Origin of the sequence: Pseudomonas sp. TWP3-2 (assembly GCF_049897765.1) — a bacterium.
Taxonomy (GTDB): domain Bacteria; phylum Pseudomonadota; class Gammaproteobacteria; order Pseudomonadales; family Pseudomonadaceae; genus Aquipseudomonas.
The window spans coordinates 57,672-171,487 of record NZ_JAFCWW010000006.1; the positions used below are offsets into that span (position 1 = coordinate 57,672).

General features: G+C 58.4%; 108 protein-coding genes, 1 tRNA gene, 5 pseudogenes and 1 riboswitch (1 of these 115 only partly in view). Of the genes and pseudogenes, 60 read left to right on the forward strand and 54 right to left on the reverse strand.

Translation table 11 applies throughout. The features are described from left to right. From ACP7EE_RS11180 to ACP7EE_RS11230, 11 genes and pseudogenes are all read right to left on the reverse strand, one after another. A protein-coding gene (locus ACP7EE_RS11180; protein ID WP_426234540.1) for a bifunctional diguanylate cyclase/phosphodiesterase crosses the window boundary here: on the reverse strand, nt 1-1,410 show its 5' portion. 1,173 nt of this gene lie to the left of the window's left edge; the window shows 1,410 of its 2,583 coding nt (coding positions 1-1,410); the start codon lies at nt 1,408-1,410; its stop codon lies off the left edge, out of view. A gap of 979 nt (nt 1,411-2,389) precedes the next feature. Then, nucleotides 2,390-2,529: pseudogene (locus tag ACP7EE_RS11185) on the reverse strand (heme-binding protein); the annotation flags it as partial. Then, the gene (glcF, locus tag ACP7EE_RS11190; RefSeq protein WP_426234541.1) at nt 2,480-3,727 is read right to left on the reverse strand and encodes a glycolate oxidase subunit GlcF; all 1,248 of its coding nucleotides are present in this window, start codon (nt 3,725-3,727) and stop codon (nt 2,480-2,482) included. The pseudogene ACP7EE_RS11185 and the gene glcF, both read right to left, overlap by 50 nt. Nucleotides 3,728-3,730: 3 nt before the next feature. Further along, entirely contained in the window at nt 3,731-4,795 is a 1,065-nt protein-coding gene (glcE, locus tag ACP7EE_RS11195; RefSeq protein WP_426234542.1) for a glycolate oxidase subunit GlcE, read from the reverse strand. Next, a complete protein-coding gene (gene glcD, locus ACP7EE_RS11200; protein WP_426234543.1) occupies nt 4,795-6,294 on the reverse strand; it encodes a glycolate oxidase subunit GlcD in 1,500 nt (499 codons plus the stop codon). The genes glcE and glcD overlap by 1 nt, the downstream gene beginning before the upstream one ends. A gap of 244 nt (nt 6,295-6,538) precedes the next feature. Further along, a complete protein-coding gene (locus ACP7EE_RS11205; RefSeq protein ID WP_426234544.1) occupies nt 6,539-7,012 on the reverse strand; it encodes a hypothetical protein in 474 nt (157 codons plus the stop codon). 39 nt (nt 7,013-7,051) lie between these two features. Continuing rightward, nucleotides 7,052-7,270: a hypothetical protein gene (locus ACP7EE_RS11210; protein WP_426234545.1), complete on the reverse strand. Its 219-nt coding sequence runs from the start codon at nt 7,268-7,270 to the stop codon at nt 7,052-7,054. A gap of 174 nt (nt 7,271-7,444) precedes the next feature. Beyond that, the gene (gene proP, locus ACP7EE_RS11215) at nt 7,445-8,947 is read right to left on the reverse strand and encodes a glycine betaine/L-proline transporter ProP (protein ID WP_420651417.1); all 1,503 of its coding nucleotides are present in this window, start codon (nt 8,945-8,947) and stop codon (nt 7,445-7,447) included. A 182-nt stretch (nt 8,948-9,129) separates the two neighbouring features. Then, on the reverse strand, nt 9,130-10,512 hold the full coding sequence (locus ACP7EE_RS11220) for an LLM class flavin-dependent oxidoreductase (protein WP_426234546.1): 1,383 nt from the start codon (nt 10,510-10,512) through the stop codon (nt 9,130-9,132). Nucleotides 10,513-10,540: 28 nt separating this feature from the next. Beyond that, entirely contained in the window at nt 10,541-11,386 is an 846-nt protein-coding gene (locus ACP7EE_RS11225; protein ID WP_426234547.1) for an amino acid ABC transporter permease, read from the reverse strand. Continuing rightward, the gene (locus ACP7EE_RS11230; RefSeq protein WP_426234548.1) at nt 11,383-12,204 is read right to left on the reverse strand and encodes an ABC transporter substrate-binding protein; all 822 of its coding nucleotides are present in this window, start codon (nt 12,202-12,204) and stop codon (nt 11,383-11,385) included. Before ACP7EE_RS11230 ends, ACP7EE_RS11225 begins: the two co-directional genes overlap by 4 nt. Nucleotides 12,205-12,438: 234 nt before the next feature. Between ACP7EE_RS11230 and ACP7EE_RS11235 the strand changes: the two genes are divergently transcribed. Next, nucleotides 12,439-12,741: a hypothetical protein gene (locus ACP7EE_RS11235; protein WP_426234549.1), complete on the forward strand. Its 303-nt coding sequence runs from the start codon at nt 12,439-12,441 to the stop codon at nt 12,739-12,741. Between the two features lie 251 nt (nt 12,742-12,992). After that, a complete protein-coding gene (locus tag ACP7EE_RS11240; protein ID WP_426234550.1) occupies nt 12,993-13,211 on the forward strand; it encodes a hypothetical protein in 219 nt (72 codons plus the stop codon). A gap of 206 nt (nt 13,212-13,417) precedes the next feature. Here the strand turns inward: ACP7EE_RS11240 and ACP7EE_RS11245 are convergent, their stop codons facing one another. From ACP7EE_RS11245 to ACP7EE_RS11255, 3 genes and pseudogenes are all read right to left on the reverse strand, one after another. Next, nucleotides 13,418-13,888 (reverse strand): hypothetical protein, encoded by a 471-nt coding sequence (locus ACP7EE_RS11245; protein ID WP_426234551.1) that lies wholly within the window; start codon nt 13,886-13,888, stop codon nt 13,418-13,420. A gap of 173 nt (nt 13,889-14,061) precedes the next feature. Then, on the reverse strand, nt 14,062-14,304 hold the full coding sequence (locus ACP7EE_RS11250; RefSeq protein WP_426234552.1) for a hypothetical protein: 243 nt from the start codon (nt 14,302-14,304) through the stop codon (nt 14,062-14,064). Between the two features lie 722 nt (nt 14,305-15,026). After that, a pseudogene (locus ACP7EE_RS11255) lies at nt 15,027-15,110 on the reverse strand (DUF6124 family protein); the annotation flags it as partial. Between the two features lie 28 nt (nt 15,111-15,138). Between ACP7EE_RS11255 and ACP7EE_RS11260 the strand changes: the two are divergent. Continuing rightward, nucleotides 15,139-15,687: a hypothetical protein gene (locus tag ACP7EE_RS11260; protein WP_426234553.1), complete on the forward strand. Its 549-nt coding sequence runs from the start codon at nt 15,139-15,141 to the stop codon at nt 15,685-15,687. Between the two features lie 39 nt (nt 15,688-15,726). On the opposite strand, the gene ACP7EE_RS11265 is transcribed toward ACP7EE_RS11260, so the two are convergent. After that, nucleotides 15,727-16,002: a helix-turn-helix transcriptional regulator gene (locus tag ACP7EE_RS11265; protein ID WP_426234554.1), complete on the reverse strand. Its 276-nt coding sequence runs from the start codon at nt 16,000-16,002 to the stop codon at nt 15,727-15,729. Nucleotides 16,003-16,193: 191 nt separating this feature from the next. On the opposite strand from ACP7EE_RS11265, the gene ACP7EE_RS11270 reads away from it, so the two are divergent. The 3 genes from ACP7EE_RS11270 to ACP7EE_RS11280 all read left to right on the forward strand — a co-directional run bounded on the left by ACP7EE_RS11270 (nt 16,194) and on the right by ACP7EE_RS11280 (nt 17,984). After that, nucleotides 16,194-16,946, forward strand: a complete 753-nt coding sequence (locus ACP7EE_RS11270; RefSeq protein ID WP_426234555.1) for an ImmA/IrrE family metallo-endopeptidase — start codon at nt 16,194-16,196, stop codon at nt 16,944-16,946. 104 nt (nt 16,947-17,050) lie between these two features. Next, nucleotides 17,051-17,179: a hypothetical protein gene (locus tag ACP7EE_RS11275; RefSeq protein WP_256214295.1), complete on the forward strand. Its 129-nt coding sequence runs from the start codon at nt 17,051-17,053 to the stop codon at nt 17,177-17,179. 367 nt (nt 17,180-17,546) lie between these two features. After that, nucleotides 17,547-17,984, forward strand: coding sequence for a GNAT family N-acetyltransferase (locus ACP7EE_RS11280; RefSeq protein WP_426234556.1), 438 nt, complete (start codon nt 17,547-17,549; stop codon nt 17,982-17,984). A 151-nt stretch (nt 17,985-18,135) separates the two neighbouring features. Here ACP7EE_RS11280 and ACP7EE_RS11285 read toward each other — a convergent pair whose 3' ends face one another. The 3 genes from ACP7EE_RS11285 to ACP7EE_RS11295 all read right to left on the reverse strand — a co-directional run bounded on the left by ACP7EE_RS11285 (nt 18,136) and on the right by ACP7EE_RS11295 (nt 20,960). Further along, nucleotides 18,136-19,194, reverse strand: coding sequence for a hypothetical protein (locus ACP7EE_RS11285; RefSeq protein ID WP_426234557.1), 1,059 nt, complete (start codon nt 19,192-19,194; stop codon nt 18,136-18,138). Nucleotides 19,195-19,349: 155 nt separating this feature from the next. Continuing rightward, nucleotides 19,350-19,712 carry a DUF6124 family protein gene (locus ACP7EE_RS11290; protein ID WP_426234558.1) on the reverse strand — a complete coding sequence of 121 codons (363 nt, stop codon included), beginning with the start codon at nt 19,710-19,712 and terminating at the stop codon, nt 19,350-19,352. A 450-nt stretch (nt 19,713-20,162) separates the two neighbouring features. After that, nucleotides 20,163-20,960, reverse strand: a complete 798-nt coding sequence (locus ACP7EE_RS11295) for a response regulator transcription factor (protein ID WP_426234559.1) — start codon at nt 20,958-20,960, stop codon at nt 20,163-20,165. A gap of 120 nt (nt 20,961-21,080) precedes the next feature. On the opposite strand from ACP7EE_RS11295, the gene ACP7EE_RS11300 reads away from it, so the two are divergent. From ACP7EE_RS11300 to ACP7EE_RS11310, 3 genes are all read left to right on the forward strand, one after another. Further along, entirely contained in the window at nt 21,081-21,896 is an 816-nt protein-coding gene (locus ACP7EE_RS11300) for a carbon-nitrogen hydrolase family protein (protein ID WP_426234560.1), read from the forward strand. A 93-nt stretch (nt 21,897-21,989) separates the two neighbouring features. Beyond that, nucleotides 21,990-23,099 (forward strand): polyamine ABC transporter substrate-binding protein, encoded by a 1,110-nt coding sequence (locus ACP7EE_RS11305; protein WP_426234561.1) that lies wholly within the window; start codon nt 21,990-21,992, stop codon nt 23,097-23,099. 58 nt (nt 23,100-23,157) lie between these two features. Next, the gene (locus ACP7EE_RS11310; protein ID WP_426234562.1) at nt 23,158-24,291 is read left to right on the forward strand and encodes a P1 family peptidase; all 1,134 of its coding nucleotides are present in this window, start codon (nt 23,158-23,160) and stop codon (nt 24,289-24,291) included. 140 nt (nt 24,292-24,431) lie between these two features. On the opposite strand, the gene ACP7EE_RS11315 is transcribed toward ACP7EE_RS11310, so the two are convergent. From ACP7EE_RS11315 to ACP7EE_RS11340, 6 genes are all read right to left on the reverse strand, one after another. Next, complete coding sequence (locus tag ACP7EE_RS11315) at nt 24,432-25,379, reverse strand: AraC family transcriptional regulator ligand-binding domain-containing protein (protein WP_426234563.1); 948 nt, start codon at nt 25,377-25,379, stop codon at nt 24,432-24,434. 54 nt (nt 25,380-25,433) lie between these two features. Further along, complete coding sequence (locus ACP7EE_RS11320; protein WP_426234564.1) at nt 25,434-26,270, reverse strand: oxidoreductase; 837 nt, start codon at nt 26,268-26,270, stop codon at nt 25,434-25,436. A gap of 345 nt (nt 26,271-26,615) precedes the next feature. Then, nucleotides 26,616-27,008, reverse strand: coding sequence for a hypothetical protein (locus ACP7EE_RS11325; protein ID WP_426234565.1), 393 nt, complete (start codon nt 27,006-27,008; stop codon nt 26,616-26,618). Nucleotides 27,009-27,155: 147 nt separating this feature from the next. Continuing rightward, nucleotides 27,156-27,518: a DUF6124 family protein gene (locus ACP7EE_RS11330; protein WP_420650226.1), complete on the reverse strand. Its 363-nt coding sequence runs from the start codon at nt 27,516-27,518 to the stop codon at nt 27,156-27,158. 590 nt (nt 27,519-28,108) lie between these two features. Then, a complete protein-coding gene (locus tag ACP7EE_RS11335; RefSeq protein ID WP_426234566.1) occupies nt 28,109-29,107 on the reverse strand; it encodes an NADP-dependent oxidoreductase in 999 nt (332 codons plus the stop codon). Between the two features lie 3 nt (nt 29,108-29,110). Continuing rightward, nucleotides 29,111-29,899, reverse strand: coding sequence for an SDR family NAD(P)-dependent oxidoreductase (locus ACP7EE_RS11340; RefSeq protein WP_426234567.1), 789 nt, complete (start codon nt 29,897-29,899; stop codon nt 29,111-29,113). Between the two features lie 175 nt (nt 29,900-30,074). Between ACP7EE_RS11340 and ACP7EE_RS11345 the strand changes: the two genes are divergently transcribed. Then, nucleotides 30,075-30,659, forward strand: a complete 585-nt coding sequence (locus tag ACP7EE_RS11345; RefSeq protein WP_426234568.1) for a TetR/AcrR family transcriptional regulator — start codon at nt 30,075-30,077, stop codon at nt 30,657-30,659. 12 nt (nt 30,660-30,671) lie between these two features. After that, entirely contained in the window at nt 30,672-31,433 is a 762-nt protein-coding gene (locus ACP7EE_RS11350) for an alpha/beta fold hydrolase (protein ID WP_426234569.1), read from the forward strand. 10 nt (nt 31,434-31,443) lie between these two features. Here ACP7EE_RS11350 and ACP7EE_RS11355 read toward each other — a convergent pair whose 3' ends face one another. Beyond that, nucleotides 31,444-32,256 (reverse strand): DUF1206 domain-containing protein, encoded by an 813-nt coding sequence (locus ACP7EE_RS11355; protein WP_426234570.1) that lies wholly within the window; start codon nt 32,254-32,256, stop codon nt 31,444-31,446. Between the two features lie 192 nt (nt 32,257-32,448). Between ACP7EE_RS11355 and ACP7EE_RS11360 the strand changes: the two genes are divergently transcribed. Both ACP7EE_RS11360 and ACP7EE_RS11365 read left to right on the forward strand, forming a co-directional pair. After that, a complete protein-coding gene (locus ACP7EE_RS11360; RefSeq protein WP_426234571.1) occupies nt 32,449-33,024 on the forward strand; it encodes a TetR/AcrR family transcriptional regulator in 576 nt (191 codons plus the stop codon). Nucleotides 33,025-33,162: 138 nt separating this feature from the next. Continuing rightward, the gene (locus tag ACP7EE_RS11365; RefSeq protein WP_426234572.1) at nt 33,163-33,717 is read left to right on the forward strand and encodes an OsmC family protein; all 555 of its coding nucleotides are present in this window, start codon (nt 33,163-33,165) and stop codon (nt 33,715-33,717) included. 162 nt (nt 33,718-33,879) lie between these two features. Here ACP7EE_RS11365 and ACP7EE_RS11370 read toward each other — a convergent pair whose 3' ends face one another. Further along, nucleotides 33,880-34,986: an alkene reductase gene (locus ACP7EE_RS11370; protein ID WP_426234573.1), complete on the reverse strand. Its 1,107-nt coding sequence runs from the start codon at nt 34,984-34,986 to the stop codon at nt 33,880-33,882. A gap of 43 nt (nt 34,987-35,029) precedes the next feature. Then, nucleotides 35,030-35,362: a carboxymuconolactone decarboxylase family protein gene (locus ACP7EE_RS11375; protein WP_420650234.1), complete on the reverse strand. Its 333-nt coding sequence runs from the start codon at nt 35,360-35,362 to the stop codon at nt 35,030-35,032. A 341-nt stretch (nt 35,363-35,703) separates the two neighbouring features. Between ACP7EE_RS11375 and ACP7EE_RS11380 the strand changes: the two genes are divergently transcribed. Beyond that, on the forward strand, nt 35,704-35,943 hold the full coding sequence (locus ACP7EE_RS11380) for a hypothetical protein (protein WP_426234574.1): 240 nt from the start codon (nt 35,704-35,706) through the stop codon (nt 35,941-35,943). 99 nt (nt 35,944-36,042) lie between these two features. Here the strand turns inward: ACP7EE_RS11380 and ACP7EE_RS11385 are convergent, their stop codons facing one another. Next, a complete protein-coding gene (locus ACP7EE_RS11385; protein WP_426234575.1) occupies nt 36,043-36,840 on the reverse strand; it encodes a helix-turn-helix transcriptional regulator in 798 nt (265 codons plus the stop codon). Between the two features lie 105 nt (nt 36,841-36,945). On the opposite strand from ACP7EE_RS11385, the gene ACP7EE_RS11390 reads away from it, so the two are divergent. Beyond that, nucleotides 36,946-37,905: a threonine dehydratase gene (locus ACP7EE_RS11390; RefSeq protein WP_426234576.1), complete on the forward strand. Its 960-nt coding sequence runs from the start codon at nt 36,946-36,948 to the stop codon at nt 37,903-37,905. 66 nt (nt 37,906-37,971) lie between these two features. Here the strand turns inward: ACP7EE_RS11390 and ACP7EE_RS11395 are convergent, their stop codons facing one another. Further along, nucleotides 37,972-39,249: a carbohydrate porin gene (locus ACP7EE_RS11395; protein WP_426234577.1), complete on the reverse strand. Its 1,278-nt coding sequence runs from the start codon at nt 39,247-39,249 to the stop codon at nt 37,972-37,974. Nucleotides 39,250-39,344: 95 nt separating this feature from the next. Continuing rightward, nucleotides 39,345-41,750, reverse strand: coding sequence for a glucose/quinate/shikimate family membrane-bound PQQ-dependent dehydrogenase (locus tag ACP7EE_RS11400; protein ID WP_426234578.1), 2,406 nt, complete (start codon nt 41,748-41,750; stop codon nt 39,345-39,347). Between the two features lie 261 nt (nt 41,751-42,011). Here ACP7EE_RS11400 and ACP7EE_RS11405 point away from each other — a divergent pair, with 261 nt between their 5' ends. After that, complete coding sequence (locus ACP7EE_RS11405) at nt 42,012-44,030, forward strand: GmrSD restriction endonuclease domain-containing protein (protein WP_426234579.1); 2,019 nt, start codon at nt 42,012-42,014, stop codon at nt 44,028-44,030. 56 nt (nt 44,031-44,086) lie between these two features. Here ACP7EE_RS11405 and ACP7EE_RS11410 read toward each other — a convergent pair whose 3' ends face one another. Both ACP7EE_RS11410 and ACP7EE_RS11415 read right to left on the reverse strand, forming a co-directional pair. Further along, complete coding sequence (locus ACP7EE_RS11410) at nt 44,087-44,398, reverse strand: hypothetical protein (RefSeq protein WP_426234580.1); 312 nt, start codon at nt 44,396-44,398, stop codon at nt 44,087-44,089. A gap of 45 nt (nt 44,399-44,443) precedes the next feature. Next, a complete protein-coding gene (locus ACP7EE_RS11415) occupies nt 44,444-45,343 on the reverse strand; it encodes a LysR family transcriptional regulator (protein ID WP_426234581.1) in 900 nt (299 codons plus the stop codon). Nucleotides 45,344-45,458: 115 nt separating this feature from the next. Here ACP7EE_RS11415 and ACP7EE_RS11420 point away from each other — a divergent pair, with 115 nt between their 5' ends. From ACP7EE_RS11420 to ACP7EE_RS11500, 17 genes are all read left to right on the forward strand, one after another. Further along, nucleotides 45,459-46,499 (forward strand): AbrB family transcriptional regulator, encoded by a 1,041-nt coding sequence (locus ACP7EE_RS11420; RefSeq protein ID WP_426234582.1) that lies wholly within the window; start codon nt 45,459-45,461, stop codon nt 46,497-46,499. A gap of 91 nt (nt 46,500-46,590) precedes the next feature. Then, nucleotides 46,591-47,715, forward strand: coding sequence for an alkene reductase (locus tag ACP7EE_RS11425; protein WP_426234583.1), 1,125 nt, complete (start codon nt 46,591-46,593; stop codon nt 47,713-47,715). Nucleotides 47,716-47,767: 52 nt separating this feature from the next. Next, a complete protein-coding gene (locus ACP7EE_RS11430) occupies nt 47,768-48,088 on the forward strand; it encodes an ArsR/SmtB family transcription factor (protein WP_426234584.1) in 321 nt (106 codons plus the stop codon). A gap of 289 nt (nt 48,089-48,377) precedes the next feature. Continuing rightward, a complete protein-coding gene (locus tag ACP7EE_RS11435) occupies nt 48,378-48,911 on the forward strand; it encodes a fimbrial protein (protein WP_261735259.1) in 534 nt (177 codons plus the stop codon). Between the two features lie 85 nt (nt 48,912-48,996). Further along, on the forward strand, nt 48,997-51,441 hold the full coding sequence (locus ACP7EE_RS11440) for a fimbria/pilus outer membrane usher protein (protein WP_426234585.1): 2,445 nt from the start codon (nt 48,997-48,999) through the stop codon (nt 51,439-51,441). Between the two features lie 47 nt (nt 51,442-51,488). Next, nucleotides 51,489-52,226, forward strand: coding sequence for a fimbrial biogenesis chaperone (locus ACP7EE_RS11445; RefSeq protein WP_426234586.1), 738 nt, complete (start codon nt 51,489-51,491; stop codon nt 52,224-52,226). After that, on the forward strand, nt 52,223-53,242 hold the full coding sequence (locus tag ACP7EE_RS11450; protein WP_426234587.1) for a fimbrial protein: 1,020 nt from the start codon (nt 52,223-52,225) through the stop codon (nt 53,240-53,242). Before ACP7EE_RS11445 ends, ACP7EE_RS11450 begins: the two co-directional genes overlap by 4 nt. 117 nt (nt 53,243-53,359) lie before the next feature. After that, the gene (locus ACP7EE_RS11455; protein WP_426234588.1) at nt 53,360-54,547 is read left to right on the forward strand and encodes an EAL domain-containing response regulator; all 1,188 of its coding nucleotides are present in this window, start codon (nt 53,360-53,362) and stop codon (nt 54,545-54,547) included. Nucleotides 54,548-54,589: 42 nt separating this feature from the next. Beyond that, nucleotides 54,590-55,216: a response regulator gene (locus tag ACP7EE_RS11460; RefSeq protein WP_420650251.1), complete on the forward strand. Its 627-nt coding sequence runs from the start codon at nt 54,590-54,592 to the stop codon at nt 55,214-55,216. Next, complete coding sequence (locus ACP7EE_RS11465; RefSeq protein ID WP_426234589.1) at nt 55,217-58,855, forward strand: transporter substrate-binding domain-containing protein; 3,639 nt, start codon at nt 55,217-55,219, stop codon at nt 58,853-58,855. Nucleotides 58,856-59,061: 206 nt separating this feature from the next. Next, nucleotides 59,062-61,389: an autotransporter outer membrane beta-barrel domain-containing protein gene (locus ACP7EE_RS11470; RefSeq protein WP_426234590.1), complete on the forward strand. Its 2,328-nt coding sequence runs from the start codon at nt 59,062-59,064 to the stop codon at nt 61,387-61,389. Nucleotides 61,390-61,504: 115 nt separating this feature from the next. Beyond that, nucleotides 61,505-62,710, forward strand: coding sequence for an EAL domain-containing response regulator (locus tag ACP7EE_RS11475; protein ID WP_426234591.1), 1,206 nt, complete (start codon nt 61,505-61,507; stop codon nt 62,708-62,710). Between the two features lie 192 nt (nt 62,711-62,902). Then, a complete protein-coding gene (locus ACP7EE_RS11480; RefSeq protein WP_426234592.1) occupies nt 62,903-63,688 on the forward strand; it encodes an EAL domain-containing protein in 786 nt (261 codons plus the stop codon). Nucleotides 63,689-63,771: 83 nt separating this feature from the next. Next, entirely contained in the window at nt 63,772-64,593 is an 822-nt protein-coding gene (locus ACP7EE_RS11485; protein WP_426234593.1) for an alpha/beta fold hydrolase, read from the forward strand. Then, complete coding sequence (locus ACP7EE_RS11490) at nt 64,583-66,088, forward strand: PAS domain-containing sensor histidine kinase (protein WP_426234594.1); 1,506 nt, start codon at nt 64,583-64,585, stop codon at nt 66,086-66,088. Before ACP7EE_RS11485 ends, ACP7EE_RS11490 begins: the two co-directional genes overlap by 11 nt. A 123-nt stretch (nt 66,089-66,211) precedes the next feature. Beyond that, on the forward strand, nt 66,212-67,654 hold the full coding sequence (locus tag ACP7EE_RS11495; protein ID WP_420650258.1) for an ATPase domain-containing protein: 1,443 nt from the start codon (nt 66,212-66,214) through the stop codon (nt 67,652-67,654). Nucleotides 67,655-67,678: 24 nt separating this feature from the next. Next, a complete protein-coding gene (locus tag ACP7EE_RS11500) occupies nt 67,679-68,044 on the forward strand; it encodes a response regulator transcription factor (RefSeq protein WP_426201358.1) in 366 nt (121 codons plus the stop codon). Nucleotides 68,045-68,058: 14 nt separating this feature from the next. On the opposite strand, the gene ACP7EE_RS11505 is transcribed toward ACP7EE_RS11500, so the two are convergent. Then, nucleotides 68,059-68,946, reverse strand: coding sequence for a LysR substrate-binding domain-containing protein (locus ACP7EE_RS11505; RefSeq protein WP_426234595.1), 888 nt, complete (start codon nt 68,944-68,946; stop codon nt 68,059-68,061). A gap of 110 nt (nt 68,947-69,056) precedes the next feature. Between ACP7EE_RS11505 and ACP7EE_RS11510 the strand changes: the two genes are divergently transcribed. From ACP7EE_RS11510 to ACP7EE_RS11540, 7 genes are all read left to right on the forward strand, one after another. Further along, entirely contained in the window at nt 69,057-69,482 is a 426-nt protein-coding gene (locus ACP7EE_RS11510; RefSeq protein WP_426234596.1) for a VOC family protein, read from the forward strand. Nucleotides 69,483-69,597: 115 nt separating this feature from the next. Next, on the forward strand, nt 69,598-70,857 hold the full coding sequence (locus ACP7EE_RS11515) for a cation:dicarboxylate symporter family transporter (protein ID WP_426201354.1): 1,260 nt from the start codon (nt 69,598-69,600) through the stop codon (nt 70,855-70,857). Between the two features lie 75 nt (nt 70,858-70,932). Further along, nucleotides 70,933-71,514: a TetR/AcrR family transcriptional regulator gene (locus ACP7EE_RS11520; RefSeq protein WP_426234597.1), complete on the forward strand. Its 582-nt coding sequence runs from the start codon at nt 70,933-70,935 to the stop codon at nt 71,512-71,514. 57 nt (nt 71,515-71,571) lie between these two features. Further along, entirely contained in the window at nt 71,572-72,675 is a 1,104-nt protein-coding gene (locus ACP7EE_RS11525) for an alkene reductase (RefSeq protein WP_426234598.1), read from the forward strand. Between the two features lie 39 nt (nt 72,676-72,714). Next, nucleotides 72,715-73,458, forward strand: a complete 744-nt coding sequence (locus tag ACP7EE_RS11530) for an SDR family oxidoreductase (RefSeq protein ID WP_426234599.1) — start codon at nt 72,715-72,717, stop codon at nt 73,456-73,458. Nucleotides 73,459-73,516: 58 nt separating this feature from the next. Beyond that, the gene (locus ACP7EE_RS11535) at nt 73,517-73,903 is read left to right on the forward strand and encodes a nuclear transport factor 2 family protein (RefSeq protein WP_426234600.1); all 387 of its coding nucleotides are present in this window, start codon (nt 73,517-73,519) and stop codon (nt 73,901-73,903) included. A gap of 74 nt (nt 73,904-73,977) precedes the next feature. After that, entirely contained in the window at nt 73,978-74,412 is a 435-nt protein-coding gene (locus ACP7EE_RS11540; RefSeq protein WP_426234601.1) for an SRPBCC family protein, read from the forward strand. Between the two features lie 3 nt (nt 74,413-74,415). On the opposite strand, the gene ACP7EE_RS11545 is transcribed toward ACP7EE_RS11540, so the two are convergent. The 4 genes from ACP7EE_RS11545 to ACP7EE_RS11560 are packed head-to-tail and all read right to left on the reverse strand — an operon-like array spanning nt 74,416 to nt 78,414. Then, a complete protein-coding gene (locus ACP7EE_RS11545; protein WP_420650267.1) occupies nt 74,416-74,556 on the reverse strand; it encodes a DUF2256 domain-containing protein in 141 nt (46 codons plus the stop codon). Then, nucleotides 74,553-76,091: a cryptochrome/photolyase family protein gene (locus ACP7EE_RS11550; RefSeq protein ID WP_426234602.1), complete on the reverse strand. Its 1,539-nt coding sequence runs from the start codon at nt 76,089-76,091 to the stop codon at nt 74,553-74,555. The genes ACP7EE_RS11545 and ACP7EE_RS11550 overlap by 4 nt, the downstream gene beginning before the upstream one ends. Before the next feature lie 30 nt (nt 76,092-76,121). Continuing rightward, nucleotides 76,122-77,333, reverse strand: a complete 1,212-nt coding sequence (locus tag ACP7EE_RS11555) for an MFS transporter (protein ID WP_426234603.1) — start codon at nt 77,331-77,333, stop codon at nt 76,122-76,124. A gap of 58 nt (nt 77,334-77,391) precedes the next feature. Further along, nucleotides 77,392-78,414 carry an alpha/beta hydrolase gene (locus ACP7EE_RS11560; RefSeq protein ID WP_426234604.1) on the reverse strand — a complete coding sequence of 341 codons (1,023 nt, stop codon included), beginning with the start codon at nt 78,412-78,414 and terminating at the stop codon, nt 77,392-77,394. 222 nt (nt 78,415-78,636) lie between these two features. Between ACP7EE_RS11560 and ACP7EE_RS11565 the strand changes: the two genes are divergently transcribed. Beyond that, nucleotides 78,637-79,497, forward strand: coding sequence for an AraC family transcriptional regulator N-terminal domain-containing protein (locus ACP7EE_RS11565; protein WP_426234740.1), 861 nt, complete (start codon nt 78,637-78,639; stop codon nt 79,495-79,497). A 30-nt stretch (nt 79,498-79,527) separates the two neighbouring features. Here the strand turns inward: ACP7EE_RS11565 and ACP7EE_RS11570 are convergent. The 3 genes and pseudogenes from ACP7EE_RS11570 to ACP7EE_RS11580 all read right to left on the reverse strand — a co-directional run. Beyond that, nucleotides 79,528-79,665, reverse strand: a pseudogene (locus ACP7EE_RS11570) (NAD(P)-dependent alcohol dehydrogenase); the annotation flags it as partial. Between the two features lie 41 nt (nt 79,666-79,706). Next, complete coding sequence (gene yghU, locus ACP7EE_RS11575; protein WP_426234605.1) at nt 79,707-80,546, reverse strand: glutathione-dependent disulfide-bond oxidoreductase; 840 nt, start codon at nt 80,544-80,546, stop codon at nt 79,707-79,709. A gap of 29 nt (nt 80,547-80,575) precedes the next feature. Continuing rightward, a complete protein-coding gene (locus ACP7EE_RS11580) occupies nt 80,576-81,148 on the reverse strand; it encodes an AAA family ATPase (protein WP_426201335.1) in 573 nt (190 codons plus the stop codon). A 300-nt stretch (nt 81,149-81,448) separates the two neighbouring features. Here ACP7EE_RS11580 and ACP7EE_RS11585 point away from each other — a divergent pair, with 300 nt between their 5' ends. Continuing rightward, nucleotides 81,449-81,685, forward strand: a complete 237-nt coding sequence (locus ACP7EE_RS11585; RefSeq protein ID WP_426201333.1) for a hypothetical protein — start codon at nt 81,449-81,451, stop codon at nt 81,683-81,685. Nucleotides 81,686-81,785: 100 nt separating this feature from the next. Beyond that, a complete protein-coding gene (locus ACP7EE_RS11590) occupies nt 81,786-82,166 on the forward strand; it encodes a type 1 fimbrial protein (protein WP_426234606.1) in 381 nt (126 codons plus the stop codon). 1 nt (nt 82,167) lies between these two features. On the opposite strand, the gene chrA is transcribed toward ACP7EE_RS11590, so the two are convergent. Next, a complete protein-coding gene (chrA, locus tag ACP7EE_RS11595) occupies nt 82,168-83,379 on the reverse strand; it encodes a chromate efflux transporter (RefSeq protein WP_426234607.1) in 1,212 nt (403 codons plus the stop codon). Between the two features lie 126 nt (nt 83,380-83,505). On the opposite strand from chrA, the gene ACP7EE_RS11600 reads away from it, so the two are divergent. Next, nucleotides 83,506-84,009 (forward strand): GNAT family N-acetyltransferase, encoded by a 504-nt coding sequence (locus ACP7EE_RS11600; RefSeq protein WP_426234608.1) that lies wholly within the window; start codon nt 83,506-83,508, stop codon nt 84,007-84,009. Here the strand turns inward: ACP7EE_RS11600 and ACP7EE_RS11605 are convergent, their stop codons facing one another. The 3 genes from ACP7EE_RS11605 to ACP7EE_RS11615 are packed head-to-tail and all read right to left on the reverse strand — an operon-like array spanning nt 84,010 to nt 86,809. Then, nucleotides 84,010-84,774, reverse strand: a complete 765-nt coding sequence (locus tag ACP7EE_RS11605) for an ABC transporter ATP-binding protein (RefSeq protein WP_426234609.1) — start codon at nt 84,772-84,774, stop codon at nt 84,010-84,012. After that, the gene (locus ACP7EE_RS11610; RefSeq protein WP_426234741.1) at nt 84,771-85,775 is read right to left on the reverse strand and encodes a FecCD family ABC transporter permease; all 1,005 of its coding nucleotides are present in this window, start codon (nt 85,773-85,775) and stop codon (nt 84,771-84,773) included. The genes ACP7EE_RS11605 and ACP7EE_RS11610 overlap by 4 nt, the downstream gene beginning before the upstream one ends. 8 nt (nt 85,776-85,783) lie before the next feature. Next, complete coding sequence (locus ACP7EE_RS11615; protein WP_426234610.1) at nt 85,784-86,809, reverse strand: ABC transporter substrate-binding protein; 1,026 nt, start codon at nt 86,807-86,809, stop codon at nt 85,784-85,786. Nucleotides 86,810-86,949: 140 nt separating this feature from the next. Further along, nucleotides 86,950-87,146, reverse strand: a riboswitch (cobalamin riboswitch). Nucleotides 87,147-87,729: 583 nt separating this feature from the next. Between ACP7EE_RS11615 and ACP7EE_RS11620 the strand changes: the two genes are divergently transcribed. Beyond that, on the forward strand, nt 87,730-88,617 hold the full coding sequence (locus ACP7EE_RS11620; RefSeq protein WP_426234742.1) for a LysR family transcriptional regulator: 888 nt from the start codon (nt 87,730-87,732) through the stop codon (nt 88,615-88,617). Between the two features lie 2 nt (nt 88,618-88,619). Here the strand turns inward: ACP7EE_RS11620 and ACP7EE_RS11625 are convergent. Further along, a pseudogene (locus ACP7EE_RS11625) lies at nt 88,620-89,663 on the reverse strand (MFS transporter); the annotation flags it as partial. 15 nt (nt 89,664-89,678) lie between these two features. Then, on the reverse strand, nt 89,679-89,840 hold the full coding sequence (locus ACP7EE_RS11630; protein WP_426234611.1) for a hypothetical protein: 162 nt from the start codon (nt 89,838-89,840) through the stop codon (nt 89,679-89,681). A 279-nt stretch (nt 89,841-90,119) separates the two neighbouring features. Here ACP7EE_RS11630 and solA point away from each other — a divergent pair, with 279 nt between their 5' ends. The 4 genes from solA to ACP7EE_RS11650 all read left to right on the forward strand — a co-directional run bounded on the left by solA (nt 90,120) and on the right by ACP7EE_RS11650 (nt 94,967). Continuing rightward, the gene (gene solA / locus ACP7EE_RS11635; RefSeq protein ID WP_426234612.1) at nt 90,120-91,298 is read left to right on the forward strand and encodes an N-methyl-L-tryptophan oxidase; all 1,179 of its coding nucleotides are present in this window, start codon (nt 90,120-90,122) and stop codon (nt 91,296-91,298) included. Between the two features lie 185 nt (nt 91,299-91,483). Further along, entirely contained in the window at nt 91,484-93,679 is a 2,196-nt protein-coding gene (locus ACP7EE_RS11640) for an OsmC domain/YcaO domain-containing protein (protein WP_426234613.1), read from the forward strand. 208 nt (nt 93,680-93,887) lie between these two features. Then, nucleotides 93,888-94,523, forward strand: coding sequence for an isochorismate family cysteine hydrolase YcaC (gene ycaC, locus ACP7EE_RS11645; RefSeq protein WP_420650285.1), 636 nt, complete (start codon nt 93,888-93,890; stop codon nt 94,521-94,523). 162 nt (nt 94,524-94,685) lie between these two features. After that, nucleotides 94,686-94,967 (forward strand): hypothetical protein, encoded by a 282-nt coding sequence (locus ACP7EE_RS11650; protein ID WP_426234614.1) that lies wholly within the window; start codon nt 94,686-94,688, stop codon nt 94,965-94,967. Nucleotides 94,968-94,980: 13 nt separating this feature from the next. On the opposite strand, the gene ACP7EE_RS11655 is transcribed toward ACP7EE_RS11650, so the two are convergent. Together ACP7EE_RS11655 and ACP7EE_RS11660 are read right to left on the reverse strand one after the other, a co-directional pair. Then, nucleotides 94,981-95,577: a LysE family translocator gene (locus ACP7EE_RS11655; protein ID WP_426234615.1), complete on the reverse strand. Its 597-nt coding sequence runs from the start codon at nt 95,575-95,577 to the stop codon at nt 94,981-94,983. A gap of 50 nt (nt 95,578-95,627) precedes the next feature. Continuing rightward, nucleotides 95,628-96,464 (reverse strand): AraC family transcriptional regulator, encoded by an 837-nt coding sequence (locus ACP7EE_RS11660; RefSeq protein ID WP_426234616.1) that lies wholly within the window; start codon nt 96,462-96,464, stop codon nt 95,628-95,630. A 177-nt stretch (nt 96,465-96,641) separates the two neighbouring features. Here ACP7EE_RS11660 and ACP7EE_RS11665 point away from each other — a divergent pair, with 177 nt between their 5' ends. The 9 genes and pseudogenes from ACP7EE_RS11665 (at nt 96,642) to ACP7EE_RS11705 (ending at nt 108,923) form a co-directional block, all read left to right on the forward strand. Continuing rightward, a complete protein-coding gene (locus ACP7EE_RS11665) occupies nt 96,642-98,768 on the forward strand; it encodes a TonB-dependent receptor family protein (RefSeq protein WP_426234617.1) in 2,127 nt (708 codons plus the stop codon). A gap of 199 nt (nt 98,769-98,967) precedes the next feature. Beyond that, nucleotides 98,968-100,014: pseudogene (locus tag ACP7EE_RS11670) on the forward strand (isopenicillin N synthase family dioxygenase). 17 nt (nt 100,015-100,031) lie between these two features. Continuing rightward, the gene (locus tag ACP7EE_RS11675) at nt 100,032-100,841 is read left to right on the forward strand and encodes a MetQ/NlpA family ABC transporter substrate-binding protein (RefSeq protein ID WP_426201307.1); all 810 of its coding nucleotides are present in this window, start codon (nt 100,032-100,034) and stop codon (nt 100,839-100,841) included. Further along, nucleotides 100,838-101,638: a methionine ABC transporter ATP-binding protein gene (locus ACP7EE_RS11680; protein ID WP_426234618.1), complete on the forward strand. Its 801-nt coding sequence runs from the start codon at nt 100,838-100,840 to the stop codon at nt 101,636-101,638. The genes ACP7EE_RS11675 and ACP7EE_RS11680 overlap by 4 nt, the downstream gene beginning before the upstream one ends. Continuing rightward, the gene (locus ACP7EE_RS11685; protein ID WP_426234619.1) at nt 101,635-102,306 is read left to right on the forward strand and encodes a methionine ABC transporter permease; all 672 of its coding nucleotides are present in this window, start codon (nt 101,635-101,637) and stop codon (nt 102,304-102,306) included. The genes ACP7EE_RS11680 and ACP7EE_RS11685 overlap by 4 nt, the downstream gene beginning before the upstream one ends. A gap of 8 nt (nt 102,307-102,314) precedes the next feature. After that, nucleotides 102,315-103,871 (forward strand): sugar ABC transporter ATP-binding protein, encoded by a 1,557-nt coding sequence (locus ACP7EE_RS11690; protein WP_426234620.1) that lies wholly within the window; start codon nt 102,315-102,317, stop codon nt 103,869-103,871. Beyond that, complete coding sequence (locus ACP7EE_RS11695) at nt 103,864-104,889, forward strand: ABC transporter permease (RefSeq protein ID WP_426234621.1); 1,026 nt, start codon at nt 103,864-103,866, stop codon at nt 104,887-104,889. Before ACP7EE_RS11690 ends, ACP7EE_RS11695 begins: the two co-directional genes overlap by 8 nt. Before the next feature lie 30 nt (nt 104,890-104,919). Then, nucleotides 104,920-105,975, forward strand: coding sequence for a substrate-binding domain-containing protein (locus tag ACP7EE_RS11700; protein WP_426234622.1), 1,056 nt, complete (start codon nt 104,920-104,922; stop codon nt 105,973-105,975). 560 nt (nt 105,976-106,535) lie between these two features. Next, nucleotides 106,536-108,923 carry a TonB-dependent receptor plug domain-containing protein gene (locus ACP7EE_RS11705; RefSeq protein ID WP_426234623.1) on the forward strand — a complete coding sequence of 796 codons (2,388 nt, stop codon included), beginning with the start codon at nt 106,536-106,538 and terminating at the stop codon, nt 108,921-108,923. A 22-nt stretch (nt 108,924-108,945) separates the two neighbouring features. On the opposite strand, the gene ACP7EE_RS11710 is transcribed toward ACP7EE_RS11705, so the two are convergent. Together ACP7EE_RS11710 and ACP7EE_RS11715 are read right to left on the reverse strand one after the other, a co-directional pair. Then, a complete protein-coding gene (locus tag ACP7EE_RS11710; RefSeq protein ID WP_426201295.1) occupies nt 108,946-109,407 on the reverse strand; it encodes a DUF3574 domain-containing protein in 462 nt (153 codons plus the stop codon). A 135-nt stretch (nt 109,408-109,542) separates the two neighbouring features. Continuing rightward, the gene (locus tag ACP7EE_RS11715; protein WP_426201293.1) at nt 109,543-109,776 is read right to left on the reverse strand and encodes a hypothetical protein; all 234 of its coding nucleotides are present in this window, start codon (nt 109,774-109,776) and stop codon (nt 109,543-109,545) included. Between the two features lie 167 nt (nt 109,777-109,943). Between ACP7EE_RS11715 and ACP7EE_RS11720 the strand changes: the two genes are divergently transcribed. After that, nucleotides 109,944-110,585 (forward strand): ATPase, encoded by a 642-nt coding sequence (locus tag ACP7EE_RS11720; protein WP_426201291.1) that lies wholly within the window; start codon nt 109,944-109,946, stop codon nt 110,583-110,585. Between the two features lie 261 nt (nt 110,586-110,846). On the opposite strand, the gene ACP7EE_RS11725 is transcribed toward ACP7EE_RS11720, so the two are convergent. The 3 genes from ACP7EE_RS11725 to ACP7EE_RS11735 all read right to left on the reverse strand — a co-directional run bounded on the left by ACP7EE_RS11725 (nt 110,847) and on the right by ACP7EE_RS11735 (nt 111,817). Next, a tRNA-Gln gene (locus ACP7EE_RS11725) sits at nt 110,847-110,921 on the reverse strand. 193 nt (nt 110,922-111,114) lie between these two features. Then, entirely contained in the window at nt 111,115-111,324 is a 210-nt protein-coding gene (locus tag ACP7EE_RS11730) for a hypothetical protein (RefSeq protein ID WP_426234624.1), read from the reverse strand. Between the two features lie 85 nt (nt 111,325-111,409). Further along, the gene (locus ACP7EE_RS11735; protein ID WP_426201287.1) at nt 111,410-111,817 is read right to left on the reverse strand and encodes a RidA family protein; all 408 of its coding nucleotides are present in this window, start codon (nt 111,815-111,817) and stop codon (nt 111,410-111,412) included. A 121-nt stretch (nt 111,818-111,938) separates the two neighbouring features. Between ACP7EE_RS11735 and ACP7EE_RS11740 the strand changes: the two genes are divergently transcribed. Further along, complete coding sequence (locus tag ACP7EE_RS11740) at nt 111,939-112,880, forward strand: LysR family transcriptional regulator (protein WP_426234625.1); 942 nt, start codon at nt 111,939-111,941, stop codon at nt 112,878-112,880. Here the strand turns inward: ACP7EE_RS11740 and ACP7EE_RS11745 are convergent. Then, nucleotides 112,843-113,703 (reverse strand): LysR substrate-binding domain-containing protein, encoded by an 861-nt coding sequence (locus ACP7EE_RS11745; protein WP_426234626.1) that lies wholly within the window; start codon nt 113,701-113,703, stop codon nt 112,843-112,845. The two genes, ACP7EE_RS11740 and ACP7EE_RS11745, sit on opposite strands and share 38 nt — an antisense overlap. Between the last annotated feature and the right edge of the window lie 113 nt (nt 113,704-113,816).

Sequence of the window (113,816 nt, forward strand, 5' to 3'; positions counted from 1 at the left end):
GTTGTCCAGGTCAATCACCAATACAGACATGGGCGCGGAATGCTCCTTGTGCAATAGCGCTTCATCCAGATAGCGCGCGAGTTTGTTGCGGTTGGGCAGGCCGGTCAGCGCATCGTGCATCGACAGGTGCTGGATCTGCGCGTGTGCGGCGACTTCGTCGGTAATGTCGCTTGCGGTGCCGCGATAGCCAGTCACCGATCCGTTGTCGAAGATCGGCCGTGCGGACAGTCGGCAATGGCGCTGCTGCCCGGACTGGTCGCGGTAGGTGCAGCGCAGGTCGCTGGCATTGGTTTCCTCTGGCAACTTGTTGAACCACAGATCCAGCGGTGTGGTGTCGCAGACCAATAATTCGCCGATGTTGCGGCCCAGCCAATGCGCCTCGGAATAGCCGGTCACTTCGCTGAAACGGGCGGAGAGATAAGTGATGGACTGGTGATTGTCGGTTTCCCAGATCCAGTCCGAAGCCGCTTCGGCGACCGCACGAAAGCGTTCTTCGCTGGCCTCCAGCGCACGATTGGCAGCCTGCATGGTTGCGAAACTGCTGTCGACGAAGCGCGAAGAGCGCAATGCATGGCGGAAAAAGTAAGCGGTCAGCAGCATCAACACCAGTAACGTGCCGCCCAGCGGCGGCAGTAATGACCAGAGCAGCTGTTGGCCGGGTCGATCCAGATCGGCAATCAGGCTGTAGCCGGTGCTGTCGAGCGTAACGCGCGGCTGTCCGGCATCGATGGTTTCGTCTGGTGCCAGCGACAGGTTGTTCAGGCCGTAGCCGCTGCCAAGCTTGCGCAGTTTGGTTGGCGTGAGCTTGTCGACGAACACCAGTACCGAAGTTGTCTGCGGGTCGCCCAGCGGTCGCTCGTCGTTGGGGATGATCGCCGCAGCAGTAATCAGTGCGGGCCAGCCTTCAAAAAGCGAGTAGGTGGCAATCGGTTTTGTCAGATCCGGCTGGCTCTGTACTTGATCGACCAGATTTGCGGCGGACATTTGCAAGAAAGTCGAGATATTCGAATCGAGCATTTGACCGCGAACCACGCTGTACTTGGTGCGCTCGCGATCGAGCACGAACACGCCGTCATAACCGTCGCTGGTGAACAGGGTTTTGCCGATATTTTGCTCGGTGAAAGCCCAGTTGATGTCGATCTCACCGCTAAGGTGCTCGTAGGCGCTGGTCCAGTAGGCGTAACTGGTGATGTAGTTTTTCGAAGCGATCATACGGTTTTCCAGCGCGCGGGCTGAATAGAATCTGGTTTCGTTGACGTCCTGGGTGTCGAGATGGCTGGCGATGCCAAGCAGGGCGCTGGCGGCAGCGAACACGCCGACGATAAACAGCAGACCCACGGCAAATGCCAGGCGCCGGGTCACTGCGCTTTGAGGAGCGAGGATTGGCGCCGTGTAAGTGGAGGTTTGCATTTCGCTCGTCCTTGATCCGTTTGCTACGGCATCTGGAACACTGCAGTTGGCAGATTGTTCAGATCTTCTGCGGGCTCCCGCTGATCCGAATAGCCGAAAGCATAGTGAACTCGATTTGGCTTTGCCCGCCCTTATCTGAAACGGCTGACATTTCTTTCACTGATCGAGTGCAAGCGGAGGAGATTCCGGGGTCGGTTCCGGTGGTTTAGTCGTCTGGGTGGGAGGTCTTGGGATGGTGCTTACGCGAACTTGCGATGCGTCCTACAGTTTTAGGTGGGTTATTCCTATTAATGACAGCATCTTTGATGCGAAAAAAAGCCCACTTCAGCCGAAACTGAAGCGGGCTTTCCCCGCATTGATGACCGTTACTTCAGGTCGTCAAAGTGGTCTCGCAGGAATTCGTAAAAGCGGAACGCTTTAAACGATCTCCATACGAGGCTCAGCGTACGCAGCAAAAGCTTCATACGTTTTGGCCTCCAGGTTGGGGGCCGCCTCCAGCGCACTTACCGGAAAACGTGTGCCTTCAGCCTACAGGTCAGTGTGGCTTGTGAGGCGGCCGGTCGAGATCCCTCCGAATCATCATTCCGGCACGGGTGCAAAACCGTGTCGGAGGGCATGAAACTGTTGGGTCGCCGGTCAAACCTCACCGCTGTACTGTCATGTGAGCGCTGGCATCCTAACCTAGAAACTCACTCTTATAAGGCTCATCTTTGTTGTCTAGAGCGTTTGAGTTGCCGTTTTTTGTAAAGCGTTATTTCTGTCAGGTATTTGCTGAAAAGTTTATTGTCGTAATGGTCTGTATATGCCTTGAACTGCGGCAAAAAAGAACGAAAGAAATCCGTTGCGGGCAATAGCAAAGGCTAATAACATGCGTCCACGTCAGTGTGGCTTGTGAGGCAGTAAGCTTCGGTCGCAAACCGAGGCTTACGAAAAAATACCGTCCCGCAAAGACGGTTTTTTTTCGCCTGTCATTTACCCCTCAATCTAGACACTGCACACCCGCTCGGCCACTTGCGCATCCTGCTCGGCCTTCACCCCCGACACCCCGACCGCGCCAATCACCTGCCCCTCAAACACAATCGGCACGCCGCCTTCGGGCGAGGCCAACAGCGTCGTCGATCAGTTCGATCCAGTGCCTCACGGGCGTGCGACCCGCGCCGTCGAGGTGGGACTGACAGCCGATATTGGCTGTGGCGATGATTTCCGGGTGACCACTTTCCAGTGCATTGAGTTTGTTGTCGCGCAGCTGCCGCGCCAGTTCAGGTTGGGTCAGCGAATAGGTGCCGGCCGAGCCGCAACACAGATGCGCGTCCGGCACAGCGGTGAGGCTGAAGCCCAGAAGGATCAACACCGACTCCACCGCGCCGCCGAGTTTCTGTGCGTGTTGCAAGGTGCATGGGCAATGGAATGCCAGTCGTCGATCCCCGTGAACACCGAGGGTTTCCAGTGGCTCACCCTTGAGTACTTCGACCAGATCTTTTGCCAGCGCGCTGACTCTTTTGGCCTTATCGGCATACGCCGGATCGGCCCGCAGCAGATGCGCGTAATCCTTGATGAACGCGCCGCACCCGCTGGCGGTTTGCACAATCGCTTCGGCGCCAAGTTCAATGGCCGGCCACCACGCATCGATATTGTGCCGGGCGCGATCCAGACCCACGTTCTGTGCATCGAGGTGATAGTCCACCGCGCCGCAACATCCAGCTTCAAGGGCGGCAGTGACGCTGATCTCCAACCGATCCAGCACCCGCGCCGCTGCCGCATTGGTATTGGGCGACAACCCCGGCTGCACGCAACCTTCCAGCATCAACACCTGTCGCGCATGTCGGGTCACCGGGCGTGATCCAGGCGCCGCTGCGTTGCGCGGCAGTTTGGCCTGTAAACTGCCCGGCAGCAGCGCACGAAACACCTGGCCGCTGCTGATCAGCCGTTTGAACAACCGGGCATTCGGCGCCACGCTGCGCAGTCCTTCACGCAGCAAACGCTGACCCATCGGACGCGGCACAGCGGCATCGACCACTGCGCGACCAATATCCAACAAATTGTGATAATCCACCCCGGACGGGCAGGTGGTTTCGCAGTTGCGGCACGACAGGCAGCGATCCAGATGCTCTTGAGTCTTGCGCGTGACCTGATTGCCTTCCAGCACTTGCTTGATCAGATAGATGCGCCCGCGTGGCCCGTCGAGTTCATCGCCGAGCAGTTGATAGGTCGGGCAGGTCGCGTTGCAAAAGCCGCAGTGCACACAGCTGCGCAGGATTTTTTCGGCCTCTTCGGCGCGCGGCAGTTGCCGGGATTCTGCGCTCAATGTGGTTTGCATGGCTCAAAGCTCCGCGTACAGACGGCCGGGATTGAAGATCCCGCGAGGGTCGAGTTGTCGCTTGAGGGATTGATGATAGTGCAGCAGGGCCGGCGGCAGCGGCTGGAACGGACTGTCCACCAGGCCATGGCTGTAGCTGATTGCATGTCCGCCGACTTCGCCGACTAGTTTGCGAATAACCGCCGCATCAGCATCGGACTTGAGCCAGCGCTGCGCACCAGCCCAGTCGAGCAACTGCACGCCGGGCAGATTCAACAGCGGCGTATTGTTCGGTACTGACAAGCGCCACAGCGGTTGGATTTCATCGAAAAATGCCAGTCGATGCTCATTCAAATCCGCCCAATACGCGGCATCAAGCAACTCGCCACCCAATCGATCATGCGCCGCCGCCACCGAACCCTCGCCACCCTCCAGACGCAGATGCAAACGCTCGCCATCGTGACAAGCCGCGCTGATCGGCAATGGCTGTTGCCCCCATTCGGCCAGTCGCAGCAGGGCGCGTTCGCTGTTCATCTCAAGACTGATGCTCAGGCATTGACGCGGTTTCGGCAGCACTTTCAGTGAGACCTCGGTGATCACCCCAAGCGAGCCATAACTGCCGGCCATCAACCGCGACAGGTCATAACCGGCGACGTTCTTCATCACCTCACCGCCGAAGCGCAAATGTTTGCCATGGCCTGTGATGACCTGCGTACCGAGCACAAAGTCGCGCACCGAACCCGACCACGGGCGGCGCGGCCCCGACAAGCCACTGGCGAGCATGCCGCCCACCGTGGCGCCCTCGGCGAAGGCGGGCGGTTCGCATGGGAGCATTTGCTGCGCGGCGTCGAGCACTTCCAGCAATTCATTGAGCGGCGTGCCACAGCGCACGCTGACCACCAGTTCAGTCGGATCATAGCTGACGATGCCGCGATGACTGCGCGTATCAAGTATCTCGCCAGCAACGATGCGCCCAAGAAACACCTTGCTGTTGCCGCCCTGAATGCGCAACGGCGTTGCGTTTTCCAGCGCCTGATTGACCTGCTCGAGCAACGCCGCGCTGTCGTCGAAATCCTGCGCATTACCCATCAGAATCGCTCCAGCTCAGGGAACGGCAACTGCCCGCCATGCACGTGCATCGCGCCAAACTCGGCGCAGCGCTGCAGAGTTGGAATGTTCTTGCCCGGATTGAGCAGGCCACTGGGGTCGAACGCCGCTTTCACTGCATGAAACAGGGTCAATTCGTCGCTGTTGAACTGCGCGCACATCTGATTGATTTTCTCGCGCCCGACCCCGTGTTCGCCGGTGATGCTGCCGCCGACTTTCACGCATAATTCAAGAATCTTTCCGCCCAATGCTTCGGCGCGATCCAGCTCGCCGGGCTGGTTGGCGTCGAACAGAATCAATGGGTGCATATTGCCGTCGCCGGCATGGAAAACGTTGGCCACGCGCAGGCCGTACTCGGCGGATAGCTGTTTGATCGCGTGCAAGACGCCGGGCAATTCACGCCGCGGAATCGTGCCGTCCATGCAGTAATAATCCGGCGATAGACGCCCTACGGCCGGGAAGGCATTTTTGCGCCCGGCCCAGAATCGCACGCGTTCGGCCTCGTCGCGTGCCTGACGTACCTCGGTCGCGCCGGCTTGCTCCAGTACCTGGCGCACCCGGTCGCAGTCGTCGTGGACATCGGCTTCGACGCCATCCAGTTCACACAGCAGAATCGCTTCGGCGTCCACCGGATAACCGGCGTGGATGAAGTCTTCAGCGGCGCGGATCGCCAGGTTGTCCATCATCTCCAAACCACCGGGAATGATCCCGGCAGCGATGATCTCGCCCACCGCGCGCCCGGCCTTTTCCACCGAGTCGAAGGCGGCCAGAAGCACTTTCGCGGTTTGCGGTTTGGGTAGTAGTTTGACGGTCACTTCGGTGATCACCCCGAGCATGCCTTCGGAACCGGTGAACAGCGCCAGCAAATCAAATCCCGGAGAATCCAGCGCATCGGAACCAAGGGTCAGGTGCTCGCCATCGACCGTCAGAATGTCGATCTTGAGCAGGTTGTGCACGGTCAGACCGTACTTCAGGCAATGCACGCCGCCAGCGTTTTCCGCGACATTGCCGCCAATCGAACAGGCAATTTGCGACGACGGATCCGGCGCGTAATACAGCCCGAATGGTGCCGCAGCCTGTGAGATCGCCAGATTGCGCACCCCCGGCTGCACCCGCGCCGTACGCGCCGCCGGGTCAATTTGCAGAATATTGTTGAAGCGCGCCATCACCAGCAACACGCCTTTCTCCAGCGGCAACGCACCGCCGGACAATCCGGTCCCCGCACCACGCGCCACCACCGGCACCCGCCGTTCATGGCAAATCCGCAGAATCCCCTGCACCTCATCCAGATGCCGGGGCAACACCACCAGCAACGGCGTGGTGCGGTAGGCGGAGAGGCCATCGCACTCATATGGCTTGAGTTCTTCGCGATCGTGCAGCACTTGCAGATCCGGCCATTGGCTTTGCAGAGCCTGCAGCAGCGCGGCTTTATCGACGTCCGGCAACACACCGTCGAGCTGTTCGTCGTAGAGAATGTTCATGATCGGTGGCGATCCTCCTTGTAGTTTTTAGAGGTGTGGATCGTTGGGCGGCTCAATGCATCATTGAGCCCTTGGTAGCGGAGAGTAAAGCTGAGGTGGGGAAGGGGGGATGCGCGAATGCGCAAAAAGACGTAATCGTGAGGTCAGCACCCTTACAACGGCGTATTGAAACGAACATCAAATGACGAGCGAAGCGCCTTGGCTCGGCGCTTCGTTCGGCCAGTGGGATCAACCGACAAACGCTCTAGCCCTGCTGCTCGTCCTTCAAATCATCTAGCGCATCAACGATTGAGTCGTCACTGTCGACCATCGCTTCCTGCATGTCTTCAGCGATGTTTTTTTGCACCTTCATGATCTTTTCTGCCAGCGCGCGACCTTCGCTGGAGCCGAGGATCATGGCCATGGCCTGCTCGGGATGCTTGTTGGCACGGATCATCAGATCCAGCTCATCAGTGTCGAAATGATCGGCGTAGATCTCGATCACTTGGTTCTTCAGCTCTTCCTGATCGAGATTTTCGCGTACGACATTGCGAATCTGTTCCCTCTCCAGCATCGGGTAGCGGGAGGCGTAACCCGCCGATGCGACGTCCACGATAGTGCCAAAATTTTTGGTCAGGCCGCTGATCTCGACCAGTTCCTCGGCTTTGTCCTTGCTACCGCCACAGCCTGCCAATGCAGCTGCCAGCAATACAGCCAGCGTCACGTTTTTTATGCTCACGAGTATCTTTCCTTGATCAGTTCCAGAGGTGCGGATTGATTAGCGGCGGCTCAGATGAATCGCGCCGATGATCACAACCATGAGAATTCCGCCGATGAATGCACCGAAGGTCGGGAACATTGCGGCTGGCCAAATCAGGCCTCGACCCAGGTTGTAGGCGAAGCTGGCGTGGGAGTAAATGGTGAACATCCAGGAGTAGAGGGCGTAGATCAGGCCAATGACCAGATAACCGGAAATCAGCATTCCTTTGAGCGACACGATGTCTTCCTTGTTGATATGAAACCGCAGATAGATTTTCGGTAACATACTATTTCGATGGTGGCATTTCAATGTCGCAGTCGGATGCGGCCGCTCAGGCTCAAGCTCTGTAAACGAACGAAAGCAGCCCTGAGGCTGCTTTCGTTTGCTCTACCGGATCATGGATGGCCGCAATTATTCAATCCGCGGATGCTGCTGCACGAGGTTCTCGCGCTTCGCTTCCAGCTCGGCAATCTGCGCATCAATGTCCTCAATCTTGTGCTCGATATTGTCGTGATGCTCCTGCAGCAGTTCCTTGGCTTCTTCAAGGTCGGACGCCGCAGGTGCCGCGCCGCGTAGCGGTTTGTTCGCGGTTTCTTTCATGGTCAGGCCGGTCGCGAGGCCGACAACCGCAATCACCATCAGGTAATACGCCGGCATGTACAGATTCTGCGTGGTCTCTACCAGCCAGGCGACGAGGGCCGGGGTCAGGCCGGCGATCAGCACCGAGACGTTGAACGCACTGGCCAGTGCGCTGTAGCGAATGTGCGTGGGGAACATCGCCGGCAGGGTCGAGGCCATCACGCCGATGAAGAAGTTCAGCAGCACCGCCAGCATCAGCAGGCCGGAGAAGATCAGGCCGATCTTGCCGCTGTTGATCAGCGTGAACGCTGGAATCGCGAGGATGAACAGGCCAATGCTGCCGCACACGATGAAGGGTTTGCGCCCGATCTTGTCGCTGATGAAGCCGATCAGTGGCTGCACGAACAGCATGCCGACCATGATCGCGATGATGATCAGCACACCGCTATTTTCGCTGTAGTGCAGGTTGTGGGTCAGATAGCTCGGCATGTAGGTGAGCAGCATGTAATAGGTGACATTGGTCGCCGCGACCACGCCGATGCAAGTCACGAGGCTGCGCCAGTGCTTGGTTACAACCTCTTTGAACGAGACTTTCGGGCCATGCGCCAGACCTTCGCGGTCGCCTTGTTCAAGTTGTTCAACGTGCTGCTGGAATGCCGGGGTTTCTTCCAGCGCGTTACGCAAATACAGGCCAATCATGCCCAGCGGCAGGGCGAGGAAGAACGGCAGGCGCCAGCCCCATTCTTCGAATTTCTGTTCGCCGAGAATCGTCGAAATCAGCACCACCAGACCGGCGCCGAACACGAAGCCGGCAATCGAGCCGAAGTCCAGCCAACTGCCGAGGAAACCGCGTTTGCGATCCGGCGCGTATTCAGCGACGAAGATTGAAGCGCCGGTGTATTCACCGCCGACCGAAAAGCCTTGGGCGACTTTCGCCAGCAACAACAGGATCGGCGCCCAGATGCCAATCGAGGCGTAGGAGGGGATCAAGCCAATGGCGAAAGTACTGAGCGACATGATCACGATGGTCGCGGCGAGGACTTTCTGTCGTCCGTACTTGTCGCCCAACGCGCCGAAAAACAACCCGCCCAACGGCCGAATCAGGAACGGCACCGAGAAGGTCGCCAACGCGGCAATCATCTGCACACTTGGATCAGCCCCGGGGAAGAACACCTTGCCGAGCACGTAGGCGACGAAGCCATAGACGCCAAAGTCGAACCATTCCATCGCGTTGCCGAGTGCGGCGGCGGTGATCGCCTTGCGCATCTTGACGTCGTCGACAATGGTGATGTCTTGCAACCCGATCGGGTTGACGCTGTTTTTAGCTGCTTTCATGCGAGTCCACTCTGATCCTATCAGTCTTGATGCAAACCGCCCTGAGCCCCGTGTGGCGCGGGCTGGACAGCTTGCCTTGGCCGTTGCCATCTATTTGATGGCACGGCTTCTTCCTGATCAGATACAACTGGACACGAAAAAATTCACCGCATTCGGCTATTTTTTGCTAATCGCCTGCGCAGTCACAGCGTGCGGTCGAAACGGAACGACGCGCCGTAAGCCGAATCCGGCAAATGACTGGCGCCATCACCACGCAATCTCGAGCGGAACGTCCCGCGTTGCGGCTCAGTGCGATACAAACCGCGCTTCTGCAATTCCGGAATGATCAGTTCGACGAAGTCTTCGAGGCTGCCGGGGCTGATCAGCGGGTTGAGCATGTAACCGCTGGTGCCGGAGATCCGCGCGTGTTCTTCGATGCGATCGGCCACTTGCTCGGGTGTGCCGACCAGAATCAGATCGCTGCCGCGGGTGACGCTGGCGAAGCGCTGTTTGACGTCGCCGGCGGTCAGCGGTTTGCCGCTGCCATCGGCGCGCATCACGTAGGAGGTCAGGCCTTCGGTGTGGGTCGAGAGCGCTTCATTGTCGGCATAGCGGCTGATGTCGATGCCGGTATCGCCGGCGTAACTGACCAGTTGCGCTTGCAGGTGATAGTTGCTTTGCAGCTCATCGTATTTGCGCTGGGCTTCGATCTCGGTTTTGGCGGTGACGATGCGCAGCACGGTCAGCGATTTCACGTCTTCACGTTGACGCCCGAGCGCCTGCGCCTTGGCCCAAATGTCTTCCAGACCCTGGCGAATTTCCTGCGGATTGGACTTGGCGATAAAGATGAGCTCGGCATGCTTGGCCGCAAACTCGCGACCACGGCCCGACCAACCGGCCTGAATCAACAGCGGCGTGCGCTGCGGCGACGGCGAAGTCAGGTGCGGCCCGGCCACTCGGTAATGCGCGCCTGCATGGTTGATCGGCCGCACCCGGTCGCCGCGCGCGTAGAGCTGGCGCGCCTTATCAGCGACCACCGCGTCATCCGCCCAGCTGCCTTCCCAGAGTTTGTAAACCACGTCCATGAACTCTTCGGCGCGCTCGTAGCGGTCGTCGTGTTTGATCATCTGTTCGAGGCCGAAATTACGTGCGGCGCTGGACAGATACGAGGTGACGATGTTCCAGCCAACCCGGCCGTTAGTCAGGTGATCAAGGGTGCTGAAGCGCCGCGCGTGGGTGAACGGATGCTCGTAACTGGTGGTGACGGTCACGCCGAACGCGAGGTTTTCCGTCACGGCAGCGAGGGCCGGGATGATCATCAACGGATCGTTGGCCGGCGCTTCCACCGCCCATTTCATCGCCGCATCGGCATTGCCGCCAAACACGTCATAGAAACCCAGCACATCGCCGAAAAACAGCATGTCGAGGTGCGCCTGATCGGCAATCCGCGCCAGGTTCGACCAATAGCCGAGCGAGTTGATGCTCAGGCGTTCGTCAGCCGGGTGAGTCCACAGGCTCGGCGCACCGCCGCAGCCGACGCTGGCCTGTTCATAGAGTGCAAACAGCAGAGGTTTTGGATCGGACATTGTCGTTCCTGAAAATATCGTGAGCGGCTTAGCGCTGATGCTTGAAACCCCGGCCGTAATGGCGTTCGAGGCGGTGCTGGATCAGTTCGAGACCGATGGACAGCAGCCAGTAAATCACGGCTGCGGTGGTGAGCATTTCGATGTAGCGATACGACGAGCGACCGTACGACTGCGCGAGAAACATCACCTCCCAGACGCCCATCACCGAGATCAACGACGAATCCTTGAGCATCGAAATGAACTGGCTGGTGGTCGGCGGCAGAATCGTGCGCATGGCTTGCGGCAGGATGATGTGGATGAACGTGGCTGCCGGTTTCAAACCGAGTGCGGCCGCCGCCTCACGCTGCCCCGGCGCAACACCGAGGATGCCCGCACGGAAAATCTCACTCAGATACGCGCCATAATTCAGCGACAACGCGATGATTCCGGCACTGATCGCCCCCGGCACCACACCGAGTTGCGGCAGCCCCAGATAGATCAGCAAAATCTGAATCAACAGCGGCGTACCGCGAAAGAACGACGCGTAAAAACTCGCAATCCCAAACGCCACCGCACTGCTCGACAACCTCGCCAGCGCCGTGACAAACCCCAGCAGCAAAGAAAACCAGATCGAGCAGAAGCACAGAAAAATCGTCAGCGCCGCACCCTGCAAAAAACCGTTCGGCCCCAGATGCACACCGACCAGATTCGGCAGCTTGTCGAGGATGATCGAAAACTTCAGATCGAAGCTCAGGAAAAACATCACGCACAAACCGAGCAGCGCCGCCCACGTCAGATACAGACGCGTGCGAAAACCGAACCACTGACGTGGCTGCGGCGGCGCGGGTTCAGCGGCGACCCGGGTTTTCGCCGGGTGAGGGTTAAGGGCTGTCATTGGCTGATATCGGAGCCGATCCACTTCTGTGAGATCTTGCTCAGCGTGCCGTCAGCCTTGAGTTGCGCGATGACCTCGCTGACCTTGGCGTTCCACTGCGGATCACCTTTCTCGACCGCCACCACGTTCGGTTCGGCGTACAGCGGCTCGCCGGCAATCTTGAAACGCGGGTCCTGAGCGATGCGCTCGCGGGCGGTGATCAGGTTGGTCACCATCGCATCCAGACGCACGCCGCTGCCCAAAGCGAGATCCTGGAACGCCACGGTTTCGTTGTCGTACGGCGCGATCTGCACGCTCTCAAATGGATAGCTCAGCGGCTTTTCCTCGGCGCCTTCGATCACCAGATCCTTGTTCAGATAAGCCTCGTAAGTCGACGCGCTGATCACGCCGACTTTCTTGCCCGACAAATCTTTGCCCGCAGCGATGGCCGTGTCCTTGGCATTCACCACAATCACCGCCGGCGACTGGTAATACTGCACCGGAAAATCAAACACCTCGGCGCGCGCCTTGCTCGGCGTCATCGAGCACACGCAGATGTCGTAACGACCATTCCAGTGCCCGGCGGCGATCACATCCCACGACGGCGTTTCCAGTCGCAACTGCACACCCAGCTTCTCGGCCACGGCTTTCGCGACGTCTACATCGAAACCGTCCAACTGGTTTTGCGCATTGAGGAAAGAGAAGGGCGGGTAACTCTCCATCAACACACCGGTGAGCACACCTTTCTGCGTGACGCGATCAAGGATCGGCCCGGCGAATGCAGTGGAGCAAGTGGTGGCCAATGCCAGGCCCAAGGTTAGAAATGCCGTGGTCTTCAAGTGCGAATGCTCCAAACAGAAAAAATTCTGAATAGATTAAAACGCACTATAAAAACGCTTTGTACTTCGATTTTTGCATATGCTGCTTTGTTCGTGGCATATCGGTTTTGCGGATGAGGGCGGGGGATCATTGACTGCGTCGATAACAGCCATTAATTCAATGAAGTTCTCATATCGGAGGCGCGGCGTAAGATCGGCTCCATACCCAACCACTGCAACCCGGAGCACACAACCATGAAACGCCAAACCATCGTAGGTATTGTTTTCTCGATCTTCGCACTGAATGCATTCGCGGCTACTGAGACTGATCCGCTGTTTAGTGATGCTGTGGCAGCGGCTACGCAGACTGATCCGTTGTTTAGTGATGCGGTGGCGGCGGCTACGCAGACTGATCCGTTGTTTAGTGATGCGATTGCTGCTGATGGATCGGATCGTTTGAAGGGTAATGAGGTTGCCGCCGATGGTTCGGATCGCCTGAAAGGTAATGAGGTAGCTGAAGGTGGTTCGGATCGTCTGATCGAACGCCGTGCGGTTTGAATGCAGGGTTTTACCGTAGGACTCGACGAGAGCCCGGCTTTAGTAGCCGGGCTTTTTTTATCTTTTGGCTTCTGATCAGGAACGGCCAGGGGAGGGTTCACAACCTGCGAGATAATTCCGGCCGGCGGCGAAATCAGTAAGCACCAGAGGCTGCTATCGGCCAAGAGCAGTCATCGAGACCGACGTACCTTGTGCCGGCAGCATTGGCTTCGTAGGATCCTGCCAGCACTCACCATCAATTGAGGCCTGCATTGGAAAGTAGAATAAAACCGGAGATTGAGAGAGCGGCTTACGATGAGTTCCTAGAGCTTTGGGATAGAGGCAAATTCGAGAACCAGCGGTTGGGTCAGGCTTTCTACAATCATTTCCGTCTGCATCGTCTGAGCGACCAGACATTTCTACATGGTCTTTATAAATCTGACGGTAAGAAAGCCCTCAATGCAATTGCTGGAATCTTTCATATCAGATAACAAGCATCACTCTTCATTCGCCAATGAATGCAATAGTCCGCTTCGAGTCGTTTTCTGCCTGTCGCGACCGGCTGAAAACGACCCAATTCTGCCGGTCATAGGCTTCTATTGACTCATAGCTACCGGTCACCCAAGGTAATTTCAGGTCAGCGGTCACTGTCGCAGCCTTTTAATACCCCACTCCTGCGCGAGTACCGTCTAGCCAGTTATAGCTTTTTCTCAATAGCTTCGATGGCTGCCACATAAGCATCATTGCCAATCCCGACTTGGCCCCACACCTCACGTTCTTCTCCGCCTTGACGGTCATATTGTTCATCAGCATCCCAAAGCGTGAGTATCTGGTTCGGAAAGCAGTACTCATACCGGTCGAACTCATGGGGGCCGGAATCGTCCGAGGCAGCCATTAGTGAAAACAATTCAGCCGCAGAGATAGCAAAAACATCAACCCCTCTAAACGTGAAGTTGAGCTGAGAGTTTCCGGAGACGCCTATGAACTGGACTTCATCGCCAGGGCCGTACTCAAGCTGGATGGAAGCTTCGCAGAAATAATCTACGCGGCCATCGGATCGTTCAAGCGGGAGTCCATTCACAGACATTGCTTCCCTTGCTGCTGCGCGTGAAGCGCCAAGCCGCGCGGGGCCGATTGCTACCAGCGGCAAAATTTCAAAAATAGGCATTCACAATGCTTCCTGAAAATGAACAAACTAATCATTAACCGGGTGCGATTTCAACATGATAAAGCCTCGTTCCCAAAGAGCGCTTTTGGCAGATTGCAGCCTGTCGCGCAGGGCTGCAATCGACCCATAGCGGACGTCGAGAGCGAGTATCTGAGAATGGTCGCCAAGACGATCTACGCGGCAAAAGTAAGCACTCTTACCTCTGGAGTATCCGCTATGAACGCAATGACTTGCTCTTGCGGATGCGGGGAAAGCTCTGGGTATTCATCTGCAAGGTATTCGATGACCGTATCTTCTTCCCAAGGGCCGAGCGAAGTCATGTACTCAGGGTATTGATCTTGAATTTCTATCCATGATTGGTAAGGATGCTTGGAGAGCAGCATGCCTGTTCGGGTGTAGATAATATGAATGTGCACGAATCTGTTCCGTAAGTTGACGTCTAGGACACAGCCAAGCGAGTGTAAATCCTTTTCAAGGTTACCTTCTGCCGGCAGCTTCTGGCTGATGAAAAGTAGTGGGCTGTACGTCCGCTCTTGACCGATTGCTGTCTGTCATGATGGGCAACAATCGACCCTTGCGGACATTGTCACTGCACCCAGTGTCTAGTAAAAAGGTCATCTCCAGTTCCAAGTACTGAAACGAATTTATGATTACTGGCTATGGTCAACGCGTTTGCAATCGATGTGGCGAATCAATTACTGCTTACTGTCCGGCAATCGAAACGCTAGCGATCATCGGGGTTTTCCACGAGAAGGGTGATCAGGCAGTAGTAGATGAGATAGTCCGCCGAGAAAATGTTGAACCGGAAGTTGTCTGGGAGTATTTCCGCCATCGGATGAGGCCTCTGTGCGAGCAAAAGCTTGCCCACTGCTCATTCTGCGGAGGGCAGTTGAGAACTTGGCGTGCGCGTCAATGCATGCACTGTTTTAGAGACTGGCACTGACGCACAGCGATTATCGAGCTGAGTTTTCAGATACTGAACCGCATTCTGACGATTTCTGATAGACCGCTTTTGTCCGTTAGCGGCCACTTGCGAACGTCCGTTTTTGGCCGAATGCTGCCTCTCAAAACAGGCAGCATTCGGCTGAGGTAATCCAGCTTATATGGCGCCGTACTTTTGGCTAACCTCAGCCGGCTCTCACGTCTTCACCTCAACATTATCCAATGCCTGATTCACCGCCAATTCCCCTAACATCACCACCTGCGCAATGCCAAGAGCAGACATTGATGAAAATACAGGTCCCCATCGTATGCCGACATCCCATCTGAACCCGTTAAGAGAAATCATCAATCAATGCCAAACGTCCCAACCCCCGTCTCCTTGGGAGCTCGCCGGGGAGTACACCGTTGCCGGTTTGTATGATGTTGGCTTTGATCGTGACTCGGAGTTGTTACTTGTATCTTCCAGTTCAGGACTAGGTCTACTCGATTGTGAGACCGGAGAAAAAATTGCCCGAGACGCTTCTGATCGAGCACTCACAGACCGCTTCCTCGAATGCAAGGGCATCGGTGCGCTTGAAAACAAGACCATCCGCATGGCTGGCATTTATGGCGGCAGTCTACCCTCTACTACACCCGATGGTTGGTCGACTGAGACCGTGACTTTGAAATGGCCTGAGCATCACTTGCTGTTGTTCAAGCCGGGTTCCTGGCTTCATGGTGCCGAATGCAATCTACCATCGAGCTTTCACAAACTGGCGATCGAGTCCGAAGTGAGAGCATTCGGTTTTTCCTACTCAGGGCAGACATTGGTGATTGCGACCTCTGGAGATGTGGTGATTTACACGCGTCACGGTTGAAGGGCGCGGCAAGGTTCCGTCACGATTGACTGAACGTCGTCAACTCGCCTTGCGATAGCGTATCGGACTGATCCCGGTCCAGGCGGTGAAGGCACGGACGAATGAGTTACCGTCCTGGAAACCCAAGAGAAAGGCGATTTCCCCAGACGACAAGGTCGAGTTGTTCAGATAATGCCGGGCCAGCTCGGCACGGGTGGCGCCAAGAATGCCCTGGAAGTTGGCGGCTTCGGCACTCAAAGCCCGCTGCAGACTGCGCTTGCTCATGGCCAGGTGACTGGCTACCGCCTCGATGGAACCCAGCCCGCTGGGGAGCATCTGCAGGAAAAAATGGGGACGGATTTATTTTTTCGGAAAATAAATCCGTCCCCATTTTTTTCCATTTTGATTGCCATTTTGATTATTTCCGGAAGACTCGATTCCTGAAACCGTCTGCATGGTGGTTTGCCCATGGGCTTGACCTACTCAACACCGTTCGTCAGCTGGATCAAAATCTGACGGAGAGATGGTTGAATGTCCCACATATTGTGGTTATTTTTGTTTCTAGCACAATATGTGGTGGTGGCGAAATGGATCGAGAATACATCCAAGAAGCAGCGCATTGGGTTCACGAAGGCCTTTGGGCAAACAAGGAAGGTCTGTGGCCTGGCGGACAACCTCCACTATTAAGCATGCTCGATCCCGCAGTTGCGGCTTCACTGTTGGGACTGACGTATCTGGAGCTCCCGACCCTTGGCTCCACAAGATTTGCTCCACAAGGTCAGAAATTCCAAGCAGCTGGGATATTTGATCGGCGCTCCGGAAAAATCGCAGTCTCTACCGAATTCCCATTACATGAACGCCGTTTCACAGCTGCTCATGAGATAGGCCATTTCCTGCTTCATGAGCAAGAAATTATGCATAGGGACCGTCCGATAGGCGGCTATCACTCACTATCGACCAAACCTCTGATTGAGCGCGAAGCGGATTATTTCGCAGCGTGTTTCCTTATGCCCCCTAAGCTTGTGATTGCTCGGTTTGAAAGCCAGTTCGGATGCAAGGGGCAGTTTCATTTTAACGACGTCAGTTGTTTTCACCTGAACGCTAACGATCCAAATTCCCTTCTTTATGCCTCGCAAAATTCACTCGACCGAGAAATAGCTTTGGCTCGCTGTACCAGATTCAACGGCAAGGCAATCAATTCTTTGGCTCAGCAATTCAGAGTATCTGACAGTGCCATGGCGGTTCGAATCAAAGAATTGAATTTGGTGCGCTGGCCATAGAATTAAGAAACCAACCTTGGTAGGAGGGCAAAGGGGAAATTTACTTTATGAGAAGTTGATAAGTGCAAAAACCACAATCAATATCAACGTTAAGGAGAAAGCTTATGGCGCTTAAACCAGGCCCAAAACCAATCGCTAAATCAACCGGTGAAGTTGACAAACGTCGTCGTGATAATAAAGACACGCAAGGAAACAATCCTGACTTGAAACCTAGCAAATCTTCAAAAAAATAAGTTGTAGCTGGCAGAAGCTACTGTAACGGTAGCTTTTGTCATTGAAAAAGGAGACTGATTTATTTCTCAGAAAAAATCAGTCCTCAGTCTTAAGAGAAGATTAGTTCCAACCAGAACAGGGGGTATCTAGGTTTTTGGACGCAATCAGGGTCGTATAACCGGACCCAAGGGTTCGTGTATTCAGTAATTCCAAAAAAAGGGGACGGATTTATTTTTTCGGAAAATAAATTCGTCCCCTTTTTTTCGCATTCTTGAAGTTGCGTTTACAGGCTCAATTTTTTTTGATTGCTCAGGGGTTACGCATTAACATGGAATGATATGCCAAAAGTCGTAAGGCACGTCAAAGTTGATTGATCGGAGCAATAACATGGAAATTAGGATTGAATTGTTGGCTTCTCCAACAGAAAAGGATCAAGTAGTTCTGAATAATATGTTTTCAGAATATCTTCGAATCCAATATCCAAATCTACCGCCAGAATCGGAAGATAAAAAATTTATGCTGGTTGCACGCGATGAAGGAGGCGACTACATCGGTGCAATAAGCTGTAATTGTTACTGGGATGGCTTAGAAATTGATACCTTTTGGGTTAAGGAGTCTCATCGCGGTAGGAAAGTCGGCTCTATGCTATTGGAAAAGGCAGAAACGATTGGCACCAACAATGGGGCCGTAGTTGCATTCTTAAAAACCGTTGAAGCAAAACAGTTCTATGAGCGGCATGGGTATGAAGTTTATGGTGTTCTTGAGGATCGACCAATCGGGACTAACCTATACCATTTAAAGAAACGGCTAGTAAAACAGGCATAACAACTGATTCAAACTGTTCTCCTCGCTTACTGAGACGGGCTAAAGCCTTGCCCCCTAAGCAAATGTTGATCAGCGGTCGCATTGGGTCGTTTTCAGCCGATCACGACAGGCAGTAAACTGCCAAAAGCAGTCTTCCAACGTGAATATGATGCTAGGGTAAGTCAGTCGCTGTGAGTTGCTGGTAAAGGTGGTGGCGGGCGGCAACTTCTTCCTCTAGCTCATCGGGAAATGCGCCTGATAGTGCCATTCTGGATAAATGTCCCGCTTCTGGAAGAGGAAAACCATTCTCAAAACAGTGGTTCGATAACCAGCAGTACGTCATTTGAGCCAACTGAGTGAGTTGCTCGGTCTGATAATTTTCTGTGATTTGGGCATTGCTTTTCAGCAGTTGAGCAGCAAGCCGGCGATCCATGTCTTGTGTATAGGTGGGATGCGTCTGCGCAAAGCGTTCAGCAATGTGCTCCACCAAGCAAACAAAGTAGGTCATCAGATACGGCAGGCGAGAGTAGAGATATGCCCACTGTGTCAGGACTTGCTCACCTTGTGAGAAAATAAAATTAATGTTGTATAGCTCTGTTTTTATAGCCTTGTGGTCAGTAAACAGATGCATTGCTTTGTTGCAGATGCTGTCGAGGCTGTCTCGGGACTTCTTGTCATAACGGAGCATGGCTATATAACCAGCATCCAATCGCGACATTTCCCCAATGATTTCCAATACCTTCTCGATTCTGCGCGTGTGGCCATCAATACCACCCGCATTTTGAGGGCGAAGCCTGGACGGATCCTCTGCGATCATTTTGGCGCATAAGGTTTTATCTACAACCACCGACTCCAAAAGGTACAAACTTTCTTGGAACGGTTTTCTAAGAAGCATGTACGCGACGGCCAGCTTCCCTTTCCTAGAGGCTTCCAAGGCTTCGAAAATGCAATGGAGCATGTCAGATAACACGGCGGGAAATGCCACCGTGATGAGGACGTCCGCTTCATCTTCGATACGGCCACTTTTCTGCAACCAATCGAATAGATCTTCAGCTTGCTCGAGATCTTTCTGCTCCTTCCCATCGCGAAGCGTGAGGTTGGTAACAAATATGCCTTGCTCCATTCCCGAGACCAGTAACTGGGCGGCGATATCATGCGCTGCAAAGCAGAATTTGTAGCCTTCATGAAATTGCTCTGGAAGGGCGGTATTAGATTCCAATAGTCTCTTCATTCCTCTCTCCTTGGTGTTTGCGTGAATCGACCCTAGATTGGTAGGCGCTCCGAATGACCCCTTTTGGCCGAATGCAGCCTCTCAAAAGAGGCAGCATTCGGCTGAGGCGATTCAGCTCATGAGGTGCCGTACTACCAGCAGTCCTCAGCAGCCAATCAAACCTTCACCTCTACATTATCCAACGCCTGATTCACCGCCAATTCCCCCAACATCACTACCTGCGCAATTCCCAGCGCAGTCTTGCGGTGGGCGGGGTCCAGCACAGCGGCAAAGTTGTGGAGCATCTCCCCAGCCGAACCCAAGGATTCACTGGCGTTAGCAAGCAGTGATTCAGTGTCGTACGCCGTGTTGGCGAGGAACATCGGGTCGTGTTTGTGGTGGCTGCCCATGATGCGTTGCTTTGGGGTCAGGTAATGATCGAGGGCGCGTTCGGCGGCTTCGTTGAGGGTTTTTGAGTCTGGGAATTGGTAAGGGGAGACGGGATCGGTTTCTGGGGGATTCGGTGTTGGTTTGATCATGATGAAGCTCCTTGTGTCGCGATTCGGAGCCATCAACCTCGCGCTACCAAACGGAGGGTGGTGGCCATACGCAGGTTGGTAGACCGGGACACAAGGAGACCGGCGCACTCGAAAGTGCCCTGTGCATGACCACCATAAAGCCGAGACGATAGAACGCCGCGATGATGTGCTGTGCACCTTGTGTATATCCCGGGCTACCAAACCCGATCACTGTTTCTCAGTGACCGGCCAACGATAGAACCCGCGCCCAAGACGCACAAGCCGGCGGATTCTGGCGTAGTCGTAGGCAATGGCGCAAGCCGCTGTAGCCTTTAGGGAGTAACGTTTAGTGTCCTTAAACGCCATCCGCAAACCCGATTAAACGCCCACGCCAACTGGCCGCTTATCGATCGAATCTTCCAAACATCCATCAGTCCGCCGGAGACCGCCAGCATGTGCGAAACGACGGCCTCAGCTCTGCGCATTCAAAAACAGTGAGAACAGTTCGGACTGGGATTTGATGCCGAGTTTGCTGTACATGTGCTTGCGGTGGACTTTTACCGTTTCTGCGGAGATCGCGAGCTTGCGCGCGATTTCTTTGTTAGAGCAACCGCTGAGCATCAGTCGACCGACTTCCAGTTCGCGGGCAGAGAGCGGTGTGTCGAGCTGCTGGTCAGTGGAGCCCAGCCAGCTCTGCCAGCTTGGCGCTGGCGAGGCGGTCTGTTCTGGTGACTCGCGCTCGAATGTCATGCGCTGGCGCATCAGGGCGGCAACCCAGGGCTGGATGAGTGTGAGCAAAGCATTTTGCTCTGGACTGAAGCGGCCCTCGCTTCCCAGCGACAGACTCAGGGTGCGTTGCGCGTCGAGCTGGACGTTGATATGCACTTCGTCAGCAACGACATTGAGGCGGAAGTAACGTTGGTAATAGTCGGTCTGTTCGAAACACTCTGGCGCCACGTCGGCTAGCCAGAACAAACCGTTGTGCGGCGTTTCCCGGTTGGCCAGGTAAAAGGGGTCGAGCAGATACAGGCCTTTGAGGTAATCCTGAAACAGTGGATCTGGCCCGCCGTCCCGGCCTGGGCATTCGGCAAGTACCTGCGGGCGGCCGCTGCCGAAGACCAGCACGACCCAGCTGTCCACGGGAATGTGTCTATCGAGCAGACGCACCAAAGTCAGCCAGAAATCAGACCGGTCAAGCGCCTCGACAAGCCTGCCAATCGCCTGATGCCAGGCCATGTCGTGCAGTGTGATGCTCTCGTTTCTACCCATACGGGGTTACCCCATCGATGTGATTACTTTCCTTTTTGTGGCTCTCCATACTCCATCCAGCCCTGGCAAGTGCTGTTCAGGTTGGCGATCACGAGCCACTGACACCCGAAAGGATCACCGATGAAGATTGAACTCGTACAACTTAGCGGTCGCGATGGCGATACTGCTTATAACCTGCAGCGTACATTGCAGGCCATCGCTACCTGCGCGGCCGATACCGATTTGCTGGTTTTTCCAGAGACCCAGTTGATGGGGTTCGCCAGCGCGCAACAGCTCGTTGAAATCGCCGAACCCCTGAACGGAGCAAGTGTGCAAGCCGTGCAGCGCGCAGCACGCCAAAGGAACGTCTCGGTGGTGGTTGGCATCGCTGAGAATGACGCCGGAACGTTCTATAACACCTCCTTGCTGGTGACCCCGGAAGGGATCGCCTTGAGTTATCGCAAGACTCACCTTTGGCCGTCGGAACGCGGCTTGTTTGAGCCGGGCGACCGCTTTGCCACCGTGCTCTGGAAGGGCGTGCGTGTCGGCATCCTGATCTGCTACGACATTGAGCTTCCGGAAAGTGCCCGGGCCCTCGGCCAACTCGGCGCCGAACTGATTCTGGTCACTAACGGCAACATGGATCCCTACGGCCCTGTCCACCGCACCGCGATCATGGCTCGCGCTCAAGAAAATCAGGCATTCGCGGTGATGGTCAATCGCGTCGGCGACGGCGATGAAGGACTGGTTTTTGCTGGTGGGAGTGCAGTGATCGATCCCTTCGGACGCCCGTTATTCGAAGCAGGGCGTGCTGAATGTCGTCAGGCGGTAGAGCTGGATCTCGACCTGCTGCGAGCTGCGCGCCGTGACTATGACTACCTCAGTGACCGCCGTCTGCTGCTGAACGGCGAGCAGGTTGAACACGGTGATGGCCGGCGGGAGTTATTGATCCGCTGAAGCTGATGTCGACCCTGCCACAACAAAAACCACAAACCCGCAGGAGCAGTGCGCGTGTCCCTGGACCCGGCGCTAAGGCTCTGGAGTATCCCGATGAAATCTCCTCGTTACATGCAATTGGTCCTGGTCACGCTTTTAAGTGCAGGTCTGGCATGCGCCAAGGCCGAAGAGCCAGGCAAATCGAGCGTGCATATCTACAACTGGTATGACTACATCGCCCCGAACACGATGAAAGACTTCCAGAAAGAAGCGGGCATCAGTGCTGTTTACGATGTGTTCGATAACAGCGACGTCATGCAAAGCAAGTTGATGGCCGGCCGCAGCGGCTATGACGTAGTGGTCGCCAGTGGTGACCTGCTGCCGAACCTGATCAAAGCGGGTGTATTGAAAAAACTCGATCGCGCAAAGCTACCGAACTGGTCCCATCTCGACCCCGACATCCTCGCCAAGTTAGAGGGTAATGATCCCGACAACAGCTATGCAGCTCCCTATCTGTGGGGGACTACCGGCATCGGCTATGACGCGGACAAGGTCAAAGCGATTCTCGGGCCGGATGCGCCAGTCAATTCCTGGGATCTGATTTTCAAGGAAGAGAATCTGGCCAAACTGAGTCAGTGCGGTGTTGCCATGCTGGACGCACCGGGCGAAATCATTCCCATCGCGTTGCACTACCTCGGACTGCCTTACAACAGCCAGAATCCCGAGGATTACAAAAAGGCTCAGGCGCTGTTGCTCAAGTTGCGCCCACATATCGTCTACTTCGATTCTTCCAAGTTCATCTCTGATCTGGCCAACGGCAACGTCTGTGTCGTGTTGGGCTGGGGCGGGGGTGTTGCCGACGCGCAAAAGGCATCCGAACTGGCGGGAAACCATCGCAACCTTGTTTACAGTATTCCTCGCGAAGGCGCACCGGTGTGGGTGGAGAGCCTGGTGCAACTCAACGACGCACCCAATCCGGAGCAAGGCCTGGCCTTCATCAACTACATGCTGCGTCCGGAAGTCATCGCGCAGGCCTCCAATTACCTGAGCTATCCGAACGCCAACAAAGATGCGACCGCGCTTGTCGATCAGAAAATCCGCGACAACCCCGGGGTGTATCCGTCGAAGGAGGTGTTGGACACATTGTTTCCGCTCCAACCCCTCCCGCTGAAGATGGAGCGCGTGCGGACTCGCACCTGGAACACGGTCAAGACCGGCGCTTGATTGGTGGATTCGTACCGAGCCACGACTCCTTTTAAATCCCATTGAAAAAGTGAATCCCATGAAAGACATGAAGAAACCCCGTGCCCGCGATTTGGGTATTCAGTTCGGCCAACTGCAGCCCGGTCCGCTCAATGCCATCACTGATGTGCCGGGCGTGCGGGTCGGCCACAGCGATGTGCGAGGGCGTACAGCCAACGGCCGCGACATCCTGACCGGTGTCACGGTCATCGAGCCGCGTGCCGGCTCTACCAGTCAGCAGCCGTGTTTTGCTGGCGTCCATGTGTTGAACGGCAACGGCGACGCCAGCGGTCTGGAATGGATTCGCGAAGCAGGCCTTTTGACCAGCCCCATCGCTTTCACCAACACCCACAGCCTGGGCGTGGTGCGCGATGCGCTGATTGCGCTGGACCGTGAACAGCAACCGGATGACGGCCGGCTCTACTGGAACATGCCGGTCGTGCTGGAAACCTTCGACGGTTTGCTCAACGACATCAACGGATTCCACGTGAAGCCCGAGCATGTAGCCGAAGCTCTGCTCACTGCGCAGAGTGGTCGGGTAGTCGAGGGCAATGTCGGGGGCGGGAGCGGCATGATCTGCCATGAATTCAAGGGCGGTATCGGAACGGCTTCGCGGCAGATGAGCAGTGCCGAGGGTGGCTGGACTGTGGGGGCTATCGTTCAGGCCAACCACGGCATCCGCAATGAGTTGCGGGTCGATGGTTACCCGGTCGGACGCTACATGGAAAAGGCCGACTCACCGTTTCTCAAAGCTTCGCTGCCGCATCCGGGTATGGGTTCGATTGTGGTTTGTCTGGCCACCGACGCGCCATTGCTGCCACATCAATGCACGCGCCTCGCGCAGCGCGCCAGCCTGGGCCTGGCTCGAACTGGAGGGGGCAACGAAGACCACAGCGGCGACATCTTCATCGCCTTCGCGACCGGCAACGACATGCCGCCCGCGGCTTATGAAAGCAAAAAAGCGCCGACCTGCGACAACCTGCGCATGGTGAATAACGATCACATCAGTGAACTGTTTCTGGCCGCCACTGAAGCGGTCGAGGAGGCGATCATCAATGCATTACTGGCAGGCGAAACGGCTGAAGGTAATGGGCATGCCGTGCCGGGGCTGGATGCCGAGACGTTGCTAGGCGCACTGCATCTGGCTGGTTGGCCGGGATCGGCGCAAGGCTAGTTCATCGAGCATCAAAGGGGGGAGCGCACCTATTTAATGGAAACTGGCACAGCTGTTGAGGTTTCGGGCCAAAAGGTCATTGCATCGGCAGCTGATCGATAGGGTGGATCCGTATTTCCGTCACGATTGACTGAACGTCGTCAACTCGCCTTGCGATAGCGTATCGGACTGATGCCGGTCCAGGCAGTGAAGGCACGGACGAATGAGTTACCATCCTGGAAACCCAAGAGAAAGGCGATTTCCCCAGACGACAAGGTCGAGTTGTTCAGATAGTGCCGGGCCAGCTCGGCACGGGTGGCGCCAAGAATGCCCTGGAAGTTGGCGGCTTCGGCACTCAAAGCCCGCTGCAGACTGCGCTTGCTCATGGCCAGGTGACTGGCTACGGCCTCGATGGAACCCAGCCCGCCGGGGAGCATCTGCAGCAGTGCTACCCGCACACGCTCGGCGATGCCAGCCTCGGCATCCAGCATCGACAGACGCTGGCGCAGGTTGCTCGCAAAGAAGTCCCACATCTGCACATCCTCGGTTAGAAACGGCCGCACCGCATCTGCGGCGCAAAAGCGGATGCGATTGCTCGTGCCGGCGCTGACAGGCACACCGAAGAAGTCTTGATAGGCTTCGGCCTGCTGTGGCGGCTGCACCAGCGTCACCGCCAATGGCACGATCGCCAGGCGGGTCGCCAGCCGCGCCAACTGCGTGAAGAACACCAGCTCGGTGGTACACAGCGCGCGCGGCAAAGCGCCGCTATAGCCGTAGCAGCTCAGTTCGACCGTGGTGGCGTCGGCAGTGACCTCCTGCAGCAGGTGCATTGGCCCGATCAGGCGCTTGAACTCGCTCAGGCGCTGCAGGGCGACATTCAGATTGGGGCTGCACAGGCTGGCGAAAATCGGCGGATCAAAAACTTCCACCGAGAGTGCCTGGGCAATCGCCAGTGGCAGCTCCAGATCGCCTGCAGCTGTCTCCAGGCCACGCCACAAGGCAAAGTAATCGGCCGGTGTGAGGCTGGCGTCGGCGCGACTGAACAGATCGCCCGGCAAACCGGCCAGAGCCAGGACGTCGGCCGGCTGCAGCCCCAGATCGGTGATCAACAGTCTCCAGCCGCGGTGGACACTAAAACGACTCGCCTGCTTCACGGTGTACCCTTACTTCACGGTCGACAGCACCAGTTTGTCGAAAAGCCGGTCACCAAACCACTTGCGGATGAACAGCATCGGTCGTGCGTATTTGCCAGCGATATAGCGCGTTTTCGGGCGCCGTGCACGGACTGCCTGCAGGATCAGCGTGCTGATCACCTGCGGATCAGAACCACCGCCACTGGCATAGCTGCTCCGGGTGGCGGCGGCCACAGCCTGGGCCATGGGCGCGTAGGCGCCACTGCCGGAGCGCTGCAGCAGGGGCGTGACCATGACCTCACCAAACTCGGTGGAAATGACTCCTGGTTCGATGATCACCACCTTGATGCCAAAAGGCGCCAGTTCCAGACGCAAGCAGTCCGACCAACCCTCCAGGGCATGTTTGCTGGCGTGGTACCAACTACCCAGCGGTGTGTAAAGGCGGCCGCCCATCGACGAAATATTGATGATCCGCCCGCCACGCCGCTCGCGCATCGCCGGTAACAGCAGTTGAGTCAGGCGCGCCAGACCGAACAGATTGACCTCGAACTGATAGCGCGCCTCATCGATGCCAATATCTTCCATGGCGCCATACAGACCGAAGCCGGCATTGTTGATCAATACATCGACTGCGCCATGCCAGCCCTGAATGCGCTCGACGGCCGCCCGTACTTGCTCATCGCAGGTGATGTCCATCTGCAATGTATGTACGCCCAGCTGTCGCAAATCCTCCATCTGTTCCAGACGACGAGCGGCGGCGTAGACCACCAGCCCCTCATCGTGCAATGCCTTGGCGAAAGCCTTGCCCATACCTGAAGAGGCACCGGTAACCAGGGCCACTCGTGTGGGTGAATTGTGCGCGGTCATCTGCTTTCTCCTCGATTGGAATGCATTCGATGCTACGCAGCCATACTCCGGGAGTAACTCGCAGATCACGCCAATTTCAATGCCGATGGTGCCGGGTGCCGGAACAGCGCGCCGTGCTCAGGCTGTCCTCGCTGTATAAGCTGCTGAAAAACTGCTTTGCACTGCGAATGCCGACACTGAATCGCTCCTCAATTTGTATGCGCTTTCGACCATGTGTGTCATGGGACAGAAGCAACTCTGATGAGCGGCTGCTTTTGGCCGATAGCCGCCACTCAAAGAGGCCGCAACAGCAAAAAGGAGACTGATTTGTTTGTCATAAAATCATTCCCTTTTCACTTGGATTTTTTATTTTGGCAGTGGCCCACATGCTTCAATAACGTCGCCATCAGTTCGGCCATCGATAGCACCATCTGCCCCGATAAATACGTCAGTATTGGGCCATTTCGGTTTGACCCGGATGCAGTGCGATTTCCCTCCGTTGTTCCAATCAAACTCCATAAAAAACTGGCTGTTCGGGAAGATGTGGCCAGCCCCTCCAGTGGCTTCACCTGGGTAGATCTCGCCTTTCGAAATGTCATGCTGAACATTCAAAATGTATCCGAGCCGTCCCTGTCCTTTGTCAGAGAAGTGGAAGCTCACCTGCGGTGTAGCGACATACCAAAAGACGATGGGGGCGAGTAATAGCGCCATCACCCAGCGCCAGAAATGCCGTTTCGGTTTATTTGCAGACGTGGTCACGTGTGCCGTTTCCCCATTTTTCTGTCCCCATTTTTCTGCTGATGAGCGTCTGCTTCTGGCCGAATGCAGCCTCTCAAAAGAGGCAGCATTCGGCTGAGGCGATTCAGCCCATGAGGCGCCTTACTACCAGCAGTCCTCAGCAACCGATCAAACCTTCACCTCAACATTATCCAGCGCCTGATTCACCGCCAATTCCCCCAACATCACCACCTGCGCAATGCCCAGCGCAGTCTTGCGGTGGGCGGGGTCCAGCACGGCAGCAAAGTTGTGGAGCATTTCCCCAGCCGACCCCAGTGATTCACTGGCGTTAGCAAGCAGCGATTCAGTGTCGTAGGCCGTATTGGCGATGAACATTGGGTCGTGTTTGTGGTGGCTGCCCATGATGCGTTGCTTGGGACTCAGGTAATGATCGAGGGCGCGTTCGGCGGCTTCGTTGAGGGTTTTGGAATCAGGGAATTGATAGGGCGAAACTGGATCGGTTTCTGGGGGATTCGGTGTTGGTTTGATCATGAGTGAAACTCCAATGCTATTTAAAGGAGCTTTCACCCTCTCGCTACCAAACGGAGGGTGGCGGCCATACGGAGGTTGGTAGACCGGGCATTGGAACCGGCGCTTCCGAGGAAGCCCTGCGCATGGCCACCGTCAAAACAACCCACTGGGAGGGGTTGTGTCGGGGTGACGCAATGCGTCAATGCTGCGGGTCTACCAAACCCGATCACTGTTTCGCAGTGACCGGCCAACGATAGAACCCGAACCCAAGACGCACAAGCCGGCGGATTCTGGCGTAGTCGTAGGCAATGGCGCAAGCTGCTGTAGCCTTTAGGGAGTAACGTTTAGTGTCTTTAAACGCCATCGCAAAATCCGATTAAACACGCCAGCTGATTAACCTCTAGCCGATCGAATCTTCCCGAGTTCCCCGCCTGACTCTCATCACTGCTCAAGCATCAAACTCCGCCAAACGATCATCGGCTTTTCTACCGGCGGGACTATTGGCTGCATCTGCTCCGGTGCGTCGCGAGGTGGCTTTTCCTCCGGCGCAGGCGCTGGACTCTGATGCTCTGTAGCATCCACGTTATCTACTGACATGCTTCGCAATGCACTTATCTCAGTGTCACGGTGACTTTGCCCTTCGATCTGCCTTGCTCAACGTACCGCAACGCCTCAGCCGTCGATTCAAAAGGAAAGGAACGATCAATAACCGGTTTGATAACCCCAGCCTCGATCAGCGCAGTGATCTTCTGCAGTTGCTTCCCGTCAGCCCGCATAAACAAAAACGCATAACTCACCCCGTGCTTGCGGGCCTTTCTGCGGATGCCGCTGCTCAGCAAGCGCATGACTTGTCCCAGCACCCAAGACAAACCTTGTTCTCGAGCAAATTGCGCAGTCGGTGGCCCGGACAGGGAAATCAGCTTTCCACCAGGCCTGAGAACCTTGACCGATTTCGCCAATACGTCGCCGCTGAGGCTGTTCAACACCACGTCGAAGTCGCGCAGTTCGTTGGCAAAATCCTGCCGTTTGTAATCGATAACCACATCAGCCCCGAGCGCTTTCACCCATTCGACATTGGCCGTGCTGGTGGTGGTCGCAACGAAGGCGCCGAGGTGCTTGGCGAGCTGGATGGCAAACGTGCCGACACCGCCGGAACCAGCATGTATCAACACCTTCTGACCCTTTTTCAACTGGCCGATTTCAACCAGCGCCTGCCATGTGGTTAACGCGGCGAGTGGGATGGACGCCGCTTCGGCCATGTCGAGATTTGCGGGTTTCAGCGCAAGCGCGTTTTCATTCACGGCGATCAGTTCCGCAAACGTCCCGATCCGCGTTTCGGGAGGGCGGGCGTAGACTTCGTCGCCCGGCTTGAATTGCATCACCGCCGAACCTGTGCGCACGACCACGCCGGCGAGGTCATTGCCCAATATCAGTGGAAATTTGTAGGGCAGGATCAGTTTGAATTCGCCGGTGCTGATCTTCGAATCCAACGGGTTGACGCTGGCTGCATGCACCTCGACCAGAACGTCATGTTCACCGACCGCCGGGTCGGGCACTTCGCCGATCATGCCGTTGTGCTTGCCGTAGCGCTCGATAAAAAATGCCTTCATGGTTCAGACTCGAGTCAAATAACGTTGCGCCACGGCGGACTGGCGGATCTGCGTCAACAGGCCCTGACGCGCGGTTTGCAAGGCATCCCAGCGCTCGCTTTCGTGCAGCGGCGGAATGGTCACTGGTTCGCGACGGTCGAATCCAACCAGCGCGGCATCGACCAGATCACCGACTTCCATGATTTCGCTCAGGGTATTGATGTCGATCCCGGCGCGATCCCAAATCTCGGTGCGGGTGGCGGCGGGCAGCACGGCTTGCACGTAGACACCCTGAGGCGACAGTTCCAGGCTCAGGCCTTGGGACAGGAACAGCACAAACGCCTTGGTCGCTCCGTAGACAGTCATGCCGAACTCAGGTGCCAGACCCACCACTGAACCGATGTTGATGATCGCGCCGTCACCCGCTTTGGCCAGACGCGGGGCGATGGCGCTGGCCAGCCGCACCAGCGCAGTGGTGTTGAGGGCCACCAGTTGCGCGACGCTGTCGGCGCTTTGCTCGATGAAGTTGCCGGACTGGGCGGCGCCAGCGTTATTGACGAGGATGCCGATGCGCTCGTCATCACGCAGACGCGTTTCGACGGTGTGCAGGTCGCTGAGTTGCGTCAGGTCGGCCGCAAGCACTTCAATGGCAACGTTGTGTTCGCCACGCAACTTTGCCGCGAGTGTTCCCAGGCGCGATTGGTCACGCGCGACCAGCACCAGATCATGCCCGCGCTGGGCGAAACGCTCGGCGTAAACCGCGCCGATGCCGGTGGAAGCGCCAGTGATGAGAACGGTAGGACGGTTAGTCATGTTGTCGGCTCTTTTTCGGGAATGGGGATTGGGATTGATGGGCGAGCGCGGCGTCGAAATCGATTCACCTGAGGTTAGGATGATGATCGAAATCTAAACTGTCAACGGTTTTGATTACGGTCAACATCTATGTATGATCGGGCGATGAATTTCCAGCGGTAGCGAGGTAGCGAACATGCGAGTGTCCAAGGCTCAGGCCCAGGCAAACCGCGAGCACATCGTCGAAACGGCTTCAGTGGTATTCCGCGAACGCGGTTTTGACGGAGTCGGCGTGGCCGACCTGATGGCGGCCGCCGGTTTCACTCATGGTGGTTTTTACAAACATTTCGGTTCGAAGGCTGATTTGATGGCCGAAGCCTCGGCCAACAGTCTGGCGCAGTCGCTGGCCAGTGCCGAAGCGATGAGCGTGCAGGATTTCATCGACGTGTATGTGTCGAGGGATCACCGCGACGGGCGAGCCACCGGTTGCACCATGGCGGCGTTGTGCGGGGACGCGGCGCGTCAGTCGGGTGATTTGAAATTGACCTTCGCTGAAGGCATCGAGCGCACGTTGCAAACGCTCGGCGACAAATACCCGACCGGGCCGGATGCGCCGACGGGTGAGGCGAGGATGAAAATGATCGACCTGCTGGCGCGCGCGGTTGGCGCGATCATGCTATCGCGCGCCTGTCCTGACGACTCGGCGCTGGCCGATGAAATTCTGGCGGTGTGTCATGCGCAAATGAGCGAATCGTTGGCTGGTGAGTCAGAAGGAATCTAAAGGGAGAAGTCCGTGACTAAACGCCGACTCACGATTGATGACCTCAAATTGAATATTTCAATCTGCGGTCAGGGCTCACCGCTGCTCTTGCTCAATGGCTTGGGTGGCTTGATGCGTACCTTCGATCCGCTGCGTGAGGAACTTGGGGACTACACGACCATCACCCTGGACGTGCCCGGCGTCGGCAAATCACAAATGCCGCGTTGGCCAATGCGTCTGCCGCGCCATGCCGATTTGATCGCCGAGATGCTCAAGCAATTGGGCATCGACCAGATCGACGTGTTCGGCGTAAGTTGGGGCGGTGCATTGGCGCAAGAGTTTGCCCTGCGTTATCCGAAAATGGTGCGCCGGCTGATCCTTGCGGCGACTTCAGCTGGCCCGGCGATGCTGGTGAAGCCTGCCGACATCCTGGATTTTTTTGGCGCAAGCAAAACCGCCAACCTGCGCAAGCAAGAAGGCTCGTGCAATTCGATACAGACGCTGCTGCGCTTGGGTGTGGCGAAGCGCATGCTAACGACAAACCCGCGAAGCTATTTGTACCAACTCGCGGCTCTGGTCGGCTGGACCAGCCTGCTAAGGCTTTTCCGTCTGCGCCAGCGCACGCTGATTCTCACCGGCGAACGCGACACCCTGGTTCTGCCGTACAACGCGCACATTCTGCGCCGCAGCATTCGCCGTGCTGAACTCCAGGTCATAGAGGGCGAAGGGCATTTTTTCGTGGTGACGAGCGCCAGGCGGACTGCCGAAGCAATCCGCGAATTTCTCTGCAAGTGATTGCGACACCTTAAAGTCTCGATACTCCCGGCACATCCATATTGATTTTGCGCCAGAAAGCCTCAGAGAAGCTGTACACCGAGAAGGCAATCAGCCCGAAGGCCATCACCATCAAAATCAGCCATCCAGCGGGGAGATTCTGCAGTGCGTCGAGGGCTTCCTTCATGCCGGGTGGATCCATGGCTTTATAAGCGGAACCGCTGATCGCCAACAGCAACGCAATCTCGATAAACACCACCCCACGGGCGATCAACCCGAAGCGCGACACCGGGCGCACGTAGCGCATGACGTCTTCGTCGGCCTCAAAGTATTTTTCGAACGACGCCTTCCAGCCTTTGATGATGTGAGCAATGCCTACGCCCAGCGGAATCAGGGCGACCACATAAATCAACAAGTTCGAGTAATCCCAAGACAGAAGATGCGCCAGCCAATCTTTGGTTTGCCCCCCGGAATTGCCCGAGCTTCGAATACCGCTGATGAGCAGGCCCAGTGCAAAAAGCGCCAGAGCGCCATTGACCAGACCTCCTGCAAACAGCCCCGCGCGAATCACCAGACCTTTGAGATTTTTGCCGTGATGATCGACATCACGCGTCGCTTGCAGCACGCGCCAAGCCGCAAATGCCAGCAGACCCGCCACCACAAGCCCGACTAAAAAATACCCGAATGGCTGAGCCAACAATGCTTCCAGGCTCTTGTGGCTATCCTTCGGCTTTGTCGAATCCTGTGCTGCCAGCAGCGCGAAAATACCGATGATCAGATAAAGCACTCCCCGCGCGGCGTAGCCTCCCCGAGCGAGTAGTACAAGACTGTGTTGTGCGGACATGGGTTGTATTTCCAAGAGGTAATAAAGAGCAGACCAGTCTTGCGGGGATGGGTTCTGTTGAGGTGGAGCAGGTTTGACTGGAATCCAAGTCCCTCATCTCTTTACGGGGAGGCGAGGCTGAAAATGTCGAGTGCTGTCTTATGAACAACCACTAATTTATGATGCGTCATTACCGATTCTGGAAGCGACCCGATGAGTACACGTTCCGACCTTCTTGCCAGCGCTGAGATTTTGTTGCGTACCAAAGGCTATGCCGCATTCAGCTACGCCGACCTGGCTGAGGAGATCGGTATCAAGAAAGCGAGTATTCACCATCACTTTCCAACCAAAGAGGGGTTGGCGATCGCCATCGTCGAGAGTTATCTGTTCCGCTTCAAGAATCAGCTGGAAAGCATCGACGATACACATCCCCTCATTATCGACCGACTTAATGCGTTCGCCCTGATGTTCGCGCACAGCAGCGAAAGCGCGTTGCTTCCGCTGTGTGGCGCCTTGGCAGCCGAGCTATCGGCTTTGCCTGAAAGTCTGAAAGAGATGACACGAGATTTTTTCGAAATTCATCTGAATTGGCTTCACGCCAATATTGTGCGGGGCCAGAAGGCTGGTGAGCTCAAAACCGAACTCGACAACGTCAAGGTTGCACGGCTCATCTTGAATACGCTGGAAGGCGGCAGCTTTGTATCTTGGGCGCTGAATGACAACTACCAACATTTTTCCGGTATCGATTTCATTTTAGATGGACTGCGCACTACCGGGACGCAGCACTGAGGCTCAACCATACGGTAATCGTCTCGGTCGATGGCCGTTCTCATTGCGGAACAAAACAATCTGTTGATGATCAACCTACCAGTTGGTAGGCTTGTTTCTCTTTCGGGCTACTGCCCAGAATTCAAGAGGAACAAGCATATGAGTAACAACCTGAACGGTATCGATGTCGCCGCGCTCCAGCAGTTTGCCCAAGGCGTAGCCGAGGATCAGACAAAACGGCTTGCAAGCTTTAACGTAAAGACCGAGTGGAAAGGCCAGACCCGTTCCGTGGCAAAGGTCAGCCGTTACAGCCTGGCGGGTGAAACCTATGCGCGGGATTTCGAAATCACTGCCGACGAACCAAACGAATTACTTGGACAGAACTCCGCACCTAATCCGCAGGAACTGCTGATGGCGGCTCTCAACGCGTGCATGTCGGTCGGTTATGCCGCCAACGCCGCAATGATGGGCATCAAGATTCACAGCCTGGAAATCGAAACTGATGGCACGCTCGACCTGCGTGGCTTTCTTGGTATCGATGAAAGTGTTAACCCGGGTTACGACGAAGTGAGTGTGGTGATCCGCCTGCACACCGACGCATCGCGTGAGCGCGTTGAAGCATTGCACAACGTGGTGCTCAAGACCTCGGTCAACTACGCCAACTTCTCCAGGGCCATCCGCATGGTGCCGACGCTCGAAGTTCTTGAGGGCTGATCGTTTTAGTCTTCGACATTGAACGATGAAGCCGGTTTGTATGACACAAAAAAGCTCCTTGGACATTGAGTACAAATGCACTCAACGACCAAGGAGCTTTTTATTTGAAAGTGCCGCTGATTATTCACTGGCCCGCAGTTTCAATTATGTCTCACTCGGGATTCAGGCGGTGGCCGCTGCATATGCCGGGTAGTCGGTGTACCCCTTGTCAATCGAATCGCTGACACCGTAATAGGTTGCTCGATCTCCCTCAGCCAATGGCCAATTGTTCTGCATACGCTCTACCAGATCCGGGTTTGCAATGTAGGGCGTGCCGAAAGCGATCAGGTCAAGTTCACCTTTGGCCAGCTCAGACTCCGCAAGTTCTTTGGTGAAGCCGCCAGCAGCCATCAAGGTGCCTTTGTAAACTTCGCGGAATGCGGCGCCAAAACCCGGAGGTGTTTGTGCGGCGACGATGGTGGGTTGGTAGTTCAGGTGAACGAACGCCAGTTCGCGCTCGTTGAGCGCCGCCGCCATGCTCATCCAGGTTTGTTCTTCGCCGTCGTACACGCCGAAGTCATACAGACGGCCGAAGGGCGACAGGCGTACACCGATCTTTGAGCCACCGATTTCAGCTGCAATTGCATCAATGGTTTCCAGCAAAAAACGCTGGCGATTGGCGATGGAGCCACCGTACTGGTCGGTGCGGGTATTCAGGGTGCTGCTCAGGAACTGGTCGAACAAGAAGCCATTGGCGGCCATGATTTCAATACCATCGAAACCGGCGTCCATGGCCATACGCGCAGAGCTTACGAAGTCCGCAATAACGCGTTGCACTTCAGCAGTCTCCAACGCACGGGGTGCGCTGGGTTGCACCGGGCCTGACTTGCCAGGCTCGATCCAGGCATAAACCGTGGTATCGACCGCAGCCACCGTGCCCGAGGAGACTGGCACCATGCCATGCACCGAGACGTGGGACATCCGGCCAACGTGCCAGAGTTGCGCAAAAATCTTGCCGCCCTTGGCATGCACTGCGTCAGTCACTTTGCGCCAGCCAGGCAAGTGCTCATCTGCGTAAATACCCGGCGTATAAAGATAACCGCGAGCCTCGTCGGAAATCGGCAGGCCTTCGGTGATCAACAGGCCGGCGGAAGCGCGTTGCGCGTAATACAGCGCGTTGGACTCATTTGGAATGTTGTCCAAAGTCCGGGTGCGAGTCATGGGGGCCATAACCACTCGATTCTTGAGCGCGGTACCTGAAAGATTGTACGGGGTGAACAGCTTATTCATGATTGATCTCGACGTGGTTGACGAATAGAGGGCCGGCGGTGGATCAGGACTTGTCGAACGCGTCGAGCACGTGAGTGCTGTAGACCAAAGCGGCACCGGCATTCATGTTGATTGCCACGCCCAGGGCTTCAGCAACTTCTTCGCTGGTAACTCCGACTTTCTTCGCTTCTGCAGCGTGGAAAGCGATGCATCCGTCACAACGCGTAGTTACGGCTACGGCCAGGGAGATCAGCTCCCGAGTCTTGGCGTCCAGATGATTGGTTTTCGCGCCAGCGGCACCGAGCGCTGCCATTCCCTTCATGGTTTCAGGGCTCAAAGCGTTGAGTTCCATCAGGCGGGTGTTGATGTCTTTGCGAGTTTGCTTCCAGTCTTGCATAGGATTCTCACGAGAGTAGAGATACGGTGGGAGTCGCGTTGGTAAATCTGCGAAGAACACTACCATCCAGTTGGTAGGCTATCAAATGCCGCGCGTTGATATTAGCTATCAACGCTATTTCTACTGTGATGAATCGAGTGCAGATTGGATGCAGATCACGAGGCTGACAGATTGAGCATTCGGGTTTTGCGTGAGGTCCCGTTTTTCACCCGGTTTCCCATCGCGTATCTCTACGCGCAAGAAAATTTGAACCGCCTTCACACGCGCACGCCTAATGATCAGCGTGCGGATAATCCCGCAGGCATTTTGCCAATGTCGGCATACTCCGAGAGGTGGACAACGTGGCTAAAGACGAGAAGAAAAGCAAAAGTGACGCTTCGAAAGCCAGCAAGGACTTGAAAGACAAAAAGTCATCGCCGGAAAAGAAATCAGCAGCAGCCTCGGCTCTGTCGAAATCTTCCGACAAGAAAGACAAGAAGAAAGACGCCGAACCGAAGAAATCTGCAAAGAAAGCTGACAGCAAGCCGGAAAAGGCCAAGAAATCCGAGAAGTCGGACAAGCCGGCGAAGAAGAAAAAGTGACATCTACGATCAGCCAGGGCTTTACGCCCTGGCTTTCTGGTTAAAGCGGACGGATTTATTTACCGAACAGCCGTTCGTGAAAAAATAAATCTGTCCCCATTAAGAAATCTTACGCAACTGCGCCGGACTCACTCCAAGGCGTTGCCTGAAAACCGTCGTCATATGCGCCTGCGAGTTAAACCCGCACGCCAGCGCAATCTGCGCCAGACTCGCCGCCGAATCGCGCATTTGCGCCCGAGCCTTGGCCAGGCGCCGGTCGATCAGATAGCTATGCGGACTTTTCCCCGTCGCCTGCTTGAAGGCGCGCATGAAATAACCTTCAGACAACTCGAGCAATTCAGCCATCGCCTTAATACTCAGCGGCCCATCGAGTCCGGCGTCAATGAACTCATCCAGCAAGCGCATCCGATTACCGGTCAAGCAATGCAGGTGTTCAAAGGACAAATCCCCCTGCACCCGCTCAGCCATCGCCAACGCCCAAGCTTCGATATCGTCATCAACCGAGGCCTGCAACGACGCCCGGCGCATTTGCAGCGCCAATTCAATCGCCTGCGGATCAAGCCGATTACTGAACTCCCGATCCCCGACCAATGCCGCGCCATCAGTGCGAATCACCCGCAGATATTCGCCACCTGAAGGCGACTCGGACAACACGTCACACCCCACCGGCACGAATGCCAAGCCATTGGGCAGCGCGTCGAACGGCCGCACCCGGTCACTGCCAATCGCGTGTACGCCGCGCTGGCTGTCGAAGGCAAAGCCAATCGCCGATTGACTCGCCACATAGCGCGTTGCGTAAGCGGCGCCGGGCAGTAATTCAATCGCCCACGGCCCGGCTTCGATTCGGCGAATCGTTTGCGCGGCGGGCGAGAGCGGTGGGCGATTTCGGGAATTCATGACCTGCATAGTAGTGAAGTGCCAAAGCAAAAGTCAGGTGAGTTTTTTGAAAGCCGACGTGTTGCGCCCGCGCCTAGACTGGGCACAATTTCAGGGAGACGACTCATGCACACACTGACTCGCGACGATATCGAACAAGCTGCGCAGCAGGTTTATCAGGTTATGCAGCCGACGGCGCAATACCGCTGGCCATTGCTGGCCGAGCGCTTGGGCTGCACGGTGTGGGTCAAGCACGAAAACCATACGCCGACCGGCGCGTTCAAGGTGCGCGGCGGTATTACCTTCATGAACTGGCTGCGTCGTGCGCATCCGCATGTGAAGGGCATTGTCTCGGCGACGCGCGGCAATCACGGGCAGAGTCTGGCGCTGGCGGCAAGCGCGGTGGGTTTGCAGGCGTTGATTGTGGTGCCGGAAGGTAACTCGGTGGAGAAAAACAACGCCATGCGCGGCTTCGGCGGGGAAGTGGTCGAGTGTGGAAAAGACTTCGATGAGGCCCGCGTGGAAGCCTGGCGTCTGGCGCAAGCGCGCGATCTGTATCTGGTCCCGCCGTTCCACAAGGAATTGGTCAAAGGCGTGGCGACCTACGCGCTGGAGCTGTTCACTGCCGCGCCGGATCTGGACACGGTGTATGTGCCAATTGGCTGCGGCTCTGGCGTTTGCGCCGTGATCGCCGCCCGCGATGCCCTGGGCCTGACCACCGAAGTGGTGGGCGTGGTATCCACCGAGGCCGCCGCTGCGAAGTTGTCGTTTGAAGCGCAGGAGATCCGTGAAACCGCCTCGGCCAATACCTTCGCCGACGGCCTCGCGGTGCGCATGCCGATTCCCGATGCGTTCGCGATTTACGGCGCCGGTGCCGCGCGCATCGTCTCGGTCAGCGAAGACGAAATCGCCGAGGCGATCCGCGTGTATTACACCGACACCCACAACCTCGCAGAAGGCGCGGGCGCGGCGGCGTTGGCCGCGTTGATGCAGGAGCGCGGGATGATGGAAGGCAAGAAGGTCGGGGTGATTTTGTCCGGCGGCAATATTGATCGCTCGGTGTATGCGCGGGTGATCGGCGAGTAGAACTTCAGCAAAACTTAACCCCGCCGGAGTGCAATGAATGAATCCGGCGGAGCTGTGCTTTGAGGGTCAGAGCGCGGCTTTCACCTGCAAACCGACCACTAATGCGTTATCGATGTCCTGCCCGGAGAACGCTCCCGGTTCGATGATGTATTGCAGGTTCGGGCGCAGGGTCAGCCAAGGCGTGGCCTGATAACCGTAGCCGAGTTCGATCAACTGCTCGGCGCTGTCCAGATTGGACAGCGGCGTGCCATTGGCCAGCGCGGCGTCTTGCAGCACATCGCGGCTGCGCGGGTTGGGCACGGCGCGGCCGTAACCGAGGGCGAGGGTGTCACGCGGGCGACCTTCGAACGGTTTGTACAAAACCACGCCCGTGCCGTACCACTTGCTGAACGGCGAGGCCGCTTGGCTGGCCGCCGAATACTGGCCGAAGGCGTGCAGGCTGTGGCCCTCGGAAGTCGGCGAGCGCCAGACAGCTTGGTCGATCAGCAGGTAATGGCCGCCGCGACCGGACACTTCCTTGTCGCTGCCGATGCGTTTCACGTCGGAACTGTCGTAGTAGTAACCGAGCTTGTATTCGCCGGGCAGGCTGCCGGCGTGCTTGTACACCAGCTCGATCGGCACCACGGTGCCAGTGGTGTGTTTCGGATCGAGGTGCCAGGCGCGGCTGGAATTGCCGTTGCTTTCCGGGTCGACGTTGAACGCGGCCACGCGCAGTTGCCAGGAGGACGACAGGTCGTATTTGACCCGCACGCCGAGGCGCGCATTCGGGTAGTTGGTCCAGCCGCTGCCGCCGGACATGTTCAGCGGGTGGCCGCAGAATCCGGCGTTCATGAAGTTGCACAGGATGCCGCTGTCGAGGCCGCCGAGGTCGTTGCCCATGGCCATGTAGCCGAGTTTGACGTTGAGCGCCGGAGTGAACAGGCTGCGCTCGTAGCTCAATTCGGTCAGGCGCGTGTAGAGGCCGCCGTAGTTTTCCTGAATCGGCAGACGGTTGCCAACCAGGTCTTCGGAAGCGCTGTTGCCGCGTCGGTCGTTGATGCTCAGCTGGACCTTGCCGGCGTTGTCCACGCCATACAGTTTGCTCAGGTCGAACTGCACGCCGAGCTTGATGTTCTGCGAGTAGCGCGCCGAGCGGTGCAGGCCGCCATCGGCGTTGTACGCGGTCTCGCCGCTGTAGTCGCCGGTGAACTTGACGCCGTCTGCATCGAGCTGATGGCGCAGGCCACCCCAGTCGCCGGTCAGGGTGTTGCGTGTGAATACATTGAAGTCGGTATCGGCGAAAGCGGGCAGGGCGGCGCCGCAGGTCAGGCCTGCCAGCAAGGCGTATTGAGAGAAACGAGACATGTGAATCTTCCTGCTGAAATCTGAAACGCGGGACAAAAAACGACGCGGCACCCGAAGGTGCCGCGCACTGTTGCGATGAAGGTGGTTGCTGCGATTTACGGCAAGGCGTACGCCATCACGTAGTCGCCACGGTCGGTCGATTGACGCGCACCACCAGCGGTGATCACGATGTATTGCTTGCCGGTTTTCGGCGAAACGTAAGTCATCGGGCCGCCCTGACTGCCGACCGGCAGACGCGCTTTCCAGACTTCTTCACCGTTGCCGCTGTTGAAGGCGCGCAGGTAGAAATCCTGAGTGCCGGCGATGAAGATCAAGCCACCCTGAGTCGACAGGGTGCCGCCGAGGGTTGGCAGACCGATCTTGATCGGCAGGTGCATGCGGATGCCCAGCGGGCCAGTGTCTTCAACGGTGCCGACCGGCACTTGCCAGGCGACTTTCTGCGTCTTCATGTCGACCGCGGTCAGGGTGCCGAATGGCGGTGCCTGACACGGAATGCCGGCCACCGACAGGAAGCGGTTTTTGTTCACCGCATACGGCGTGCCTTTCAGCGGAACCGCGCCCATGCCGGTGTTCAGCGCTTCGCCACCGGAGGTTGCCTGACCTTTGTTCTGCGACGGGATCATCTGAATCCACAGGCCCAGACGCATGTCGTTGACGAAGATGAAACCGTGCACCGGGTCAGTCGAGATGCTGCCCCAGTTCATGCCACCCAGCGAACCGGGGAAGCTCAGAGATTTGTCGGTGCCCGGTGCGGTGTACAAGCCGTCGTAACGCATACCTTTGAAGTCGATCCGGCACAGCAACTGGTCGTACGGCGTGGCGCCCCACATGTCGGATTCGGTCAGGTGTTGCGCACCGATCTGCGGCATGCCCACCGATTTTGGCTGGGTTGGCGAGTACGGTTCATTGGGGATGTTCGCGGCTTTGACCGGTACTTCATCGACCTGAGTCAGTGGTTTGCCGGTGGCGCGGTCGAGCACGTAAATCTGCCCGGCTTTGGTGCCGATCACCAGCGCCGGTACGCTTTTGCCGTCCTTGGTGAAGTCGATCAGGCTCGGCTGCATCGGCAGGTCGAAGTCCCAGAGATCGTTGTGCACGGTCTGGAACACCCACTTTTCGGCGCCGCTGCTGGCGTCCAGCGCGAGGATCGAGGCGCCGTAGGTGTGATCGAGTTTGCTGCGTTCGACGCCATAAATGTCGGTTGAAGAGCTGCCCATCGGCAGGAAAACCGTGTTGGTTGCAGAGTCATAAGACATCGGCGCCCAGCTGTTCGGTGTGCTGCGGACGTAAGTGCTGCCGTCGGCCGGAGCGTTGCGATCCTGCGGGTTGCCCGGATCGAATGCCCAACGCATGGCGCCAGTGATCACGTCGAAACCACGGATCACGCCGCCCGGCATATCGGCTTGCACGTTGTCGGCAACCCGACCGCCAACTACCACGGTAGTGCCGGCCATCAGCGGCGCGGAGGACAGTTGATAGTAGCTGTCCGGGACATCGCCCAGACCGGCCTTCAGATCAACCTGACCGTTGTTGCCGAAACCCTGGCAGAACTCGCCGGTGTCGGCATCGACTGCGATCAGACGCGCGTCGATGGTGTTGGTCAGCAAACGGCGCGTGCAGTTGGCGCCGGGTGCAACTGGCGTCTCGGTAACCGGCGAGTTGCCCGGTTTGGCGACGGCGGTGCTGGCGTCGAAATAGGCCATGCCACGGCAACGCTGCCAGACTTTCGACTGGGCGTTGATGGCGTTTTTCCACAGTTCTTTACCGGTATCGGCATCCAGTGCGATGAGGTTGTTGTGCGGGGTGCAGATGAACACTTTGTTGCCGATTTGCAGCGGCGTCAGCTGGTCTTCGGCGCCATTGCCGTCGCTCTCGGCGATGTCGCCGGTGTGGTAGGTCCACGCGACTTTGAGTTTGTCGACGTTGCTGCGGTTGATCTGATCCAGCGCAGCAAAGCGGCTGCCGCCTTCGGTATTGCCGTAGTGCGCCCAATCCTTCTGGGCCTTGTCCGGTGCAACCGGGGTCAGGCCCGGGCCGGTGCCGGTTGCGGCGGCGGTCGGATGCGCAACGAACATGTTGCCGACAGCAACGGCCAGGCCCACTGCCAGAACAGCCGCAACCGCATAAGCACCACGCCCGGAAATGCCACCGTTGGCACGTTTGAGCAGCGGATAAACCAGCGTCACGGCAAGGCCGACGGCACTGAACATGAACAGCCGCGAGAACACCGGCCAGAATTCCAGACCCACATCAACCACGGCCCAGATCGCCGTGCCGAGCAGAAACGCGGCGAACAACCACGCGCCAGCAGGCTTGTAGCGAGCGATCAACAGACCGGACACGGCCATCACCAGACCGCCCACCAGGAAGTACCACGAGCCTCCCAGACTGACCAGTTTCACGCCGCCAGCAGCGAGTGCCAGGCCGAGCAGGGCGATGATCACCCCGAGCCCGACCAATATGATTTTTGATACGCCGGAGACGCGTTGACTTGGCTTCACGTTGGGAGTCCCATTGGAAATGAAGCGGAGATTATATAGGGAGCTATCTATTTAGTAACTGTTTAGTTCAAAGTTGAAAAAAGCCGTGGATCGCTTGGGATCTGGGAGCGCGATTCCACACTTCAGCGTGGCGCAGATTCGGTAAATGGCAAGGCACGCTTCAAAGCCGCTGGCCTCAAAAGGTGACTGCAGTTTGATATTGAATGGCCACATCCTTAGACTTGCGCGGTTTTTCAGTCCGCTCATTTCCAAGGAAGGCCCATGCAGCCCAACGATCCAACCCTTCGCCATTTCGGTGAAGTGCTCGAGCATTACAGTTTTCTGATTCCGGATTACCAGCGTGGATATTCCTGGGGCGAAAGTCAGTGGCAGGCGCTGTGGCGGGATATTCAGAATGTCGCGCGTAGCGGTGCCGAGCAGCACTTCGCGGGCATGATGCTGGTACGTCCGTGTACGCAGAAAAAAGGGCCGCCACGAGTTGAGGTCGTCGACGGACAGCAGCGACTGATTACGGTGATCATCCTCGCGAATGCGCTGCGTACCTGCCTCGGTGAGGCGCCTCAGGACTTCGCAGTTGAGTTCAAGGGCAACAAGGAGCTGCAGGATTATTTTGACTTCTACGCTTTAGGCAATGCTGATGCTGAATCCAGCCTCTCGCGAGAGCCCTCCAGCTATGCGTTGAGTCTGAAGGCGGCTGCGGTGTTCTATGGCGATTTGGTCACGCAACTGTCCAACGCGGAGGCTCAACAGGTGTTGGGTATCCTGCTGGACAAGTTTTGCGTGTTCTTGCTGGCGGTGTCGCCAGCGTTCGATATTCACATTGCGTTTGAAACGTTGAATAACCGCGGGCGCCCGCTTTCGAAAATGGAGCTGCTGAAAAACCGGCTCATCTATCTTTCAACTGTCGTCGCCCAGCCTGGCGACAATGCCGCGGACTTGCGCAATCTGGTTCACGAGGCGTGGAAGGGCATTTATCAGGCTTTGGGGCGCAGTGAAAAGACCCAGCACCACGACGATGAGTTTCTGTTGGCGCACGCCACCGCTTATTTCAAGCGCAAGCGCGAGGCTGACTGGCTGGAAAACACCCTGTTCAACGACGTGTTTACGGTTGGCAATGAGCAGACCACGTTCGCGTTTATTCAGGAGTACATCCAGAGCCTGCAGAGCGCGGCGCAATGGTGGTCGCACATTCATTCGCCTACCTTGATGCCGTCGGGGCACCAGAAGCAACTGGATCGACTGGAGCATTGCGGCTTTGCTTTTTTCAAACCGCTGATTCTCTCCGCTTACTTGCGTGCCTCCTCAGGTATTCGTGGCGCAATCGTCAGCCCTCACGAGCACACCGCTGCGTTGGCGTGCGTCGACACGCTATTGGCGGAAATCGAACGCTTCATCGTAGTGGTCTTGAGACTTTCAGGAGTCCGAGGAACTACCGGAAGAGCTGACATGGAATCCGCTGCCTACACGTTGCTCAAACCTGGCAGGGATGGTTTTCTTGCGGAAGAGAACGGGATACACAAACTCAAGAACCATGAGGCCATTGAGCTGACCTCCCGCTTTGTCAGAGCCAGCGCGAGTAATGTGGGATACGAAGATGGAAGCTTTGACGATGACGAGTTTCCATGGGAGGGATTCTTTTACCCGAGTCAGTTGCAAGCGCACATCGAGCGGCGTTTTCAAAAAGGTGATGGCTTCTATAAATGGGATTTCACCCGTCTGGCTCTCTATGAGTACGAAGCCAGTTTCCACAAGAACGGCAACAATCCCGTGAAGATTCCTTGGTCGGATTTTCATTTTGATGAAACGGTCGAGCATATATTTCCGCAGAATCCATCCGGCGCCGGACGCGCTTATTGGGACGAGAAAATCCCTGTCGACGGCCGCTCAAACCGCCATGGGCGAATTACCAAGGCGCTGCAAAACTCGCTGGGCAATTTGCTGTTCCTGTCCCGCAGCAGTAATTCGGCGGCCTCTAATGATGCCTACAGCATCAAGCAGGGACGCACCGAGACTGGAAAACGTGTCCGCTACGAAAATACGAGTTACTCGGCCACAGAAGTGGCTCAATCCTTTCGCGAATGGAATGCGCAAAGCATCGCGGTCCGCGGTGTGGCGTTGCTCAAATTTATCGAGCAGCGCTGGGACATCGAGTTAACGGCGACTCCCAACGACCTCAAAAGCTATCTGCCACTGTGCTTTGGCTTACCAGGCGAAGCTATCAAAGAGGGCAAGGCCGGGAAAATATCCACGCGCAGTTTGAGAATGAAACAGGTCAACTGAGCGGCAAGAGTCTTTGCATAGGGCGTTGAGAGCAGGTAAGCCCGCTCTCAACGCTGTCAGTCTTCAGCGTGGGCTTCAAGCTGCTGCGGGTCTATCAACAACGGCAAATCATCTTCGCGCACGCCTTCGTCCCTCAGTCGCGCGCGAACTCTTGCGGTTTCTTCCACCAGGTCGAAATCGCAATCCAGCGGAATGTAGACCTGATCCCACATCTCCAATATCCGGTACTGGATTCGGCAGCCGTTCGATTGCAGAAATGCACCGAATTGCTGATCGGTGGGACGTGAAAAGTCCGAGCACCAGTAAGGCAACTTTCGGGCGAAATAGCCTCTGGCGATTACCAGATGGTGATGGAAGCTCTCATTCAAAATTGTGATCTCCGTGCTGGACAGATGGTTGAGCTGTGACACTGATCATTTTTCCCGCAGTGTTCGCTGGATCACATCAACAAACGCCCTTACCAACGGACTGCGCTCGCGCTTTCGCGTCAATAACAGCAGGGGGGCGGTGGCGCCAGCCTCGGCTAACGGGCGATAGCTCACGCCGCGTTTGTCCAGCGCTTGTGCGCATTGCGGAACGACAGCGACACCACGACCGGCGGCGACCAAAGCGATAATCGAGGTGATCTGTTTGCCCGTCGGCGCCGGTAAAGGCGTCAGCCCATGGCGGCGATACAGCGCTTCGATGATGTCATTCAGGCCAGAACCATAGTCGGTCGGAAAGGCAATCAACGGGTAGGCGCTCAGCTCGGCCAGTGTCACTTGAGCCTGGCGGGCGAGTGGGCTGTCGCTGGCAATCGCCGCGACCAATGGTTCGTTGTCCAGGCAGATGGCCTGAATCTCTGCATCGTCTCCGGGCGGCTGCATGCGACTCATGCCGATGTCGAGCCGACCTTCGATAATCTGCGCACACTGGGTGCTGGAGGCACCTTCTTCCAATGTCAGTTGCACGTCCGGATACAGCGAGCAGAACGCCTGAATCGTCTGGCTGAAGATGTCCGACAGCGCAATCGAGCTGGCGTAGCCGACCGCCAGATGGCCAACGCTGCCGGCCGCCAATTTGCGGGTGATGGCTTCGGTGAGGTCGACCTGCTCCAGCACCGCCCGGGCGTAGGGGAGGAAATGCCGGCCCTCGGAGGTCAGCGTCACGCTGCGGGTGTTGCGGTCGAACAGGCGAAAACCCAGTTCGCTTTCGAGTGCCGAAATCTGCCGTGTCAGCGGTGGTTGGGCAGTGTTCAGGCGCAACGCGGCACGGCCAAAGTGCAACTCTTCGCTGACAACCAGAAAGCAGCGCAGGCGGCGGAGATCGATCATCGTCATCCTTGGGTATCAATCGGTCGAAAATAGGTATTGGATCCTTTCGTCGGCCCATCTTATAAAACTGTTTAAAAATATTACGAAGTTTTTCACCCCTCCACGGAATGGACAGATGACCCGAAACAGGCTGCTGGCACTGCAAAACGTTATTCCTGTCCCGGTGGCGGCATTGGGCGCATGGATCGGCTACATGACCGGGTTGCCGCTTGGCGAGTTGATCGGTGCGATTTGCCTGGTCACCGCGCTGAGCAAAATGGGCGTACGCATGCGCATGCCTTACCCGTTTGTGGCCGCGGTGCAGTTGCTGCTCGGGGTCAGCGTCGGCTCGATCGTCACCGCGTCGATGATCAGCGAGTTAAGCGATGTGAGCATTCTGGTCGGCCTGCTGATCTGCATGACCACGCAGATTTTTGTCGGCTACAACTGGCTGCGGCGCATGGAAAAGTGGGGGCATATCGAGAGTTTGCTCGGTTCGATTCCGGGGGCGATGGCGGCCGTGATGACGGTGTCGGGCGAGGAGGGACCAGCGTCCGGGCGCATCGCGTTCGTGCACATCGTGCGTCTGCTTGCGCTGCTGCTGGTGGTGACGATCATTGCCGGTGGGCATGCCGACAGCGTGGCGCCCGCGCTGGGCACTCTGGACAACTACCTTGGCGTCATTCCGCCGGCGATTGCGGCAGTCGCGCTCGGTTATCTGCTGGAGCGCTTTGATGTGCCGGCGCCGTACATGCTGACCGGACTGATTTGCAGCGCAGCGGTGAATGTGGTTTTCCCCCAAGCCCATCTGCGTGTGCCCGACCCGCTGGCAATCGTCGCGCTGATTCTGCTCGGCGGGCTGATCGGCATTCGCCTCAAAGACATCACCCTCAAGGACTTCGTGCGCTACATCCGCGCGGGTCTGGTGGTCACCGCGCTGACCTTTTGCACGACCCTGGCGGTCGCGTTCGCGTTCAGCAAACTGACCGGCAAACCGTTTCTGGCGTTGTTCATGTCCTGGGTCCCCGGCGGCGTCGAGGTGATGACGGCCGCGGCGTTGCTGCTTAAACTCGATCCGGCGTTTGTCATGCTCAATCATGTGGTGCGCATGTCGATCATCCATATTTCGCCGGCGTTTCTGCCCAAGCGTTTGCTGCAAGAGAATCCTTCAGCCTGATTGAGCGAGGAACAGGTTCTTAAACACAACGCATTCATGTATTCGAATATGTTAATGTGTGGCTCTCATTCAGCAGAGCTGCAGAAATTTCATGACCGAATCAAGCTTGTTCGCCCCATTGTCACTGGGCGGCCTGACCCTTAAAAACCGCATCGCACTGCCGCCGTTGACCCGCTCGCGAAGCTCGCAGCCGGGTGACATTCCCAACGAACTGATGGCCACCTACTACCGTCAGCGCGCCACGGCGGGTTTCATGGTCACCGAAGGCACGCAGATCGAACCGCGTGGCCAAGGCTACGCATGGACGCCAGGCATCTATAGCCAGGAACAGGTGACTGGCTGGAAGAAAGTCACCGAAGCCGTGCACCAGGAAGGCGGGGTGATTTTCTGTCAACTCTGGCATGTCGGCCGTGTTTCACACACCAGTTTGCAACCCGACAACCAGCCGCCGGTCGCGCCTTCTGCGCTGCGTGCGACTGCCGTAAAAGTCTTTATCGAGACCGGCCCCGAGGCGGGCGCATTGGCTGATCCAAGCATGCCGAGGGCGTTGAGCACCGCTGAGGTTAAAGAGTTGGTCGAGCTGTATCGGCTGGCGGCGGTCAACGCCAAAGCCGCTGGCTTCGATGGCGTGGAACTGCATTCGGCGAATGGTTATCTGCTCAACCAGTTCATCTCCGAGCACACCAACCAGCGCACCGACGAATACGGCGGCTCACTCACCAATCGCCTGCGTTTTCTGCGTGAAGTCACCGAAGCCGTGATCAGCGTATTCGGCAGCGAACGGGTCGGTGTGCGTTTCGCGCCGTTGTTCGAAACCACTGACGAAGAACGCGTGTATCTGGGGCTGGTCGAGAGCGATCCGCACGCCACCTACATTCAGGCCGCCGCCATGCTCAATGAGTTGGCCATCGGTTATCTGTCGATTGCCGAAGCCGATTGGGACAACAGCCCGGACTTGCCGCTGACTTTCCGCGCTGCACTGCGCGAAACCTTCAGCGGCCCGATCATGTACGCCGGGCGCTACACCGAAGCCAAGGCCAAAAGCATCCTCGGTCAAGGCTATGGCGATCTGTTCGGCTTCGGTCGTACGTTCATCGCCAACCCCGATCTGCCGCACCGATTGCAGAATAATTTGCCGCTGAACCCGGTCAACCCTGCGACCTTGTACGGCGGCGGCCAACAGGGCTACATCGACTATCCGTTCAGCCCGGCATAAAATGCGCCGCTAATCCCGGGGCTCGCTCCGACCGCACAGGAGCGAGCAACACATGACCGATCTGAACGAGATGCTCAAAGTCCTGGCAAGCCCGGTCAGGCGCACGGTGCTGACTTGGCTGAAAGACCCGCATACATCGTTCGCTGGCTACGAGCAGCTCTACGATTTCAGCGTCTATGGCGTCTGCGCCAGTTTGATTCAGGACAAGGCCGGGCTGGCGCAACCCGCGACCTCTTTGTGTCTTAAAGCCCTTGGCGACGTTGGCCTGGTGAAAGCCACCAAAGTTGGCAAGTGGACTTATTACCAGCGTAACGAGGAACAAGTAGCTGCCGCCATGGCGGGTTTGCTGGCAGACCTTGAAGTAAATCTCTGAATGCCGACGCGCTGATTTATTCCGCCGGAAAAATCCTACAAATCGGGCGGAAAGAACTTACATTTCCAGTCTTGGGTAACGCGCATTATTTTCCCCGGAGCAGAGCGATACGACTTGCATGATTATTATTGCCGCATAACTTCTCAACTACTGTCGAGCATATGAAAGGGGGCGCCGCAGTTTTTCAGAAGTTCTGGATTTTCCTGAGGGGAAGTTGGATTTCCGGCAATCAGTAGTCTGCAAGTCGATCGCTGGGCCTGATAAATAATTATCCCAAGAGATGGATTAAATGAAAAAGATTGTCGCTGTTACCGCCGCTACTGTTGTCATGGGCCTTGCTTCCTTCGCCAACGCCGCCACGCCGGCGAGCGGCAACCCGGGGACTGTGCGTTTCATCGGTGAAATCGTTTCCGGCGCTTGCGGTATCGACGCCAGCTCGCTGGACCAGACCGTGTCTCTGGGCCAAGTGCCGTCGAACCAGTTCAAGGCGATCGGTGATCGTTCTACGCCGACCAAGTTCGACATCATCCTGACCGACTGCGATACCGCCACCCAGAAAAACGCCCGCTTCACTTTCAGCGGCGTGCAGGATCCTGCGGTTCCGGCGCTGTTCGCCACCACCGGTCTGGCGCAAAACGTCGGCATCCGTCTGCAGGCCAGTGCCGGCGAAATGCTCGACAACGGCAAGGAGCAAGTTGCGCCGGTTGTTCTGCAAAACGGCAACAACACCGTCACTTTTGCGGCCATGTACGAAGCCACCGCCGCGACCGTGACCACCGGTGAAGCAGACAGTGTTGCCAACTTCACCGTGGCTTACAACTGATACGCCCGTATCGAGTGTTGTAAGGAAAAGGGGCGAAAGCCCCTTTTTTCTTGTTCGTTGCACTGCTGATTAAAGGGTACTTCCCGTGTACTGCCGCAAACTATTGGTGTCTTGCGTATTGATCTCCTGCGCGCGTTATTCCGCTGCGCTGGAATTCAATACCGAGTTTCTGAACATTGATCAAAATGACGATATCAGCCTCGGCCAGTTCACCCATGCGCAATACACAGTGCCGGGCAACTACTTGTTGGACATCGTGGTTAATCAACGTTATTTCGGCACTCGCTCCATCGAATTCAAACCTGGCGACAACCCGCAGGAAGGTTACGCGTGCCTGGACGAAGAACTGGTGGCCAAGTTTGGCCTTAAACCGGACTTGTTCAAAAACTTGCCGCGCCTCGCCGCAGGCCAGTGCGTGGAGTTGCGTGCCATCGACAACGCCACGATCAAATACCTGAAAAACCTCGGTCGTCTGTCGATCAGCCTGCCGCAGGCGTCGTTTGAATACGACGATCCCAATTACATTCCCCCGGCGGCCTGGAGTGACGGGCTCGATGGCGCTTTGCTGGATTACCGCTTGATCGCCAACGATCGCCAGTCCACTGCCGCTTCGGGCGACTCGCGTTCGTTGCAGAGTTACGGTACCGCCGGGCTGAACATTGATGCCTGGCGGGTGCGTGCCGACTATCAAGCCCAGCACAATTCCGGTGAGCAGAATCGCGGTTTCGACGACAAGGCGTTTCAGCTCAATCGTCTGTACGCCTATCGCGCACTGCCGGCGATTCGTTCGAAATTGTCGGTCGGCGAAGACTATTTGAACTCCGACGTGTTCGACACTTTCGCGCTACGCGGCGCGACCCTGAGCAGTGACGATCGGATGTTGCCGCCCAACCTGCGCGGCTATGCGCCGTTGATCAGCGGCCTGGCGCGCACCAACGCGACGGTTACGGTTTCGCAACAGGGCCGGGTGTTGTACTCGACCACCGTGACGCCGGGCGCGTTCAGCATTCAGGATCTGAACAGCAGCGTTCAAGGCACGCTCGACGTGACCGTGCGCGAGGAGGACGGCAGCGAGCAGACCTTCACGGTGTCCACGGCGGCGGTGCCGTTTCTGTCGCGCGAAGGCGAGTTGCGTTACAAGGTCTCGGCGGGACAGCCACGGCTGACCGGCAGTGGCGGCACAGAACCCGGGTTCGTCGCCTCGGAAATGGCTTATGGCTTGCCCCACGACTGGACGGTTTACGGCGGTGTGCTGGTGGCCAGCGATTACCTGTCAAACGCGTTCGGCGTCGGCAAAGACCTCGGCGTTTTCGGTGCGCTCTCTGCCGATATCACCACCTCGCGCGCCAAGTTGCGCTGGACTGGCGAGACGGCGGTGGGCAACTCGTACCGCATCAATTATTCCAAGCACTTCGATGGCATTGGCACCGATCTGCGCTTCCTCGGATACCGTTTTTCCGACCGGACCTTTACCAACTTCTCGCAATTCGTCGGCGACCCCGATTCCTATGCCCTGAACTCGGGCAAGCAGCGCTATTCGGTGACGCTGGCCAAGCATTTCGGCTGGCTGTCGACGAGTTTTTCCTACGATCACTCGACCTATTGGGACGCGGCCCCATCCGACCGTTTCGGCCTGTCGCTGGCGCGAAGTTTTTCCGTGGGCAACGTCAAGAACATCAACGTCAATCTGTCCGCGTACCAGACCCAGAATGCGCAGCGTAACGACTCGCAGATCTACCTCGGGGTGAGCATCCCGTTGGGCGGCAATTCGATGTTGTCGAGTAACGTCCAGCGCTCCGGTTCCGGTGGGTCATCGGCCAACGTCGGCTACAGCCACGACGATGGGCAGGGCGTGAATTACCAACTGTATGGCGGCGTGGGCGACAACAAATACGTGAATGCCTACGTCGGCAAACGTGCCTCGACGTATCGCGCCAACGCCTCCGCGACCACCGATGGCAGCACCTATCGCTCGCTGACCGGCGAACTCGACAGCTCGCTGGTCGTGACCCGTTATGGCGTGTCGGCCCATGGCAACGGTTCCAACGGCGACACCCGGCTGCTGGTGTCCACCGACGGCGTGCCGGATGTGGCGTTCACCGGCCAGGCGCGGACCAACAAGGACGGCTACGCGGTGATGGATGGCCTGCCGTCGTTTCAGGCCTATGAGGCGCGGGTCAACATGGAAAAGTTGCCGCTCAATACCGAAGTGACCAACCCGATCCAGCGCCTGGCCTTGACCGAGGGCGCAATCGGCTACGTCAACTTCGCCACCGGCCAGGGCCACAACGCGCTCGTAGCGTTGACTCAGGCCAATGGTCAGCCGGTGCCGTTCGGCGCATCGGTTCAGGACAAGGATACGAACAAGGAAGTCGCCATCGTCGGCGAGGCGGGCGTGACCTATCTGCTCGGCGCCAAAAGTGGCGCGCAACTGGTTGCGCGCTGGGACGACTCGAAAAGCTGTGCGCTTGCCGCGTTACCCGACGAAGACGTGCTGAGCAATGTCGCCAAGCCCGTGCGGTGCCTGTAATCCGGGCATCGATGGATGCCTGTTCCTTGATTTTGTGGAGAACCCTTATGTCAGTTTTCAAGATCCAGCCTTTATTCAATCGCCTGAGCCTGCTGGTCGGGTTGTGTGTCCCGCTGCTCGCCAACGCGGCCGTGGTGCCGGATCGCACGCGAGTGATTTTTGAAGAAAGTGCGCCGTCGGTGAGCGTCACCCTCAGCAACAAGAACCCGCAATTGCCCTTTGTGGTGCAGTCGTGGATCGAAGACCAGAACAGCAAAAAGGTCAGTTCACCGTTCATGGTGCTGCCGCCCTTGCAGCGCATCGAGCCTAACGAAAGCAGCGTGCTGCGCATCGTCAAGCTGCCGGATGTGGCATTGCCCGCCGATCGGGAGTCGGTGTTCTATCTCAACGTGCGCGAGATTCCACCGAAGACCGAAGCGGTGAACTCGATGCAGATTGCCCTGCAATCGAAGATCAAGTTGTTCTACCGCCCGGCGGCGGCCAAGCGTGAGCGCGGTGAAGATCTGGCGTTGCGCATGAGCCTGAAAATCGATCCGGTCGGCAAGCAGTTGCTGGTGGACAACCCTTCGCCGTTTCACATCACCGTGGTCGGGCTGCTCACGGGGCCTGACAAGACCAAAATGCCCATGGACACCATCATGATTGCGCCCTTCAGCGGCGCGCGGATTGCCCTGAGCAATACCGGTTTCAGCGAACTGCGGGTGTCGAACATGAACGACTTCGGCGGTCAGACCGACTCGCTGTTCACCTGCGCAGCCAATGTCTGCAAGGCCGTGAAGCCATGACATGCCGTGCGTTGCTCAGGCTGGGCGTTGTCGCGTTGTTGTTGGCGTTTTCTCAGGCGTCGTGGGCGCTGGTGTGCAAATCGGCGGACGGCGGCAATTACCTGAGCGAATACATCGGCCCGGTCTCGGTGCCTGACACCGTGCCCGACGGCACGATCATCTGGCGCTCGAAAACCCATGTGGTGCCCGCCGATTGCTGGAAGGTGCACGACATTCATTATCAGGAAAACGATCCGATCTATTTCTACGGCAACCCGGCCGGCCTCGACGCCACGCCATGGGGCATTGAATTCGGTCTGGTGTACCGGCAGGTCACGTCGTGGGACGGTGACTGGAGCGCCAATCCGACTCAAGGCGTGAATACCGGCGTGATCGCGCCGGGCTGCCCTAACGCCAACAATGATGCCGATATGTTGGCCTGTTCGCGTGTGACCCCGAGCATCGCGTTCCAGGTGGTGATTCGTAAACGCGGGTTGCTACCGTTGCAGCGTCCGTCACAGGACACCTACGACGTGTTTCAGTTTGACGGCCTGTACGGACTCAACGGCGGCCCGAGCAACCCGTTCGGCAACTTCCGCTTTCAACTGAGCGGCTTGCAGAACATTGTCGGCACCGCGTGTACGGTCGATGTCACCGTGACCCCGGAGCCGGGCATCGTCGACTTCGGCGTGATCCAGAAAACCGCCACCGGGTTTTCGCCGCCGAATCCGACCAAGCCGTTCAGCCTGGCGCTGGAGAAGAAATGCAGCAGCGCGATCAACATCGGCGCGACCTTCGTTACGGCCAGTCAGCAGGGTGAGTACAACGTCTTGCCTGCCGCTGACAGCCAGTTCGGTATTCAGGTCAGGGACGCGCACAACAACCTGGTGCCGATCAATGAGCCATTCCCGCTGGCGAATTTTCCGGCGGACGTCAGCCATATTGATGTGCCTTTCAGTGCCTCGGTTGTTTCGCTGGGTGACCCCAAGGTCGGGCCGTTCGAAGCGATCATGGTGGTGCAGGTGATTTACTACTGACTCTTTGATGGTGTCCGTGGGAATTTTCCTACAAGACGCTCGGATGAATCCTTCGCTGGGCATCACGCATGCTCGCCACTATGCGCTATCACGGGTCGATTGAGCGACGGAAAGACGATGGCCTTCCCACGAGTGTTGGTGCTGGAAAATCAGGGTTTCGCGCGCAGCGTGCTGGTCAGGATGCTGCAGCGACTCGGTGCGCGGGATGTGCTGCAAGCCAGCGATGGCGAACACGCCATGCTGCAACTGCATTTGCTGGGCAAAGTCGATGTGGTGTTCTGTGATCTCGGTGATCGAGGGCTGGACTGCCTGGAATTCCTGACCCGTGCCAGCCAGGGCGCAATGGTCCGTTCGGTGGTGCTGTGCGGCGAATTGCAACCGGAGTTACAGCGCACGCTGGGTCAGTTGAGCTCGCTCGCCGGGTTGCGGCTACTTGGTGTGCTGAGCCATCCGATCCAGTTGCGCGCATTGCATCGCGTCCTGCACGGATTCACCTTCACACCGCTTCCACGTCATGCACCGTTGCCACCCCGCGAGCTGCCCAGTGAAAACGATGTGCGCCGTGGCTTGGCCCTCGGCGAGTTTCGTGGCTGGTTTCAGCCGCAGTTTGATCTGCGCAGCGGTAGTGTGGTGGCGGTGGAAGCTCTGGTGCGCTGGGAACACCCGGCGCGTGGTGTGCTGTTGCCGTGCGATTTTCTCGCCGCTGTGCTCGCGTATGACCTGATCGACCAGATGTTCCTGCAATTGCTCGAACAGGGCTTGAGCCTGTTGCAGATTCTGCGTCGTCGCAATGTGAACCTGACGCTGGCGTTCAACCTGCATGCTTCGCAGTTGGCGGGCGATTGTTTGATCGAAGACATCAAGCGCACGCTGGAACGCCATGGGTTCAAAGGCTCGACGCTGGTGTTCGAGCTGGCGGAAAACGGCTTGCTCGATTGCCCGCCGCAGACCCAGGAAAACCTGTTGCGCCTGCGATTGCTTGGCTGTGGTCTGGCGATCGATGATTTCGGCGTGGGATTTTCCTCGCTGAAATGGCTTTGCCAGCTACCGTTCAACCAGATCAAGCTCGATGGCCGCTTTGTTCAGCGACTGGATCGGCCGGCTGACCGCGCGATGGTCGTCAGCACCCAGGCGCTGGTGCGGGCATTGGGCATGAGCCTCTTGATAGAAGGCATCAGCAGCCCGCGCATGCGCGACCGACTGCTGGAGCTGGGTTGCGAAACCGGCCAGGGGTTTTATCTGGAAAGGCCCATGAATGGCCATGCGCTGCTGCAATGGCTGGATAAAACCGCAGACGTACGGTAAAAAACCTGGCGCGCTCGCGAAAACATGTCGACAGAGGTTTTTATGTTTAAAGCGATGGTTGTGGACGATCATCCGTTCATTCGCTCTTCGGTCAAAATGCTGCTCAAGCAAGAAAACTTCGACGTGGTGGCTGAAGCGGATAATGGCGCCGATGCGGTGCAAATGGCCCGCGAGCACGCCCCGGATCTGATCGTGCTCGACATCGGCATGCCCAAACTGGACGGCCTCGAAGTGATTTCGCGGATCAGCGGGCTGGGCCTGTCGTCGAAGATTCTGGTGCTGACTTCGCAATCGGCGCAGTTCTATTCGATGCGTTGCATGAAGGCCGGTGCGGCCGGATTCATCTCCAAGACCAACGACATCAACGAGCTGATCAAAGCCATCAAAGCGGTCATGGATGGCTACACCTTCTTTCCCAATCTGGCTGGCAGTTCGGTACGGCGCAGCGATGTCGAGGCCACGGAGCTGGACCTGATTCAGACCTTGTCCGACCGCGAGCTGACTATCCTGCAACAGTTGGCCAATGGTCTGAGCAACAAGGAGATCGGCGAGGCGATGCTGCTCAGCAACAAGACTGTCAGCACCTACAAGACGCGCCTGATCGAAAAGCTCAACGTCAAATCGGTGGTCTACCTCGCTGATTTCGCCAAACGCAATCACTTGGTCTAGATGAATATTTCCGTCAAAAAATGCCTGGCCATTGTCTGGCTGCTCGGCACCTTCGGCGTGTTCAGCGCAGCGGCTGCCGAACCCGATGCCTTGCAAGTGCTCGGCCGTTCGACGGTGGACGAGTATTCAGTCTCTCTTGATGAAGCAGACTGGCAGTGGCTGCGGCACAAACGCAGCTTGCTGCTCGGTGCATCAGCGCCCGATTACTCGCCGTTCGGCATCACCGGCAACAGCAACGATTACGAAGGCCTGACGGCGGATTACGCGCAGTTGGTCTCGCAACTGTTGCACATCAAAGTCGAGGTGCGGCGTTATGCGTCGCGCGCCGAAGTGCTCACCGCGCTGAAGAACGGTGAGATCGACCTGCTTGGCACCGCCAACGGTTTTGAGGCCAGCGATCCGCAGCTGGCGATGTCCGATGCTTATGCCGACGATCAACCAACGCTGGTGACCCGCGTCGGTGATAGCCAGAACCTGCCGGCAGACCTGGCCGGCAAGCGTGTGGCCATGCTCTATCACTATCTGCCGCCGGACACGGTCAAGGCGTTTTACCCCAAAGCCACGGTGCAGCTCTATCCATCGACCCTGAGCGCAATCGGCGCCGTGGCGTTCGGTCAGGCTGACGTCTATCTCGGCGACTCGATCAGCTCCAATTACCTGATCAGCAAGAACTACCTGAACAACGTCCAGCTCAGCGATTTCTCGCGCATGGAAGTGCAGCCGTTTGCGTTCGCCGTGGCTCGGGACAACGCGCGTCTGCTGCGAATTCTCAACGTGGCGCTGAAGGCTATTCCGGTCGACGAACGCATGACGATTCTGCGCCGCTGGAATGCCGGTGGCGCGACAATGCCAGGGCGCAAGGTATTGCACTTCAGCGTCAGTGAGCAGCGCTGGCTGAATCAGCACCCGCGGATAAAAGTCGCGATCAACGAAAACTTTCTGCCGCTGACGTTCATCGACGACGACGGTAACTTTCGCGGCATCAGCGCCGACGTGCTGGCGAAGATCAGCCTGCGCACCGGCCTGAAATTCGATTTGCAGCGCGCTGACTCGGTGCATGACCTGATCGACCGGGTGACCGATGGCGAAGCTGACATGCTGGCCGCGTTCACCCCGAGTGTGGAGCGCGAAAACGAGCTGCGCTTCACCCGGCCGTACCTGACCAATCCGTTTGTACTGGTCACGCCGGTTGGCGCTGATCGGCCGCAAACCCTGGACCAGATGGCCGGCAAACGCCTGGCGTTGATTCGCGGCAACGTGCTGCGTGAATATCTGATCGAGCATTATCCTCGGGTGCAACTGCTGCCAGCGGACAACGCCGTCGACGCCATGGCCATGGTCGAGCGCGGTGACGCCGACGGCGCGATCAACTCTTTGATCAGCGCGCGTTACATGATCTCCCGCCAGTACCGCAATCGCCTGCAAGTCACCAGCACCGTCGGCACCTTGCCGGCGCGCATCGCGTTTGCGACCAATCGTGGCGCGCTGGAACTCTATTCGATTCTCGACAAGGCTTTGCTGAGCATCCCCCCGGAGGAAATGGACGAGCTGACCAATCGCTGGCGCAGCGAGATCGTCATCGATGACAGCTATTGGCTGCGCAACCGCAGTGCGATCATTCAGGGCTTCGTGGTGGCGGGCGTGTTGTTGCTGGTGGCGCTGGGCTGGATTGCCTATTTGCGTTTGCTGATCCGCAAACGCCGGCAGGCCGAAGCCGCGCTGAATGATCAGATGGAGTTCATGCGCGTGTTGATCGACGGCACGCCGCACCCGATTTACGTGCGCGACCGCAATGGTCGTTTGATGACCTGCAACAGCGGTTACCTGAAAGTGTTCGGCGTCGAGCGCGACGCGGTGATCGGCAAAACCGTGACTGAAGGCGTGCTCAATGACGCTGATGAGGCGCGCGCCTATCACGAGGATTATTTGCAGGTCATGGACGAAGGTCTGCCGCGTATTCAGGATCGCCGGCTGACGTTGGCGCAGGGGCGAGTACTGACGATCTACCACTGGATGCTGCCGTATCGCGGCAGTGACGGTGCGGTGAGCGGCATGATTGCCGGATGGATCGACGTCAGCGAACGTCAGCAGCTGTTGCAGCAATTGCAGGAAGCGAAGGAGGGCGCCGACGACGCCAACCGGGCGAAAACCACGTTCCTGGCGACCATGAGCCACGAAATCCGCACGCCGATGAACGCGGTGATCGGCATGCTCGAATTGGCGATGAAAAAAGCCGATCAAGGCGTTCTGGATCGTTTCGCCATCGAAGTCGCCTCCGGTGCCGCGCGCGGTTTGCTCGATCTGATCGGCGACATTCTCGACATCGCGCGGATTGAATCCGGGCGTCTGTCACTGGCCCCGGAGCGCGCCAATCTGCGTGAACAGATCGAATCGGTAGCGCGTATTTTTGACGGCCTCGCACGGCAAAAGCAGCTGCGCTTGCAGCTCAATCTCGATGCGCTGAGCAATGTTGAAGTGCTGGTCGACCCGCTGCGCTTCAAGCAGATCCTGTCGAATCTGGTGAGCAACGCAATCAAATTCACCGACACCGGGCATGTGCGCCTGAGCGTGCAAGTCGATACGAATGGCGGGCCGGAGCGGTTAGCGCTGTGTGTGCGGGTCGAGGACAGTGGCCGCGGTATTTCGCTGGAGGATCAGCAGCGGCTGTTCAGCCCGTTCACCCAGGCTGGCAATCACGGACAGACGTCGCGTGGCGGCTCCGGGCTGGGCCTGGTGATCAGCCGCACACTGTGCGAAATGATGGGCGGCACCTTGGTGCTGCACAGCACGCCGGGGCAGGGCACGCAGATTGAAGTGCGGCTGGATTTGCCGTTGCTTGAACCACTGGCTCATGTGCCGGTGGCCGAGGTAGAACCGGTTGAAGTCAGTCGCGCGTTGAATATTTTGGTGATCGATGACTACCCGGCCAATCGTCTGCTGCTGTCGCAGCAACTGAGTTATCTCGGTCACCGGGTCACGGATGCCGAGGACGGTGCCCATGGTCTGCGCGCGTGGCGCAATGAGCACTTCGACGTGGTGATTACCGACTGCAACATGCCGATCATGAACGGCTATGAACTGGTCAGGGCGATTCGTGACGAGGAGGCCGCACGCGGCTTGTCGCGCAGTCTGGTGCTCGGCTTCACGGCGAATGCGCAGATTGAAGAGAAGCAGCGCTGCGCCGAAGCCGGCATGGACGACTGCCTGTTCAAACCGATCAGCCTTGAAAGTCTCAACGCACGGCTGGCTTCGGTCACACCGCAGCCTCGCGCAGAACCAGACGACATGCCGGCGGCGCCCGGCCCGGGCGACATAGACCTGAGCAGCCTCGAGCAACTGACTCGCGGCGATCAGGCCTCCATCAAAAGCCTGCTGGCCGATCTGGCGACCAGCAACGATGACGACATGGCCAAGCTGATCCGCTTGTTCAGTCACAACGACTTGCCCGGCCTGGCCGATCTGGCGCACCGGGTAAAAGGTGGTGCGCGAATCATCAAGGCGCAGGCGTTGATTGAGGCCTGCGAAGCGTTGGAAGTCGCCAGCGAGGGCATGGATGCCCCAGCGCTGACCGAGGCGGTCGACAACTTGCAGCAGGCCATGGAGCGGCTGGCCGGGCAATTGGAGATCCATCTGGCTTGATCGAGTGGTTTTTCCTGTTAACGCGTGACCGCTGATTGGCGTGGGAAAATTCCTACAAATGTAGGGAATTTTCCTACTCTTTTCCTCCGCTCTGATCTCTAAATTAGGTACCTCAACTGAGCCACTGGCCTCCCGTCAGATGCTGCTCAGCCTTATGCCATGGGCATTTGCATCGCCGGATCGGCGGTAAGACTGAGGTACTGAACATGACGACCCTTCACCCGAAAAAATCTTCGATTCTGGTTCTGTCGCCACTGGCGATGGCCATCTTCATGCTGCAGCCGATGCAGGCGCAGGCGTTTACTTCGACGGTCAACAACGGCGCGGTCGTTGACGGCGAAACCGTGACGGGAGGGCAGCAGACCATCGGCACTAACGGTACGGCGAACAATAGCCTGATCGAGGTGACCGGCACTCAGGTTGTATTCCTGAATGGCGTGTCGAGTGATGCCACGGTCAATGGTCTTCAAACGGTGCAAGGCGGTACGTCCAATCGCTCTATCGTCAACGCTGGCGGCAGACAGGATTTGAGGATGGGGGGTATCTCTAGCGGCACCGTTTTGAATGGTGGTATGCAGACTGTGGAAGCACTCAATAAATTCGGCCATAGCCGCGCCATTGGCACTGAGATTAACGCTGGCGGCGTGCAAGCTGTTTCGTTTGATGGCGTAGCTGTCGATACGGTTATCAATGACGGCGGGGTGCAGACCCTGCACAGCCTAGGCATGGCCGATAGGACCGTGGTGCACACCGGTGGTGTGCAGAACATCGAGCGCGGTATCCTGGGCGGTGCGGTGGCAACCGGTACCTTGATCGACGGTGGCGTGCAAAACGTAAGAGACACCGGCACTGCCAACAGCAGTACCGTCAGCAACGGCGGCCAGGTCAACCTGTACAGCGGCGCCCAGGCTAACGGCCTGGTGGCAGAGGCGGGCGGCACGGTCAATGTGATGGAAAACGGCGTGAAGACGGTCGATTCGCTGACCCTCAACGGCGGCCGTCTGGCGTTCATGCCGAGCACCGATGGTACGTTCAAGACGTTTACCGTCAATGCATTGTCCGGCAGCGGCAGCATCTCGATGAACACTGACATCGCCACCGCCCATGATGATTTGCTGGTGGTTGAGGGGGCCGGCCTGGCGAATGGCGACCACACTTTGATCGTGGGCGACTCGGGCCATGAACCGACTACGTCTGACGGGCGTTTGCTGCTGGTCGACACCAACGGCGGTAACGCGAAGTTCGGTCTGTACGGCGGGCATGTCGACGCGGGCGCGTTCCGCTACACATTGCAGCAGGAAGGCAATGACTGGGTACTGGCGAGTGGCGGAACGACTCCAGTGACGCCGGTTGATCCGGTGAATCCAGTCGACCCGGTCAACCCGGTGGATCCGGTAAACCCGGTTAACCCGGTTAACCCGGTGGATCCGGTAAACCCGGTAAACCCGGTTAACCCGGTGGATCCGGTAAACCCGGTAAACCCGGTGGATCCGGTAAACCCGGTAAACCCGGTAAACCCGGTAAACCCAGTAAACCCGGTCGATCCCGTAAACCCTGTTGATCCAGGCAAACCCGTAGACCCGGTAACCCCGGTTCGCCCGGTCAATCCGGCCCCGGAAAACCTGTCCAAGGGCGCCAACGCCGCCGTGGCCGCGCACACCGCCAGCGCCAGTCTCTGGAGTGCGCAGATGAATGCGTTGGTCAAACGCATGGGCGAATTGCGCATGGGCAAGGATGACGGTGGCGTCTGGACGCGTGCCATCAGCAAGCGCTTCGATATCAGCGAGCAATCCAGTCGTGCCTATACCCAAGACATTTCCGGCGTAGAGATCGGTGCGGACAAGGCTTTCGCGCTGAACAGCGGCAAGGTCTACGTCGGTGGCATGGTGGGTACCGCTCAGTCGGACCTGGAGTTCGGTGAAGGTGCGTCCGGCAAAATCGACAGCAAGATGTTCGGCGTTTACGCCACCTATCTGCACGACAACGGCATCTACGTCGACAGCGTTTTGAAGTACAGCCGTTTCGACAACGACATCAAGATGCCAAGCAACCTTGGAGAGTCGGTCAAGGGATCGTATAAAACCAACGGCGTGGGCGCGACTGTCGAGGTCGGCAAACAGATCAAACTGGGCAACGGCTGGTTCGTCGAGCCGCAAGTGGAACTGACCGCAACCCGTACTCAGGGCGCGAGCTACACCGCGAGCAATGGCCTGAAGGTCAAGTCCGACGACATGGATTCCCTGCAAAGCCGCGTCGGTTCGTTGTTCGGCCGCAGCATGGAACTGAGCAACGGCATGAAGGCCAAGCCCTACGTGAAAGCCTCTTACGTTACCGAACACGCTGGCAGCAGCAAAGTCAGCGTCAACGGCAACAAACTGGATGCTGAAGTGCCGGGCAATCGTGTCGAGTTGGGTTTTGGCGGTGTGCTGCAAGTCAGCGAAAAGAGCAAGATTTCCATCGATGCCGAATACGCCAAGGGCAACTCCATCGAACAACCGTGGGGTGTCAGCGTGGGCTATCGCTACCTCTGGTAAGGCTGGAAACGTCGCGGATGCTTGGGACATTTCGTACAAGCATCGCGGCATTTTCCTGAATAGATTGGCGCTTGAATGCCGGACACTGTCCTGAACAACAGAGGAGTTGACTACCATGCCCTGCCTTCCACTTCGCGTACTGGTTCTTGAGGATCACACGTTCCAGCGCTCCGTGGCGGTGAGCATGCTCAAGCATCTGGGCTGCAGTGAAGTGCTGGAGGCGGTCGATGGCGCGCAGGCGTTGGCGCTGCTGGAGACTTCAGGCCCGGTCGATATCGCGCTGTGCGATTTGCAGATGGAGGGCATGGACGGTCTGGAGTTCATCCAGCGCATTGGAGCGAGCGGGCAAGTGCGCTCGATCATCATCAGCAGCTCGTTGTCGGCGGATTTACGCCGCGCGGTGCGGCAGATCGTTTCGCTGCTGGGGCTGGAGTTTCTTGGCGACGTCGGTAAACCCTTGCACGCCGAGGCGTTGGGCAAACTGTTGAATAAACAGTTGAACGCCTGCCCGGTGCCGGCATCGCCAGCCGCCGTGGCAACGGACCCGGCCAGTGAATCAGACGTACGCCGGGCGCTCGCCACGCAGCAATTCAAAGCGTTTTACCAGCCCAAGTTCAACCTGCAAACCGGCGATGTGTGTGGTGTCGAAGTGCTTGCGCGTTGGCTGGATCCCTGCAAGGGCGTGATTTCTCCGGCGGCGTTTCTGCCGACGCTTGAGCGCTGTGGCCTGATGGATCAGTGGTTGTATGCGCAAATGGATCAAGCGCTGCACGTACAGGCGCAAGCCAGGCATCAAGGCTTCGCGTTGAACATGGCGTTCAACCTGCATGCTGCGCAATTGGCCAACCCTGAACTGGCGAGCAACATCCGCCAGTTGCTGACACGTCATGGCGCTGCGGGAAGCGCAGTGACGTTCGAGGTGACAGAGAGTGGGCTGCTGGAGGCGCCGACCATCAGTCTGGAAAGTCTGGTGCGCCTGCGCATGATGGGCTGCAGGCTGTCGATCGACGACTTCGGCGCCGGATTTTCTTCACTGCAACGCCTGTGTCAACTGCCGTTCAACGAAATCAAACTGGACGCCGAATTCGTCCGCACGCTGGAACACGAACCGCGCTGCCTGGCGGTCATCGGCAGCACCCTGGCGTTGGGCGAAACCCTCGGCATGTCAGTGGTCATCGAAGGCATCGAAACCGAAGCGCAGTGTCAGCAATTGCGCGCGCTCGGCTGCACGCAAGGGCAGGGCTACTGGTACGCCCGACCCATGGCCGCTGAAGATCTGCTGAAATGGTTGCCCCGAGCAAACGCTGCTCAGAACGCCTGACCCCTCACAATCGCGCCGCGCCGGCCGATAACCTTGCACACGGCTGATTGCTCCAGCGACACGCGGCTGACGGGTTGTATGTGAAAAATACAGAACGTCCGCTTGCTGTCCGGAGTCTACGGTCAATAATCCATGCAAGCAGTCTCAAGAGTCACGCCATGGAAGGTGGCACATTATTTGGGCGAGGGCGTCATGACAGATTTTTCAGAACTATTCCCGCCACCCAGTGGCTGTCAGGGATGCAAGCGTAGCGGCGGATCCGATCTGGATTTTTCCTTTGCCTATCAACCGATCGTCGATCTGCGTGATCGAACGGTTTTCGCCCATGAGGCGCTGGTCAGAGGGCCGAATGGCGAAGGCGCCTTGACGGTGCTCAGTCAGATCGACGACCAGAATCGATACCGGTTCGATCAGCTATGTCGGGTGCGCGCGATATCCACCGCGGCGCAGCTTGGCATGACGCAGCACTTGTCGATCAACTTTCTGCCCAACGCGGTTTACCGCCCGGAGCTGTGTATTCGCAGCACCCTTGAAGCCGCGCGCACGCACAACTTCCCACTGGATCGGTTGATCTTCGAGGCGGTTGAAAGTGAACACGTAGAAAGCAACAAACATTTGACGAACATTCTGCGCGAGTACCGTGAGTTTGGCTTCAAGACCGCCATTGACGACTTCGGCGCAGGCTATTCAGGCTTGAATCTGCTGGCGGATTTTCAGCCGGACCTGATCAAACTCGACATGGCGCTGATCCGCGATGTCCACCTTGATCGTGTACGCCAGGTGATCGTGCGCAGTGTGGTGAATATGTGCATGGAGTTGGGCGTCGAGGTGATCGCCGAAGGCATCGAGCTGCCCGAGGAGCGCGACTTCCTCGCCGACTGCGGTATTTATCTGATGCAGGGATTCTGGTTCGCCAAACCTGCGTTCAAGTCTTTGGCCGAGATACCGGACAATGCCTGGCCATCGCTCTCGGAATGAATTAATCATCGCCAGGCATGTCCGAGTTTTATTCGCGCAGCGCGCCTGTGTGCCAGCAACTTCCTTTCATGCAGGAGCTTCATTTGTCCGTCCAGGTTCGCAACAACGTCCGTGTTCGAGGTTCGGGGCCGGCGACGCTGGTATTCGCCCACGGTTTTGGCTGCGACCAGAATATGTGGCGGCTGGTAGAGCCTGCCTTCAGCGAAGGCTATCAAACCGTGCTGTTCGACATTGTCGGCTGTGGCAAATCGGATCTTGCGGCCTATGACGTCGCGCGCTATTCGTCCCTCAAAGGCTATGCGCAAGACATCATCGAGATCATCGAGGAATGCGCGGACGCCCCGGTGATTTTTGTCGGCCACTCGGTGAGTGCGATGGCCGGCGTGCTTGCCGCCAATATGCGCCCGGGGCTGATCGGCGCCCACGTGATGGTGGGGCCGTCGCCGTCGTATATAAATGACGGCGATTACTTTGGTGGATTCAGTCGGGAGGACATCGAATCGCTGCTGGAAACCCTGGAAAGCAATTATCTCGGTTGGTCGAGTGCGATGGCGCCGGCGATCATGGGCGCGCCTGAGCAGCCTGAACTTGGCGCGGAACTGACCAATAGCTTCTGTCAGACCGACCCGGAAATCGCCCGGCGTTTCGCCCGCGTGACGTTCCTCTCGGACAATCGCAGCGACGTGGCGAAGCTGGACGCGCCAGCGCTGATCCTTCAGTCCAACGAAGACATCATCGCGCCCGTCGAGGTCGGCGAATACCTGCATCGGGTGATCCCGCACAGTCGACTGGACGTGATCGACAACGTCGGTCATTGCCCGCACCTGAGTGCGCCAGACCTTTGCATCGATGCGATCCGAAGCTTCCTCGCAAGCGTTCAGGATCGCATCGTCAATGCCGGTTGATCCTGTCCAGCTGCCGGACGCCGAAGCACTTTTCGAGCACGCGACCTGCGCACTGATCATCACTGACAAGACCGGCCTGATCCTCAGAGCCAATGCCACGTTTTGCGGCTGGCTCGGATATGCCCGCGAGCAACTGGTGGGGCGGCGCAAGTTGCAGGAACTGCTGAATATCGGCGGGCGGATTTTTCATCAGACTCACTGGATGCCGCTGTTGCAGATGCAGGGTTCGATTTCCGAGGTCAAACTTGAGTTCAAGGCGCAGGACGGCAAGACCCTGCCGATGATCCTCAACGTCGTCAGGCGCGAACACCCGACTGGCACCTTCGACGAAGTGTCGGCGTTCGTGGTGATCGAACGTCATCGGTTCGAGCAGGAAGTGTTGATCTCCAAGCGCCAGGCCGAGGACTCGCTGGCCGCGCACCTGGCGCTGCAACGCGACCTCTCGGTCGCTGATGCAAGGCTGCGCGTTGCGCTGGAATCGGCGCAGATGCACGTATGGGATGTCGATCCGGTGACCCGTGAGCGCCGCTACGACGACAGCGTCGCGCAGTTGTTGGGTTATGCGTCGAGTCAGACGGTCAGCGCTGCCGAATACTCAAGCTGCATCGAGCCCAAGGATCTGCACAAGGAGGTCGATCTGTTTGCTGCGGCACTCGGATCTGTCGCCCAGGAGTATCGATGCATCTACCGCTTGAATGGCATTGACGGCGTGCAGCGCACCGTACTTTCGACCGGGCGCGCGGCGTTTGATCCGGATGACCGGCTCGTGCAGTTTGTCGGCATTCTCCACGACATCACCGATGTCACTCGAGCTGCCGAAGACCGCGCGTTGTTCGCCGAACAGATGGTCGGGATTGTCAGCCATGACCTGCGCAATCCGCTGTCGGTGATCTCGATGGCGGCGGAAATGCTCGAGCGCCAGGGGCTTACGCCAAAGCAGCAGAAATTCGTTTCTCATGCGCAAGACGCCGCGCAGCGTGCGCGCAGGTTGATCAATGATCTGCTGGACTTCACCCAGGCGCGGATCGGGCGCGGTATCGGCGTAACCACCGGGCCTGTCGACCTGCACAGGTTGATCGGCGGGACCGTCGAGCAACTGCGCATCGTTTATCCGGCACGCGAGCTCGTCCACATCAGTCATGGCGAGGGTGCGTGCATTGCCGATGCCGACCGACTGTCCCAGCTGGCCGGCAATCTGATTTCCAACGCGGTCGCGTACGGTGCAGTTGACCGCCCGATAACCGTCTCCACCGTAGTGACCCACGACTGTTTTGAATTGGCGGTACACAACTGGGGGACGCCGATTCCCGAGCAGTTCATCGCCAATGTCTTCAGTCCGATGACCCGCGGCGTGAATCTCCCGCAGGGCACGCGCAGCGTGGGTCTGGGATTGTTCATCGTCAGCGAAATCGTCAAGGCCCACGGCGGTACGGTTGCAGTGACATCGACGGCAGAAGAAGGGACGACCTTCAAAGGTGTTTTTCCGCTGATCTGACTTGGTCATCGGCAGTTTATTTTTTCTGCCTTCCTTTGGAAGTGGCGATAGCCCCGGCGTGGAAATGGCGTTAGCATCCATTCCATTGGTTAAACAGCGTGTTTTTCAGATCAGGGTCGCATTGTGGAAAAGCTAAATCGCCTTCAGAGCGGAATCGAAGGTCTGGATGCTCTGCTCAAGGGAGGGTTTGTCGCAGGTGCCTCCTATATCATTCAGGGGCGTCCGGGGTCTGGCAAAACCATCCTCGCCAATCAACTTGGATTTCACCATGCAAGCAATGGCGGCCGGGTGCTGGTCGCCACGCTGCTGGCCGAATCCCACGACCGGCTGTTTCAGTTCCTGTCGACATTGAGCTTCTTCGATGCGGCCAGGGTTGGCGCTGAAATCCAGTTCGTCAGCGCGTTCGATACGCTGGAAAACGAAGGGCTTGATGAGGTCGTCAAGTTGCTGCGCCGCGAGATCAGCCGTCAGAAAGCCACAGTGATGGTGGTCGACGGCTTGCTCAACGCACGGTCGAAGGCCGACTCACCGATCGACACCAAGAAATTCATCTCCGAACTGCAAGGGCATGCCGCGTTTGCCGGTTGCACGGTGCTGTTTCTCACCAGTTCGCGACTGGACGACGGCAGCCCTGAACACACCATGGTCGATGGCGTCATCGAAATGGGTGAAGAGCTGTTCGGCACACGCTCGGTACGCCGCATTCAGATGCGCAAGACCCGCGGCAGCGGTGCCCTGACCGGGTTGCACGAGTGCGAAATCACCGATCAGGGGCTGGTGGTCTATCCGCGTCTGGAGAGCCTCTACAGCCATCCGTCATCGGCCGACAGCGCCGACATGACCCGGATTGGCAGCGGCATTCCTGCACTGGACCAGATTTTGGGCGGCGGCCTGTACAGTTCCAGCGTAACGCTGGTCATGGGGCCTTCCGGGATCGGCAAGACGACGCTGGGGCTCAAATTCCTGTCCGAGTCGACGGTCGAGGAACCGGGCCTGCACTTCGGTTTCTATGAGAGCCCACAACGCTTGCGTCTGAAGGGCGAGTCGTTGGGGATCGATATCAAGAGCATGGAGCGCAGCGGTGCCTTGAGCATTGTCTGGCAGCCGACCACCGAAGGACTGCTGGATGGATTGGGCGCGCGCCTGCTGAGCATTGTTGAAGAGAAGGGCATCAAGCGTCTGTTCATCGATAGCTTGAGCGGCATGACCCGGGTTTCGACCAATCCGGCACGCATCACTGACTTTTACAGCGCGCTGATGAACGAATTGCGCTCCCGCGGAGTGACAGTCTTTGCTTCATGGGAAATGCGCGGCATGTTCGGTTCCGAGATCAGCGCACCGAACTCTGACCTGTCGAGCATTGTCGACAACCTGATGCTCATGCGCTTCTTCGAGAATCGCTCTGAACTAAGCAGGACCGTTTCCATTCTTAAAGTTAGAGATAGCTCTTATGACCCCTCACTCTTCGAGGTGGTTATCCGTGACCAAGACGTTGATCTGAAAAAGGCTTCAAGTAATGAACCGCCAGTTCCCACTCATTCAGCGCTGCCTGGTTCAACATCCTAAGTCTTTGATTCGGGTTAAATTGACATGACCACTATCCTGGTCGTCGACGACGAGTATTTGATCGCTGATATTCTCGGCTATGCACTGGAAGACGAGGGGTACATGGTCGTGAAAGCGAGTAATGGCCAGAAGGGACTTGAAGTGCTGGACCGCGAACGCCCCGCACTGATCATTACTGACTTCATGATGCCGGTGATGGACGGCCTCGAGTTTGCCAAAGCCGTCCGCGCACAGCCCTCCGTCAATCATCTGCCGATCATTCTGGTCAGCGGCGCGCAAGCGCATATCGGCATGCAGCGCTCGGACCTGTTCGACGCGGTGCTGGATAAGCCATTCAACATTGACGTGGTGATTGCCGAGGTCAGAAGCCTTCTGCGGGCTGGCAGCTGATCCAGCCTCACTGACTATTCGGGTTGTCCAGACTTGCCCAGCGCATGCTCGATGATCAGCGCGGCCAGCAAGCGCACCGGTTCTGTGAGGCTTTGCCGAGACCGGTGGATCAGCCCGATATCACGATGAAATGTGTGCTGCCCCAGATCCAGCGCGCGTACGCCCTCCGGCAATTGTTCGAGCGTTGCGGTCTGCGGTACCAGCGCCACGCCGACGCCGTTCTCCACCAGTTTGACGATCGCTTCCAGCTCATCCAGCTCGCAAACCTCGCGCAAGTTGAAGTGCATCTGCCGCAGGAAACGATCGACCTGCCTGCCACCAAATGACGACCGGTCGTAGCGAACGAACGGCTGACTCGAAAGCAATTCGACCCAGTCTTCTCCTGGCAGGTCCTGCGGTACGAGCAGGCGATAAGGCTCAAGCGCCAGCGTGGTCCAGCGCAAATCGCTGTGCAGCGAGAAGGGCGGACGGATGATCGCAGCCATGTCGATCTCGCCGGCATCCACCAGATTGACTAACTCCATCGACAGACCGGGGACGACCCGTGTCCTGCACTGCGGACTTTGCTGGTGAAATCTGGCGAGCGCATCCGGCAGAAACGAGCGCTGCACAGACGCGATGGCCCCGACATTGACGAGCACGCTCGCCGGCAATCCGACCGTGCTCGACCCCAGATTCTCGTAAAGGCGCAACAGCTCCTGAGCTTGCAGAAGTATCTGATGACCCATTCGATTGAGATGGGCAGTGCGGCCCTTGCGGTCAAATATCTCAAAGCCGAGTTCGGCCTCCAGGCGCTGGATCTGCGCGCTGACGGCGGCCTGCGTCAGGCCGATTTTATTACCCGCAGCGGCGAAAGTGCCTTCGCGTGCAACCGCGATGAGTGTCTTCAGTTCTTTGATCATTCACAAATATTAATTGTGTTTCTGAGAAATATATATTGATTTTTTTGCTGGAATTGCCGGCCTAGGATGGGCCTGTCATCCACCAACAACAATATCGCCCTGGAGTTCTGATGAGCCTCTCGCCTTTCCACCTCGCAATACCGGTTTACGACCTCGCAGCTGCGCGCACCTTTTACGGTGAAGTGTTCGGTCTGGAAGAAGGTCGTTCCAGCAATCAGTGGGTCGACTTCGACTTTTACGGCCATCAACTGGTGATTCACGAACATCCGAAAACCGCCTCGCAGGAAAGCGTCCATAGCAACCCGGTCGATGGGCATGACGTCCCGGTTCCGCACTTCGGGATCATTCTGGGCTGGGCCGAATGGGAAGCACTGGCGGAACGCCTGAAGTCTTTCGGCACCGAGTTTGTCATCGAGCCCTACATCCGTTTCAAAGGCCAGGTCGGCGAACAAGCCACCATGTTCTTGTTCGACCCGTGCGGCAACGCGCTTGAATTCAAGGCCTTCAAGGATATGGGCCAACTGTTCGCCAAATAACCGCAGTACCCATGGCACAACCCTGTTGTGCCATTTGATCTCAAGTGAGCTGGAAGCTCATGACTCTAGCAACTGCCATTAACGCAGACCTTTCATTCCAACAAGAAGGCTAGACATGAAACGTATTCCCTTGGTGTGGCAAATCGTTGCCGGGCTGTTGCTCGGCGTGTTCGTCGGTTGGTATTTCAATACGCATCCGCAGTATCAATCGTGGGTCAGCGCGGAAATTCTCAAACCGTTGGGCGACATCTTCATCAAGATGATGAAGATGGTGGTGGTGCCGATCGTGTTCTGTTGCATGATTCTCGGCATTGCAGGTGGCGGTGATAACAAGTCGTTCGGCCGCATGGGCGCCAAGTCGTTAGGCTACTTCTTTGCGATCACCGGGCTGGCGATTGTGCTGGGCCTGGTTTTTGCGAACATCTTCGAGCCTGGCAGCGGGACTGATATTTCCGGTATTACCCATAGCGCTGCGTCGATAACCATGGAGCCTTCAAAGGGCGCCTTGGTGATCGTGCAGAACATAGTCCCTGATAACGTGTTTGTGGCGATGTCGGAAGCGAAGTTGCTTTCGGTACTGTTCTTCGCGGTGTTGTTTGGCATGGCATTGAATGCGCTGCCAAGGGAGAAAAGCGCGCCTGTGGTAGCGGTGGTGCAGGGCATTTCCGATGCGATGTTCAAAGTGGTGTCGATCGTTATGGCCTACGCGCCGATTGGTGTGTTCGGCATGATCGGCGCGACGGTCGCGACCTTTGGTTTTGCCTCGCTATTGCCGCTGCTCAAATTGATCGGTGTGGTTTATCTGGCGCTGGTTGTGTTCGCCGTGGTGGTGCTCGGCGGGATCTGTTATCTGATCGGCGAGAACATCTTCAAGTTGATCAAATACTTTCGCAACGAGCTGATTCTGGCGTTCTCGAGCGCCGCTTCCGCAGCAGTCATGCCGCAGTTGATGAGCAAACTGGAAAGTTATGGCGTGCCGCGCCGGATCGTCAGTTTTGTGGTGCCGGTGGGCTATGCGTTCAACCTTGATGGGGCGTCAATTTTCCTCGGCGTGGCGACGATTTTTGTCGCTCAGCTGTATGGCATCGACCTGTCACTTTCGCAGCAGATTCTGCTGGTGGTGACGATGGTGCTGACCTCCAAAGGCGCTGCCGGAGTGCCTGGTTTTGCCATCATTATTTTGTCGGCAACGCTGGCGTCTGCCGGTCTGCCATTGGAGGGTGTGGCACTGATCGCGGGCATCTTCCGCATCATCGACAGCGGCACCACGACGCTGAACGTGCTGGGTAATGCGGTTGCACCGTTGGTGATTGCGAAGTGGGAGAGGGCGGCGTTAGAGCCTTCGTCAACGATATCGGCAGTGCAAAAAGTCTAATGTTCCAGGTCACTTCGTCAGGTGACGGCACGAGTTGCTAGACGACCGGTCTAGTTTTGTATAGGCTGCTTCCCCATGAAGAAACCTATCCAAGACATGCGACAGCACATCATCGATGTGGCCAAGTCGCTGATGACCAACAAAGGCTACACCGCCGTCGGCTTGTCGGAAGTGCTGACAACCGCCGGCGTGCCTAAGGGGTCGTTCTATCACTACTTCCGTTCGAAAGAGGAATTCGGTCAGGCGCTGCTCGAAGAATACTTTCAGGAGTACATCGGCCGTGTCGACATCGTCATGGCGGCAGAGGGCACTGGCGCCGAGCGGCTGTTGGGCTACTTGAACTATTGGGCCAAGACCCAGGCGTTTGATCACCCCGAGGAGAAATGCCTGGTGGTGAAACTCGGTGCTGAAGTCTGCGACTTGTCCGAAGACATGCGCACGGTGCTGGAGGAAGGCACCGCGCTGATCATCCAGCGTATCGAACGCTGTGTTGGACAGGGCATGGCGGACGGCTCTGTGACAACGACCCAGGATGCGGCTTCGTTAGCCGAATCGCTCTATCAGCTCTGGCTGGGTGCTTCGTTGCTGGTCAAGGTCAAGAAGACCACCGACCCGTTTGAAACCGCACTGATCACGAGCAAACGCCTGCTGGTATAGAGGCGTTTTTTTTAACCGGTTAACTAGACGACCGGTCTAATATTTGAGGAATTCAACATGATTGATAACAGTCGCAACACCGATCTTTTCGCGCCGACGCAGATGGGCGCGCTGCAATTGGCCAACCGCATCGTGATGGCTCCCGTGACACGTAGCCGCATGGCCGAAGACGGCGTGCCCAACGAACTGCACGCCACTTATTACGCCCAGCGGGCCAGCGCCGGCCTGATCATTGCCGAAGCCACAAACATTTCGGCGCAAGGCCGTGGCTATGCCAAAACGCCGGGCATCTGGACCGAGGAGCAAGTCGCAGGCTGGAAAAAAGTCACCGACGCGGTCCACGCGGCGGGCGGCAAAATCGTCAGCCAACTGTGGCATGTCGGGCGCTTTTCCAGCGTCGAGTTGCAACCGAACGGCGAATCGCCGGTGGCTCCGTCGGCGATCAAAGCCGAGGGCAGCACCTACACCGAAAACGGCTTCGTTGAAGTATCAATGCCGCGCGCCCTGGAAACCTCGGAAATCCCCGGCATCATCGAGCAGTACAGACACGCGGCCGAAAATGCTAAACGCGCCGGTTTCGATGGCGTGGAAGTGCACTCCGCCAATAGTTATCTGCTTGACCAGTTTCTGCGCGATTCGACCAATCAGCGCACTGACCAATACGGCGGTTCGATTGAAAACCGCACACGTCTGACGCTGGAAGTCACCGAGGCCGTTGTTGAGATCTGGGGCAGTGATCGGGTCGGCATCCGTCTTTCGCCAGTGACCCCGGATGCGGGAAATACGCCGCCCGACAGCAATGTCATGGCGACTTACGGCTATCTGATCCAGCAGCTCAATCGCTTCAATCTGGCCTATTTGCACTTTGTCGAAGGCGCCACTGCCACCTCGCGCACCGTGCCGGAAGGCGTGGATCTGGACGCACTGAGCGCGCAGTTCGAAGGGGCGTTCATCGGCAACAACAACTACGACCTGGACATGGCGCTGGAGCGTCGGGCGCAGGGCCGCATCGACGCGGTGGCATTCGGTCGCCTGTTCATCTCCAACCCGGATCTGGTGCAACGACTGCGTCGCGGCATCGAGCTGACCATCGCCCCGCGTGAGAGCTACTACGGCGGCGGCGCCAAGGGTTACACCGACTGGCCGAACGCTGCTGCCTGAGTCGGGCCGATCAGAATTCACCGCGAAGAGACATTGAACATGAATTATCTGCAAAACAAAGTCGCCATCGTCACCGGCGCGTCCTCCGGCATTGGTGCCGCTACGACTCGCGCGCTGGCTGCACATGGCGTGCGCGTCGTGGCCGCTGCGCTTGATCAGCAAGGACTCGAAGCGTTTGTCGCCGAGCTGTGCGAAGCGGGCCACGACGTGGTCGCGTTCACCACCGACGTGACCCGGCCGGAGCAGACCAGCGCGCTGGCGCAGTTTGCCCACGAAACCTACGGCGCCGTCGACATTCTGGTCAACAACGCCGGCCTGATGCTGTTCTCCAACTGGGTCGATCTGGCGGTGCAGGACTGGGACAAGATGATCGACGTGAACATCAAAGGCTATCTCAACGCCATCGCCGGCGTGCTGCCGTTCATGCTGGAACAGAAGTCCGGGCAGATCCTCAACATGGACTCCGTGGCCGGCCATCAGGTCGGGCCAGCGGCGGGCGTCTACAGCGCTACCAAATTCTTCGTCCAGGCCATGACCGAGTCGATGCGCAAAGAGCTCGGCGTGCAGCACGGCATTCGCGTCAACACCGTCAGCCCCGGCGTGATCAACACCGGTTGGGCCGACAAGGTCAGCGATCCCGAAGGGCGCAAAGCCGCGCAGGAACTGAACAAAATCGCCATCGCGCCGGATGACATTGCGCGCGCCGTGATCTATGCGCTCAACCAACCGGAAAACGTAACGGTCAACGACCTGATCATCTCGCCGACGCGCCAGAACTGGTAAGCATCGTCAGCCATCACTTCAGCACTCAATTCCGAGTGCTCACCCAAAGGAAACCACTATGTCGAAGAACATCAAAGCCGTCACCACCGCTGACTACAACGCGGTCATCGCCACCGCCAATCAATACGTCGAAGGCCTGCGCGTCGGTAGCTCCGCCGATATCGCCAAAGCCTTCCACCAAGACGCCGTGATGTACGGTTTCACCAATGGCCAACTGCTCGGTGGCCCGATCAAGAACCTGTTCGATTTTGTCGACAGCAATGGCAAAGCCGCCAACATCACAACCCGACTCGACGTGCTGGCGATCACGCCAACCACCGCTGTGGTACGCGTTGATATGGAGCAGGACGCCATCGGCGCCGACTACAACGATTACTTGACCCTGATCAAAATCGACGGCAGCTGGGAAGTCATCGCCAAGGTTTATCACCAGTTCGAAAACTGATTCCGGTCGCCCCGGTGGAAAGTCCGCCGGGGTGGCTTTCACGCCTGATTAATCAAGAGGAAATCACAGTGCCGATGGTCGAGTTTTCCGCTGTCCTGGACAGTGAAGCAGGACACGCATGGAGCGTGTTGAAGCAGTTTGGCGAAATCCACAAATGGCATCCATCAATTGTGCAAAGCACGATTGAGGGCGATCAGCCTGAGGCAATCGTCGGTTGCGTGCGCAAACTGGTATTGACCGATGGCGCGATTGTCAGAGAGCGTTTACTGGCAGTTGATGATCGGAATCTGACGCTGTCGTACCGCTTCGAAGAAGCGCCGCTCCCGCTGGATAACTACGTGGCCACGGTGAAGCTTGAGCCACTCACCGGCCAGGCAAAATCCTTTATCAAATGGTCGGCCAGCTTCGATGTGCGCGATCTGGCGACTGCGCAGCACTATGAAGCGCTGATCCGTGGACTGATTGTGGACGGTCACAACAGTCTTCAGGAATTCCTCGCGACGTCGTGAGCCTTACTGCACCGAACCTTTCTGCCGGCGGCAACGCTCCGAGCAATAACGCACCTCGTCCCAACAGCGCGCCCATTTCTTGCGCCACGCAAAGGGTAGCCCGCAGACCACGCAGGTTTTGACCGGGAGTTCGCTTTTCTTCAAAGCGCCTCCCCGGCGTCCAGTTTCGCCAGCAGCATCTGCCCGCGTTGCCACAGCGCTTGCTGCTTGGCCTCGGTCATACGATCAAGGTTTTTGTAGAGCATGCCCATGCGCTGATTGCTGCGCAGTAGGTCGCCGTGGCGCATCAGGAAATGCCAGTACAGGGAATTGAACGGGCAGGCGTTGTCAGCAGTGCTTTCGGTGACTTTGTACGCGCAGTCGCCGCAGTAATTCGACATGCGTTTGATGTACTGGCCGCTGGCGCAATAAGGCTTGGAGCCGAGGTAGCCGCCATCGGCGTGCATGACCATGCCCAGCGTATTGGGCAGTTCGACCCAGTCGAAGGCGTCCATGTAGATCGCCAGATACCATTCGCAGATCTCGCTCGGCGCAATGCCGGCGAGCAGGGCAAAGTTGCCCGTCACCATCAATCGCTGGATGTGATGCGCGTAGGCGAATTCCAGACTCTGGCCGATCGCTTGGCGCATGCAGTTCATCTTGGTCTCAGCGGTCCAGTAGAACTCCGGCAGCGCGCGGCTGTTGCCGAACACGTTGCCATTGGCGTAATCGGGCATCTTCAGCCAGTACACGCCGCGCACGTATTCACGCCAGCCGATCAACTGGCGGATGAAGCCTTCAGCGGCATTCAAAGGCACACCACCCGACCAGTAGGCAGACTCGACGTCGCTGCATACCTGACGCAAATCCAGCAGGCCGATATTCAGCGCGGCGCTGATGCGTGCGTGAAACAGGAACGGCTCGTTGCTGGCCATCGCGTCCTGATAGTCGCCAAATCCCGCCAGCCCGTAATCCAGAAAATACGCCCACAGTTCTTGAGCCTCGGCGTGGGTCACCGGGTAGTCGAAATTGCCCACGGCGCCGTAGTGATTGGCGAAGCGCTCTTTGACTAGCGTGATCACTTCGCGAGTAATCGAATCTGCCGAGAAACGTACGGGGTAGGGCGCCTTCACGCCCTTGGGCAATGCCTTGCGATTGTCCGCATCGAAGTTCCACGCGCCGCCGACCGGCGTACCGTCGCCGTTGAGCAAAAGCCTGCTTTTGCGACGCATCTCGCGATAGAAGAACTCCATGCGCAGTTGCTTCTTGTCCTTGGCCCAGGCAGCGAATTCGTCACGGCTACACAGGAAACGGCTGTCAGCGTGCCACTCGATCGACAGGCCACAATCCTTCATCGATTGCTCCAGCCGCCAGTCGCCGCACTCGGTTACGTGCACTTCTTCAGCGCGCGTCTGCGCCTGCCAGCGCTGTAACTCGCCGGGCACCGAACCGGTGTTTTGCGGGTCATCGAGGGTGACGTACTGCACCTGAAAACCCTGCTGGCGCAGTTCTTTGGCAAAATGGCGCATGGCACTGAAGATCAGCACGATCTTCTGCGGATGGTGCGGCACATGGCTGGCTTCCTCCATGACCTCCACCAACAACACCCTGTCGCGCTCGGCATCCAACCCCTGCAAGCAAGCCAGATCAAACGATAACTGGTCGCCGAGAACCAGGCACAGACGGCGAATCGCGTTCATTTAGCTCAATCCAATAGGTGACCATGAGGTCTAGACACTATTTTCGCCTGCAAACTCCACGCGCCTCAATGCCGTTGTTGCGGCGCGTCCGGCGATCAACGCCAGAACAGCGGCTACGCCGAGCAAAACCGCACTCAATTCGAACGTTGCACGGTAGCCGCTGGTATCGAAAACCAACCCGCCAAGGGTCGCGCCCGAAGCAATCGCCAACTGGATGATTGCCACCATCAGCCCGCCGCCCGCTTCGGCGTCGTCCGGCAAGGTCCTCGCCAGCCACGTCCACCAGCCAACCGGCGCGGCGGTCGCGACGAGTCCCCACAAGCCCAGCAATACCGTGGTGATCAGCGCCGAGCTGCCGAACGCGACCAGCGCCATGGCGATCACCGCCATCAACATTGGGATCACGATCAACGTCCGCTGCAGGCCTTTTTTGATGAAAGCTTCAATCAGGAACGTCCCGGCAAGCCCGGCCAATCCCAACACCAGCAACATCAGCGACAACATGGAAACGCTGACGTGAGTGACGGTTTCCAGGAACGGTCGCAGGTAGGTGAACAGCATGAACTGGCCCATGAAAAACACGCTGACGGCAATCATGCCCAGTGCGACGGGTCCGCTCTTCATCAACCGGAAGACATTGGCGCTAGCAGTACTGACCTGGGCTTTCATTGCCGGCAGGCTGAACAACAGCCAGACCGTGGCGATCAGCCCCATCGGCACCACGCAAAAGAACGCGCCGCGCCAGCCGATCAGCGAACCGAGGAAGCTGCCCAGCGGCGCTGCAACCACCGTCGCCAGTGCGTTGCCGCCATTGACGATGGCCATCGCCCGCGTCACCTGATCATCAGGTACCAGGCGCATGGCCGTCGCCGCCGACAGCGACCAGAACCCACCGATGGCTACGCCGATCAGCGCACGGCCAAGCATGAATATTGTGTAATTGGGCGCGAACGCTACCACCGTTCCGGACAAGATCATCAGCACGGCCAACGACACCAGCAGCGCTTTGCGCCCGACCCGCGCGGCGACCAGCGGGATCAACAGACTGGTGAACAAGGCAAATACGCCCGACACGGAAATGCCCTGGCCGGCCTGTCCTTCAGTGACGTGCAGATCCGCCGCGATCGGCGTCAGCAGGCTGACCGGCATGAACTCGGACGCCACCAGCACAAATGCGGCCAGTGACATGGCGAAGACCGCGCCCCAGGAATGCCCGGGCGCTGTGAGAGGGGACTGGGTCATGGTTTGAATCCTGTATTGCGTGAAGCGTCGCGGCCTCGCGAGCGAGGCCGCGATCAGGCTACTTCAGGTGAGTTTTGAAAAACGCAGTCAACTTGGCGAACGGAATCAGCTCGACCCGATCGTAAAGATCCACGTGCCCGGCGCCCGGAACGATCACCAGCTCTTTAGGCTCGGCGGCGCGCTCGAAGGCGTCCTCGCTGAACTCACGCGAGTGCGCCGCAGCGCCGGCGATGAACAGCATTGGCCGCGGCGAAATGCTCTCGATATCGTTGAACGGATAGAAGTTCATGAACTTCACGTTGCTGGTCAGCGTCGGCATGGTGGTGGTCTGCGCCGAGGCGCCGGCCGGAGTGACTTCGCCGCGCGGGGTGCGATAGAAGTCGTAAAACTCATCGCCGATGGCATTGCCGGTCAGTTGCAGCGGCGTGCCGCCGGTGTAGCGCACCGCGCCGCCCTGGAATTCCACATCACGCTGCGCGGCTGCTTCAGCAATGATTTTCTGACGCTGGGCCAGTGTCACCGAGTGCTTGAGGCCGTTGCGGTTGGCTGCGCCCATGTCGTACATGCTCACGGTGGCAATGGCTTTCATACGCGGATCGATCTTCGCCGCACTGATGGCGAAGCTGCCACTGCCGCAGATGCCGATCACGCCGATACGCTGGGGATCAACCAGTGGTCGAGTGCCGAGGAAATCCACGGCGGCGCTGAAGTCTTCGGCGTAGATATCCGGCGACACGGCCTGACGCGGCGTACCGGCACTGGCGCCCCAGAACGACAAGTCCAGCGACAAGGTGACAAAGCCTTGCTCGGCCATTTTGGTGGCGTACAGGTTGGCACTTTGTTCCTTCACTGCGCCCATCGGATGACCGACGATGATAGCGGCGTTTTTCGAGTCGGATTTCAGGCCTTTCGGGGTGAACAGATTGCCCGCGACCTGCATACCGTACTGGTTATTGAAGGTGACTTTTTCCACGTTCACCTTGGCGCTTTTGTAGAAGTTATCGGCACCGTTTGACATATCGGCTCCCATTGAAGAAAACGAGGTCACAAGCAGCCCGAGGGCCAGCAAAATTCCTTTCACGGGTAAATCCTTTCGAGTGAGTGGGCGAGCCAACATTCTCCCGCCCACGCCAGGCGTGCCGTAGTGCAATGCGCTGGATTGCTTGCCTGATCCTATGAGTCTTGAGTGTTTAGCGCGACGCATGTGCGCGGGGGCGTTAGAGTTCAGGCAAAGAGGGATTGAACGAATATGGCCAGCCAGCACGAAATCACTACTCAGCACATCGCGCTCCAGCAAGCGCTGATGCAGACCATTGCCGGGCGCGTTGCAGAACCGGGTGACTTCCCGATGCCGATTGCCGGACTTGGCTTCTTCCGCCGCGAACAGCCATCAGCGCCGGTGGTGTGCATGGTCGAGCCGAGCATCATTCTGGTGGCCCAAGGCGAGAAGCAGCTGTGGGTCGGCGGCGAGGGGTATCCCTACGACACCTCGCGGTTTCTGGTCACGTCGTTGAACCTGCCGGCAAATTCCGAGGTGCTGGTGGCCAGTCCGGAGCAGCCGTGTCTGGGGCTGACGTTCAAACTCGACCTGCGCATGCTCGTCGAGCTGGTGGCGCAGAGTGAAACGCCGCCGGCCCGCGAGCGAGCGGTTGCCAAAGGCGTGGGTATCGGCACGGTCACTGTCGATATGCTGAGGTCATTCGAGCGGCTGCTGGCACTGCTCGATGAACCCGAAGCGATCCCGGTGCTCGCACCGCTGATCCAGCGCGAGATTCACTATCGTCTGCTGCAAAGCGATCAGGCGGGGCGGCTGCGGCAAATCATCGCCGTCGACGGTCAGGGCTACCGGATCGCCAAAGCCATCGACTGGCTGAAAGTCAATTACACCTCACCGGTACGCATCGAAGAACTGGCCGCACGGGTGCAGATGAGCGCGCCAACCTTCCATCACCACTTCCGCCAACTGACCGCCATGAGCCCGTTGCAGTACCAGAAATGGCTGCGTCTGAATGAGGCGCGGCGACTGATGCTGGTCGAGCATCAGGATGCGTCAACGGCGGCGTTCAAGGTCGGTTATGAAAGTCCGTCGCAATTCAGCCGCGAGTACAGTCGGCTGTTCGGGGCGGCGCCGAAGCGCGATATCGAAGCGTTGCGCGGGGTTTGATGCCCACCCGCAGGTGGGCATCGCGGAGGGTTATCCAGCCAGCGTCGCGTTATCAATCACGAAGCGATACTTCACATCGCCCTTGAGCAGGCGCTCGTAGGATTCGTTGATCTGATCCGCGCGAATCAGTTCGATATCCGACACGATGCCGTGCTCGGCGCAGAAATGGGCACAATCACGCAGGCGAGGTGTGAGACATCAGCAGGGATTTAATCCAGATCTGCAGCTTCATGCCGCTCGGGCACCTGACTCGCCTCATCGCCCCACGTGCGATTGACGCGCTGACCGCGAATCACCGCCGGCCGCTTGGCAATTTCTTCGGCCCAGCGCTGCAGGTGCGTGTACTCGTGCGCCGAGAGAAACTCCGCCGCCGAGTAGACATTGTTGCGAATCAGTTGCCCGTACCACGGCCAGACCGCGATGTCGGCGATGCTGTAACTGTCGCCCGCCAGGTAACGACTTTCGCCGAGGCGTCGATCCAATACATCCAGTTGACGTTTGGTTTCCATGGTAAAGCGGTTGATCGGGTACTCAAGCTTGTCCGGCGCGTACGCATAGAAGTGCCCGAAGCCGCCGCCCAGATAGGGTGCGGCGCCCATTTGCCAGAACAGCCAGTTCAAAGTTTCGGTACGACCGGCCGGATCGGTTGGCAGGAATGCGCCGAACTTCTCCGCGAGATACAGCAGAATCGCGCCCGATTCGAACACGCGAATCGCCGGCTCGACGCTGCGATCGAGCAACGCCGGAATCTTCGAATTCGGATTGATCTCGACGAAGCCGCTGGAAAACTGATCACCCTCGCCGATACGGATCAGCCAGGCGTCGTACTCGGCCTCGCTATGCCCCAGCGCCAACAGCTCTTCGAGCAGGATCGTGACTTTCACGCCATTCGGTGTGGCCAGCGAATACAGCTGCAACGGCTGCTTGCCAACCGGCAGAGTCTTTTCATGCGTCGGCCCGGCAGTCGGGCGATTGATGTTGGCGAACTGACCGCCAGACGGCGCGTCGTTTTTCCAGACTTGCGGCGGAACGTAAGACGCTTTGCTCATGACACAGACCTCATCGGTTGCTTGCTGGGCTAGGCGCCGATTCTGTCGGTTGATTGTGGGGCGGACAAGGGGTCATTGATGAAATCAGCAGCCGGCAAGCTCGCGACAAACGCCGCGATTTGCCCAGTACCGCGTAAATGCACTACGGGAACGTCGGGGCCGACGGCCAAGCGCACTGCGTCGATGCCCGGCCGATAGCCACGATCAAAAGTCCACACGAACTTGAGAAAGGTCAGGAATTCCCGGTCGAGTTTCTCTGTGCAACCAGCGGCAAGATCCGCGCGAGGGCGGTTCATGACGCTGCGCACGATCACCCGCCAGAAACAGGTAAGCCGCGGGGTGTCGAGCCAGATAATCAGGTCGGCACGCGGCAGGCGCAACTCGAAGGTGCGCCGCGCATAGTTGCCTTCACACACCCAGTTATCGGCGGCGATTGCTTCGCGAACCCTTGCGCGAAATTGCTCAGCGTCGGGTTCGACCCAGCCGGGTTCCCAGAACAGCGTGTCGAGGTGTATGACCGGCAGGTCCAGACGCTTGCCGAGCGCGCGGGCGAGGGTGGATTTGCCGCTGCCCGCGTTGCCCAGAATCACAATCCGTTGCATGAAGCTTTCCTGTCTTGAAAAAGCCGGAGATTGTGCCGGTTTTGGATGAACTGCTAAAGCGCTTGCCTGCGGTTAAACATATGCAAAAAGCCTTTAGTCGAACACCAGATCGGGAACGAGCGCTGGATATTCCTTGCTCACATCAATCTGTACAAGCGGTTTGCGCATCATCATAGGCGTCTCAAGGTCGTGCGGCTCACGCCGGAATATCGAAGAGCGCAAACATAGCAGCTGAACTAAAACGCTGACCATCAAGTCAGCATATTCAGTTGCTCTCTTCCCTTCACGAGGATCCATCCCATGCACAATGTCACTGTCGAATACCTGTTCAACGGCGAACCGCGCACGCATTCTTTTGAGCTGGAACCTACTGAATTGTCCGACCACGAAGCGGCGATGCACCTGTTGCAACTGCATTTCGGGGATGGCGAAAACAGTCTGATCATGCCGAGTGCGGACGCAACGCCGGAGGAGATTCTGGAGCAGGCTGAGCTGATGGGGCTGACGCAGATCCAGGTGGTCGGTCACCCGGCTTGACTTGACGTGCCGTTAACCGTTTCCAACAAACAACATTAAAAGACTCAAGTTTCTGGGCAAACCTGTCGATGCACTCCATATACCTCACGGAGTGTTGGCTATGAACTTGAATCGTCTGTCGGTCGGTATCAGCCTGTTATCCGCACTGAGTGGAAGCTGTCTGGCGGCGACCCCGTCCAGCCAGGGTGTCATCCATTTCACCGGCAGCATCGTGGAGCCGGGTTGTACGTTTAACGCCGGGACAAGTTCGACCTTCGAACTCAACGGCTGCGCAACCCCGGCGCGTGGCGGCGCTGTCAGTGCGCGCAGCGTCGAGCCCGTGCGTTCGGTCACGGCGCTGGATCGTTCCGCAGTCAATGTCAGACTGATCGCCGAGAGTGGCGAAGGTACTCGCTACTCTGACCAGCAGTATCAGTTGGTCGACGGCGCTGGAAAACCGATCCGCTCGGGAAATTACGTGGTGACACTGACTTCGCCGTGACTCATGCCACAACGCTTAAACCCCACCCCAATATCCCGCTTGTGACGACCACCAGCCACGGCGGGAGCTTCCAGAACATCAGCGCCACGAGGGCGAGCAGTGCGAGGCCAAAGTCTTGCACCTGAACGATCGCACTGGTCCAGACCGGCTGATACAGCGCCGCCAGCAGCAGCCCGACCACCGCCGCATTCACCCCGGCAAGGGCGGACTGCGTACGCCGGTTGCGACGTAATTGCTCCCAGAACGGCAACGCACCCATGATCAGCAAAAACGACGGCGCGAAGATCGCCAGCAGGCAGATCAGACCACCGAGCCAGCCAGATGGAGCGGTACTCATCGATGCGCCAAGGAATGCCGAAAACGTGAACAAGGGCCCGGGCATGGCTTGCACCGCGCCGTAACCGGCGAGGAAAACCTCGTTGCTGACCCAACCGGGTTGCACCACCTGCGCTTGCAGCAGTGGCAACACCACGTGCCCTCCGCCAAACACCAGTGCCCCTGCGCGATAGAAGGCGTCGACCACGGCGAAAGTCTGATTGGGCAGCGCGTAGGCAAGCAGTGGCAACCCCGCCAGCAATACGAAAAACAACGCAAGCCAGATCGCGCCCGCACGCCGGCTGATCATGATCGGCAGCGGCTCATGCTCGGCAATCTGCCCCGGTTTGAATATCAGCACTCCCAAAATGCCCGCGCCGACAATCACGCTGATCTGTCCCAATGCTGACGGTGCAAACAAGGCAACGCACGCCGCAATGATCATGATGCTGACCCGCATCACGTCGGTGCACAGGTGACGCGCCATCCCCCAGACCGCTTGCGCAACCACCGCAACGGCGACCACTTTTAGGCCGTGCAATGCGCCGGGCGAGAGCACCGAACCGTAATGCGAAATGCCCAGCGCGAACGCAATCAGCACGACGGCCGAGGGCAGGGTGAAGCCGGCCCAGGCAGCCAGCGCGCCACGGTAGCCGGCGCGTGACAGGCCCAAGGCGATCCCGACCTGACTGCTCGCAGGCCCCGGCAGAAATTGGCAGAGCGCAACGAGATCTGCGTAGCTGCGTTCACTCAGCCAGCGCCGTCTGGTGACGAATTCATCGCGAAAGTAACCGAGGTGCGCGACGGGACCGCCGAAAGACGTCAGGCCCAGACGCAGAAAAATCAGAAACACCGATGCCGCGCTGTTTCTACGATCGATGCAACGGTCACTGGCCATGCCTGATCGCCCTGTCAAATGAACTCCGGGAACGCCTTGGTTACAGAGAATTGCTATAGCATTTTGCGAAACATACGTTTCAGTGTGGATACAAGGCAATCTCAATCAACCGATCATGGCGGGTGCATGACTGATAAAACCACCATCGAGGCCGTGAGCGCCTCCGACATTCCTGAGGTTCTGGAATTTGTGCTGCAAGCACGCGCCGAGCTGTTTCCGAAGCTCAGCGCGACTGGAATCCCGGTCGATCTGCAAAAATTTGAAGAAATTTACTTGCGCGGCGAAGGCGCATTTCTGGTCGCGCGTGACGGAGGACGGATTGTCGCCTCGATCGGCTATCTGCCCTACGACGGACGTTTTTCGCAGTTTGATTACCAGCCACTGAACGTCGTGGAAGTGGTGCGGCTTTTCGTCCTGCCAGCGTTTCGTCGTTCGGGATTGGCCGGCAAGCTCTATCGGGCGTTGAAAGCGCAGGCGGTGGAGAGCGGGGTGGAGGTGGTCTATCTGCACACTCATCCGTTCCTGCCGGGCGCGATTGATTTCTGGCTGCGGCAGGGGTTTGAGGTAATCGACGTAGAGGCCGATCCGGTGTGGCAGACGACCCACATGGAGAGTCGTCTGCCAACTTGATCAGACCGAGCGCAAACGCAGGATCTGCGCGCCGTCGAACGGATCGGTCAGGTAATGCGCCTGCACCGCGAAGGTGTCGAGCAGACGTTGCGGCGTCAGCACTTCCAACGGTTTGCCCAGCGCTACCAGACGCCCGCGTTCCAACACGGCCAACCGGTCACAAGTCAGCGCCTGATTGAGATCGTGCAGCGCAATCAGCGTGGTCACCGGCAACGCTTGAACCACGTTCAAAATCGCCAGTTGATGCTGGATATCCAGGTGATTGGTCGGCTCGTCGAGCAGCAGGATCTGCGGACGCTGGGCCAGCGCTCGGGCGATGTGTACGCGCTGGCGCTCGCCGCCGGACAGGCTGCGCCAGGTGCGGGTGCTCAGGTGCGTGGCGTCTACATCGTGAAGCGCCTGGTGGACGATTGCATCGTCGGCGGCTGACCACGGGCTCAGGGCCGACAGCCACGGTGTGCGACCGAGCGCGACGGCATCGAACACGCGGATCGCATCGTCGGTATCGGCCTGTTGTTCGACCACTGCCAGACGTTGCGCGATGTCTCGGCGCGAGAGTACGCCAAGACGCTGTCCCTCGAGCAGCACCTCGCCAGCGCTCGGCGTCCGTATACCGGCGAGCAGTTTGAGCAACGTTGATTTACCCGAACCATTCGGCCCGACAATGCCCAGCGTTTCGCCGCGATGCACCTGCAGATTGATGCCGTTCAACAACTCGGCATCGCGCACCCTGAACGCCAGATCGGAGCAACTGAGTACGCTCATCGCGCGTTCCTGCGCACGATCAGAATCAGCGCAAACACCGGCGCGCCGACCAGTGCCGTCACCACGCCAACCGGGATCACCTGACCTTTGATCAGGGTGCGCGACAACACATCCGCTGCGATCAGGAACAGTGCGCCGCCCAGCGCGCTCGCCGGCAGCAGCCGGCCGTGGCTGGTGCCGAGCATCAGCCGCGCGGCATGCGGAATCACCAGACCGACAAAACCGATCGAGCCGACAATCGACACCATCACTGCGGTCACCAGCGCCGCGCAACCAATCAGCACAAATTGCACCCGACGCACCGGAATGCCCAGCGAAGCCGCCGAGTCGGCACCAAAGGTAAACGCATCCAGCGCCCGCCGATGCCACAGACACACAGCCAGCCCCAGCACCGCCACCGGCATTGCCAGCCACACCGAAGGCCAGCGCACGCCGCTAAGGTTGCCCAGCAGCCAGAACATGATGCCGCGCGCCTGCTCGGAGCTGGCCGACTTGGTGATCAGAAACGCGGTGAGCGCATTGAACAGCTGTGAGCCAGCGATCCCGGCCAGAATAATCTGCCCGGTGCCATTCGCGGTGCCGCTGGCGCGCGCCAGCAGAATCACCAGCCCGAACGCCGCAACGGCCCCGACAAACGCGCCCGCCGACAATGAAATCAAACCGGCGCCAACGCCCAACAGCGTGACCATCACTGCGCCGGTCGAGGCGCCAGCGGAGATTCCCAACAGGTACGGATCGGCCAGCGGATTGCGCAGCAGCGATTGCAGGATCACCCCGCAAGTCGCGAGTCCGGCGCCACACGCGGCCGCTACCAAGGCGCGAGTCAGACGGTAATTCCAGACGATGCCCTGATCAATCGGATCGAGCGCATAACCCGCCGCCCACAGCTTGTTGGCCAGCGTCTGCAACACCACGCCCGGCGCGATAGCGGTTTCGCCGATGGACACTCCGGCGAGTACGGCAATCAGCAGAACGCCGAGCGCGAGCAGGGTTCGTAACACGATCGCAGTCATTTGCTCAGGTCATAACCGTTGATGGCCGAGGCCAGTTGTTCCAGACCATCGAACATGCGCAGGCTGGCCTGCATGGCCATGGCGTCGAGGATGATGATGCGGTTGTTCTTCACCGCGTCCATGTTGCGGGTCACTGGGTCGCTGCGCAGAAACTCGAGTTTCTTCTGATGGTCGTCCGCCGGGAAGCGACGACGATCCATGCGTGCGATCACCAGAAAGGTCGGATTGGCCTTTGCGATGGTTTCCCAGCCGACGGTTGGCCATTCTTCATCGGACTGCACGATGTTGTGCACGCCAAGCGTCTCGAGCATGAACTCGGGAACACCCTTGTGTCCGGCCACGAACGGATCGACCTCCAGCTCCGCACTGGAGAACCAGACCAATGCGCTGGCCTGTTGTTGCTCATGTTGGTGCTCGTGCTGTTTAGCCGTGGCGATCGATTTGGCGAGGCTGGCCTTGAGGTCGGCGTTGAGCTTGTCGCCACGCTCCTGCACGTCGAAAATCTCGGCGAATTGGCTGACGCTTTTATAGATGCTGTCGATGTGGAACGGCGCAAGACGTGTGCCGTCAGCGCCAACCAGATTGTTCTTCGCCTCACAATCGGAAGGCATCAGGTAGGTAGGAATCTTCAACTCGTGAAACTGCTCGCGCGTGCCGACCGCGCCTTGCGCGCCGACCATCCATTCCAGCTCAACCGCGACCAGTTGCGGGCGCTTGGCGATCACCGCTTCGAAACTCGGCTCGTTGTCGGCCAGCCGTTCGATCCGCTGATCTTGTGCTTGGTACTTGGCCAACACATCGTTGTACCAGACGGAAGTGCCCAAGACTTTGTCGCCCAGATCCAAGGCGTAAAGCATTTCGGTAGCGGCCTGGCCGACGGTTACGGTGCCGCTCGGGGCATGCTGAAAATTCAGGCTGCTGCCGCAGTTTTCCAGCGTCAGCGGGTAGTGAGTCGGGGCGGCGTGGGCGAGGGCGCAGACGCCAAGTCCGGTGATGAGCGCAGTAACGCGGGCCAGCAGCATGATGCATCTCCATTGGAACCGTACACGGAGCAGGGGTACGGACTGGAAACACATCGAACGCTGCCGCAGGAGCAGAGTAGGGCCGGTCAACGAGAAGATTGCGCACGGCAGCGATGTCCTTCCCGGACACCCCGCCGGTTAGTGATATTGCATGGCCGGCAGGTCTCCTGACTGATGCGTCGTCGCCACGCTCCAAGCCTTCCCGGACATAAATCCAGTGGCAGAAAAGGAGCAGGCTCGGCATCTACAGTTGCGGGGGCAGTTCCGTTTCACGCCTCGTGAGGCGCTACGGATTCCCTATTAATCCCATTTGGAAACCGGCGGCGGCATGGTAGTCGATCGGGCGATGGAGGGGGAGTTAAATGTCTGAAACGGTGGGTGCATATCCGTTGCTGCGGTAACGGCTTCTCGGGGTTCCGCCCTTACGGCGGGTCACCTTTTCCAAACGCCGAAAAGGTAACCCAAAAGGCTTTACCCTGACGTTCGGCCCTCGCTGTGGCTCGGGTTCCTTCGCTGCGGGATTGATCCGGGGGCATCGCCTCCGGTTTGCTTCGCTGCACCTCCTCTCGATGTGTTTGGCTGCGCCAAACGGTCGCTGCGCTCCCACCCCGGATCAATCCCTCCGCTCAGCCTGCCGACGGGCGCTCGAGATCAAGAGCGGTACTCGAGCTAACGCTCATTGTGTTGAGTGGTGGAAAGCGAAGTGCGGTTTTCGGGTGGCTGTAGATTCTGTGGGAGCTGGCTTGCCAGCGATGGCGGCCTGACAGCCGACCAATCTTTAGCTGAATCTTCTCAATCCTGCTGTGGGAACTAGCCTGCTAACGATTGGCATCCCCTCGCTCCAAAATCCTCCGCTTTGCAAATGGCCCTTGCACATCTACTCTGCCTGATCTCCCCCTGCACCGAGCACACCTTCCATGATGGACAGCCTCAGCGGTATCACCACCTTCATTCAGGTGGCCGAAACCCGCAGCTTTACCGAGGCCGGGCGTTTGCTGGAGATCTCCGCTTCGGCGGTGGGCAAAAGCGTCGCGCGCATGGAAGAACGCCTCGGTGTGCGGCTGTTTCATCGCAGCACCCGCAGCGTGACCCTGACCACCGAAGGCGAGCTGTTCCTCGACCGTTGCAAACGCATCGTCAGCGAAGTCGAAGCCGCACAAATGGAGTTGTTGGAACTGTCCGCTACACCGCGTGGCAAAGTGCGCATCAGCGTGCCGATTCAGAACGTGTTGATCATGCCGGTGCTCGCCGGTTTCATGCGCGCCTACCCGGATATCGAGCTGGACCTTGACATGTCCGACCGCATGGTCGATGTGATCGAGGAAGGCTTCGACGCAGTGATCCGTACTGGCGCGCCGCAGGACTCACGGCTGATGGCGCGCAAGCTCGGCGGATTTCAATTGCAGTTGGTAGCGTCCCCAGCCTACCTCGAACGCAATGGCGAGCCGGCGCACCCGGATGATCTGAGTCGCCACGTGTGCCTGCTGCACAAGTTTCCTGCGACCGGGATGATCGAGCGCTGGCCGCTGCGCGTCGGTGATACGCACATCGAGCCAAACCTGACGCGTGCATTGACCAGCACCACGACGGACTCGCTGATGTACCTGGCACTGGATGGGGTGGGGATTGCGTGTCTGCCGGATTTTTCAATCCGCGAGCCGTTGGCCGATGGCCGGCTGAAGGTGGTGCTGGGGGATTACACCGATCACACCGGCAACCTGTGGATGCTCTGGCCTGCGTCGAAGCAGACGGCACCGAGGCTGCGAGTGTTGATCGACTATTTCAGAGACAACATATTGAAGGGCTGAAGTCAGCGTTGCAGGGTCTCGGCAATAGGCGCTTGGCTCAGGCCGAAGCTGAGCATCACTATCAGCCCGAGCGCGCCAATCGCCGCCGCCAGCCACAGCACTGCAGACACGCCGGCATGATCGACCACCAGCCCGCCGGCCAGCGAACCCGAGGCAATCGCCACCTGGAACATGGTCACCAGCATCGCCGAACTCGCCTCAGGCAACTTCGGTGAAGTCAGTTGCATCCAGCTGCTCACGCCCAGTGGAATTGCCCCATACGCGATGCCCCACAGCAACACCGCCAACGTCACGCTCCAACCCTGCAACTGTGGCAAGGCCAGTTGCGCGATCACCATCAGCACTACCACGGCGCCCAGCGAGGCGCGTAAATGCGTGGTGATGGTGCCGGCCATGGCGAAATTGGCGAGCATGCCGACCAGCCCGAAGCCCAATAGAATCGCGGTAATCGCACTCGGCGAGAAACCGGCCTGGTGTCCAAGGAATGGAGCGATGTAGGTGTAAGCGGTAAAATGCGCGGCCACCACGGTAGCCAGCAAGAGCATGCTGCGACGCGCGTTGCTGCGCGACAAAAAGGCCCACAGTGCGCGCATTTTCAAGCTTTCACTGGAGGGCAATGACGGCAACGTCAGCGCCTGCGCGACGAGTGCAATCAACGCCAGAGCGGCCGCCACCGCGAACGATACCCGCCACGAAAACAGGGTGCTGACAAACGTCCCGAACGGCACGCCAAACACCGTCGCCAAGGTAATCCCGGCAAAGATCAGCGCCGTGGCTTTGGCCGCTTTCGACGGCTCGACCAGACGCCCGGCAACGGCAATCGCTACCGCCCAGAACCCACCCAGGGCCACGCCCAGCAGTGCGCGGCCCAACAGCATGAACGGCAGCGACGGCGAAACTGCCGACACCAGATTTGAAACCACTAGCAGCAGCGTCAACAACAGCAACAACCGGCGCCGGTTCATGCGGCCGGCGCCGAGCATGATTGCTGGTGCCGCCACCGCCGCAACGATCCCTGGCACCGTAACCATCAACCCGGCCACGCCTTCGGTGACGTCGAGTTAATCGGCAATCTGCGGCAACACGCCGACCGGCAGGTATTCGGTAGTGACAAAGGCAAAAGCGCCGAGGGCCACCGAGTACACCGACAGCCAGTCGCGCCAGGAGGAGGGCACCTCCCGTGCAAGCGGCGCGGTGGCGGGAAGTGCGGATAAATCGTGCATGGCATAGCTCCACAATAATAAGTGGAGCCATGCTAGGTAAGCGCTTGCGTGAGAAAAACGGGGCACGGTTCCGATCACTGCGGAGCAAACGCTCCGCAATCGATCAACCTCTGCCGTTTTGCACCGCATAGTTGAGCACGAACTGCACATGCGCCTTGGTTGATCCTGTTACTAACCAGTTCGACTAACGCGGCAATGGCATATGGATATGCCCATTTGTGCGTTGTTTTTTATAAGGATTTCCTCTCAACTGGCGGTTTTCTGCTGGGGCGAGCGTTGATGTCTGAACGATTTGAAGCACTGGTCATCGGCCTGGGCGCGATGGGCGCGGCGACGGTTTATCAATTAGCCAAAGCCGGGGTAAAAGTCGCCGGCATCGACCGTCATCACCCGCCGCATACTTTCGGCTCAAGCCATGGCGACACGCGCATCACCCGGCTGTCGGTGGGCGAAGGCGCGCAGTACGTGCCGATCGTGCGTAACTCGCACCGTATCTGGCGTGAACTTGAGGCGCAGTCCGGCGAGTCTCTGTTCGAGCAGTCCGGTTTGCTGGTGCTGACCTCAAGCCCGGATTTCGATCCAGCCGATCAAACCGATTTCACCCTGCGCACCATCGGCTTGGCCCAGACCTACGGCATCGAACATGAAGTGCTGGATGCCACGCAGATTCGCCAGCGCTTTGCGCAGTTCGCCAATGTGCACGACAGCGCCGTCGGCTACTTCGAACCGGGCGGCGGTTTCGTGCGGCCCGAGCGCTGCATCGATGTGCAACTGAAGTTGGCCAAGCAACGTGGCGCGACGCTGTACAAAGGCGAGGTCGTTACCGAAATCAGTTCAGACGAGCAGGGTGTCACCGTCACCACCAACCAACGCACATTGCACGCCGACAAACTGGTGATCAGCGCGGGCAACTGGATGGGTGATTTAGTCGGTGATCCGCTGGACGGGTTGCTCAAGGTCTATCGACAAAACCTGTTCTGGTTTGAGCTGGAGCCTGATGCCGATCTGGTCGGCAGTTCGCCCACCTTCATCCTCACCCACGGCAAGGGTGACGACTGCGTCAACTACGGCTTCCCGGCCCAGCCGGGCGAGGGCAGTCTCAAAGTCGCCACCGCGCAATACCACACGGCATCGTCGCCCGACACGCTTGACCGTACGGTCTCGATGGCAGAGCAGCGCGACATGTACGCGCAACAAGTTGAGGGCCGCATCGCCGGAGTTACTGACAAGGTGCTCAAGTCGGCGGTCTGCGCGTACACCGTCACGCCGGACCGGCATTTCATCATCGACGAGCATCCTTTGTTGCAACATACCTTGCTGGTGTCGGCCTGTTCCGGCCATGGTTTCAAACATTCGGCGGCACTCGGCGAAGCCTTTGCGCAATGGTGCATACGCGGCACAACCGACCTTGATCTCTCGTCTTTCTCCCTGAAACGCTTCGAAGGAAATCCATCGTGAAACGAGTAAGGTGAAAAACTTCATCCTGGAGCGCTATGACGGCTAAGTGGTTCCGGCGGTTTAAAGCGCTGAACACCTGAATTCACCGCTGTCATTCAGCGGTGAATTCAGGAAAGCACAAGACTTCAAGCGGAAAAACCGGATAATGGCGGCCAATTCGTAGCTCGCTATTCTGGTATTCCCGCATGGAAATCAAGGTCAACTTTCTCGACAACCTTCGACTTGAAGCCAAGTTCGACGACTTCACGGTGATCGCCGATCAGCCCATCCGCTACAAGGGTGACGGCTCGGCGCCGGGGCCGTTCGATTACTTTCTGGCTTCGTCGGCGTTGTGCGCGGCTTACTTTGTGAAGTTGTACTGCGACACGCGCAATATTCCGACCGATAACATTCGTCTGTCGCAGAACAACATTGTCGATCCGGAAAACCGTTACAACCAGATTTTCAAGATTCAGGTCGAACTGCCGGCAGACATCTCCGACAAGGATCGTCAGGGCATCCTGCGCTCCATCGACCGCTGCACCGTGAAGAAAGTGGTGCAGGCCGGGCCTGAGTTCGTCATTGAAGAAGTGGAAAATCTCGACGCCGACGCCCAGGCCTTGTTGATGCCGGCCTCGGCATCCGGCGCAAGCACGTTCATTGCCGGCAAGGACCTGCCGCTGGAGCAGACCATCGCCAACATGTCGGGCATCCTCGCCGACCTCGGCATGAAGATCGAAATCGCTTCGTGGCGCAATATCGTGCCTAACGTGTGGTCGCTGCACATTCGCGACGCGCACTCGCCGATGTGCTTCACCAACGGCAAGGGTTCGACCAAGGAAGGCGCATTGGCCTCGGCACTCGGCGAATTCATCGAGCGGCTCAACTGCAACTTCTTCTACAACGATCAGTTCTGGGGCGAAGACATCGCCAACGCGCCGTTCGTGCATTACCCGGACGAGCGCTGGTTCCAGCCCGGCCCTAACGATGAACTGCCTGCAGAAATTCTCGACGCGCATTGCCTCAAGGTTTACAACCGCGAAGGCGATCTGCGTGGCTCGCACCTGTTCGACACTAACTCCGGTAATGAAGCGCGCGGTATCGTTTCGCTGCCATTCGTGCGTCAGTCCGACAAGGAAGTGGTGTACTTCCCGTCGAACCTGATCGAAAACCTGTTCCTCAGCAACGGCATGAGCGCCGGCAACACGCTGGCCGAAGCGCAGGTGCAGTGCCTGTCGGAGATCTTCGAGCGCGCGGTCAAACGCGAAATCATCGAAGGCGAATTTGCGCTGCCGGACGTACCGGCAGAAGTGTTGGCGAAATACCCAAGCATTCTCGCCGGCATTCAAGGCCTTGAAGAGCAGGGCTTCCCGGTGCTGGTCAAGGACGCATCGTTGGGCGGTGAATTCCCGGTGATGTGCGTGACCCTGATGAACCCGCGCACTGGCGGCGTGTTCGCCTCGTTCGGCGCGCACCCAAGCTTCGAAGTGGCGCTGGAGCGCAGCCTGACCGAACTGCTGCAAGGCCGCAGTTTCGAAGGCCTCAACGATCTGCCGCAGCCGACCTTTGAAGGTCACGCAGTCACCGAGCCGAACAACTTCGTCGAGCACTTCATCGACTCCAGCGGCGTAGTGTCGTGGCGTTTCTTCAGCTCCAAATCGGATTACGAGTTTGTCGAGTGGGACTTCACCGGTAACGGCGAAAACTCCAACGCCGAGGAAGCCGCGACCCTGTTCGCCATCCTCGAAGGCATGGGTAAAGAAGTCTACATGGCGGTCTACGAGCACATCGGCGCCACCGCCTGCCGCATCCTCGTGCCGGACTACTCGGAGATCTACCCGGTCGAAGATCTGGTCTGGGACAACACCAACAAGGCGCTGTTCTTCCGCGCCGACATCCTCAACCTGCACAGCCTCGACGACGCTGAACTCGCGGCACTGGTCGAGCGTCTGGTCGAGAGCGAACTGGATGACTACACCGACATCACCACGCTGATCGGCATCGAATTCGACGACAACACTGCGTGGGGTCAGTTGACGATTCTTGAGCTGAAGCTGTTGATCTGGCTCGCCCTTGGGCAGCATGAAGAAGCCAAGGAAGTCGTGGAAATGTTCCTGCAGTACAACGACAACACTGTCGAGCGCGGCTTGTTCTACCAGGCTGTGAACGCGGTGCTGGAGATAGGCCTGGACGACGATCTGGAGCTTGAAGACTACGAAGCCAACTTCCGCCGCATGTTCGGCAACGAGCGCATGGACGCCGCGATTGGCTCGGTGGACGGCAGCGTGCGCTTCTACGGCTTGACGCCGACCAGCATCAAGCTGGAAGGCCTGGATCGCCATCTGCGCCTGATCGACAGCTATAAAAAGCTGCATGCGGCGCGCGGCGGTGTGACGGGTTAATCCGGCTAATCGCGCTCACAAGAAAGCACCTTCGGGTGCTTTTTTGTTTTGGGGAGAGATTCAGTTTTTTGGCTGCGTCTACTTGCATTGTCCTGCTCAGGTTGACAGTCAAACACTTTTCAGGCGATTTATCCCCGACGGAGGAGTCATTAATCTGTGCCCATGTTGAACGCAACCAACCTTCCATAACTTGAAAAGGGATTCAAACATGAGCACTGCAACCTACAACCGCCTGAACAAAGACGACGCCGTGGTTCTGCTGGTCGACCACCAGACCGGTCTGATTTCGCTGGTTCAGGACTTCTCGCCAAACGAGTTCAAGAACAACGTGCTGGCTCTTGCCGACGTCGCCAAGTTCTTCGACCTGCCGACCATCCTCACCACCAGTTTCGAACAAGGCCCGAACGGCCCGCTGGTGCCGGAACTCAAAGAAATGTTCCCGGATGCGCCGTACATCGCTCGCCCAGGCCAGATCAACGCATGGGACAACGAAGACTTCGTCAAAGCGATCAAAGCCACCGGCCGCAAACAGATCATCATTGCCGGCGTGGTGACCGACGTATGCGTAGCGTTCCCGACACTCTCGGCGCTGGCGGAAGGCTTTGATGTGTTCGTGGTTACCGATGCTTCCGGCACCTTCAACACCACCGTGCAACAGGCCGCATGGAACCGCATGACTCAGGCCGGCGCGCAGATGATGAACTGGTTCTCGGTGGCCTGTGAGTTGCAGGGCGACTGGCGCAACGATATCGAAGGGCTGGGTAACTTGCTGTCGCAGCGGATCCCGAACTATCGCAACTTGATGAATGGGTATGCGGCGTTGACGGCTCGTCAGGCCTCGTAATCGCCAAAGATCAAAAGATCGCAGCGTGCCGCAGCTCCTACAGGGTGTACATCCTTCCAGTGTAGGAGCTGCGGCACGCTACGATCTTTTGATTTTGCTCTGCGTGTGTGGAAGAAGATCTAAACTTTGTCTTAAGAATCACGTATTCCAGAGGCGGACCGGATGAACACCCAATCACGACGCAAGTGGATCCTGCCCTCGATGCTCATCATCAGCGTGATGTTCACAGCCGGATGCACTCGAAAATCTGCTCATTACTCAGCCTCCAACGTCGGCGACAGCTGTTACGCCAAAGCGCTACCGACAGTGGGCGAGGGCGGGCTAGCGTGGGGTTCGACTTTGAGCGTGGCACGCAAAAAATCACTGAATAACTGCATGCGCTACGCCGGGCGCTCCGGTGGGACGCCGAACACCTGTCAGGTTGTATTGGCCAAGTGCAAGTGACCTGCAACGCAATTTAAACCAGCACCGTCAGCCACGCCGATATCAGCAGCAAAACCGCCAACCCCGTGTTCATGCGTTTGAATGCCTGTGGCGAACTCAACGCCCGCGCACTGCCCACGCCAAGCAACGCCCACAGGGTCATGCACGGCAGGCAGACCAACAGAAACGCCAGCGACAGCACCAGCATCCGCAGCGTCTTGTCACCGCTGCCGGCAAACACGCTGGCCACCGCAATCGCCATCATCCACACCTTGGGATTGATCACTTGCAGCAGGGCGGCGCCGAATGCGCTGAGCTCGTCATCGCGCGCAGTTTGTGGCTCGAGCGATGGCGGCGCGCTGCGGAAGATCTGCCAGGCCAGCCAGCTCAACCAGAGCACCCCGGCCCACGCCATCAGCTGTTGCACACGGGGGAATTGCAGCAGTGTTTCGCCCAGCCCGAGGCCCACGGCCAACACCACCAAAGTTGCCGCCAGACAGGCGAAGAAAATGATCGGCAGCGTCGCCGTCAGGCCGCGCCGCGAACTGTAGCTCATCACCAGAATATTGGTCGGCCCGGGAGTGATCGAGGCAACGAAGGAGAACAGCAAAAACGGCAGCAACGATTCCATGGCAAGCATTCCACTATGAGTAGATAGCCATGGTCGCGGGTCAGGGCGGTTCAGTCTGGAAGGTTTGAGCAGCGCTTGCGGTAATCCGCCGGGGTGAGGTGGTAGGCACGGCGAAACCAGCGTCCCAGATGGCTTTGATCGGCAAACCCGAGGGCGCTCGCGACTTGCGCTGGCGACTCGCCGCGCGCCAGCAGTTGCCGCGCCTTGGCCAGCCGTAGCTGAATCAGATACGCATGCGGTGCCAGTCCGAAGGCTGACTTGAAGGCACGCGTCAGGCGAAAGCGATCAACCCCGCAAGCGAGTGCCAGGTCATCCAGTCCGATGTCCTCGAAGGCATGCGCATGCAGATAATCCCGCGCCACTTGCGCCACCAGCGGCAGGCGCGGATCGACAGTCTGGCGCTTGCGCCAATCAAGGTGGCCAGTCAGCGCGCCGAGCAAATTGTCGACAGCGCTCTGCCGCACGATGCGCAAATCGCCCTCATGCAACGCGCGAAACGCCAGATTGATCGCGACGCTCAGGCGCGGGTCCTGACTCAAGGTGTCGGCAAACCCCGGCTGGCTGTTGCTCGGCGCGTTCTCGAACAACGCGTGCAGCTCGCGCTCCAGCCAGTGCGGATCGAGATACAGCATCGAATAGGTGAAACCGTCCTCGGTAGGCGCATGCCCGTCGTGGATTTCTCCCGGTTCGAGCATGAACACTTTGCCGGGCGTGCTCAGATGGCGCACCCGGCGGCAATTGAATTGCTGCACGCCTTGCTCCGTGACGCCTACCAGAAAACTGTCGTGCCAGTGCGGATCGTAGGCATGCCCCTGAAAATGCGCGCGAATTGATTCAATCCCGGTTTCGGCATCCTGAGACAGATCAATCCAGCTGCGTTTGTCCACGCAAGGCTCCTGGGGCGTTGAAGCGGTTGGCTGGCTAAATTACCGCGCTTTGCCAATAGCCGTTTAGAAGATTTGTGCAGGTTTGGCGGTGGGCCAGAGCAAATTCTCATGTGTTGCGTTCGTCCTTTCATACGTCGCAGTTCTCATTGCCCGTTCTCGTATGTCTGGAGTTTCTCGATGCCCGCGTCCAAATCCCTGCCCACTGCATTGTTGGGGCTGGCCCTTGCCTGTCCGGCCATGGCTGACGCCCAGAGCATGGAGTTGGGCCAAGTGCTGATCGGCGCTGAGGAAACCAGCGGCGAAGATCAGGCTGTCGAGGATGCAAAAGTGCGGCTGGATCAGGTTGCCGGTGGCACCAATCTGGTCGATATGCGCCGCCCGTTGCAGGGTAAAGTCGCGAGCAATCAGGACGTGCTGGCTTATCAGCCGGGCGTCTACGCGCAGTCGGCGGGCAATGAAGGGGTAAAGATTTCGATCCGAGGCTCGGGCATCAACCGCGCACCCGGGGCGCATGCTTCGGGCTTGTATACGATGCTCGACGGACTGCCGCTGACCGGCCCCGGCGGCACGCCGTATGAGTTGCTTGAACCGCTATGGCTCGACCATGTGGAAGTGCTGCGCGGCGCCAACGGTTTCGACCGAGGTGCACTGGCGTTGGGCGGGGCGGTCGATTACGTCAGCCACACCGGCTACGACGCACCGCGTTTGCAAGTGCGCTACGCAACCGGCAGCCACGGTTACCAGCAACGGCAGATCAGTTCCGGCCAAGTACTCGGTGATTTCGATTACTACCTGGCCGTGACTGATGCGCGCTCTGACGGTTATCAGGATCACACCGCGAGCCAGAGCCAGGGCGTGATCGCCAACTTCGGTTATCGCTTCAATCCGAACCTGGAAACGCGTTTCTACATCCGCCACCGCGAGACTGAAAACGACCTCGGCGGACGCGTAACCAAAAACTCGATCGAACACACGCCGCGCGCCGCCAACCCGGCTTACGTCTCGCGTGACGACAGCCGCGATCAGCCGGGTAGCACCTTCATCGGCAACAAAACCACGTACTACATCGATGACGATTCAAGCATCCAGACCGGGCTTGTCTATCACGACTATCCGATGGATTTGCGCGAAGGCCCGAATCGCCTGAAAGTCGCCTACAGCGATGTCAGCGGCACCTTCGACTACAAGCGTCGCGACACGCTTTGGGGCCTCGAAAGCCGCAGCACCGTCGGCCTGCGCGTCACCAAACACCTGCCGAATGCTGGCGCCAGCGAACGGGTTCGGATCCCTACCGGCAACACCGCCGGTTACGCACCGGGCACGCCTATTCGCAATTTCACCTATCAAGGCTCGGACACTGTCTTGCACTTTGGCAATGACCTGGAAATCGCCGATGACCTGTGGCTGACCACCGGCCTCGCCGCTATCTACACCCGTCGCGAAAGCGCCGTGACCTACCCGCAAAGTGGCGGTAAAACCAGCATGAACGACTGGGATTACGCACCGCGTCTGGGCCTGCGCTATCAACTGACACCCGATCTGCAACTGTTCGGCAACCTCAGCCGCTCGGTCGAAGCGCCGCATCCGTGGTCGCTGATCTACAGCTCTAACATCCGCTTCCCGGCCGGCAGCGGTGTCGCCACCGGTGCGCAACGCGATCCGGTCAAGCTGCAAAACCAGACCGCGACCACCCTTGAACTTGGCGGTCGCGGCGACAGCGTAATCGGCGAATGGAGCCTGGCGTGGTACTACGCTCAGGTGCGCCACGAATTGCTCTCGGTGCTGCCCGACGCCAACGCCACCACGCCCTACGAACTCAACGCCAGCCCGACCGTGCACCAAGGCGTCGAAGCCAGCCTGCAGAGCAATCTGTGGTCAGCGAAGGATGGCGGCAAGCTCAGCCTGCGCCAGGCTTACACCTTCAGCGACTTCCACTACCGCGACGACCAGCGCTTCGGCGACAACCGCCTGCCGGGCCTGCCGATGCATTACTACCAAGGCGAATTGCGCTACGACTTCCCGCAAGGCTTCTTCGCCGCCGTCAACACGCAACTGGTGTCCAAAGTCGCGGTGGATTACGCCAACAGCTACTACGCCGATCCGTACGCGACATTCGGCGCCACGCTGGGCTACAACGCGCCCAAGGGCGACTGGCAAACCTGGCTGGACATGCGCAACCTGACCGACAAGCACTACGCCGCTACCGTCACGCCGGGTTATGACGACAAAGGTCTGGATGCCGCAAGGTCGACGCCGGGGGAGGGCATGGCGATGTATGTCGGGGTTTCATGGAGTTTGCTTTGAGGGGAGTTCCTACAGGGTGAGCGTGCATCGGAGCTAAGCTAATGCAAAAAAGGTATTTGTTCGGTGTTTTTAATATCGTTTAGTTTTGTCCTCACAAACGAATCGAAAGCATCAAACCGACAGACCTCCCGATTGCCATGACGGCGCACGCTGAATCGATCATCAGGCTCTTCAGGTTTGATTCACATGGGAGTGAATCATGCCGCACACCTCAGATATTTCCGCCTTACCGATCCTCGACCTGTCGCTGCTGGATGGCTCCGACTCGCAGCGCCAACGCTTCCTCGCCGACCTGCGCCACGCCGCGCGCGATGTCGGCTTTTTCTATCTGACCGGTCACGGTATCGACGCGGATCTGCTGCGCTAGGTGCAAGACCACGCCCGCCAGTTCTTCGCCCTCCCGGACAGCGAAAAGACTGCTGTCGGCATGATCAACTCGCCGCATTTTCGTGGCTACAACCGTGCAGCGTCGGAGATCACGCGCGGCAAGCCTGATCAGCGTGAGCAATTCGATCTCGGTGCCGAGCGTGAGGTCTTGCCACTCAATCCGCACAGTCCGCTGTGGGCGCGCTTGCAAGGCCCCAATCAATGGCCAGGTTCGTTGCCGCAAATCAAACCGCTGCTGCTCGATTGGCAGCAAGCCATGACGCAAATGTCCCTGCGCCTGCTGCGCGCCTTCGCTGAAGCCCTGTCATTGCCGCAAGACGCCTTCGACCGCTTGTACGGCGACAAACCCAACGAACACATCAAGTTGATGCGCTATCCAGGTCAGTCATCCGAGGCGAGCAATCAGGGCGTTGGCGCGCACAAGGATTCCGGTTTCCTCAGCTTCCTGTTGCAAGACCAACAGGCCGGTCTGCAAGTCGAAATCGAAGAGGGCCGCTGGATCAATGCGCTGCCGCGCGACAACACCTTGGTGGTGAACATCGGCGAATTGCTGGAGCTGGCCACCAACGGTTATCTGCGCGCCACCGTGCACCGGGTGCAGTCGCCGCCGGAGGGTGTCGAGCGCTTGTCGATCGCGTTTTTCCTTGGTGCACAACTCGATGCGGTGGTGCCGCTGTACCCGTTGCCGAGCGTGCTGTTGCGCGAAGCGCGTGGCCCGGCGAGTGATCCGCACAATCCGCTGTTGCGTGATGTCGGCTGGAATTACCTCAAGGGCCGTTTGCGCTCGCATCCGGATGTCGCCCAACGGTTTTACGCCGACGCGTTGATCCCGCACACCCTCAAAGCGCTCAGCGCCTGATCTGAAGGATGCTCGCCATGCTGAAGAAAACCGGATTGACCCTGGCCATCGTCGGCGCGCTGCTGACATCCTGCAATGCGCTTGCGCTGGAGCCATTGCGCGTTGCTGCCGACCCCGTGCCCCACGCGCAAATCCTGGCGTACATCCAGAAAATTGACCCGCAACTGAACCTGAAAGTCATCGAAATCCCCAATGGAGTGAACTCCAACGAATTGCTGGTGCACGGCGACGTCGATGCCAATTACTTCCAGCATCTGCCGTACCTGAAATCCCAGGAACAAGCCCTCGGCGAAAAACTCGCAGTGGCCGCCACGGTACACATTGAGCCGCTGGGAATTTACTCCCGGCGCCACACAGACTTTGCCCAAGTGCCGGATAAAGGCACGGTTGCTGTGCCGAATAACGTCACCAATCTGAGCCGCGCTTTATACCTTTTGCAGGACAACGGCCTGATCAAACTCAAACCCGGGTTCAACGACCCGGCCGCCGATCAGGCCACGCCCAAGGACATCGCCGAAAACCCGAAACGCCTGAAAATTCTCGAGATCGAATCGCCGCAAATCCCCCGCGCACTGGATGACGTCGATCTGGCGGTGATCAACGGCAACTACGCGCTGGAGGCGGGTCTGGTGCCGGCCAAGGATGCGCTGGGGCTGGAGAAGGCCGAGCACAATCCGTACGCGAACATTCTGGTGACCACGCCGCAGTTGCAGAACGATCCGCGCATCCAGCAACTGGCCAAGGACCTGACTTCACCGCAAGTGGCCAAATACATCAGCGAGAACTTCAAAGGCTCGGTGATTCCGGTCGTGGACGCCCAGCCATGATCATCGTCGAGCAGTTGAGCAAGACCTATCCGTCAGCCTCGTTACCGGCGCTGGATCAAGTGTCGCTGAGCATTCCCGATGGTGCGGTTTACGGGATTCTCGGGCGCAGCGGCGCCGGTAAATCGACGCTGCTGCGCTGCCTCAATTTGCTCGAACGCCCGGACTGCGGGCGGATTCTGCTCGATGGAGTAGACCTCGCCGCGCTGTCCGACAGCGACCTGCGCCAGCAGCGCCAGCGCATCGGCATGATCTTTCAGGGCTTCAATCTGCTGCATTCGCGCAACGTGTTCGACAACATCGCGGTGCCGCTGGAGATCGGCAAGGTCGCCAAACCCCAGCGTCAGCAACGGGTGCGCGAGTTGCTCGATCTGGTCGGCCTGAGCGACAAGGCGCTGGCGTTTCCCTCGCAATTATCCGGCGGGCAAAAGCAGCGCGTTGGCATCGCCCGCGCATTGGCCGCGCGCCCGGCGTATCTGCTGTCGGACGAGGCTACCAGTGCCCTCGATCCGGAAACCACCGCCTCGATTCTCGAACTGCTCAGCGACATCAACCGCCAACTTGGCCTGACCATCGTGCTGATCACCCATGAGCTGGACGTGGTCAAGTCGATCTGCGACCACGCAGCTTCGATGGCGAATGGACGATTGGTCGAAGCCGGGCCGGTGGCCAAATTACTCGCTGATCCGAATTCTGCGCTCGGTCGCTCACTCAGGCCGAGTTGCGGGTTGCCGCTGGGCCACGACGCACCCGGTTTGAGCTTCCTCAAACAATACGGCGTACGGGCGGCGCACTCATGAACCGCACGATCAACTGGGATGAAATCCTGCAACTGGTACTCAATGCGACCGGCGAAACCCTGTACATGGTGTTGTTGGCCGGGCTGTTCACGCTGCTGATCGGTTTGCCGCTGGGCGTATTGCTGTTCATCAGCCGCCGCACTGGCCTGTACCCGATGCCCCGGCTGAATGCGGGGTTGGGGGCGGTGGTCAATCTCGGCCGTTCGATGCCGTTTGTGGTGATGCTGATTGCGCTGATCCCGCTGACCCGTTTGGTGGTCGGCACCACACTGGGCAGCACCGCCGCCGTGGTGCCGATCACCATTGGTGCGTTTCCGTTCTTCGCGCGGATCGTCGAAAACGCGCTGGATGAGGTCGACAAGGGCCGCATCGAAGCCATCCTCGCGATGGGCGGTGACCTGCGCCATGTGATTTTCAAAGTGCTGCTGCCTGAAGCGCTGCCGGCATTGTTCGCGGGTATCACGCTGACGCTGGTGATGCTGATCGGCTTCTCGTCGATGGCCGGTGTGATTGGCGGCGGCGGGCTCGGCGATCTGGCGATTCGCTACGGTTATCAACGCTTCAACAATCAAGTGATGGTCGCCACTGTGGTGGTGCTGGTCATCCTCGTTCAGGGCGTGCAAAGCCTGGGCGATCGGCTGGTACGTTCGCTGGCTCATCGACGTTAAGGAATTTTATGAGTGGGCCTGTCTCCGTGGCATCCGCGCCGCTGATTCGTGTGCATGAACTGAGCAAGAGCTTCGGCTCGAACCGCGCGCTGGATGCGGTCAGCCTGCAGATTTATCCCGCTGAAGTGGTGGCGTTGCTCGGCGCCAACGGGGCGGGCAAATCGACGCTGGTGAAGATCCTCGCCGGCAGTCAGAGTTCTGATGGCGGGGAGCTGTGGGTGGACGGTCAGGCACGGCATTTCAGCTCGCCGCTGTCGGCGCGCCGAGTCGGGGTTGTCGCGGTGCATCAGCAGATCAACGACGGCATCGCGCCGGGACTGAGCGTGGCCGAGAACCTGCTGCTCGATGAGCTGTGCCGGCCGGATGCGGGCTTTTGGCTCAATCGCAAGAAACTGCTGGAACGCGCGGCGAATATCGCCGCCGGTCTTGGCCTTGTGTTGCCGCTGGAGCAACCGATTGAACACTTGGGCCAGGCTGAACGGCAACTGGTGGTGCTGGCGCGAGCCTTCGCTTTGCAACCGCGTCTGCTGATTCTCGATGAACCGACGGCAGCTCTGTCGGATGCCGAGGCGCAGCGGCTGTTCGGGCTGATGGACACGCTGCGCAGCCGTGGCGTGGCGATTCTGTACATTTCTCATCGTTTGTCCGATCTGCAACGGGTCGCGGATCGCGCCATCGTCCTGCGTGACGGCAAACTCGCGGGTGAGTTCAGCGCTCGGCAGTTGCCGGAAGCGGTGGAAGCCATGCTCGGGCACTCGCTGGAGGTGCATGTCTACACGCCGCGACCTGCCGGGCGCGAGGTGCTGAGACTGCGTGGCGCGCAAATCCTGCCGCGTTCTTCAGCCTTTGATCTGAGCCTGCACGAAGGCGAAGTGGTGGTGCTGACCGGATTGCTCGGCGCCGGTAAAAGCGAAATTGCAGAGGTGCTGTTCGGCCTGCGCGAAGCGGCGGCCGGCAGTTTGCAACTGGACGGTGCCGAATGGCTGCCGGGTTCACCACGGCAGGCCATTCAAAGCGGCGTATTTCTCGCTGCCGAAGACCGCGCCAGCCAATCGCTGGTGCAGGATTTCTCGCTGCGGCGCACGCTGACGCTGCCATTTCTCGAACGTTTCACTCGCGGCGGTTTCATTCGCAATCGCGCTGAAGCAGCAGCGGTTGAGGCGCAGGTGGCGGCGCTGGGAATCAAGACGTCCGGCATCGATGTGCCAATGAGCGCGTTGTCCGGCGGTAACCAACAGAAAGTCGTGCTCGGCCGCTGGTTGCTCGGGGAAGGGCGGGTGTTGATTCTCGATGAGCCGTTTCAGGGCGTCGACGTGCGTGCCCGGCGCGAGATCGGCGAGTTGTTGCGCGACAGTGCCGCTGGCCGCGCTACGTTGGTGATCTGCGCCGATGTCGATGAAGCGCTGGAAATTGCCGACCGCATCTTGCTGGTACGCGATCACGCGGTAGTCGCCGAATACCCGCGCGCCGAACTGAGCCGCGCCACGCTGGTCGCCGCAGTCGCCGGCAACGATGTAGAAAATTCCAATGTTCACGCCGCGCCAAGGAGTAGAGCGAGTGCCTGATTCAAGTTCGCTGTTGTCGACAGCCCCGCCGATCACCGAGCGCTTTTTGCAGGCGCTGATCCGTTACGGCTTGCTCTGGGTGTTGGCGCTGATCGTGGTGTTTTTCAGCGTTGCCGAGCCGGCGTTTCTGCGCGTGGGCAATCTGTTCAGCATCTTGCAGTCGGTATCGATCGTCGCGTTGCTGGCGCTCGGCGTGACGTTGACCATGGCCGTTGGCGGACTTGATCTGTCGATTGGCGCGGTGGCGGCCATGAGCCTGATGATCGCCAGTTACGTGATGATCGTGCTCGGCTGGGGCGCAGTGTCGGCGGTGTTGATCAGCCTAGCGGGCGGCGCACTGGTCGGGCTGCTCAACGGCTGGCTGATTGTGCAGATGCGCGTGCCGGACATTCTCGCGACGCTGGGCAGCATGTTTCTGGTGATCGGCGTGCAGTTGATTCCCACGGGCGGGCGCTCGATTGCGGTCGGCATGACGCTGCCCAATGGCGATGAAGCCGAAGGGGCCTTCAGTGCGACATTTCTGGCCCTCGGTCGCGGGCGCCTGTGGGAGGTGGTGCCGATTCCGGTGCTGGTCACCGCTGTGGTTGCGCTGGCGGTGTGGCTGTTTCTGGAGCGCACGCGCATCGGGCGCTTGTTCTATGCGATTGGCGGCAACGAGCAGGCCGCGCGGCTGGCCGGTGCGCCGGTGCAGCGTTTCAAACTGCTGGCTTACGTGCTCTCGGCGCTGCTCGCGTCGTTGGGCGGTTTGCTGTTGGCGGCGCGACTGGGGCGCGGCGATGTCAGCTCCGGCAACGGTCTGGTGCTGGATGCATTGGGCGCGGCGCTGATCGGTTTTGCCGTGCTCGGCGCGAAGAAGCCCAACGCCTTCGGCACGCTGGTCGGCGCGCTGCTGGTGGCCGCGTTGCTCAACGGTCTGACCATGCTCAACGCGCCGTATTACGCGCAGGATTTCGTCAAGGGACTGGTGTTGGTGCTGGCCCTGATGTTCACCTTCGGCCTCGCGCATCGTGCGCGCTGAGCCGGTTCAACTTTGCTCCAGGGAAGATGTATGCACGGTTCAATCAAACAGTTCGCACGCCATTGCCTCAGCGCCGCGTTGCTCTCGGCGCTGGCCCTCAATGCTCAGGCCAAGGCCTTGCCCGGCGCTCCGGCGCCGTTCGATAAAGGCGAGGTGCAAATTGCCTTGGTCGGCTATCTGTTCTCCGGAGATTTCCCCGAAGCCTATCTGCGCGGCGTGGAGAAACAGACCGAAGCCCTCGGCGCCAACCTGCGGGTATTCGATGCGCGGCAACAGGCGGCCAGTCAGGGCGAGATGATCGATCAGGCCGCCGAGCTGGGTGTGGACGGAATCATCGTTCAACTGGGCCTGGCGGAAACCCTGAAAGGCCCGATTGAGCGGGCCATCGCCAAAGGCATCAAGGTTGTGGCGTTCGACGTCGATCTGAACAGCCCGCAAGTGACCCAGGTCGAGCAGGATCACCACGCTCTGGCGCGGTTGGCGCTGGATCAGGCAGTCAAAGACAACGGCACGCGTTTCGACGCCGGCTATGTATACATCAGCGGTTTTACGCCGATGGAGCGTCGCGACGAGATCTGGAGTCAGGTCAAAGCGGCCAATCCGGGGATCATCGAGAAGGCGCGTTTCGGCACGCTGAATCCGCCGATTGCCAACTCGGTCGCCGATCAGGCCAGCGCCGTGCTGCGCGCCAATCCGGGGATCAGCGTGATCTTTGCGCCGTTCGACGAGTTCGCCAAAGGCGCGAAAATTGCCGTCGATGAAGCGGGACTGAGCAGCAAGGTGAAAATCTACAGCGCTGACATTTCCACCGCGGATATCCAGATCATGAAGGAACCGAACAGCGCCTGGACCGCGACGGCAGCTGTCAACCCGCAAGTGGCCGGGGCGATCAGCGTACGCAGTCTGGCGATGTTGATCGCGGGGGAAAATCCTGGCCATCAGGTGCTGGTGCCGCCAACCCTGATCACGCGTCAGCAGTTGCTCGATCTGGACGTGAAAAACGTACGCGATTTAGGGCAGAAACTGCCTGCGTTCGGTGACACCGCCAACGTCGCGCGGGCGTCGTGGATTCCTGTGGCGAACTGACTTTTCCCGGTGCCTGACGCACCGCCATCGCGGGCAAGCCCGCTCCCACAGTTACTGCGGGTGATCACAGATTTGGCATGCACCCGAGAACCCTGTGGGAGCGGGCTTGCCCGCGATGAGGCCGGTAAATCCAACTTATCGTTAGCCGACACACCGCTTTCCCTGACCCGCTCGCACAAGCGGAATTGTGGTTTAAATACTTTCGGAAAGATTGCCTTGGCACAACTAGTGCGAAGCATGGTTGCGTCCGCGTTAGTTAATGATTGTTTGATCTTTTGTGTTGTTCCGCAAACATAACTGTTGCCCAACCAACAATCTGTGCGCCGGGCATAACCTAAGCGTTATTGGTTCTTTGTCGTCAAGCGGCGGCTCGTCTAGGATCGCTATCTGGGGCATTTACTGACTTTTTGATTACAGCGTTTCACCACTCGATAGTTGTTTAAGAACTTTCGCTTTTATTCAATACATCAAAACTACAGCAGACATTGCCGTGCACGAATTGTCGCCCGCTTACGGAGCGACAGCGGCCGACTATTAGCTGCGATTCAAGGAGCTCTTGCATGATTCACCGTTCGCGATCATTACTCGCTATCGCTGTTATTAGTGCGATCTGGCAACTGCCTGCGCAAGCCGAAGACTCTGCGGCGCGCGTCGACGATGACACACGGTTGGGTACCGTGCTGGTCACCGGCACCCGTGGCACCGCGCGCACTGTGCTCGATTCGCCAGTGCCGGTGGACGTGCTGACGGCCGAAGACTTGAAGTCCGCTGGTGCCAGTGGCGGTGAGCTCGGTCAGGCGTTGCAGACGCTGTTGCCGTCTTTCAGCTTTCCGCGCCAGTCCAACTCCGGTGGCGCCGACCACGTACGCGCCGCGCAACTGCGCGGCATGAGCCCGGATCAGGTGCTGGTGCTGGTCAACGGCAAGCGCCGCCACACTTCGGCAGTGGTCAACGACTCATCGAAAATCGGTCGCGGCACAGCGCCAGTGGACTTTAACTCGATACCGATCAGCGCTATCAAGCGCATCGAAGTTTTGCGTGACGGCGCGGGCGCGCAATATGGCTCCGATGCAATTGCCGGGGTGATCAACATCATCCTCGACGACGCGCCCGAGGGCGGCGAAGTGACCACCAGTTACGGCGCTTATCACACCCATCAGGACGCCATCGGCAAAACCACCACCGATGGCCAGAACAGCATGACCACCGCCAAGATCGGCACGCGTCTGGGCGAGGACGGCGGCTTCATTCGTGGCGGTACCGAATACAAGGATCGCAACCCGACCAACCGCGCCGGTTTCGACGGTTTCGCCGACACGCCCGGCCAGCGCAACTACGTGATGGGCGACGGCATTGCGCGGGACGTCAACGCCTGGTTCAACGGCGAGCTGCCGCTGGCCGGCGGTAAAGCCTACAGCTTCGGCACTTACAACGTGCGTCATACCACCGGCGCCGAGTTCTATCGCTACCCGTCCGAGCAGCCGCAGTTCTACCCCAACGGTTACCTGCCGCAGTCGCTGGGCGACAACACCGACATCTCCGGCACTCTCGGCTACAAAGGCCTCATAGGTGATGACTGGGACTTCGACAGCAGCGTCACCCACGGTCGTAACCGCTTCGAATCGGCGACCCGCCGCACACTCAACGTCAGCCTCGGCGCAGACTCGCCAACGCGTTTTGACACGGGTGATTATGAGCTGCGCCAGACCACCTCCAACCTCGATTTCAGCCGCGAACTGCGCCTTGGCGGACGCTCGTTCGTGCTGGCAGTGGGCGGCGAATATCGCTATGAAAACTACCTGACGTTTGCCGGCGACGAGGCTTCGTATATCGGCACCGGTGCGGACGGCGCCAACGGTCTGCGCCCGAGTGAAGAGTCGGATCTGGATCGCAACGTGTTCGGCACATACGCCGAGTTGTCCGGTGATCTCACCGATCGCTTGTTCGTCGACGGCGCGACGCGCTGGGAGCATTACGACGACGCCGGCAGCGGACTCACCGGCAAACTCAGTGGCCGCTACAAATTGACCGAGCAATGGGCGGTGCGCGGCGCGGTGTCGAACAACTTCCGCGCGCCGTCGCTGGCGCAAAGTGGTTTCCAGAACACCACCAGCAACTTTGGCGACGGCGGCACCCTGACCGACATTCGCGTGCTGTCGGTCAACGATCCGATTGCCCGTGCGCTGGGCGCGGAAAAGCTCGATCCGGAGACTTCGAAGAACTACAGCCTCGGTCTGACATTCCAGCTCAACGAGCGCTTCGATGCGTCGCTGGACGTGTTCCGTATCGACGTCAAAGACCGCATCACCCTGTCCCAGCGCATCGGCAGCGACGCCCTGGAAACCTTCATCAACGACAACTACGGCGTGGCCGGTGTGCACGACGTGAACTTCTTCACCAACGCCGCCGACACCAGCACCCATGGCGCCGAACTGGTGCTCAACTATCACCAGCCGTTCTACGCAGGGCAGCTTGGCCTGACGACTGCGTACACCTACAACCACACCAAAGTCACCAGTACCAAAGGCACACCGTCGCAACTGACTGCATTGGGGATTGGCACCGACGCGCTGGTCGGCGTCGAAGAAACCAACACCCTGACCGACGCCGCACCCAGGGATCGCTTCGTGTTCTCGGCGAACTGGGCCAGCGAACATTGGGGCTTGCTCGGACGTCTGACGCGCCAAGGCGAGGCTACCCGTGTGTTCGACTTTGGCGACTCGCAACCTGAGCAAACCTACGGTGCGGTATGGCAACTGGATGCCGAGGTGGAATACAAATTCACCCCGAAATTCAACATCGCCGTCGGCGGCAACAACCTGACCGACAACTACCCGGACCGCTCCAACTCCGCGATCAACTACGGCGGCAACCTGCCGTACGACGTGCTGTCGCCGATCGGCACCAACGGTGCGTATTACTACGCCCGCGCCACTTACGGCTTCTGAGTTCGCCCGCCACGGACGGCAATCAGAACGACACCTCAGCAGGTTGCGACAACCGCAGCACCGACAAATCCCCAGTCACACGCTTATAAGCCAGACGAATCGCCTCAATATTGCTCGCATTCTTCGGGCTGTTTTCATGCAGGATCACGATGACCTTGGTCGCCAGCCGCTCGGGCTCTTTTGCCCCGTGGTCGCGCCACTGGCCGTAAGCATCCAGCACGCTGAAACCGTCGGGAAACCGCGACGTGACTTCCTGATCAAGAAACTCGCGCCAGCGCGCCGGGCTGACCACTCCTTCCTTGCCATCCAGCGATCCCACCGAGAAATACAGTTCGGTGCGAATCCACTGCGCCTGCGCCGGACGCGTGGCATCGCCTTGCAAGGTCGAGCTGGCGGGGTCTTTGGTATGAACGGAGGCGGGCGGGGGTGTGACACAACCGGCGACTGCAATGAACAGCGCTGCCAGTATCAAATGTCGAGGCATGAAACGTCCTTAATGTTGTTTTGAATTAACAAAATTATAAAACGCGCTGATGATCGCTATAAAAGATTAAAAAACCTCGCGCACAACACTTATGGAATAAGCAACAGGCTGAGAATGCTTGCCGCACAGGCGTTGTCAGAGCCAGGTTTCCTTGACCCGTCGATCCAGCTCTTCCCAGTCGGCCATGCCCAACACACGCGTGGTGTTCAAACCGCGCAGATAACCACGCAATTGATTTGCCATCGCCGGCACCAGTCCCGCATCCGCGGCGTCATTGAGCAGCACGCTTTCGTATTCCACCAGATACTCAGCGACCCGCTCACGATATTCGGGCAGGACGGCATCGCGGATCAGATCAAAGGTTCGCATGGGTATTCCCCCCAGGATTGTTTGGCTTGTTATCGACTGTCTCGCAGTCTGCACGCGGGGTAACTATTGGTTCAAGCAATAGTGATCATCAAGAATCGCAAGTTCTGCTTTGTCGGCGATGGGCACAAACTTGGCTCCATCGAAAACGCTGCTGAAGGAATTGCGCGATGAACATCATGACCCGACTGGCTGCAATTGCCCTGCTGATGAGCGGGATGTCTGCAACGGCGGTTTACGCCGATAACGCTCAGTCGTGTCACTTGTTGCCGATCACCGCCAGCAGTGCCGCACTCCAGCATTCGCAAACGGTCGGCGTGCTGTACAGCGACAACACTCTGGACGATCTGCAATACCTTGAGCGCTACCACGATGTGGCGGTGAACGGCGCCAAAGACGCGCTCGATGCCCGGATTCGCGAGGCCTTTATTGACAGCTCCGATCCGGAACTGGCGATCGACTGGCTGACCAGTTCGCTGCAACAGCAGTTTCTCTCGGTGACCGTCTACGACAACCTCGATGCACTGGTGCAGGCGCATCCGGACGTGGTGGTGATGCTCGACACGCATAACCGCTTGCTGACCCAGCGCAACAGCCAGGTCGAAGCGCGGTTTGCCGCAAGGTTTTACGACGCCGATCTGCAATACATCGGCAAAGCCGAAGGCGCTGTCGAGAAACAGATGCCTTCGGTATGGGTGCACAACAAGGCTGCCCCCGAAATTGCCGCGCAGATCGCCCAGCAGCGGGATCTGCAACTGACTGCACTGAAACAGTTCGATGATTCGCTCAAGTCGCTGGTCAGCGCTGGCTGAGGAAGATTTCTGAAGATGCTCCTTTGGTTGGCCGCAACCAACCAATTTTTTGCCCCGCCAAGTGCGGGGCTTTTTTTGGACGCAAAAAAGCTCGCAGCGTGCCGCAGATCCTACAGATGAATGTGTAGGAGCTGCGGCACGCTGCGAGCTTTTGAATTTTTGGCGAATGTTTTAAACGATGAAGTAATTACGTGAACAAGAAGAAGTAAACAGAAGATAAGACGAGGGAGAGCTGGAGGAGGGTGAAACGAGGAAAAAAAATGGCAGGGGCGGCTGGATTTGAACCAACGCATGGCAGGATCAAAACCTGCTGCCTTACCGCTTGGCGACGCCCCTGTAACCGTTGCTGTCAGCCCTGTGTGGGCCTCTGCTCGAGTGGGCGGCAATTTACCAGCGTTCTTGGCATCTGTGAAGCCCTGAGATGAATAAATTTGAAGAAAAACAGCTACTTATTTCCAGGGCCAGCTCAAACGCTGCATTTTCAGACACTTGAGGATGCAAAAAGGGGCCGAAACGCGGCCCCAACGGGTCAATTGCCGTCGGCAACCTTGCGTTCGATTTCTGCGGTTTTGCGCTGCAACTCCTCGGCCTCCTGCTCTTTGGTACGAATGGAGGTCGGCGTAATCACCTCATCCACGGCGCGAGTGTCATCGTCCGGGTCTTGCAGATCGCGCCCAACTACATTCACCGGTTTGCCGGATGCGTCGCTGGCCTGGGTTTTGTTGTCGTCGCTGTTCATGTTGAATTCCTCCGTTGGCTTAAACGTTGGATACAGCGACGACACGCGAGTTCGAGTTTTTTACCGGGGAGTCTGTGCCCGCTGATTATTCCTCGGGCAGTCTGGCGATGACCTTGATCTCGAACTGAAAGCCATAAAGCCAAGTCACACCGACCGCCGTGATGTTCGGGAACGGCGCCTCGCCCCAGAACTCCGGCACCACTTCCCAAATGGTTTCGAATGTCGATTGCGGATCGACCATGAACACGGTCACGTCCACCACATCGTCGAAACTGCAACCGGCGGCGCCGAGGATTGCATTGAGGTTGGTGAACGCCAGGCGCACTTGTTGTTGCAGATCAGGTTCCGGCGAGCCGTCTTCATGACTGCCGACTTGCCCGGAGACGAACAGAAAACCGTTGGAGCGCACGGCCGGCGAGTAACGGTTACGTTCATAAAGAGCCTGACGGCCGGGTGGAAAAACTACGTCGCGTTTTGTTGTAGAAAGCGTCATGGAGAGTCTCCTTCAAGGTGTTGAGAAGACTTTAGGGGCTTGCATCCGCGCGATAAACCAGCAACCTTGGCGCTCACTGTTTGGAAATCCCAAACAATCGAACCGCATTCAGGGGTTGGATATGGACCGTTTTGACGCGATGCAGGCTTTTGCCAGAGTAGTGGAGGCGGGCAGTTTCACCAAAGCCGCCGACACTCTGCACATGAGCAAGACCACCGTGACGCACTTGGTGCAGCAACTGGAGGCGCGCCTGCGGGTCAAGTTGCTCAACCGCACCACGCGCAAGGTCAACGCCACGGCGGACGGTGCGGCTTATTACCAGCGGGTGATCAGAATTCTCGCCGAAATGGACGATGCCGACACCAGCCTGTCCGGCGCATCGGCTCAGCCCAAGGGGCGCCTGCGGGTCGATGTACCGAGTCCGCTGGCCAATCTGATTCTGGTGCCGGCGCTGCCGGAATTCTGCGCGCGCTATCCGGATATTCAGATCGACATGGGCGTCAGCGACCGCATCGTCGACATCATCGATGAGAACGTCGATTGCGTGGTACGCGGCGGTGAGCTGCTTGATCAATCGTTGATGGCGCGACGTGTGGCTGATCTGCAACTCGGCGTGTTCGCTGCGCCCAGTTACCTCAAGCGCGCCGGCACGCCTGCGCATCCGCGAGAGCTGGAAGACTCGCATCACCGCGTGGTCGGATTCCTCTGGGCGCGCACCGGTAAACCGGTGCCGTACGCGCTGCACAATCACAGCGAAAACCTGCAAATCAAAGGTCGCCATGTGCTGGCGGTGGACGATGGCAATGCTTACCTGTCAGCCGGTCTCGCGGGTTTGGGCGTGCTATGGCTACCCAAATACATGTCCAAAGCCCACGAGGCGCGCGGCGATCTGGTGCCGCTGTTCGAAGACTGGCAACTCGATCCGATGCCGCTGTACATCGCCTATCCGCCGAACCGCCATATCAGCCTGAAACTGCGGGTGTTCATCGACTGGGTTGCCGAGGTGATGGCGCGGCATGCGCCGGTCATGCATCGGCCAGGTTACTCAGCAGCCACTCGGTGAAACTGCGCGCCATCGGGTCATGCTCGCTGTCGCGGTGGGTCAGCAGCGCCCAGTTCGGCCCGCGAATGCTGTCCTCGACCAAAGGTTGCAGCAGGCCATTTTCTCGGGCCTGACGGCTGAGCAACTGGCTGACCAAAGCGATGCCGAGTCCGCCGCAAGCCGCATCCAGCAACAAACCCGGATCGGAAAAATTCAGACCCTGATCCTGCTGGCCGACATCGATCCCGGCTTCGACCGCCCAATGACTCCAGTCCATTTCCCGCTCGCCGTGCAGGGTGGTGCGCTGTTGTGCGGGCACCTGCAAAAGACTCGGATGACACGCCGGATACAGCCGATCGGCATGCAGCACTTTAAAGCTGCATTCAGCCTGCGAACTGATGTCGTCACGCACCGCCAGATCGATGGTTTGCGTGGCCATGTCCGGCACTTCATCGGTGCTGAAAATCCACAGATCGACATCCGGATGCTGGCGGCGAAACTCGCCCAGTCGTGGCAACAACCAATGACGGGCGAACGCGGGCGTGGTGTTGAGCACCAGTTGATTGGGCTTCTGATATTGGCCGAGCCGGCGGATGCCGACCGCCAGTTGCTGCAACATCGCCTGCGTAGTGCTGAGCAAATCATGGCCGGCGTCGGTCAGGGCGACGCTGCGGCCGCTGCGATGAAACAGCGGTTGCTCCAGATACGCCTCAAGGCTGCGGATCTGCTGGCTGATCGCAGATTGAGTCAGGCTCAACTCGTCGGCAGCCTTGTGAAAACTGCCCAGCCGCGCGGCCGCTTCGAAGCCGCGCAGGGAACTCAGGGGTGGCCAGTGTTTAAGCATGATCGATAAGCTCCGCTAATCATTTGTCCGCTAAATCCATCGTTTGTTCGCCGGTTTTGCCGACCGTAGCATACACATCAATCCCGCACGGGCGGATTTGACTGAACACAACG

What these genes read in the sequence shown, in the direction of transcription:
- glcF (WP_426234541.1), bottom strand. Translation starts at nt 3,727, where the DNA reads ATGCAAACCACATTGAGCGCAGAATCCCGGCAACTGCCGCGCGCCGAA.
- glcE (WP_426234542.1), bottom strand. Translation starts at nt 4,795, where the DNA reads ATGGGTAATGCGCAGGATTTCGACGACAGCGCGGCGTTGCTCGAGCAG.
- glcD (WP_426234543.1), bottom strand. Translation starts at nt 6,294, where the DNA reads ATGAACATTCTCTACGACGAACAGCTCGACGGTGTGTTGCCGGACGTC.
- proP (WP_420651417.1), bottom strand. Translation starts at nt 8,947, where the DNA reads ATGAAAGCAGCTAAAAACAGCGTCAACCCGATCGGGTTGCAAGACATC.
- ACP7EE_RS11220 (WP_426234546.1), bottom strand. Translation starts at nt 10,512, where the DNA reads ATGTCCGATCCAAAACCTCTGCTGTTTGCACTCTATGAACAGGCCAGC.
- ACP7EE_RS11225 (WP_426234547.1), bottom strand. Translation starts at nt 11,386, where the DNA reads ATGACAGCCCTTAACCCTCACCCGGCGAAAACCCGGGTCGCCGCTGAA.
- ACP7EE_RS11235 (WP_426234549.1), top strand. Translation starts at nt 12,439, where the DNA reads ATGAAACGCCAAACCATCGTAGGTATTGTTTTCTCGATCTTCGCACTG.
- ACP7EE_RS11245 (WP_426234551.1), bottom strand. Translation starts at nt 13,888, where the DNA reads ATGCCTATTTTTGAAATTTTGCCGCTGGTAGCAATCGGCCCCGCGCGG.
- ACP7EE_RS11260 (WP_426234553.1), top strand. Translation starts at nt 15,139, where the DNA reads ATGCCGACATCCCATCTGAACCCGTTAAGAGAAATCATCAATCAATGC.
- ACP7EE_RS11265 (WP_426234554.1), bottom strand. Translation starts at nt 16,002, where the DNA reads ATGCTCCCCAGCGGGCTGGGTTCCATCGAGGCGGTAGCCAGTCACCTG.
- ACP7EE_RS11275 (WP_256214295.1), top strand. Translation starts at nt 17,051, where the DNA reads ATGGCGCTTAAACCAGGCCCAAAACCAATCGCTAAATCAACCGGTGAA.
- ACP7EE_RS11280 (WP_426234556.1), top strand. Translation starts at nt 17,547, where the DNA reads ATGGAAATTAGGATTGAATTGTTGGCTTCTCCAACAGAAAAGGATCAA.
- ACP7EE_RS11285 (WP_426234557.1), bottom strand. Translation starts at nt 19,194, where the DNA reads ATGAAGAGACTATTGGAATCTAATACCGCCCTTCCAGAGCAATTTCAT.
- ACP7EE_RS11290 (WP_426234558.1), bottom strand. Translation starts at nt 19,712, where the DNA reads ATGATCAAACCAACACCGAATCCCCCAGAAACCGATCCCGTCTCCCCT.
- ACP7EE_RS11295 (WP_426234559.1), bottom strand. Translation starts at nt 20,960, where the DNA reads ATGGGTAGAAACGAGAGCATCACACTGCACGACATGGCCTGGCATCAG.
- ACP7EE_RS11300 (WP_426234560.1), top strand. Translation starts at nt 21,081, where the DNA reads ATGAAGATTGAACTCGTACAACTTAGCGGTCGCGATGGCGATACTGCT.
- ACP7EE_RS11305 (WP_426234561.1), top strand. Translation starts at nt 21,990, where the DNA reads ATGAAATCTCCTCGTTACATGCAATTGGTCCTGGTCACGCTTTTAAGT.
- ACP7EE_RS11310 (WP_426234562.1), top strand. Translation starts at nt 23,158, where the DNA reads ATGAAAGACATGAAGAAACCCCGTGCCCGCGATTTGGGTATTCAGTTC.
- ACP7EE_RS11320 (WP_426234564.1), bottom strand. Translation starts at nt 26,270, where the DNA reads ATGACCGCGCACAATTCACCCACACGAGTGGCCCTGGTTACCGGTGCC.
- ACP7EE_RS11330 (WP_420650226.1), bottom strand. Translation starts at nt 27,518, where the DNA reads ATGATCAAACCAACACCGAATCCCCCAGAAACCGATCCAGTTTCGCCC.
- ACP7EE_RS11335 (WP_426234566.1), bottom strand. Translation starts at nt 29,107, where the DNA reads ATGAAGGCATTTTTTATCGAGCGCTACGGCAAGCACAACGGCATGATC.
- ACP7EE_RS11340 (WP_426234567.1), bottom strand. Translation starts at nt 29,899, where the DNA reads ATGACTAACCGTCCTACCGTTCTCATCACTGGCGCTTCCACCGGCATC.
- ACP7EE_RS11345 (WP_426234568.1), top strand. Translation starts at nt 30,075, where the DNA reads ATGCGAGTGTCCAAGGCTCAGGCCCAGGCAAACCGCGAGCACATCGTC.
- ACP7EE_RS11355 (WP_426234570.1), bottom strand. Translation starts at nt 32,256, where the DNA reads ATGTCCGCACAACACAGTCTTGTACTACTCGCTCGGGGAGGCTACGCC.
- ACP7EE_RS11360 (WP_426234571.1), top strand. Translation starts at nt 32,449, where the DNA reads ATGAGTACACGTTCCGACCTTCTTGCCAGCGCTGAGATTTTGTTGCGT.
- ACP7EE_RS11365 (WP_426234572.1), top strand. Translation starts at nt 33,163, where the DNA reads ATGAGTAACAACCTGAACGGTATCGATGTCGCCGCGCTCCAGCAGTTT.
- ACP7EE_RS11370 (WP_426234573.1), bottom strand. Translation starts at nt 34,986, where the DNA reads ATGAATAAGCTGTTCACCCCGTACAATCTTTCAGGTACCGCGCTCAAG.
- ACP7EE_RS11375 (WP_420650234.1), bottom strand. Translation starts at nt 35,362, where the DNA reads ATGCAAGACTGGAAGCAAACTCGCAAAGACATCAACACCCGCCTGATG.
- ACP7EE_RS11385 (WP_426234575.1), bottom strand. Translation starts at nt 36,840, where the DNA reads ATGAATTCCCGAAATCGCCCACCGCTCTCGCCCGCCGCGCAAACGATT.
- ACP7EE_RS11390 (WP_426234576.1), top strand. Translation starts at nt 36,946, where the DNA reads ATGCACACACTGACTCGCGACGATATCGAACAAGCTGCGCAGCAGGTT.
- ACP7EE_RS11395 (WP_426234577.1), bottom strand. Translation starts at nt 39,249, where the DNA reads ATGTCTCGTTTCTCTCAATACGCCTTGCTGGCAGGCCTGACCTGCGGC.
- ACP7EE_RS11405 (WP_426234579.1), top strand. Translation starts at nt 42,012, where the DNA reads ATGCAGCCCAACGATCCAACCCTTCGCCATTTCGGTGAAGTGCTCGAG.
- ACP7EE_RS11415 (WP_426234581.1), bottom strand. Translation starts at nt 45,343, where the DNA reads ATGATCGATCTCCGCCGCCTGCGCTGCTTTCTGGTTGTCAGCGAAGAG.
- ACP7EE_RS11420 (WP_426234582.1), top strand. Translation starts at nt 45,459, where the DNA reads ATGACCCGAAACAGGCTGCTGGCACTGCAAAACGTTATTCCTGTCCCG.
- ACP7EE_RS11425 (WP_426234583.1), top strand. Translation starts at nt 46,591, where the DNA reads ATGACCGAATCAAGCTTGTTCGCCCCATTGTCACTGGGCGGCCTGACC.
- ACP7EE_RS11430 (WP_426234584.1), top strand. Translation starts at nt 47,768, where the DNA reads ATGACCGATCTGAACGAGATGCTCAAAGTCCTGGCAAGCCCGGTCAGG.
- ACP7EE_RS11435 (WP_261735259.1), top strand. Translation starts at nt 48,378, where the DNA reads ATGAAAAAGATTGTCGCTGTTACCGCCGCTACTGTTGTCATGGGCCTT.
- ACP7EE_RS11445 (WP_426234586.1), top strand. Translation starts at nt 51,489, where the DNA reads ATGTCAGTTTTCAAGATCCAGCCTTTATTCAATCGCCTGAGCCTGCTG.
- ACP7EE_RS11450 (WP_426234587.1), top strand. Translation starts at nt 52,223, where the DNA reads ATGACATGCCGTGCGTTGCTCAGGCTGGGCGTTGTCGCGTTGTTGTTG.
- ACP7EE_RS11455 (WP_426234588.1), top strand. Translation starts at nt 53,360, where the DNA reads ATGGCCTTCCCACGAGTGTTGGTGCTGGAAAATCAGGGTTTCGCGCGC.
- ACP7EE_RS11460 (WP_420650251.1), top strand. Translation starts at nt 54,590, where the DNA reads ATGTTTAAAGCGATGGTTGTGGACGATCATCCGTTCATTCGCTCTTCG.
- ACP7EE_RS11465 (WP_426234589.1), top strand. Translation starts at nt 55,217, where the DNA reads ATGAATATTTCCGTCAAAAAATGCCTGGCCATTGTCTGGCTGCTCGGC.
- ACP7EE_RS11470 (WP_426234590.1), top strand. Translation starts at nt 59,062, where the DNA reads ATGACGACCCTTCACCCGAAAAAATCTTCGATTCTGGTTCTGTCGCCA.
- ACP7EE_RS11475 (WP_426234591.1), top strand. Translation starts at nt 61,505, where the DNA reads ATGCCCTGCCTTCCACTTCGCGTACTGGTTCTTGAGGATCACACGTTC.
- ACP7EE_RS11480 (WP_426234592.1), top strand. Translation starts at nt 62,903, where the DNA reads ATGACAGATTTTTCAGAACTATTCCCGCCACCCAGTGGCTGTCAGGGA.
- ACP7EE_RS11490 (WP_426234594.1), top strand. Translation starts at nt 64,583, where the DNA reads ATGCCGGTTGATCCTGTCCAGCTGCCGGACGCCGAAGCACTTTTCGAG.
- ACP7EE_RS11500 (WP_426201358.1), top strand. Translation starts at nt 67,679, where the DNA reads ATGACCACTATCCTGGTCGTCGACGACGAGTATTTGATCGCTGATATT.
- ACP7EE_RS11505 (WP_426234595.1), bottom strand. Translation starts at nt 68,946, where the DNA reads ATGATCAAAGAACTGAAGACACTCATCGCGGTTGCACGCGAAGGCACT.
- ACP7EE_RS11510 (WP_426234596.1), top strand. Translation starts at nt 69,057, where the DNA reads ATGAGCCTCTCGCCTTTCCACCTCGCAATACCGGTTTACGACCTCGCA.
- ACP7EE_RS11515 (WP_426201354.1), top strand. Translation starts at nt 69,598, where the DNA reads ATGAAACGTATTCCCTTGGTGTGGCAAATCGTTGCCGGGCTGTTGCTC.
- ACP7EE_RS11520 (WP_426234597.1), top strand. Translation starts at nt 70,933, where the DNA reads ATGAAGAAACCTATCCAAGACATGCGACAGCACATCATCGATGTGGCC.
- ACP7EE_RS11525 (WP_426234598.1), top strand. Translation starts at nt 71,572, where the DNA reads ATGATTGATAACAGTCGCAACACCGATCTTTTCGCGCCGACGCAGATG.
- ACP7EE_RS11530 (WP_426234599.1), top strand. Translation starts at nt 72,715, where the DNA reads ATGAATTATCTGCAAAACAAAGTCGCCATCGTCACCGGCGCGTCCTCC.
- ACP7EE_RS11535 (WP_426234600.1), top strand. Translation starts at nt 73,517, where the DNA reads ATGTCGAAGAACATCAAAGCCGTCACCACCGCTGACTACAACGCGGTC.
- ACP7EE_RS11540 (WP_426234601.1), top strand. Translation starts at nt 73,978, where the DNA reads ATGGTCGAGTTTTCCGCTGTCCTGGACAGTGAAGCAGGACACGCATGG.
- ACP7EE_RS11550 (WP_426234602.1), bottom strand. Translation starts at nt 76,091, where the DNA reads ATGAACGCGATTCGCCGTCTGTGCCTGGTTCTCGGCGACCAGTTATCG.
- ACP7EE_RS11555 (WP_426234603.1), bottom strand. Translation starts at nt 77,333, where the DNA reads ATGACCCAGTCCCCTCTCACAGCGCCCGGGCATTCCTGGGGCGCGGTC.
- ACP7EE_RS11565 (WP_426234740.1), top strand. Translation starts at nt 78,637, where the DNA reads ATGCAGACCATTGCCGGGCGCGTTGCAGAACCGGGTGACTTCCCGATG.
- yghU (WP_426234605.1), bottom strand. Translation starts at nt 80,546, where the DNA reads ATGAGCAAAGCGTCTTACGTTCCGCCGCAAGTCTGGAAAAACGACGCG.
- ACP7EE_RS11580 (WP_426201335.1), bottom strand. Translation starts at nt 81,148, where the DNA reads ATGCAACGGATTGTGATTCTGGGCAACGCGGGCAGCGGCAAATCCACC.
- ACP7EE_RS11585 (WP_426201333.1), top strand. Translation starts at nt 81,449, where the DNA reads ATGCACAATGTCACTGTCGAATACCTGTTCAACGGCGAACCGCGCACG.
- ACP7EE_RS11590 (WP_426234606.1), top strand. Translation starts at nt 81,786, where the DNA reads ATGAACTTGAATCGTCTGTCGGTCGGTATCAGCCTGTTATCCGCACTG.
- chrA (WP_426234607.1), bottom strand. Translation starts at nt 83,379, where the DNA reads ATGGCCAGTGACCGTTGCATCGATCGTAGAAACAGCGCGGCATCGGTG.
- ACP7EE_RS11600 (WP_426234608.1), top strand. Translation starts at nt 83,506, where the DNA reads ATGACTGATAAAACCACCATCGAGGCCGTGAGCGCCTCCGACATTCCT.
- ACP7EE_RS11605 (WP_426234609.1), bottom strand. Translation starts at nt 84,774, where the DNA reads ATGAGCGTACTCAGTTGCTCCGATCTGGCGTTCAGGGTGCGCGATGCC.
- ACP7EE_RS11615 (WP_426234610.1), bottom strand. Translation starts at nt 86,809, where the DNA reads ATGCTGCTGGCCCGCGTTACTGCGCTCATCACCGGACTTGGCGTCTGC.
- ACP7EE_RS11620 (WP_426234742.1), top strand. Translation starts at nt 87,730, where the DNA reads ATGGACAGCCTCAGCGGTATCACCACCTTCATTCAGGTGGCCGAAACC.
- ACP7EE_RS11630 (WP_426234611.1), bottom strand. Translation starts at nt 89,840, where the DNA reads ATGCACGATTTATCCGCACTTCCCGCCACCGCGCCGCTTGCACGGGAG.
- solA (WP_426234612.1), top strand. Translation starts at nt 90,120, where the DNA reads ATGTCTGAACGATTTGAAGCACTGGTCATCGGCCTGGGCGCGATGGGC.
- ACP7EE_RS11640 (WP_426234613.1), top strand. Translation starts at nt 91,484, where the DNA reads ATGGAAATCAAGGTCAACTTTCTCGACAACCTTCGACTTGAAGCCAAG.
- ycaC (WP_420650285.1), top strand. Translation starts at nt 93,888, where the DNA reads ATGAGCACTGCAACCTACAACCGCCTGAACAAAGACGACGCCGTGGTT.
- ACP7EE_RS11650 (WP_426234614.1), top strand. Translation starts at nt 94,686, where the DNA reads ATGAACACCCAATCACGACGCAAGTGGATCCTGCCCTCGATGCTCATC.
- ACP7EE_RS11655 (WP_426234615.1), bottom strand. Translation starts at nt 95,577, where the DNA reads ATGGAATCGTTGCTGCCGTTTTTGCTGTTCTCCTTCGTTGCCTCGATC.
- ACP7EE_RS11665 (WP_426234617.1), top strand. Translation starts at nt 96,642, where the DNA reads ATGCCCGCGTCCAAATCCCTGCCCACTGCATTGTTGGGGCTGGCCCTT.
- ACP7EE_RS11675 (WP_426201307.1), top strand. Translation starts at nt 100,032, where the DNA reads ATGCTGAAGAAAACCGGATTGACCCTGGCCATCGTCGGCGCGCTGCTG.
- ACP7EE_RS11680 (WP_426234618.1), top strand. Translation starts at nt 100,838, where the DNA reads ATGATCATCGTCGAGCAGTTGAGCAAGACCTATCCGTCAGCCTCGTTA.
- ACP7EE_RS11685 (WP_426234619.1), top strand. Translation starts at nt 101,635, where the DNA reads ATGAACCGCACGATCAACTGGGATGAAATCCTGCAACTGGTACTCAAT.
- ACP7EE_RS11690 (WP_426234620.1), top strand. Translation starts at nt 102,315, where the DNA reads ATGAGTGGGCCTGTCTCCGTGGCATCCGCGCCGCTGATTCGTGTGCAT.
- ACP7EE_RS11700 (WP_426234622.1), top strand. Translation starts at nt 104,920, where the DNA reads ATGCACGGTTCAATCAAACAGTTCGCACGCCATTGCCTCAGCGCCGCG.
- ACP7EE_RS11705 (WP_426234623.1), top strand. Translation starts at nt 106,536, where the DNA reads ATGATTCACCGTTCGCGATCATTACTCGCTATCGCTGTTATTAGTGCG.
- ACP7EE_RS11710 (WP_426201295.1), bottom strand. Translation starts at nt 109,407, where the DNA reads ATGCCTCGACATTTGATACTGGCAGCGCTGTTCATTGCAGTCGCCGGT.
- ACP7EE_RS11715 (WP_426201293.1), bottom strand. Translation starts at nt 109,776, where the DNA reads ATGCGAACCTTTGATCTGATCCGCGATGCCGTCCTGCCCGAATATCGT.
- ACP7EE_RS11720 (WP_426201291.1), top strand. Translation starts at nt 109,944, where the DNA reads ATGAACATCATGACCCGACTGGCTGCAATTGCCCTGCTGATGAGCGGG.
- ACP7EE_RS11730 (WP_426234624.1), bottom strand. Translation starts at nt 111,324, where the DNA reads ATGAACAGCGACGACAACAAAACCCAGGCCAGCGACGCATCCGGCAAA.
- ACP7EE_RS11735 (WP_426201287.1), bottom strand. Translation starts at nt 111,817, where the DNA reads ATGACGCTTTCTACAACAAAACGCGACGTAGTTTTTCCACCCGGCCGT.
- ACP7EE_RS11740 (WP_426234625.1), top strand. Translation starts at nt 111,939, where the DNA reads ATGGACCGTTTTGACGCGATGCAGGCTTTTGCCAGAGTAGTGGAGGCG.
- ACP7EE_RS11745 (WP_426234626.1), bottom strand. Translation starts at nt 113,703, where the DNA reads ATGCTTAAACACTGGCCACCCCTGAGTTCCCTGCGCGGCTTCGAAGCG.